General features: G+C 60.9%; 95 protein-coding genes and 12 pseudogenes. 40 read left to right on the plus strand and 67 right to left on the minus strand.

The window, feature by feature from the left end; genetic code table 11:
- The first annotated feature begins 106 nt into the window (after positions 1 to 106).
- Positions 107 to 523, plus strand: coding sequence for a copper resistance protein CopE (locus tag ACO550_RS20155; RefSeq protein WP_225934547.1), 417 nt, complete (start codon positions 107 to 109; stop codon positions 521 to 523).
- A 201-nt stretch (positions 524 to 724) separates the two neighbouring features.
- Complete coding sequence (locus tag ACO550_RS20160) at positions 725 to 934, plus strand: hypothetical protein (RefSeq protein ID WP_137928168.1); 210 nt, start codon at positions 725 to 727, stop codon at positions 932 to 934.
- A gap of 359 nt (positions 935 to 1,293) precedes the next feature.
- Here the strand turns inward: ACO550_RS20160 and ACO550_RS20165 are convergent, their stop codons facing one another.
- From ACO550_RS20165 to ACO550_RS20175, 3 genes are all read right to left on the minus strand, one after another.
- Positions 1,294 to 2,028, minus strand: a complete 735-nt coding sequence (locus ACO550_RS20165) for a glycosyltransferase (RefSeq protein ID WP_315593743.1) — start codon at positions 2,026 to 2,028, stop codon at positions 1,294 to 1,296.
- A gap of 508 nt (positions 2,029 to 2,536) precedes the next feature.
- A complete protein-coding gene (locus ACO550_RS20170; protein WP_029307129.1) occupies positions 2,537 to 2,911 on the minus strand; it encodes an NUDIX hydrolase in 375 nt (124 codons plus the stop codon).
- Between the two features lie 136 nt (positions 2,912 to 3,047).
- Positions 3,048 to 4,079: a GDP-L-fucose synthase gene (locus tag ACO550_RS20175; RefSeq protein ID WP_315593744.1), complete on the minus strand. Its 1,032-nt coding sequence runs from the start codon at positions 4,077 to 4,079 to the stop codon at positions 3,048 to 3,050.
- Positions 4,080 to 4,474: 395 nt separating this feature from the next.
- On the opposite strand from ACO550_RS20175, the gene ACO550_RS20180 reads away from it, so the two are divergent.
- Entirely contained in the window at positions 4,475 to 4,684 is a 210-nt protein-coding gene (locus ACO550_RS20180; protein WP_029307127.1) for a hypothetical protein, read from the plus strand.
- Positions 4,685 to 4,810: 126 nt separating this feature from the next.
- Here the strand turns inward: ACO550_RS20180 and fur are convergent, their stop codons facing one another.
- Both fur and ACO550_RS20190 read right to left on the minus strand, forming a co-directional pair.
- Positions 4,811 to 5,236 carry a ferric iron uptake transcriptional regulator gene (fur, locus tag ACO550_RS20185; protein ID WP_080711374.1) on the minus strand — a complete coding sequence of 142 codons (426 nt, stop codon included), beginning with the start codon at positions 5,234 to 5,236 and terminating at the stop codon, positions 4,811 to 4,813.
- A gap of 134 nt (positions 5,237 to 5,370) precedes the next feature.
- A complete protein-coding gene (locus ACO550_RS20190; protein WP_141192896.1) occupies positions 5,371 to 5,805 on the minus strand; it encodes a hypothetical protein in 435 nt (144 codons plus the stop codon).
- Positions 5,806 to 6,462: 657 nt separating this feature from the next.
- On the opposite strand from ACO550_RS20190, the gene ACO550_RS20195 reads away from it, so the two are divergent.
- Entirely contained in the window at positions 6,463 to 7,698 is a 1,236-nt protein-coding gene (locus tag ACO550_RS20195; protein ID WP_315593745.1) for a TolC family protein, read from the plus strand.
- 234 nt (positions 7,699 to 7,932) lie between these two features.
- Positions 7,933 to 8,832: a tyrosine-type recombinase/integrase gene (locus tag ACO550_RS20200; protein ID WP_234710836.1), complete on the plus strand. Its 900-nt coding sequence runs from the start codon at positions 7,933 to 7,935 to the stop codon at positions 8,830 to 8,832.
- 733 nt (positions 8,833 to 9,565) lie between these two features.
- Here ACO550_RS20200 and ACO550_RS20205 read toward each other — a convergent pair.
- The 7 genes and pseudogenes from ACO550_RS20205 to ACO550_RS20235 form a co-directional block, all read right to left on the minus strand.
- Positions 9,566 to 10,814: pseudogene (locus ACO550_RS20205) on the minus strand (TonB-dependent receptor domain-containing protein); the annotation flags it as partial.
- A gap of 1,037 nt (positions 10,815 to 11,851) precedes the next feature.
- Positions 11,852 to 12,919 carry a porin gene (locus ACO550_RS20210; protein ID WP_060784778.1) on the minus strand — a complete coding sequence of 356 codons (1,068 nt, stop codon included), beginning with the start codon at positions 12,917 to 12,919 and terminating at the stop codon, positions 11,852 to 11,854.
- Between the two features lie 133 nt (positions 12,920 to 13,052).
- Positions 13,053 to 14,162, minus strand: a complete 1,110-nt coding sequence (locus tag ACO550_RS20215) for a glycosyltransferase (protein ID WP_315593746.1) — start codon at positions 14,160 to 14,162, stop codon at positions 13,053 to 13,055.
- Positions 14,159 to 14,542: a GtrA family protein gene (locus ACO550_RS20220; RefSeq protein WP_008642726.1), complete on the minus strand. Its 384-nt coding sequence runs from the start codon at positions 14,540 to 14,542 to the stop codon at positions 14,159 to 14,161. The genes ACO550_RS20215 and ACO550_RS20220 overlap by 4 nt, the downstream gene beginning before the upstream one ends.
- Entirely contained in the window at positions 14,539 to 16,164 is a 1,626-nt protein-coding gene (locus ACO550_RS20225) for a glycosyltransferase family 39 protein (protein WP_315593747.1), read from the minus strand. Before ACO550_RS20225 ends, ACO550_RS20220 begins: the two co-directional genes overlap by 4 nt.
- On the minus strand, positions 16,161 to 16,919 hold the full coding sequence (locus ACO550_RS20230; RefSeq protein WP_223506125.1) for a class I SAM-dependent methyltransferase: 759 nt from the start codon (positions 16,917 to 16,919) through the stop codon (positions 16,161 to 16,163). Before ACO550_RS20230 ends, ACO550_RS20225 begins: the two co-directional genes overlap by 4 nt.
- Positions 16,920 to 17,209: 290 nt before the next feature.
- Positions 17,210 to 17,605: a hypothetical protein gene (locus ACO550_RS20235; protein ID WP_029307114.1), complete on the minus strand. Its 396-nt coding sequence runs from the start codon at positions 17,603 to 17,605 to the stop codon at positions 17,210 to 17,212.
- Between the two features lie 283 nt (positions 17,606 to 17,888).
- On the opposite strand from ACO550_RS20235, the gene ACO550_RS20240 reads away from it, so the two are divergent.
- From ACO550_RS20240 to ACO550_RS20260, 5 genes are all read left to right on the plus strand, one after another.
- Positions 17,889 to 18,284 carry a copper resistance protein gene (locus tag ACO550_RS20240; protein ID WP_315593748.1) on the plus strand — a complete coding sequence of 132 codons (396 nt, stop codon included), beginning with the start codon at positions 17,889 to 17,891 and terminating at the stop codon, positions 18,282 to 18,284.
- Between the two features lie 72 nt (positions 18,285 to 18,356).
- Complete coding sequence (locus tag ACO550_RS20245) at positions 18,357 to 19,664, plus strand: TolC family protein (protein ID WP_315593749.1); 1,308 nt, start codon at positions 18,357 to 18,359, stop codon at positions 19,662 to 19,664.
- Complete coding sequence (locus ACO550_RS20250) at positions 19,661 to 21,223, plus strand: efflux RND transporter periplasmic adaptor subunit (RefSeq protein ID WP_315593750.1); 1,563 nt, start codon at positions 19,661 to 19,663, stop codon at positions 21,221 to 21,223. Before ACO550_RS20245 ends, ACO550_RS20250 begins: the two co-directional genes overlap by 4 nt.
- On the plus strand, positions 21,220 to 24,390 hold the full coding sequence (locus ACO550_RS20255; RefSeq protein WP_315593751.1) for a CusA/CzcA family heavy metal efflux RND transporter: 3,171 nt from the start codon (positions 21,220 to 21,222) through the stop codon (positions 24,388 to 24,390). Before ACO550_RS20250 ends, ACO550_RS20255 begins: the two co-directional genes overlap by 4 nt.
- 317 nt (positions 24,391 to 24,707) lie before the next feature.
- Positions 24,708 to 24,881 (plus strand): hypothetical protein, encoded by a 174-nt coding sequence (locus ACO550_RS20260; RefSeq protein WP_253931999.1) that lies wholly within the window; start codon positions 24,708 to 24,710, stop codon positions 24,879 to 24,881.
- Between the two features lie 313 nt (positions 24,882 to 25,194).
- On the opposite strand, the gene ACO550_RS20265 is transcribed toward ACO550_RS20260, so the two are convergent.
- Positions 25,195 to 25,974: a methyltransferase domain-containing protein gene (locus ACO550_RS20265; protein WP_315593752.1), complete on the minus strand. Its 780-nt coding sequence runs from the start codon at positions 25,972 to 25,974 to the stop codon at positions 25,195 to 25,197.
- Between the two features lie 605 nt (positions 25,975 to 26,579).
- Between ACO550_RS20265 and ACO550_RS20270 the strand changes: the two genes are divergently transcribed.
- Entirely contained in the window at positions 26,580 to 28,040 is a 1,461-nt protein-coding gene (locus ACO550_RS20270) for an MFS transporter (protein WP_315593753.1), read from the plus strand.
- On the opposite strand, the gene ACO550_RS20275 is transcribed toward ACO550_RS20270, so the two are convergent.
- From ACO550_RS20275 to flgB, 3 genes are all read right to left on the minus strand, one after another.
- Positions 27,955 to 30,072: a putative bifunctional diguanylate cyclase/phosphodiesterase gene (locus ACO550_RS20275; RefSeq protein ID WP_315593754.1), complete on the minus strand. Its 2,118-nt coding sequence runs from the start codon at positions 30,070 to 30,072 to the stop codon at positions 27,955 to 27,957. The two genes, ACO550_RS20270 and ACO550_RS20275, sit on opposite strands and share 86 nt — an antisense overlap.
- Before the next feature lie 9 nt (positions 30,073 to 30,081).
- Entirely contained in the window at positions 30,082 to 30,417 is a 336-nt protein-coding gene (locus tag ACO550_RS20280; RefSeq protein ID WP_315593755.1) for a hypothetical protein, read from the minus strand.
- A 194-nt stretch (positions 30,418 to 30,611) separates the two neighbouring features.
- Complete coding sequence (gene flgB, locus ACO550_RS20285) at positions 30,612 to 31,034, minus strand: flagellar basal body rod protein FlgB (protein ID WP_253932003.1); 423 nt, start codon at positions 31,032 to 31,034, stop codon at positions 30,612 to 30,614.
- 271 nt (positions 31,035 to 31,305) lie between these two features.
- Between flgB and ACO550_RS20290 the strand changes: the two genes are divergently transcribed.
- Positions 31,306 to 31,551: a hypothetical protein gene (locus ACO550_RS20290; protein ID WP_315593756.1), complete on the plus strand. Its 246-nt coding sequence runs from the start codon at positions 31,306 to 31,308 to the stop codon at positions 31,549 to 31,551.
- A gap of 286 nt (positions 31,552 to 31,837) precedes the next feature.
- Positions 31,838 to 32,041, plus strand: a pseudogene (locus ACO550_RS20295) (transposase); the annotation flags it as partial.
- Between the two features lie 658 nt (positions 32,042 to 32,699).
- Here the strand turns inward: ACO550_RS20295 and ACO550_RS20300 are convergent.
- A pseudogene (locus ACO550_RS20300) lies at positions 32,700 to 32,861 on the minus strand (transposase); the annotation flags it as partial.
- Between ACO550_RS20300 and phaZ the strand changes: the two are divergent.
- From phaZ to ACO550_RS20320, 4 genes are all read left to right on the plus strand, one after another.
- Positions 32,856 to 34,337 carry a polyhydroxyalkanoate depolymerase gene (phaZ, locus tag ACO550_RS20305; protein WP_315593757.1) on the plus strand — a complete coding sequence of 494 codons (1,482 nt, stop codon included), beginning with the start codon at positions 32,856 to 32,858 and terminating at the stop codon, positions 34,335 to 34,337. The pseudogene ACO550_RS20300 and the gene phaZ sit on opposite strands and share 6 nt — an antisense overlap.
- A gap of 137 nt (positions 34,338 to 34,474) precedes the next feature.
- Positions 34,475 to 34,870 carry a hypothetical protein gene (locus tag ACO550_RS20310; RefSeq protein WP_315593758.1) on the plus strand — a complete coding sequence of 132 codons (396 nt, stop codon included), beginning with the start codon at positions 34,475 to 34,477 and terminating at the stop codon, positions 34,868 to 34,870.
- Between the two features lie 1,410 nt (positions 34,871 to 36,280).
- Positions 36,281 to 36,520 (plus strand): hypothetical protein, encoded by a 240-nt coding sequence (locus tag ACO550_RS20315; RefSeq protein ID WP_315593759.1) that lies wholly within the window; start codon positions 36,281 to 36,283, stop codon positions 36,518 to 36,520.
- Between the two features lie 585 nt (positions 36,521 to 37,105).
- A complete protein-coding gene (locus ACO550_RS20320; RefSeq protein WP_227874113.1) occupies positions 37,106 to 37,312 on the plus strand; it encodes a hypothetical protein in 207 nt (68 codons plus the stop codon).
- A 234-nt stretch (positions 37,313 to 37,546) separates the two neighbouring features.
- On the opposite strand, the pseudogene ACO550_RS20325 reads toward ACO550_RS20320, so the two are convergent.
- A pseudogene (locus ACO550_RS20325) lies at positions 37,547 to 37,993 on the minus strand (winged helix-turn-helix domain-containing protein); the annotation flags it as partial.
- Positions 37,994 to 38,438: 445 nt separating this feature from the next.
- On the opposite strand from ACO550_RS20325, the gene ACO550_RS20330 reads away from it, so the two are divergent.
- From ACO550_RS20330 to ACO550_RS20350, 5 genes and pseudogenes are all read left to right on the plus strand, one after another.
- On the plus strand, positions 38,439 to 38,843 hold the full coding sequence (locus ACO550_RS20330) for a hypothetical protein (protein ID WP_315593760.1): 405 nt from the start codon (positions 38,439 to 38,441) through the stop codon (positions 38,841 to 38,843).
- Between the two features lie 69 nt (positions 38,844 to 38,912).
- Positions 38,913 to 40,215, plus strand: a pseudogene (locus ACO550_RS20335) (TolC family protein).
- Entirely contained in the window at positions 40,212 to 41,747 is a 1,536-nt protein-coding gene (locus ACO550_RS20340) for an efflux RND transporter periplasmic adaptor subunit (protein WP_315593761.1), read from the plus strand. Before ACO550_RS20335 ends, ACO550_RS20340 begins: the two are co-directional and overlap by 4 nt.
- Positions 41,744 to 44,914, plus strand: coding sequence for a CusA/CzcA family heavy metal efflux RND transporter (locus ACO550_RS20345; protein ID WP_315593762.1), 3,171 nt, complete (start codon positions 41,744 to 41,746; stop codon positions 44,912 to 44,914). The genes ACO550_RS20340 and ACO550_RS20345 overlap by 4 nt, the downstream gene beginning before the upstream one ends.
- Positions 44,911 to 45,279, plus strand: coding sequence for a copper-binding protein (locus ACO550_RS20350; protein ID WP_315593763.1), 369 nt, complete (start codon positions 44,911 to 44,913; stop codon positions 45,277 to 45,279). The genes ACO550_RS20345 and ACO550_RS20350 overlap by 4 nt, the downstream gene beginning before the upstream one ends.
- A 346-nt stretch (positions 45,280 to 45,625) precedes the next feature.
- On the opposite strand, the pseudogene ACO550_RS20355 reads toward ACO550_RS20350, so the two are convergent.
- Positions 45,626 to 45,997 (minus strand): annotated as a pseudogene (locus ACO550_RS20355) (Tn3 family transposase); the annotation flags it as partial.
- A 173-nt stretch (positions 45,998 to 46,170) separates the two neighbouring features.
- Positions 46,171 to 46,494, minus strand: a pseudogene (locus ACO550_RS20360) (hypothetical protein); the annotation flags it as partial.
- Positions 46,495 to 46,795: 301 nt separating this feature from the next.
- Here ACO550_RS20360 and ACO550_RS20365 point away from each other — a divergent pair.
- Complete coding sequence (locus tag ACO550_RS20365) at positions 46,796 to 48,913, plus strand: TonB-dependent siderophore receptor (protein ID WP_315593764.1); 2,118 nt, start codon at positions 46,796 to 46,798, stop codon at positions 48,911 to 48,913.
- Between the two features lie 136 nt (positions 48,914 to 49,049).
- Positions 49,050 to 49,343, plus strand: a complete 294-nt coding sequence (locus tag ACO550_RS20370; RefSeq protein WP_315593849.1) for a hypothetical protein — start codon at positions 49,050 to 49,052, stop codon at positions 49,341 to 49,343.
- A 130-nt stretch (positions 49,344 to 49,473) separates the two neighbouring features.
- On the opposite strand, the pseudogene ACO550_RS20375 reads toward ACO550_RS20370, so the two are convergent.
- The 4 genes and pseudogenes from ACO550_RS20375 to ACO550_RS20390 form a co-directional block, all read right to left on the minus strand.
- A pseudogene (locus ACO550_RS20375) lies at positions 49,474 to 50,183 on the minus strand (Tn3 family transposase); the annotation flags it as partial.
- 58 nt (positions 50,184 to 50,241) lie between these two features.
- On the minus strand, positions 50,242 to 50,619 hold the full coding sequence (locus ACO550_RS20380; RefSeq protein WP_315593765.1) for a hypothetical protein: 378 nt from the start codon (positions 50,617 to 50,619) through the stop codon (positions 50,242 to 50,244).
- Between the two features lie 141 nt (positions 50,620 to 50,760).
- Positions 50,761 to 50,886: a hypothetical protein gene (locus ACO550_RS20385; protein ID WP_315593766.1), complete on the minus strand. Its 126-nt coding sequence runs from the start codon at positions 50,884 to 50,886 to the stop codon at positions 50,761 to 50,763.
- On the minus strand, positions 50,883 to 51,020 hold the full coding sequence (locus ACO550_RS20390) for a DUF2933 domain-containing protein (protein ID WP_315593844.1): 138 nt from the start codon (positions 51,018 to 51,020) through the stop codon (positions 50,883 to 50,885). Before ACO550_RS20390 ends, ACO550_RS20385 begins: the two co-directional genes overlap by 4 nt.
- A gap of 296 nt (positions 51,021 to 51,316) precedes the next feature.
- On the opposite strand from ACO550_RS20390, the gene ACO550_RS20395 reads away from it, so the two are divergent.
- A complete protein-coding gene (locus ACO550_RS20395) occupies positions 51,317 to 52,582 on the plus strand; it encodes a type II restriction endonuclease (RefSeq protein WP_485994945.1) in 1,266 nt (421 codons plus the stop codon).
- A gap of 112 nt (positions 52,583 to 52,694) precedes the next feature.
- Here ACO550_RS20395 and ACO550_RS20400 read toward each other — a convergent pair whose 3' ends face one another.
- The 13 genes and pseudogenes from ACO550_RS20400 to ACO550_RS20460 form a co-directional block, all read right to left on the minus strand.
- Positions 52,695 to 52,931 carry a hypothetical protein gene (locus ACO550_RS20400; protein ID WP_315593768.1) on the minus strand — a complete coding sequence of 79 codons (237 nt, stop codon included), beginning with the start codon at positions 52,929 to 52,931 and terminating at the stop codon, positions 52,695 to 52,697.
- Positions 52,932 to 53,134: 203 nt separating this feature from the next.
- Positions 53,135 to 54,469, minus strand: coding sequence for an MFS transporter (locus ACO550_RS20405; protein ID WP_485994946.1), 1,335 nt, complete (start codon positions 54,467 to 54,469; stop codon positions 53,135 to 53,137).
- Positions 54,470 to 54,493: 24 nt separating this feature from the next.
- Complete coding sequence (locus tag ACO550_RS20410; RefSeq protein WP_315593770.1) at positions 54,494 to 57,727, minus strand: CusA/CzcA family heavy metal efflux RND transporter; 3,234 nt, start codon at positions 57,725 to 57,727, stop codon at positions 54,494 to 54,496.
- Complete coding sequence (gene czcB / locus ACO550_RS20415; RefSeq protein ID WP_315593771.1) at positions 57,724 to 58,917, minus strand: CzcB/NccB family metal efflux transporter periplasmic adaptor subunit; 1,194 nt, start codon at positions 58,915 to 58,917, stop codon at positions 57,724 to 57,726. Before czcB ends, ACO550_RS20410 begins: the two co-directional genes overlap by 4 nt.
- Positions 58,914 to 60,146 carry a TolC family protein gene (locus ACO550_RS20420; RefSeq protein ID WP_315593772.1) on the minus strand — a complete coding sequence of 411 codons (1,233 nt, stop codon included), beginning with the start codon at positions 60,144 to 60,146 and terminating at the stop codon, positions 58,914 to 58,916. Before ACO550_RS20420 ends, czcB begins: the two co-directional genes overlap by 4 nt.
- Positions 60,147 to 60,253: 107 nt before the next feature.
- Positions 60,254 to 60,832, minus strand: coding sequence for a sigma-70 family RNA polymerase sigma factor (locus ACO550_RS20425; protein WP_315593773.1), 579 nt, complete (start codon positions 60,830 to 60,832; stop codon positions 60,254 to 60,256).
- Positions 60,829 to 61,275 (minus strand): periplasmic heavy metal sensor, encoded by a 447-nt coding sequence (locus ACO550_RS20430; RefSeq protein WP_315593774.1) that lies wholly within the window; start codon positions 61,273 to 61,275, stop codon positions 60,829 to 60,831. The genes ACO550_RS20425 and ACO550_RS20430 overlap by 4 nt, the downstream gene beginning before the upstream one ends.
- The gene (locus ACO550_RS20435) at positions 61,272 to 61,559 is read right to left on the minus strand and encodes a CnrY/NccY family anti-sigma factor (protein WP_315593775.1); all 288 of its coding nucleotides are present in this window, start codon (positions 61,557 to 61,559) and stop codon (positions 61,272 to 61,274) included. The genes ACO550_RS20430 and ACO550_RS20435 overlap by 4 nt, the downstream gene beginning before the upstream one ends.
- A 651-nt stretch (positions 61,560 to 62,210) precedes the next feature.
- Positions 62,211 to 62,573, minus strand: a complete 363-nt coding sequence (locus tag ACO550_RS20440) for a copper-binding protein (RefSeq protein WP_315593776.1) — start codon at positions 62,571 to 62,573, stop codon at positions 62,211 to 62,213.
- Positions 62,570 to 65,734 carry an efflux RND transporter permease subunit gene (locus ACO550_RS20445; protein ID WP_315593777.1) on the minus strand — a complete coding sequence of 1,055 codons (3,165 nt, stop codon included), beginning with the start codon at positions 65,732 to 65,734 and terminating at the stop codon, positions 62,570 to 62,572. The genes ACO550_RS20440 and ACO550_RS20445 overlap by 4 nt, the downstream gene beginning before the upstream one ends.
- Positions 65,731 to 67,277 (minus strand): annotated as a pseudogene (locus ACO550_RS20450) (efflux RND transporter periplasmic adaptor subunit). Before ACO550_RS20450 ends, ACO550_RS20445 begins: the two are co-directional and overlap by 4 nt.
- The gene (locus ACO550_RS20455) at positions 67,274 to 68,575 is read right to left on the minus strand and encodes a TolC family protein (RefSeq protein ID WP_315593778.1); all 1,302 of its coding nucleotides are present in this window, start codon (positions 68,573 to 68,575) and stop codon (positions 67,274 to 67,276) included. The pseudogene ACO550_RS20450 and the gene ACO550_RS20455 overlap by 4 nt, the downstream one beginning before the upstream one ends.
- Positions 68,576 to 68,644: 69 nt before the next feature.
- On the minus strand, positions 68,645 to 68,911 hold the full coding sequence (locus ACO550_RS20460) for a hypothetical protein (RefSeq protein WP_315593779.1): 267 nt from the start codon (positions 68,909 to 68,911) through the stop codon (positions 68,645 to 68,647).
- A 389-nt stretch (positions 68,912 to 69,300) separates the two neighbouring features.
- Here ACO550_RS20460 and cueR point away from each other — a divergent pair, with 389 nt between their 5' ends.
- The 3 genes from cueR (at position 69,301) to ACO550_RS20475 (ending at position 71,507) form a co-directional block, all read left to right on the plus strand.
- Entirely contained in the window at positions 69,301 to 69,732 is a 432-nt protein-coding gene (cueR, locus tag ACO550_RS20465) for a Cu(I)-responsive transcriptional regulator (protein ID WP_315593845.1), read from the plus strand.
- 1,122 nt (positions 69,733 to 70,854) lie between these two features.
- A complete protein-coding gene (locus tag ACO550_RS20470) occupies positions 70,855 to 71,157 on the plus strand; it encodes a hypothetical protein (protein WP_315593781.1) in 303 nt (100 codons plus the stop codon).
- 41 nt (positions 71,158 to 71,198) lie between these two features.
- Complete coding sequence (locus ACO550_RS20475; protein ID WP_315593782.1) at positions 71,199 to 71,507, plus strand: DUF2933 domain-containing protein; 309 nt, start codon at positions 71,199 to 71,201, stop codon at positions 71,505 to 71,507.
- A 671-nt stretch (positions 71,508 to 72,178) separates the two neighbouring features.
- On the opposite strand, the gene merR is transcribed toward ACO550_RS20475, so the two are convergent.
- Positions 72,179 to 72,577 carry a mercury resistance transcriptional regulator MerR gene (merR, locus tag ACO550_RS20480; RefSeq protein ID WP_315593783.1) on the minus strand — a complete coding sequence of 133 codons (399 nt, stop codon included), beginning with the start codon at positions 72,575 to 72,577 and terminating at the stop codon, positions 72,179 to 72,181.
- A 71-nt stretch (positions 72,578 to 72,648) separates the two neighbouring features.
- Here merR and ACO550_RS20485 point away from each other — a divergent pair, with 71 nt between their 5' ends.
- Genes ACO550_RS20485 through ACO550_RS20495 form a run of 3 tightly spaced genes read left to right on the plus strand, consistent with a single transcriptional unit; the run spans position 72,649 to position 73,579 of the window.
- Complete coding sequence (locus tag ACO550_RS20485) at positions 72,649 to 72,996, plus strand: mercuric transporter MerT family protein (protein WP_315593784.1); 348 nt, start codon at positions 72,649 to 72,651, stop codon at positions 72,994 to 72,996.
- Between the two features lie 9 nt (positions 72,997 to 73,005).
- The gene (merP, locus tag ACO550_RS20490; RefSeq protein WP_315593785.1) at positions 73,006 to 73,284 is read left to right on the plus strand and encodes a mercury resistance system periplasmic binding protein MerP; all 279 of its coding nucleotides are present in this window, start codon (positions 73,006 to 73,008) and stop codon (positions 73,282 to 73,284) included.
- 7 nt (positions 73,285 to 73,291) lie between these two features.
- Positions 73,292 to 73,579 carry a GDCCVxC domain-containing (seleno)protein gene (locus ACO550_RS20495; RefSeq protein WP_315593846.1) on the plus strand — a complete coding sequence of 96 codons (288 nt, stop codon included), beginning with the start codon at positions 73,292 to 73,294 and terminating at the stop codon, positions 73,577 to 73,579.
- A gap of 15 nt (positions 73,580 to 73,594) precedes the next feature.
- Here ACO550_RS20495 and ACO550_RS20500 read toward each other — a convergent pair whose 3' ends face one another.
- Both ACO550_RS20500 and ACO550_RS20505 read right to left on the minus strand, forming a co-directional pair.
- Positions 73,595 to 74,818: an MFS transporter gene (locus tag ACO550_RS20500; protein WP_315593786.1), complete on the minus strand. Its 1,224-nt coding sequence runs from the start codon at positions 74,816 to 74,818 to the stop codon at positions 73,595 to 73,597.
- Positions 74,819 to 74,821: 3 nt separating this feature from the next.
- Positions 74,822 to 75,559, minus strand: a complete 738-nt coding sequence (locus tag ACO550_RS20505; protein ID WP_315593787.1) for an MBL fold metallo-hydrolase — start codon at positions 75,557 to 75,559, stop codon at positions 74,822 to 74,824.
- Positions 75,560 to 75,726: 167 nt separating this feature from the next.
- Between ACO550_RS20505 and ACO550_RS20510 the strand changes: the two genes are divergently transcribed.
- Positions 75,727 to 76,383 (plus strand): metalloregulator ArsR/SmtB family transcription factor, encoded by a 657-nt coding sequence (locus tag ACO550_RS20510; protein WP_315593788.1) that lies wholly within the window; start codon positions 75,727 to 75,729, stop codon positions 76,381 to 76,383.
- A gap of 744 nt (positions 76,384 to 77,127) precedes the next feature.
- Here the strand turns inward: ACO550_RS20510 and ACO550_RS20515 are convergent.
- Together ACO550_RS20515 and ACO550_RS20520 are read right to left on the minus strand one after the other, a co-directional pair.
- Positions 77,128 to 77,370 carry a hypothetical protein gene (locus ACO550_RS20515; protein ID WP_315593789.1) on the minus strand — a complete coding sequence of 81 codons (243 nt, stop codon included), beginning with the start codon at positions 77,368 to 77,370 and terminating at the stop codon, positions 77,128 to 77,130.
- A 565-nt stretch (positions 77,371 to 77,935) separates the two neighbouring features.
- Positions 77,936 to 78,241 (minus strand): hypothetical protein, encoded by a 306-nt coding sequence (locus ACO550_RS20520; protein ID WP_315593790.1) that lies wholly within the window; start codon positions 78,239 to 78,241, stop codon positions 77,936 to 77,938.
- A gap of 635 nt (positions 78,242 to 78,876) precedes the next feature.
- Between ACO550_RS20520 and ACO550_RS20525 the strand changes: the two genes are divergently transcribed.
- Positions 78,877 to 79,215: a hypothetical protein gene (locus ACO550_RS20525; RefSeq protein ID WP_315593791.1), complete on the plus strand. Its 339-nt coding sequence runs from the start codon at positions 78,877 to 78,879 to the stop codon at positions 79,213 to 79,215.
- Positions 79,216 to 79,655: 440 nt separating this feature from the next.
- The gene (locus tag ACO550_RS20530; RefSeq protein ID WP_315593792.1) at positions 79,656 to 79,880 is read left to right on the plus strand and encodes a PaaD-like zinc ribbon domain-containing protein; all 225 of its coding nucleotides are present in this window, start codon (positions 79,656 to 79,658) and stop codon (positions 79,878 to 79,880) included.
- On the opposite strand, the gene ACO550_RS20535 is transcribed toward ACO550_RS20530, so the two are convergent.
- The 9 genes from ACO550_RS20535 to ACO550_RS20575 all read right to left on the minus strand — a co-directional run bounded on the left by ACO550_RS20535 (position 79,846) and on the right by ACO550_RS20575 (position 89,791).
- Positions 79,846 to 80,343, minus strand: a complete 498-nt coding sequence (locus ACO550_RS20535) for a PQQ-dependent sugar dehydrogenase (protein ID WP_315593793.1) — start codon at positions 80,341 to 80,343, stop codon at positions 79,846 to 79,848. The genes ACO550_RS20530 and ACO550_RS20535 overlap by 35 nt on opposite strands.
- Positions 80,344 to 80,732: 389 nt before the next feature.
- Positions 80,733 to 80,936, minus strand: a complete 204-nt coding sequence (locus ACO550_RS20540) for a hypothetical protein (protein ID WP_315593794.1) — start codon at positions 80,934 to 80,936, stop codon at positions 80,733 to 80,735.
- Positions 80,937 to 81,096: 160 nt separating this feature from the next.
- Positions 81,097 to 82,494: a group II intron reverse transcriptase/maturase gene (ltrA, locus tag ACO550_RS20545; protein ID WP_315593795.1), complete on the minus strand. Its 1,398-nt coding sequence runs from the start codon at positions 82,492 to 82,494 to the stop codon at positions 81,097 to 81,099.
- Positions 82,495 to 82,987: 493 nt separating this feature from the next.
- Positions 82,988 to 83,317 carry a hypothetical protein gene (locus ACO550_RS20550; RefSeq protein WP_315593796.1) on the minus strand — a complete coding sequence of 110 codons (330 nt, stop codon included), beginning with the start codon at positions 83,315 to 83,317 and terminating at the stop codon, positions 82,988 to 82,990.
- Positions 83,318 to 83,736: 419 nt separating this feature from the next.
- Positions 83,737 to 86,058: an AAA family ATPase gene (locus tag ACO550_RS20555; protein WP_315593797.1), complete on the minus strand. Its 2,322-nt coding sequence runs from the start codon at positions 86,056 to 86,058 to the stop codon at positions 83,737 to 83,739.
- Positions 86,046 to 86,561: a hypothetical protein gene (locus tag ACO550_RS20560; protein WP_315593798.1), complete on the minus strand. Its 516-nt coding sequence runs from the start codon at positions 86,559 to 86,561 to the stop codon at positions 86,046 to 86,048. Before ACO550_RS20560 ends, ACO550_RS20555 begins: the two co-directional genes overlap by 13 nt.
- Positions 86,562 to 86,736: 175 nt before the next feature.
- Positions 86,737 to 88,152: a metallophosphatase family protein gene (locus ACO550_RS20565; protein ID WP_315593799.1), complete on the minus strand. Its 1,416-nt coding sequence runs from the start codon at positions 88,150 to 88,152 to the stop codon at positions 86,737 to 86,739.
- A 98-nt stretch (positions 88,153 to 88,250) separates the two neighbouring features.
- Positions 88,251 to 89,531 (minus strand): recombination directionality factor, encoded by a 1,281-nt coding sequence (locus ACO550_RS20570; protein WP_315593800.1) that lies wholly within the window; start codon positions 89,529 to 89,531, stop codon positions 88,251 to 88,253.
- The gene (locus tag ACO550_RS20575) at positions 89,480 to 89,791 is read right to left on the minus strand and encodes a DUF7696 family protein (protein ID WP_485994947.1); all 312 of its coding nucleotides are present in this window, start codon (positions 89,789 to 89,791) and stop codon (positions 89,480 to 89,482) included. The genes ACO550_RS20570 and ACO550_RS20575 overlap by 52 nt, the downstream gene beginning before the upstream one ends.
- A 650-nt stretch (positions 89,792 to 90,441) precedes the next feature.
- Between ACO550_RS20575 and ACO550_RS20580 the strand changes: the two genes are divergently transcribed.
- Positions 90,442 to 91,050: a hypothetical protein gene (locus tag ACO550_RS20580; protein WP_315593801.1), complete on the plus strand. Its 609-nt coding sequence runs from the start codon at positions 90,442 to 90,444 to the stop codon at positions 91,048 to 91,050.
- A 637-nt stretch (positions 91,051 to 91,687) separates the two neighbouring features.
- Entirely contained in the window at positions 91,688 to 92,080 is a 393-nt protein-coding gene (locus ACO550_RS20585) for a polymer-forming cytoskeletal protein (protein ID WP_315593802.1), read from the plus strand.
- A gap of 709 nt (positions 92,081 to 92,789) precedes the next feature.
- On the opposite strand, the gene ACO550_RS20590 is transcribed toward ACO550_RS20585, so the two are convergent.
- The 8 genes from ACO550_RS20590 to ACO550_RS20625 all read right to left on the minus strand — a co-directional run bounded on the left by ACO550_RS20590 (position 92,790) and on the right by ACO550_RS20625 (position 100,324).
- Positions 92,790 to 93,593: a PRTRC system ThiF family protein gene (locus ACO550_RS20590; RefSeq protein ID WP_315593803.1), complete on the minus strand. Its 804-nt coding sequence runs from the start codon at positions 93,591 to 93,593 to the stop codon at positions 92,790 to 92,792.
- Positions 93,590 to 94,231 carry a PRTRC system protein A gene (locus ACO550_RS20595; RefSeq protein WP_315593804.1) on the minus strand — a complete coding sequence of 214 codons (642 nt, stop codon included), beginning with the start codon at positions 94,229 to 94,231 and terminating at the stop codon, positions 93,590 to 93,592. Before ACO550_RS20595 ends, ACO550_RS20590 begins: the two co-directional genes overlap by 4 nt.
- A 2-nt stretch (positions 94,232 to 94,233) precedes the next feature.
- Positions 94,234 to 94,953 (minus strand): PRTRC system protein B, encoded by a 720-nt coding sequence (locus ACO550_RS20600; RefSeq protein ID WP_315593805.1) that lies wholly within the window; start codon positions 94,951 to 94,953, stop codon positions 94,234 to 94,236.
- Between the two features lie 11 nt (positions 94,954 to 94,964).
- Positions 94,965 to 96,098, minus strand: coding sequence for a PRTRC system protein F (locus tag ACO550_RS20605; protein WP_315593806.1), 1,134 nt, complete (start codon positions 96,096 to 96,098; stop codon positions 94,965 to 94,967).
- A gap of 90 nt (positions 96,099 to 96,188) precedes the next feature.
- A complete protein-coding gene (locus ACO550_RS20610) occupies positions 96,189 to 96,413 on the minus strand; it encodes a PRTRC system protein C (protein WP_315593807.1) in 225 nt (74 codons plus the stop codon).
- Between the two features lie 12 nt (positions 96,414 to 96,425).
- A complete protein-coding gene (locus ACO550_RS20615) occupies positions 96,426 to 96,872 on the minus strand; it encodes a PRTRC system protein E (protein ID WP_315593808.1) in 447 nt (148 codons plus the stop codon).
- A 74-nt stretch (positions 96,873 to 96,946) separates the two neighbouring features.
- Positions 96,947 to 98,620 carry a PRTRC system ParB family protein gene (locus tag ACO550_RS20620; protein WP_315593809.1) on the minus strand — a complete coding sequence of 558 codons (1,674 nt, stop codon included), beginning with the start codon at positions 98,618 to 98,620 and terminating at the stop codon, positions 96,947 to 96,949.
- 807 nt (positions 98,621 to 99,427) lie between these two features.
- A complete protein-coding gene (locus tag ACO550_RS20625) occupies positions 99,428 to 100,324 on the minus strand; it encodes a LysR family transcriptional regulator (RefSeq protein ID WP_315593810.1) in 897 nt (298 codons plus the stop codon).
- 503 nt (positions 100,325 to 100,827) lie between these two features.
- Here ACO550_RS20625 and ACO550_RS20630 point away from each other — a divergent pair.
- On the plus strand, positions 100,828 to 101,835 hold the full coding sequence (locus ACO550_RS20630; protein ID WP_315593847.1) for a Rieske 2Fe-2S domain-containing protein: 1,008 nt from the start codon (positions 100,828 to 100,830) through the stop codon (positions 101,833 to 101,835).
- 26 nt (positions 101,836 to 101,861) lie between these two features.
- Positions 101,862 to 102,827 carry a 2Fe-2S iron-sulfur cluster-binding protein gene (locus tag ACO550_RS20635; RefSeq protein WP_315593811.1) on the plus strand — a complete coding sequence of 322 codons (966 nt, stop codon included), beginning with the start codon at positions 101,862 to 101,864 and terminating at the stop codon, positions 102,825 to 102,827.
- A 747-nt stretch (positions 102,828 to 103,574) separates the two neighbouring features.
- On the opposite strand, the pseudogene ACO550_RS20640 reads toward ACO550_RS20635, so the two are convergent.
- Positions 103,575 to 103,739, minus strand: a pseudogene (locus ACO550_RS20640) (phage integrase family protein); the annotation flags it as partial.
- Positions 103,740 to 103,852: 113 nt separating this feature from the next.
- Positions 103,853 to 104,761 (minus strand): LysR substrate-binding domain-containing protein, encoded by a 909-nt coding sequence (locus ACO550_RS20645; RefSeq protein WP_315593812.1) that lies wholly within the window; start codon positions 104,759 to 104,761, stop codon positions 103,853 to 103,855.
- A 144-nt stretch (positions 104,762 to 104,905) separates the two neighbouring features.
- Here ACO550_RS20645 and ACO550_RS20650 point away from each other — a divergent pair, with 144 nt between their 5' ends.
- The gene (locus ACO550_RS20650; RefSeq protein ID WP_315593813.1) at positions 104,906 to 105,877 is read left to right on the plus strand and encodes a tripartite tricarboxylate transporter substrate binding protein; all 972 of its coding nucleotides are present in this window, start codon (positions 104,906 to 104,908) and stop codon (positions 105,875 to 105,877) included.
- Between the two features lie 803 nt (positions 105,878 to 106,680).
- On the opposite strand, the pseudogene ACO550_RS20655 reads toward ACO550_RS20650, so the two are convergent.
- The 4 genes and pseudogenes from ACO550_RS20655 to ACO550_RS20670 all read right to left on the minus strand — a co-directional run.
- Positions 106,681 to 106,875: pseudogene (locus ACO550_RS20655) on the minus strand (integrase core domain-containing protein); the annotation flags it as partial.
- Positions 106,876 to 106,890: 15 nt separating this feature from the next.
- Positions 106,891 to 107,046 (minus strand): annotated as a pseudogene (locus ACO550_RS20660) (hypothetical protein); the annotation flags it as partial.
- A 497-nt stretch (positions 107,047 to 107,543) separates the two neighbouring features.
- Entirely contained in the window at positions 107,544 to 108,857 is a 1,314-nt protein-coding gene (locus ACO550_RS20665; protein ID WP_315593814.1) for an MFS transporter, read from the minus strand.
- 103 nt (positions 108,858 to 108,960) lie between these two features.
- The gene (locus ACO550_RS20670; RefSeq protein WP_315593815.1) at positions 108,961 to 110,316 is read right to left on the minus strand and encodes an FAD-dependent oxidoreductase; all 1,356 of its coding nucleotides are present in this window, start codon (positions 110,314 to 110,316) and stop codon (positions 108,961 to 108,963) included.
- A gap of 104 nt (positions 110,317 to 110,420) precedes the next feature.
- Between ACO550_RS20670 and ACO550_RS20675 the strand changes: the two genes are divergently transcribed.
- Complete coding sequence (locus ACO550_RS20675; protein WP_315593816.1) at positions 110,421 to 111,320, plus strand: LysR substrate-binding domain-containing protein; 900 nt, start codon at positions 110,421 to 110,423, stop codon at positions 111,318 to 111,320.
- Positions 111,321 to 111,752: 432 nt separating this feature from the next.
- Here ACO550_RS20675 and ACO550_RS20680 read toward each other — a convergent pair whose 3' ends face one another.
- Together ACO550_RS20680 and ACO550_RS20685 are read right to left on the minus strand one after the other, a co-directional pair.
- Positions 111,753 to 113,579, minus strand: coding sequence for a tannase/feruloyl esterase family alpha/beta hydrolase (locus ACO550_RS20680; RefSeq protein WP_315593817.1), 1,827 nt, complete (start codon positions 113,577 to 113,579; stop codon positions 111,753 to 111,755).
- Between the two features lie 243 nt (positions 113,580 to 113,822).
- Positions 113,823 to 114,881 carry a porin gene (locus ACO550_RS20685; protein ID WP_315593818.1) on the minus strand — a complete coding sequence of 353 codons (1,059 nt, stop codon included), beginning with the start codon at positions 114,879 to 114,881 and terminating at the stop codon, positions 113,823 to 113,825.
- Positions 114,882 to 115,343 lie beyond the last annotated feature (462 nt).

The following is a 115,343-nucleotide window of genomic DNA, read 5'->3' on the forward strand; positions in this document are numbered from 1 at the left end:
ACCCCATATTCCCCGTCACCCCCCTACGCCCTCATCCAGTGGCTGCGGTCCCTACCCTCTGCCGTTATCACGGCTCCAGGACGCCGTCTCGCCGATGGCTTCATACATGCCAGGCCTCCTCGGAAGCGCGGGAGACCCTGAAGTCGATGTGCTGTCAAACTGGCTGCGTAGCAGCAACGAAGAACTGCCTGTCGTCGCATGGTCCAAGGTCGTCGCGCTGCGAGCCCATCTGCAGTGTTTGCTGGCGGAGCGGGGCAAAGACGAGTGGTGGGCGCACAGACGCGAAGGCCTGCAGCGAGCTCTGGATGAATTCTCGATCGGCAGCAAAGACGGGCATCCTGCCCGATTGCCGGCGGAGCTCCGGTTCCACCTCGCGTCGCTAGCCGCCGAGAGAAGAATCTGGGCGGATGCCATTCGCCAGTGGTACAACCTATGTGCGACACAGTTGTCCGACTCCGCTCTCGCGCAATGGGTAAGCGCTGAAGATCGCCGCCGATTTGCGGTTCCTCGCAACGAGGCCTAATTCACCCCAAAAACGTTCTGCAGTTGTAATGGGAGGGTCATCTGTAGGTTCGGTTGGCCGGACTAGACTGGCATTGTCGAATTGGTAGGGCGTATCGCGCCCCCCGACCGTTGTGCTCATAGCGTTCCGGCACACGCGCAGACGATCCTTGTCCAAAGGGGGACCGGATCGTATTGAATAGAACTCAACAGGAGGCAACTCATGAAACGTACCACTGCGGCCCTGTTCGCTCTCACGATCTCGATCGTCGGTATCGGCAGCGCCATTGCAGAAACCGCGCGCAATACTGAGCGTGGACAGATTCATCGACCGAGGGATCCGTACACGGACGGCGCTAAAGCCGCGGACTTCGATGTGTACGGCGGTGGCGCAAAGATCGAGCATCGCGTGGGTGAAGACATCGCGAAATAGCCCATCCAAGAATGCAGCGGAAACGCCAGCCTCGCGGATTTGACTTGTACGAACACAGGACGCGATATCGGCCCACTCCTCCAATGGCCCTCATCTTCGCATCGCCGGGTTCGATATCCATGAGATCTGCCGTTCCCCCGGTGGAACACTTAGCGGTTGCTCCGATCTAGGCAACTACTTTTTTTGGCGAGACGATCCTCCAGACGATTGGGGACTGGCACGGTATCGACCTATCGACAGTTATCGCTACGAACGCCGGGCTACAAGCTGTGATCGGCACCAAAGCCCGCATCTCTGGCGGAACGCTGGAAGCTCAGCCCCAAATGACTCACCATCCTTTGGTGACCCATGCCCACGCGTCACTTATTTCTTGCCAATTTTGCGCGAGCGGCCATGGCAATCGAGACGGCCACGGCGTATATCACACCATTCAATCCAAGGCGATTGTAGATAATTCTAAACTTCTCCAATCGCTTCTCCCTGGGAAACGATGCACTGATTCCACTTGGCTCTATGCATGAAAACGCCATCGGAACATAGCGGAACGCTCCGGCCGCATATCGCTTGTAATATTGAATAACGAAATCCAGGTCCGAATAGATCCTGTATCTTTCCTCGTAGCGCAGATCGCAAACACGAAATGCCATCGCTTGATGGCATGCGTGAATAATCCCGGCGCGAAGCCTCAGTAACGGTGCGGCAGGCTCCAGACCATTCCGGCCAAGATTGTCACCATAGATCAACCAGGGCTCCGCCGAGGATTCGTTCTTGCTCCGCATCATCTCAGAGAGTACGCCTGGCGAAGCGAAGCAATCCCCCGAATTCATGAATACCGCCCACTCTCCTCTCGCAACGTTTAACCCTTTGTTCATTGCGGCGTACACTCCGCCATCCGGCTCACTAAAAAAATGGTCGACTTCTGATCGCCGTAGCTTTGCCAGCTCAACGGATCCATCCGTAGAGGCGCCGTCGACAATAATGAACTCAACACGGAAATTGTCACGAACCTGCGCGGATACGCTATCGATTGTCCTTGACAGCCCGACGCAATTGTTGAGATTGACGGTTATAACAGATACTAAGGTCATCGCCATCCCACTATCCTAAGGTGCGAAAGCACAGTGCCATGTACCACCCCGCGTGCTCGTCGTCCGGCATTCGTTTTGTCCCGCAAAAATTGACCGGCCGTACAAATCCATCATCGCCAAACTCTTGCCACGACTCTATTCACCGATTAACAAAAGCCACTGCACCGATCAGGATAGAGGATCGAAGGTGACGAATACCTGTCCAACTGATTACCGGCTGGCGCCATCGCAGCAACCTGTCGGATGACCGCCCTTGCTCATGGCGGCATTCATGCGCCATGCGTGGCTCCGCATCATCCTGGAGAAAAGCTCCCGTCATGCAGGTTGCAATCAACGCGTCCCGTCGCCCTCGATTATTGTCCCGGCTCCTACCCCGCCGTTTGGGCGGGATGGCGGGTTTCAACGCATGCACACGGCGTGGTGAATCGCGTCGCAGCAGGAGGATTGATTTGTGAAAGCGCCGCGATCCTGCGCTTCGTGCAGGGACTCTCGCGTCGACGAGCACACCTTGCCTCTACCGATTGCGTACGATCCAGAATCCTTCAATGATGTGGCGCGTCGTCGGGCTAACGACAATCTCGTCCAGCTCGGATGGGGCGAACCACTGGCAGCGCTGGATCTCCTTGCCCGGCATGGCGGCGTCGGTCTTGCTGATATTCGCAACGAAAACGTGGTGCACCGTTGTCGCACCAATCACTTGAAATAGGAACTCACGCCCTTTTGCGATCAGCGTCGTCTCTTCATAAAGCTCCCGTGCTGCGGCACTGGCAAGAATTTCAGCTTTGCCCGGACGCCCACCAGGCAAAGCCCATCTGCTGTCATCCTTGGTAACGAGTAGTATGCGGCCCCCGCGTGTACAAACGACTGTGGCCCTTACTTTCGTCTTCATTGATCCCTTGGGCTGAAGTCAGCGATGGCCCTGAGGTTGCACCCAAGGCAAATGCTTTCGTAACGCCAGGTTCGCTAGCATCGGCGCGCAGACCAGAACACCCCGCTCGAGAACGGACGGACTTCCGCGTCTTGCGTCAGCCGACTGCGGCGGTTCGTCTTACTGGGCATGGTTGTTCGTGCCGACTGTCTGCCCATTCCCGTGAAAGCTCAGACGCTTCCCTTGCAATGGCATCCTGGTACGCAAGCGGTAATCCGGATTCCAGCGTTACCAGCGGTTGCCAGCCCGAAGCGCTGATGACACTGCAGTCCAGGCGCTTGCGCGGCGTGCCGTCAGGACGCGCGCTGTCGAACACGATGCTGCCCTGATAGCCCACCACTTGCGCCACTAGCAGCGCCAACTGGCGGATCGAGACTTCCTCTCCAGTACCGACGTTCAGGAAACCGGCCTTGCCTGCGTGTGTCCAGTAGGCCTGGCGGGACAGGCCCATCACGTGCAAGCAAGCGTGCGCCAGGTCGTCGGTATACAGGAACTCGCGCATCGGCGTACCTGATCCCCATACCGTCACGTCGGGTGCATCCGCAATCTTCGCTTCGTGAAAGCGTCGGATCAGCGCGGGGATCACGTGGCTGTTCTCGGGATGGTAGTTATCGCCGAGCCCATAGAGATTGGTCGGCATCACGCAGCGAAAGTCCGCATCGTACTGACGGTTGTAGGTCTTGCACAGCGTCATGCCCGCGATCTTGGCAATGGCGTAAGGCGCATTGGTGGGCTCCAGTTCGCCGCACAGCAGTGCGGACTCCTTGATCGGTTGCGGCGCGAACTTCGGATAGATGCAACTTGACCCGAGAAACAGTAGCCGTTCGACGCCGTTGCGCCAGGCCTCGTGTATCACGTTAGCGGCAATCATCAGATTCTGCTGGATGAACTCGGCTGGGTAGGTGTCATTGGCGTGGATACCGCCCACACGCGCTGCCGCCAGATAGACCTGCGAGATCCCTTCGGTGGCGAAGAAGTAGCTGACTTCCTGCAGGTCGGTGAGATCGACCTCGGCATGCGTGCGGACGACCAGTTCCACGTCATCGCGCTTGGCCAGCGCACGCGCAATCGCTGAGCCGGCCATGCCGCGATGGCCGGCCACGAACACTCGTTGGATAGGTTTGTTCATGATTGTCATTGGGAGAGGTCTGCCATCTTGACCAGCGTCTCGTGGTGCGCAGACAGGAAGTGTGCTTCGATCATTTCATTCACGAATTCGCCGACGTGAAGCGTCATGTTCACTGCTTGCCCGTGGCATGACTTTATGGTCGACTCCTTTGGATCACTGTCTGTCAACCCACATAGACGGCATGCAGGCAAGTGGGGCGGCGGCGCCGCCGTACCAGGAACAGCCGTGCGCAAGTCAGAAACAAAGTCTCGCTCACACCGAGCCCATGCAGTAGCCTTCATTTCATCCAGGGAAATTCCGGCACACTGCCAGGTCAGAGCGCCCCTTGCGCGCAGACTCTTATCGGACAATGAATGCACGGCGTAACATGACGACGGGTAGGAGCTTCGGCAACCATGATGAATGAAGACGAATGGAAAGCGCGAGTGATGGCCACTCGTATTGTTCTGTGCCCGCGCTGCGAATCGACGAACATCACCCACGGTGCCTGCGCCGTGGGCGCTGCGACGATTCACCAGGAATACGTATGCGAGGCGTGCCAGCACGCCTTTTCTGGATTGTTCGCATTAGTCACGTACTACGATGATTTCCCGCGCAACCGATAGGGCGGCTCCGGAGCGCTCCGTCGGCCTTTGCGTGAATGGACCTGTCACTTCCGCCATCGGCGCAGTCCCGCCGCGCCACATCAAAGAACCCGTTAAGTATGAAGAAAAATCTGGTCCGAGAACGCGTCATTCTGACGCTCGACGCTGGCATTGGGCACACTTTCCATAGAGCACCATGGAGTGCTCACGCAAACTGAAGCCCTTTGCCCGGGCGACGTCCCGCTGGCGACGTTTGATCGACACGTCGCTAAATTCATCCACGACGCCGCATTCCACGCATACGAGATGATCGTGATGATCACCCTCATTCAGTTCGTACAGGGTGCGCGCGCCATCGAACCGATGGCTCACAATGAGATGCGCTTGCTCGAGCTGGCTCAATACCCGATAGACGGTGGAAAATCCGATGTCAGCACGCTCCTGCAGAAGAATCTGGTAGACCTCCTCGGCACTGACGTGACGTTGCGCGCTCTCCTTAAACAGTTGCAAGACACGCAGTCGTGGAGATGTTCGTTTCAATCCGGCGCGCTTCAGTTCTGCCGCAGTCTCCATTGAGCGCCTCCCTTCGGCGTTTTTCACGCAACGCACAGAATGTATGCCGCACGCTTAGTCAAATGTCATCCAGCCAAGTCTCCCTGGTACAACCCGTTGCGGTTTGGCCGGCAACGCAAGCGGCATGCCGAAACCTAAGGTTTGAGGCGAGAGACAATCGCCAGCCTTTGGTCGTGACTTCCCGTCGCGACCAACCGGTCGATGACCTGTCTCACGTAGGCGATTCCCGCTTGTCTTGCAAACGAACTCGTCGCAAATTCCCCCTCTATGGGAAACACCTCAGATTGCCAATCCAGGATGGCCAGCGTATCGCTTGAGCCATGAAGCCTGGCCTTGGCGACCCACTGCGAGGCGCCACCTTCAGTAAAAATCTCGTATGCAAAGTCGCCATGTCGATCCAGCGGACTGAGTCGGCGGTCAATCCACTCGCATGCAGCCTTCGCACCGGCCTCAAGCGCTTCCTCAACCGTGGCATATCGCCTGGTACCCAGGTAGAGCACATGCTCTTTTATCGCGGACATCGATTCGTCACGCAAATACTGAAAGACGGCCACGTAGCGGGTATTCAACGCAAACTCTTCGGCAGACCCGGTGACCGCTACCTCAGGAGCATACCGATTGTCCTCGCCCCTCCTCGCGCAACACCGGATCGGGTGCTGTCGATATGACATACACAATGGCTCATCCATTGCAGCCAATCGATAAAATCCTGGCATACAGCTCTCCTGCCCTATGCGTGATCCTATAGGGGGCCAAGTTGCGTCGATTGGCAGCGGCCGCAGACGCCTGGGCGATGCCCGACCTTGCGCCAGCGTGCGGAGCGCGAAGCGTAGCCCGACATCGGATGCATTTCTCTCACGTGGCATAGCCGCTCCAGTATCGGCAAGCGAAGCTACTATTCTCCGAACACTACCGCTTCCGCCCAGAATAGTCAGCTAACGATCTTGTAATTTTCCCGTCATGAGCCAGTGAGTTCCATTCGTGTACGTTAGCGTGAACGTCTCGCTTCAGGCATGTATGCAAAAAGGCAACGTGGAAAGAATGGCCCGCACACCATGACTTACATATTCGCAAGACCGAACGAAGGCAGACGCGTTCGCCTGCGATCCGCGGGGTCATGGAACGGGTTGGCGCCGCTGACCGTTGCTGCGCTGTGCCAAATGCTGGCAATACCCACTTTTGGACAACCCCTCTCGACCACCCTCAGGCCTACACGAAGCGCAGCCGTGTCGTCATCGACGGTGGTGTCGGATCGCACTGACCGCTTTGCATCCAACGAACTGGGCGCGCTGACATTGCGTCAGGCGCTGCGCATCGGGAACTCAACCAATCGCGACATAGCGGCCGCGCGTGCCACACTGGACGCAGCCCGGGGCGTGCTCATCGCCGCGGGAAAGCGGCCCAACCCAACGCTGACCCTTGGCACCGGGCCGGGGCTACTCGGACAATATCGTCCGCGTGACGCGGACATGCTCGTCAGCGTTTCGCAGCTCATCGAGCGCGGCAACAAGCGGGCATTGCGAACACAGGCCGCCAGCCACCTGGAGGACGCTGCGCGCCTCGATGCCGACAATGTTCGGCGCCAGTTCCGCCTGGCGCTGGCCACCGCCTACTTTGCGTTGAAGCAGGAGCAGGAGCGTGTCGCGCTCGCTCAGGCGACCCAGACCGCCTTCACGCGCTCACGAGAAGCCGCGGCACTGCGGCTGAAGGTTGGGGACCTCGCCCGCGTGGATGTGGTACGGCTCAGTATCGAGGAGCGCCGCAGCGAGAACGACGTGGCTCAGGCGAAAAGTGATCTTGGCATTGCGCGGAACGTCCTGGCGGCATTGCTCGGGTATGAACGTGAATCCGCCTCGATCCGGGTGATAGATGCCTGGCCACTCGCAAGCGAGCGCAAGCCGACACTGGAGCGTATCGAAGGCATGCTGGAAACGCGCCCGGATGTTCAGGCTGCCATCGCTCGCCTGTCTGCCGATGAGGCACAGCTGCAGCTAGCGCAAGCGCAACGGATCCGTGACGTAACGTTGGCGCTCGTCAGTGAACGCAACCTTCCCGCGAACGGCGGCACCACGCTTGGCGTGCAACTGTCAATGCCGCTCCTCATCCACAACGAGTATGACGGCGAGATTGTACGCGCGGAAGCTGAGTTGAGAGGCACTCGGATTGACCTCGACAAGACACGGGCAAATGCACGCCTGGAAGTCGCCCGTGCACTCGAACAGTTCGACTCGGCACGGGTGCAACTGGCTCGCTACGAGGAGAAGATCTTGCCGGACGCGACGTGGGTGGTGGAAGCTGCGGAGTTCGCTTACAAAAAAGGCGCCATTCCGTTGACCGATCTGCTGGATGCCCGTCGTCAATACTACGCCGCACAACGGCAGTTGCTGGAGTTACGAATGAATTTTGCGACTGCGGACGCCGCGCTCGCGAGTAGTTTGGAGGACGCGAGCCTGGAGCATTAGCTTTGTCATGCCGCGACGCGAGGTGGGGTCGGTGCGGACGAACTGGCACCCTCGCTACGCACCAAGCCGCTCATGTCCCGGATGCACAGAAGTGCCGTCACCCGGTGACGACCCCTGGCGAACCCGCGAGCGGCAAGCGCGCTGGACGCATACTTCCCCCCATGGCGGCCAGCCATCGCCGTATGGGAGAGGCCGAGGTTGTCCGGCTGGCGGTCTACAACCCATACCTCTCATATGCATAGACTTTGGCTAACCGATCCTACTCGCGCCTACGACCGCTGGCAGGCCGACGAAGCCGCCAGCGCCGATCACCACCCATTTGCACAGCGCTCGATCAGGCAGCACCGCGCCATGTTTGTGCGTTTCCATCGCCACCTGACCGCTCACGGCGCCACGCTGGGGAACTTTGGGTCGGATGACATCGAAGCGTTCTGGCACGACGCCAATGTGGCCGCCGACACGGCAGCCCGGGTACGCTTTCTCAAACTGATGGACAGGATGTGCCGCCACCTGGTCCTCGTTGACCTGCGTGCATCCAACCCTGCCGCGGAGCTGATGTTGGCCGACCAATGGCTTCAGGACGAGCCCGAGTGCCTCTACCTCCCCGAGGAAGTGGATGCACGCCTGCAGGAATTCGTACAACCACTAAGCGGCGACAACCCCACGCAACTGCGATGCCGCGCGATCGTTGCATTTTTTCTCGGCACGGGTGTCACTGCCGGCGAGGGTAGAATGACCCGCGTGCAAGACCTGCACCCCGACGCGTCGCCCCTCTATTTGCACGTGCCGGCGAAACCCCAGAAATTGCCTCGCACCATCGACCTTGAGTCCTTTGCCGTCGCGCCGTTGTCAGCATGGCTGGCCATCCGCCGCAAGGCACCCGTCTATGGCGACCTGCTGTTCACTCTGAAGCGCACCGGCACCCCCATCACGTACATGAGTCTTGGGAAGATCGTACGCGAGGCCTTCGATGCCATCGGCTTCGACGCGGTGGATATGAGCCCGCGGATTCTACGCAACACGTACTGCCGGCGTGCCCTCCTCCAGGGGCTGCAGCGTGACGAAATCACGCGACGCCTCGGACTATCGAGCAATCGGACAGCGGACCGCCTCGCCCAGACTCTCCGCCGATAGCATGCTGAGCTTGCGCTTTTCGCGGATGGTGTGATCTTGCCAAATTGAATGCGCCTGCTCCGCGAGACAAGGTCAAAGGAAATCCGCGATCAGCCGCATCATAGCACTCGCCACCAAGCCGCTACCGGCATCGACCAGGAAGCCACTATGCCCCGCAGGGGCACAGTGCCGCGCCTGAGCTTAACAGGATCGTAACGCACGCATCATGCTTGCGTGAGGCACGGCCAGCTACAGTGTTCGCAGGCTGGAGAAGCCGTGCATAAGCGCGGCAAAGAAAACCATGATGATCCTACGATGCATACTAGTGGCCGCTGCCGTGACCTTGTTGGCCTCGCATGCCCTGGCGCAGGCCGCCCCGGCCGCACCGTACAGCTTGAGCGTGGCTGTTATGCCCAGCAGGTCCGAGGCGTACAGCCACGTGGCGCCCCACAAGGTTAAGACGTGCGGCGATGGCGCGAACGCAGGAAGATACCTGTCGTCTTCTGAGGGTGCCCCGCTGTAGCCGCCCCGTGGTAACCGAGTCACGGGGTTGTGCTTCGTTATATCTTCCTTTACCTGAGATGGCAAGAGGTGACCGGCCAAGCCTGACATTCGGGCTGTCTGTCATTGGATGCTTCGCGACTCCAGCCCCACTGCCCCGTGCTCCTGCGGCGGAACGGACACACCATCGGCTATCCGGTCCTCAATAGCGAATCCGACGGATGACAAGGCAAGGAGGCCTTGCCGTGCATTTTCACCAGCGGTGCTGATACATCGCCCTCAGCGTGATGCCAGCCGCAGGAAAGGTGACTCGTGTTGTTGCTGTTGCGCAGCAGTTGACTGTAGAACGGGTAGTAGTAGCGGTTCAGCAGGTTCTGAATGCCGACCGTCACGGTGTCCACACAGTTCAGGCGATAGTCGTGGCCGGCGACGAACGTGGCCTGCAATCGGTTGTTCCACTGCGGCACCGGGCGAAACTGCAGATGCCCGGTCAGCTTGAGCGGGGGGATGCGGTAGCCGGTCATTTGCTGACTACTGGCGCCCTGCGGCGTTTCACGTCCACGCATCCATGTGAAGGTGCCACCCGCACCCCAGCGCTCATCGTTCGAGGCGTACTCGGCCGATGCTTCCACGCCAAGGATCTTCTCCGCGGTGCGGGTCAGGATCAGCCCGTTGTTGAACCCCTCTGCACATCACCGAGATCGGAGGTCGTGTAGAACATCGCCAGCGAGCCAAGCGTATTGCCGAATGCACCGCGCCACCCGAGCTCGTAGTTGTTGGTCTTGACCGGTTGCAGATCAGACGAACCGACATGGAATCCTGCGCGCGCGTTCCGAACCTGCAGACCAATGTCGGGCAGATTGAAACCCTGGCTGGAGGCAGCGTAAAACTCGCGTTCCTCTACCGGTTTGAGGGCGACGCCAAGATTGCCAAGCACTGCGCTGTAGTCGACCGCCCCCCCCCGCTGACGGTGGCAGGACTGGCCAGACGTGATTGCGACAGACCGGCGCGTGCGCTTGACGGCCTGCAACTGGCCGACCAGAACCAGATCCGCAACACGCTCGTGAATCTCGAGTATGAGCATCGCTATCTGCTCGGCAGTCTGGTGTCGGCGCAGTCTACTACCGCGACTACTACAGTCCCTTTACGCCATTCGACGCGCGGGCCGTTCCCACGCGCGGCGGTAACGTTCTGCCCGCGGGTAGCCTGGCCACGCGTGGGTCGGAGGCATAGCGAGTGTGGCCCTGGCTTGGCTCCGGCGCGAGCCGCTGGCCATTCGCATCGTAAGAATTCCCCATATGGCGGGCGCCGACGTCGAAGGCATAGCCGAGCATCCCGCTGCTGCCGGCCAAATGCTGCTGCACGTTGGCGCTCAGACCGTCGGCACGCAAGCGCGACAGCGGCGTGGCCATCGAGACGGTCGTGTCCGCGCGTGGCTCCCCTCCCGCAGGACGCGTGGTGATCGAGACGATCCCGCCTGTGGCGCCACCACAATAGATCGCGTTACTGCCGCGCAGCACTTCAACGCGCTCGACCAGGGCAGGGTAAAAATTTGCGTGGCGATCACGGTCACACCGGGATAGGAATGGGGACCTGCAGGGCGTCCCCCACACGGACGGTGATCAGTGAAGCGCGAAATTTCGGTGCTGCCATCCGGCAGGGTGCGTGTGCCGACGGGCAATAGTTGCGGCAATGCGGCTAGCAGGCCAGCGGTGTCATCGGCACTAAAGACACTGCTGACATGCAACTGACCCGTCGCTGCATCCGCCACGCGCACCGGTTGCCGTCGATAGCGCGATACTTCCGCGGCCACGGCGTACAACGGCGCGTCATTGAAGACCAGCTTGCCCTGATGCCCAAGCCAGCGCCACCGTCAGGTACACCGGAGCGGCGGGCGCTACGGTTCCACGCTTGCCAAGCCTGGCGCCCAGTCCAGCCGACAGGCGAGCGACCCGCTCGGTGACACCCAATAGCCGGTAGCGATAACCAGGGCCGCGCACAGGCCGATCACCCCGGCTTGCCGGGCTTTGGCTCGCCCAAGGTGACGCCTATCCGGTACATCGGTGGGCGAGCTGTCGGCCAAACCACGCAGACGCGCGGGATCGGATCTGGTGAGGTTCTAGTGGGAGGACAGTTGCTCCAAATGGTCACGCAAGTGCCGCACCGCCCGAATCATGTACTTCTCGACCATAAGATGCCCAGTCGTTCGGAAAGAGGGTCGACGAGTGTCCGCTCGTCACGACTGCGTTCGGTTCGAAAGGATCCGTTGCAAGCGCGCGGCCGCTGCAAAACAATCGCCCCGTGATCCTGTCGCTCTTCAGGATTCTTGAGTGTGTATCACGCTTGCTCGCCGGTCTTTGCGCTCGTATTGCAAATACTCATTCCAGATTATTTGCAAATCCCTTTCATCACCGAATGTCGGAATATGGCAGTTCCTCTCCAAGTTTCATCACTACTTTCTAAAAAAAAGAGCCCCCGATTTGGAGGCTCAAAGCTCTCTTGTTGTTAGCAAGGGAGTGTCGATCTGGAAAGGATTCGATTAGAACTTGTGGCGTACGCCGATAACCGCACCAACCTGGTTCTTGCCCGGCGCGACACTGGTAGGCGCACCCGAAAGCGAGTTGTAACCATTCAGACCGAGCTGCGACCCGTTCTTGTTCCTCGCATAGGCAACGTTTAGGTAAACGTCCGTGCGTTTCGAGAAGGCGTGGTCGGCAGATACCACGAACATGAGAGGATCGGCACCGGAGTTGCGCGTGTCGGTGTAATATGCAGCGCCCGTCAGAGTCATCGCCGGCGTCATGCTATAGCGCAGCCCGGCCCAGTACAGATTCGCCCGGTTGGCCGCCAATGTGCCGGCATTGCCGTTGAACCAACGATAGCCAAGGAAGGCCTTTGCCGGTCCGAAAGCATAGCTGGCCCCCACCAATGCACGACGATCCTTTCGTTCGTCAGTTGCAACCGTGGATCCTCGAAACTCGTCATAGACTGCCCCAACAGCAAGACCGCCGGTTTCGTACATCAACGAGACGCCGATGTTTCGATCAACCTTGAAGTTTCCTGGGACCTCGCCGCCGCCCGTTCGGCTGAAGCTGTAAAGCGCGCTGGCGGTCACGCCACCGAACGTCCCACGATACTTGACCGAATTGTCGGCGCGGCCAGCGAGAATGTCATCGCTTCGATACAGCGAATATCGCGGCGCAAAACCCATCGGATCAAGTTGCAGTCCAGTGTCGTAGATTGGGGTTGTTTGGCGACCAAGAGTCACCGTGCCAAACTTGCTGCCTAGACCAACCAACGCAGACCGATCAAAGAGTTTAGGACTGTTGTTCAGAGCACCGGTATCAAGCGAAAATCCGCTCTCGAGCTCGAAAACAGCTTTTAAACCACCGCCGAGATCCTCGCTGCCACGCAACCCCCAACGCGACGTCGACATATTCCCAGAACTCATACGAACCAGGTTCGATCCATTGCGAGCAGACGGCGCATTGCTGAGATACTCGATACCCGCATCCGCCACGCCGTAAAGCGTCACGGTTGATTGCGCGTATGCAGTACCCGCGATCAAAGTGGCTGCCGCAGCAACTACTCCACGTCGAACTTTCATTTCAAATTTCTCCTTCAAAGTTAGGCCCTGCAGTGATCCGGAGAATATGAGATCGAAGATTACGCATACCTTGCGGCGAGATTACTGATGTTGAATGACAACATCATTGGGCTAATTTGGCGTTTACCACTATTTACCATCGCCAATCAGAATGGTTTTTTGGAGGAGGGTATGCTGTGTTTATGGGAAGCGGGTTGTCACCCCGTTTGATTGGTACGGTGCGCTGAGGTCCCCCTCTTTGCCAAGCTGCATCTTGGACCGTTCTACGCGGGACGCCCTCCTCCATCGACACATCTCTTGCGGGTGCGTAGCCCGCGATCAAATACAGCGGTCGACGTTTGGATTCGTTGAACAGGCGGCCCAAGTACTCCCCAAGGATGCCGAGAAAGAACAGCTGGAGTCCGCCAAGCATTAACACGACGGTCATCAGGGACGGATAGCCCCGCACCGGATCGCCGAACAGCAACGTCTTGCCAACGGTGTAGAGCGCCATGCCAAATGCCGGGACGGCGACGAGCAAGCCGACCGACGTGGCGATCCGCAGCGGAATGGTCGAGAATCCCGTGATGCCATCGATAGCGAACTTCAACAAGCGGCGGTAGTTGAACTTCGTTTTTCCCGAGGCGCGCGCATCCCGGTCGTAGAGGATAGAGGTCTGGCGGTACCCAATCCACGCGTACAGGCCTTTCATGAAGCGGTTCTGCTCGCGGAGCTGGCCGATGGCCGCGACCGCGCGCTGGCTCATCAGACGGAAATCGCCGGTGTCGGCGGGGATGTCGATGTCACTCACTTTCCCCATCAGGCGATAGAAGCAGTGGGCCGTGGCTTTCTTCAGGAAAGATTCGCCCTCCCGGGTCCGCCGGGTCGCATAGACGACATCGAAACCTTGCTCCCACTTGTCAAGCAGGACGGGGATCAGTTCCGGCGGATCCTGCAGATCGGCGTCGATGACGACGACGGCGTCACCGCACGCGACATCCAGGCCCGCGGTCAATGCGGCCTCCTTGCCGAAATTCCGGCTCAATTCGATGATGCCGACTGTCTCATCGGCGCCCCGTATTATCCTGAGCACCTCGAGGGTCCGATCCCGGCTTCCATCGTCGACGTAGATGACCTCCGATGCATAGGGAAGGCTTTCCAGGACGGCACCGAGGCGCGCGTGGAACAGGGGCAAGACCTGCTCCTCATTGAAAATGGGAACGACCACCGATACTGTTCCCTGCAACCGCTTATCCGAACTCATCGTGACTCCCTGTTCAGGAACGTCCAGTTGGCATGCAATGTGTAGTTGATGAGCATGAGGAGAAACGTGGACAGAACCTGTGCGAGCAGGTAGTGAAGCCCCGCCCGCAGTCCGATCCACATGAACGCAGCGTTGAGCCCGAAGGCGAGCACCGAAACTGCCAGGAATCTCGCAAAGCGCGATGAAGCATCCGACGTGCGCGCGAACACCCACCGACTGCTCAGGAAATAATTCGTCAGGAGCCCCACCACGCTGCCGACAATCGAACCCAACAATGGGATGCCCCCCTGCGCAACAATCAGGATCAGCATGAGGTAATGCGCGGCGGTCGCGGTCGCGCCGGTGACCAGATAGCGGAGGAATCTGGGCGACATTGTCATCGCTTCTCCACGAGCACCGTCGTGCCCCGGCGCGCCACCACCAGGCTCTCTGGCCCCAGGTCGGGGGACAGTTGCGCAAAAGTTGCCTCGCGCATGACGGCGAGCTTGTGTCCGCGCTCGCGCCAGCGCAGCAGGAAGGTCGCGTAGCTATCGATCCACCGCTGGGGATCGACAGAAAAGCCAAGATCCAGTTCGTCCCTGGCAACCACCACCTGGGGAAGCATTTCGGAGTAGAACGCCAAGCCCCGGTCGATCTGCCCGACGTTGAACAGGGCGGTATCGGCGCGGCGCGATGCCTTGACGGTTAGGCCGATCGGCTTGATCGACAGGGATTCGAAGGCCATGGATGCCACGAGCCCAAGCTGAAGGCTGCCAATCGATGCCAGTGCTGCCACTGCGACGGCAATGCCACGTCGGCCTGACAGGGCAAGGGCACAGGCACCCAGCCCGCCAACCACCAGGGCGCCGATGGTGAGCGTGCTCCAGAACGAGAAATGACCAAGATCCGAGATCCCGCGCTTGAGCACCTTGTCCGATAGCTCGGGGATCCATTGCAACCCCGCGATCAGGATGCCGAGTATGACCATCTGCGAGCATCCGACCACTACCCATCTCGTGCGGACGCGCAGGATGGCGTCACCAACGAGCACGGCGAGCGGCGGAAAGGCCGGCAGGATATACAGGGGCAGCTTCGATCGCGAGACGGAAAAGAAGACGAGCACAATCAACGTCCACACCAGCAGGAACAACCGCGGGTCAAATGTCCCCGAGCGCCTCGCAGGCCGGCAGCGCTGCCAGACTGTGGCGGGGATGACGCCAGCCCACGGCAGCATTCCCGCGACCAGCACCGCGGCGAAGAACCAGGCAGGCTTGTTGCGGGCATGAACGGAGGAAGTGAAGCGCGCCAGGTGTTCGTGGACGAAGAAGTAGTTAAGAAATTCCGGATTGCGAACCGACACTGCGACGATCCACGGCAGCGCGAGGACGCACGCGAACAACCCCCATATCCAGAAGGCGCGACTTCTGAACAGTCCGAACTGTCTGGTGAGCACGGCGTAGACCACCATGGTCGCGGCGGGCAGCACGATCGCAATCAATCCCTTGGCAAGGAAGGCCAGCCCCACCAGACCCCAGACGATCGGATAGAGGCGCCTATCGGCATTCCTGACCGCTACCGCATAGACCAGGACGGCGTTGCCCAGCAGTGCGCCGACGCCGATATCTGTCGTGGTCAGGTTCGAGCCCAGTATCCATAGCGGCGAGCCGGCCAGCACCAGGGCAGAGGCGAGCCCCACTCGCCGCCCGAAGAGTGCCGTCGCAGACCAACCGGCGACCAGGATGGCACTGGCTCCGATCAACGAACTCCAGAGTCTGGCGCTCCATTCACTGACGCCAAACACCGCAAACGCCGCCGCGGTCGCCCAATACTGAAGTGGCGGCTTGTCAAAGAACTTGACGCCGTTCAGCCGAGGGGTCGTCCAGTCGCCCGAGACGAACATCTCCCGGGCAACTTCGGCGTAGCGCCCCTCATCCGGTTCGTAGAGCGGCCGGATCGAGAGGGTCGCGGTCCACAGCAAGATGGCAACGACAATGAGCGAAAACCAGAGAACGCGAGACTTCACGAAGGCTTCCTCGCGGCGACAAGTAGGGAACCGCCTAACGGAAACCTCAGACCGGCAAGAATCAACTGCCGCTCGGCGGCACAGATGCCGCCAAAGATGCGGTTGAGCGTCGCGCCAATTCGGAAACCGTCGTCCACCGCGTCTTTGGGCGGCTTGAGCCGTTGCTGCAATCTCGAGAGCGCCATCGCCGGCAGAAGCAGCGACATGAACGAGGTGGCGTAGACGGGCTGGAATCCGGCGGCCCGCACCTTGCCAAGCAACTCACTGCGCGTGTAGCGGCGCTTGTGCTTGGCCGCATCGTCAAGATGGCTCCACAGGCTGGGATGCTGCGGTACGGTGAGGATGAGGCCACCGCCGGCGCGACAAGCCCGGTACATCTCTGCCAGGACACGCTCATCGTCGTCGACGTGCTCGATCACATCGAACGCCCCGATCACATCAAAGGCGGCGGTAAAGGGCAGCGCGCGGGCGTCCATCTGGATGAACTGGGCGTTGGACTTGTTGCGTGCCGAGGCCAGCGCCTGCAGCGACGCTTCCCCACCGCAGATGCGCGCATGCGGAAAGCGCTGCTCGATGGCCTTGAGGTTCTCGGCGGTCCCGCAACCGATGTCCATGAAGGACCTGAGTGTCGGGAAATGGCTCTGCAGGACGTCGAGAATGAGCCGCCGCCGATGAACGAACCAGAAGTGCGTGGCCTCGAGCTTTTCGTATTCCTCGAAGAGAGGTTCGTGATAGCCATCATGGTCGGCCAGCATGGCCGGCGCCATGCAGACCAACCCGTCCTGACTCATCGGTTGCCAGCCGCACGCAGCGCAACTCCAGATTTCGTGCTTGATAGGGGCTCTGCACTGAATGCATGCGCGCATGGTCGTCTCCCGTTCTAGGTACCTGCTCGACGCGTTGGCTTGCCGACGCGCGGGCGAGGTTGTCCCACGGCAACGCGTCAACGCGATGACGTGGCAAGTGAATTGAGATGCCTAGGTAACCAGGCAGCAAGGCGTCGCAATCCGATGGGGCGGGACTGCGATCGGGGTGAAACCCCAATTCACACAGGAGTGGAGGGAGGACGAAGAAGTCCGTCTGGAATGAAACTGGCGAGCAGCGCGGCCGTCCTGCCCGCCACCTCGAACGATTCCGGCTGCCACAGCCAGAAGCCCAAGAACCATCCGGCGGCCTGGCCCATGGCGACGCACGCGTCGCACGCGTGACCGTCCGCATCAGGAGCCAGTTTTCCCCGCGAAGGGCTGTGCTGCGTGTTGTGGTGACACGGCTTGTCCGGGTTGCTGACCGTTTCCTCCACATCGACCTCGAGGACCATCGCCGCATCATTGCGCAGCCGGTCATGCGCTGGGCAGCCGGCGTGCGCGGGCGCTCCCATCGCCTGCAGCGGCAATGCGAAGATCATGAACCACAGCAGGAGGCGGGGCAGCAAGCGTCTCATTCGACGGCACGGAAGAGCGGAATTTCGTCTCAACGTATTATAGAGAGTTGGCCTGTCAGCAAAATGACTCACACATGACGGCGTCGCCAAGCACCGGAATCAGGCGAGCACACTGCGCGCCCAGACGGACCGGATCCCTTGCGCCCGACCGTCGTCCGCTTTTCCGACAGATGGCCGAGCGCCGCACTTCGTGTGCGTCTTTGATCTAGGACAACCAACTGCAGGCTTGTTGCCAGAAGTCAAATCAAAGGCTGCTAGGATTCGCCCACTCGATTCCCGGCTCATGCACGCCTCCCATCACCGGCACTGGATTGCCGCATTCCTGTTGATTTCGTTCCTGACAGTTCAGCTGGCAGCGGCTGCCTACGCCTGTGAGGGCAGCAGGTACGTGCTGAGCATGACGGCGAGCATGGCCGGGATGGCGGAATCCTGTCCGGACATGGCAACCAAGCGCGGCCATTCGCATGCCGGCCTGTGCCAGGCGCATTGCCACCAGGACAGCAAATCCGCCGATCACGCGACCCCGCAGCTCCCCGTATTCCAGGCGGCCTCGGTTAGCCCGGTAGCCACACCTGACCTGACACCGATCCTTGGCGGGTATCGGCTGGCCACGGGCAACCCTGTCCCACGACCGCCTCCCCGCCCGCTCGCGATCCTCCATTGCTGTTTCCGCATTTAGCCCGCCTAGCAACGTCCGCTATCGTGCCCTGAGTCGTCAAGACCAGGGGAGCCGTTGCTTTGTGGAGGCTTTATGCTTTTGCGTTTTCCCCTAGCGCGCGGGCGGCGGTGGTCGCTCGCCCTCGCGCTCATCGCGGCCGCCCATCCCGGATGGGCGCAATCGGCCGCGCCCCTATCGTTACAGGAAGCCGTGGCGCTCGCCTCGTCGCACGCCTCGGACGCCGAGACGTCGCACGCGGCAATCCAATCCGCCCTGGAAATGGCGGTTGCGGGCAGGCAACTGCCTGACCCAGTTCTCAAGGTTGGCGTCAACAACGTGCCCGCGGATGGGCGGGATCGCTTCTCCATTGGCACGGAATCGATGACGATGCGCTCGATCAGCGTGATGCAGGAACTGACGCGATCGGCCAAGCGCGAAGCGCGCGCACGACGCTTCGAGGCCGAAGCCTCGTCGGCGCAGGCGCAACGCATGGCCGCCCTCGCCGCCGTACAGCGCGGCGCGGCTCAGGCGTGGCTCGATCGGCTCTACGCCGAACGGGCAACCGCCGTGCTGGCGGAACAGGCGCAGTCCATCGGGCTGATGATTGACGCCGCCCGCGCTGCCTATCGCGGCAACCGCGGTCCCCGGACCGATATCCTGACGGCTGAACTTGAACTGCAGCAGTTGCGCGACCGGGAGGACGAGGCGCGCGCCGCTGTGTCGACAGCCAGAGCGATGCTGCAGCGCTGGGTCGGTGACGCCGCCGGGCGCCCCCTGGGTGACAGTCCAACGCTTGCGATACCTGCGTGGCTCGCCAATCTGGATGGCAGCGTCATCTCCCAGTTGCCCGATGTGGCCACCGCCGAGGCCCAGGTCGGCGTCGCGGAGGCCGAGGGCAGCGTGGCGCGGGAGAACAGGATTCCGGACGTCAGCGTGGAGCTGATGTACAGCCAGCGCGGCCCCGCGTACTCGAACATGGTTTCGGTCAACCTATTCCTGCCTTTGCCCTGGGATCGGAAGAACCGGCAAGATCGTGAGCTCGCCGCGAAGCTCTCACAGGCCGATGCCGCGCGTGCCCAAGCCGAAGCGGTTCGACGTGGGCTGCAGGGCCAACTGCGCGGCAAGCAAGCCGAACTCGGCCTGAACCAGTCGCGGCTGGAACGTTATCGCGACGTCACGGTGCCGCTGGCCAGAACGCAGACGGAAGCAGCACTGACGGCGTATCGCGCCGGTGCCGGCACGCTCTCCGCAGTCGCCGACGCGAGCCGCAAAGCGCTCAATCTCTCGTTGGATCGCCTGAAGCTGGAGGCCGCGACGGTCCGGCTGTGGGCCGAGCTTAATTTCCTGATGCCGCTTGCGACTGAAGCAATGCCGGCATCCACGCAAGGGGATCAACCATGAAAACGACCGCAATCGCGCGCGTCGCGATGAGTCTCGCCGTTGCGGCGGGCCTGGGAGGCGCATATTACCTTGGACAACAGCAGGGTCATCAGCAAGCGTCCGGATCCGCAACCATCAACGGGCCTCACGACGGCCACGATCCGGCCGCGGGCGCCGAGCCCAAGACCGGCAAACGGATCCTCTACTGGCGCGACCCGATGGTACCGGGGCAGCGTTTCGACAAGCCGGGCAAATCCCCTTACATGGATATGCCGCTGATACCGGTGTATGAAGAGGACAACGCCGACGGCGCCGCGGTGCGCATCGACGGCCGCGTGACGCAGAACCTCGGCATCCGGACCGCAGAAGTAAAGCTTGGCAGGCTGGAGATGGCCTTGCAGGTCCCCGGCAATGTCGCCATCAACGAACGCGGCATCGAAGTCATTCAGGCGCGGACAACCGGGTTCGTCGAGCGCACCTTCGCCCGCACTACCATGGAAACGGTCCGCAAGGGCCAGGCGCTCGCGCAGATCTATTCGCCAGACTGGGTGGCGGCGCAGGAAGAGTACCTGGCCGTCGCGCGCATGCCGGGCAACCCCCAGCCCGAACTGCGCGCCGCCGCGCTGGCGCGCATGCGGCAGGTGGGCATGACAGACGGCCAGATCCGTGGGGTGCAGGCAAGCGGCAAGCTCCAGCCACGGCTCACGGTCAATAGCGCCGTCGACGGCATTGTCACTGAGGTCGGCGCTCGGGACGGCATGACCGTTCCCCCTGGCATGACGCTCTTTCGCATCGCCAGCCTGGCAACGGTGTGGGTGCTCGCCGAAGTGCCCGAAAGCCAGGCGGCTGCCCTGCGGCCCGGCCAGGAGGTCATGGCAAGCACCACGGCACTGCCGAATCTGGCGCTGCCCGGCAAGGTGGACACGATCTTGCCGGACGTAAGCGCCGGTACGCGCACGATCAAGGTCCGGATCGAACTGCAGAACAAGGACAGAAAACTGCTGCCGGGCATGTTCGTGTCGGTACGCATGATGCCGGCGGGCGCAACAGAGCGCCTGCTCGTACCCAGCGAGGCACTGATCCGGACCGGTACGCGCACAATTGCCATGGTGGCCAAAGGCGAAGGTGGATTTGATCCGGTCGACATCAAGGCGGGCGCGACCGCCGGTGGTCAGACCGAGATCCTCGAGGGTCTGAAGGCTGGCCAGCAAGTCGTGGTTTCCGGACAGTTCCTGATTGATTCGGAAGCGAGCCTGCGCGGAACCGTCGCGCGCATGCAAGAAACTTCCGCAACCCCGGCTGAGAGCGCCGCCTCCGAGGGGTCGGCCGCCGGCCCCGAGCATCGCGCAGTGGGGCGCATCCAGTCCATCGGCGAGCGCAGCCTGACCATCGCTCACGACGCCATCCCGTCCGCCCAGTGGGGCGCCATGACGATGGAGTTTGCCGCGCCGCCTGCCGGCCTTCCGCAAGGACTGAAAGCGGGCGATCGCGTCGCGTTCAGCTTCCGGCTGGATCCCCACGGCATGGCGACGCTCGTCACGGTCGCGCCGCAAGTCCAGACCGCGGGAGCCAAGCCATGATCGCCCGATTGATCCTTGCCTCCATCCGCAACCGCTTCCTGGTCCTTCTTGCCACGGTGATGCTGACCGCTTGGGGGCTGTGGGCCGTGCGAAGTACACCACTGGATGCCCTACCCGACCTCTCCGATGTGCAGGTCATCATTCGCACCCCATTCCCTGGGCAGGCCCCCCAGATTGTGGAGAACCAGGTCACCTATCCGCTGACCACCACGATGTTGTCGGTGCCCGGCGCGAAGACCGTGCGCGGATACTCGTTCTTGGGCGACTCCTATGTCTACGTACTGTTCGAGGACGGCACCGACCTGTACTGGGCCCGCTCACGCGTCCTGGAGTACTTGAACCAGGTCCAGTCCCGGCTGCCGGCCGCCGCCAAGCCCGCGCTTGGCCCCGACGCGACCGGCGTGGGTTGGGTCTATGAATATGCGCTCGTGGACAAGAGCGGACAGCATGACCTGTCGCAGTTGCGCGCGCTCCAGGACTGGTTCTTGCGATTTGAACTCAAGTCCTTGCCCAATGTCGCCGAGGTTGCCTCGTTGGGCGGGATGGTCAAGCAGTTCCAGATTGTGCTGTTGCCCGACCGGCTTCGCGCCTACAACCTGTCACAAGGCAAGGTGCTGGCCGCGCTCAAGGGGGCCAATCAGGAAACCGGGGGCTCGGTATTGGAACTGGGCGAAGCCGAGTACATGGTGCGCGCCACCGGTTACCTGAAGACGCTGGATGATTTTCGGCAGGTGCCGATCGTGACGAGCGATGCCGGCATTCCGGTGCGACTGGGCGATGTCGCCGTGGTCCAATTGGGCCCGGAGATGCGCCGCGGCATCGCGGAGCTCAACGGGCAAGGCGAAGTCGCGGGCGGGGTGATTATCCTGCGCTCGGGCAAGAACGCGCTGGAGACGATCAACGCTGTCAAGGCCAAACTTCAGACGCTGCAGAAAAGCCTGCCGGCCGGCGTCGAGGTCGTCACGGCCTACGACCGGTCGGCGCTGATCAATCGCGCAATCGACAACCTCACCACCAAGCTGCTGGAGGAGTTCGCGGTCGTCGCAGTGGTCTGCCTGCTCTTTCTCTTTCACTTGCGCTCGGCACTGGTCGCCATCATCTCGTTGCCGCTTGGCGTGCTGGCGGCATTCCTTGTTATGCGCTATCAGGGCGTGAACGCCAACATCATGTCACTGGGGGGCATTGCGATCGCGGTCGGCGCGATGGTCGACGCCGCGGTCGTCATGATCGAGAACGCCCACAAGCATCTGGAGCACTGGCACGTCAAGCATCCCGACCAGGAACTTGAGGCGCAAGAGCGATGGCGCCTTATCGGTGAGTCGGCCGCGGAGGTCGGGCCTGCCCTGTTCGTCTCGCTGCTGATCATCACCCTGTCGTTCATTCCAGTCTTCACCCTGGAGGCACAGGAAGGCAGGTTGTTCTCTCCATTGGCGTTCACCAAGACCTATTCCATGGCCGCGGCGGCGGGCCTCTCTGTCACGTTGATCCCCGTGTTAATGGGCTACATGATTCGTGGCAAGATCCCTTCCGAACAGGCCAATCCACTCAACCGCCTGTTGATCCGCGCCTATCACCCGCTGCTCAACAAGGTGCTCAAGTACCCGAAGACTACCGTGGTGCTGGCAGGCGCCCTCCTGGTGGCGACCGCCTGGCCGATCATGCGGACCGGAGGGGAATTCATGCCACCGCTGGATGAAGGCGATCTGCTCTACATGCCCTCCGCTCTGCCCGGGCTTGCGGCGGGCAAGGCGTCGCAGTTGCTGCAACAGACCGACCGCCTGATCAAGACGGTCCCTGAAGTGGCATCTGTGTTTGGCAAAGCCGGCCGCGCCGACAGTGCGACGGACCCCGCGCCGATTGAGATGTTCGAGACGACCATTCGCTTCAAGCCGAAGGATCAGTGGCGTCCTGGCATGACCACCGACAAGCTGGTCGAGGAACTGGACCGCATCGTCAAGGTACCGGGCCTGTCCAATATCTGGGTGCCACCGATCCGCAATCGCATTGACATGCTCGCGACCGGCATCAAGAGTCCCGTCGGCATCAAGGTGGCCGGCACGGACCTCAAGGAGATCGACAGGCTCGCCACGCGCATCGAAGAGGCCGTCAAGACGGTCCCCGGCGTGACGTCTGCGCTGGCCGAACGGCTCACGGGCGGGCGCTACATCGATGTCGACATCGACCGCACGGCGGCGGGCCGCTTCGGCCTGAACATCGAGGACATCCAATCGATCGTTTCCTCGGCCATCGGGGGTGAAACCGTAGGCGAGGTGGTCGATGGACTCGCACGATTCCCCATCAATGTTCGGTATCCGCGCGACTATCGCGACTCCATCGACGAGTTGCGGCGTCTGCCAATCGTGACCGAGAATGGTTTGCAGATCGCGCTGGCCGATGTGGCCCGCATTACGGTCATGCAGGGCCCGCCGATGTTGCGCAGCGAAAACGCACGCCTTTCCGGATGGATCTATGTTGATATTCGCGGCAGAGATCTGCGGTCCACCGTGCGAGACATGCAGGCCGCCGTGGCGAAGGCCGTACCGATGCCCGCCGGGTATGCCCTCAGTTGGTCGGGCCAGTTCGAGTACCTGGAGCGTGCCACGGCCAAACTCAAGGTCGTCGTCCCCTTCACCTTGCTGATCATCTTCGTGCTGCTCTATCTGGTTTTCGGCCGCCTGGATGAGGCAATGCTGATCATGGGCACCCTGCCTCTGGCCCTGATTGGCGGATTCTGGCTGCTGTTCTTGCTGCGCTACAACCTATCTGTGGCTGGGGTCGTTGGGTTCATCGCGCTTGCGGGTGTGGCAGCAGAATTCGGCGTCATCATGCTGCTGTATCTCAAGCACGCATGGACCGACCGGTTGGCGCGCGGTGAAGAGACGCTCGATGCGTTGCTCGATGCCATTCAGGAAGGGGCGGTATTGCGCGTCAGGCCGAAGGCGATGACGGTGGCGGTCATCCTGGCAGGCCTGATTCCGATCATGTGGTCACATGGCACAGGGTCGGAGGTCATGCAACGGATTGCCGCGCCAATGGTGGGTGGCATGGTGACCGCGCCGCTGCTGTCGATGTTCGTCGTACCCGCCATGTATCTGCTACTGCGCCGGCGCTTGCTACCATCGCCCTCCTCCATCGCCAAGCAGGCAGAGCTGGAGCGGGCCGTGTAGCACCTGTGCCTGGCGAGCCCCCGGTTCGCCAGGCAAGTCTTCCGTGGCTGAGAGTGAACGCGGTTGCGGCGTGCATCCGTGACAGGATGCCCGTTCCGGCACCGCCGGGGCGTTCGCTCGAAGCGCTAGCCCGATGCCCATGACAGACCTTCACGCCGCGCCGGCGAGCAATCCCGTAACACGTGCAGCGGCGTGCGGCATCGGCCAGCCTCTGTCGCACGTGTCCGTGTGCGCGCACCGCGCACCGCACCCTCCCCCGGCGATTCGCCGCGATCCACCTTCTGGAAAGCGCTAGCACTAGACACGAAAATCCCCGTATGCGTCCGCCTCCCATCCTGCATCTGCCGCCCGCGGTCGTCGCGGTCATCCTGGTCGCGCTGGTGACCATCCTCGGCTTGATTGTCCTGCTGGCCTGGCAGCTGCATCGCAGACAACAACCGCCTCGCAAACACCGCAGCAAGAGTCCCAAACCACGGCGCTTGCGCAAATGACCTGGCGGACAGTGAGGCGGACCAGCAGCGGCTACGCCAAGCTGTACGAACGCGGGTAGGCCACCGTCATTTCCGACGGCCAGAGCGATGGCTCTTTCGGGGCTGACCCCGGTGCGGCAGCCGCGGGCGTCCGCGACCGTAGGTGCGATTCAGATAGATGACAAATGCCAGGAACGCAATGATGTAGAGCACGGCAACCAGCAAAGGCGAGGACAGCACGCCATGCGGCAAATCGAAGACGTAGTATCGGTTCAAGTTTGCAGTCGTCCTGCGTGGCAGGCCGCCTCTTGCCCGTACTCAGTGAACGGCATCCTCAAGCAAATCGGCGCACGGCGACGATCAGCGCACCATCGCCATTGGCGAACCGCACGCCGCCCTTCTCCAATTGCCGCTCGATCATGCAGAGTCCGTCAAGCATGTCATTCAGGATGGGACCACGACGCCGATGGTCGCCGACCGCCAGCGGGAACGGACGCGTCCTTTGCTTGCTCAGGCTCAGCGTCATGAGCGGCAATGCCAACGTGCAGAATGTCCGGCTGTGTACGACCGTGAAACCTGCGGCATTGACCTTGCGAATCAGTGCCGGAAGCGTGTAGCGCGCTTCTGGCGCCCCCGGGGCATTGCTGCGCAGTCGTCGCGTTCGCCGATGCGGTACGGTCACGACAATACCACCACCCGGGCGACATGCCTTACGCAACTGGTCAAGCACTATCCCGTCCGACGCTGCGTACTGCAGGACGTCGAACGCCCCGATGACATCAAAGGCGTCCGAGAACGGCAGGTGCATGGGATCCATCTGCAGACAGGAAAAGCCATATTCCCGGCGTACCTCGCGCAGTGCATCCACGCTACGGTCAGCCGCGACCAGCGTCGTGGCGGGATAGCATTTCCGGAAATCATCCAGGAATTTTCCCGCACCGCAACTCAGATCCAAGAACGAGTCAATCTGCGGGAACCACCGGGACAATGCCTCGATGATCAATCGGCGGCGATACGCGAACCAGAAGTTTCTGTCTTCAACGTGCGCGAATTCTCGCAACAGCGACGCTTGATTCCCATCGTGATCACTGATCAGTTCCGGCGCGAGGCACACAATGCCGGATGTCGACGGCGGCTGCCAGTCGCAGGACCAACAATGCCACCCCTGAGGGGACAATGCATTGCCACATCTCACGCACGATCGCATCGCCGGCCTCAGATTGAAATCGGAGACCCTCCCGCGAGGGGACCTCCATCACTTTGCAGAATCCTCGTATCTCACCCAGGCTGGCGTTGAGCCCACACGCAATACGGCGGCGTGCTGGCAAAGTCGTCTGGACGCGCAACCGACTCACACATCCAGGCGCGTGGTCAGAAGGCTGACATTCGATTCTATGGAGATGACCTGTCGCAAACATGACGGGGAAATTACCAAGCGCCACCCCCGTTGCTATCTTTGGCAACATCGGACACCATGCACGGCGGGCCGACCATTTCCCAACCGATGCGAACGATGTCGTGGCTCCGACGCCGACAATCCACGCCGCGCCTGTGGCGAATTTTGATAGCAGGCTTTAGGGCTTTCCTGGACAGCATCGGGATGGCAAGCGTCTGGACCGCGCCGCGCCAGACCAGTGGCCCCGCGTTTTCGTCAGCCCGGGCTTTCGCCAACTTTGGTTTCAATCGTCGTGGACAATGCGCCCGATCGCGAGACATTGCATGACGGATTCAAAGGACACCGCACCGCTGTCGAATGACAAGCCCCCGGCAGCCCTCGTGCCGCTGCAGCGAGAATGGCTGAATCGCACCGTTGTCGGTGCTGGGCTCACGAGTGCGCTAGGCGATTTCTGCTACGAGACCACCACCGTCATCCTGCCCGGCTTCCTGGCGATACTCGGGATTCCGGCGGCGGTTCTGGGACTGATCGAAGGCCTGGCCGATGCGGTGGCGAGCTTTACCAATATGATTTCGGGCTACGTCGCCGACAAGCTCGGACATCGAAAACTTCTGGTGCTGGTCGGCTACGCCCTGACGCCTGCAGGCCAGGTCGCAATCGCCTTGGCCACGGCGTGGCCACTGCTACTTGTGGGGCGAATCACTTCCTGGTTCGGAAAAGGGCTATGCGGCCCGCTTCGCGACGCGATTGTCATCCAGGCAATCCCGCCGCGCGCGCGAGGCCGCGCTTTCGGGTTTCGTCGGGCCATGGATACGATTGGCGCAGTAGTCGGACCGCTGCTTGGTGTCGCATTGCTTGGCTGGGCCCAAAGCCATCATGGGTGGAACGACCCCACCGGCCCGTTCCGTCTGGTCCTATGGCTAAGTGTCATCCCGGGGGTTCTGGCCGTCCTGGCTTTCCTCGGCTTCGTCAAGGACCCGGCATTTTCCCCAAATCCTGGGCTGCGATTATTCCGGGCCTTGCGCGGCCTTCCGCCAAGATTCAAGCGCTATCTCGGCGCCGTCGGGTTGTTTGGTATGGGTGATTTCTCGCACAGCCTCTTGATCCTCGGCGCCACGCAATTGCTGACCCCAAAACTCGGCATCGTGCAGGCCGCACAAGTCGCCGGGGGCCTCTACGTCTGGCGAAACGTTGTGCAATCGGCGGCGTCATTTCCGGTCGGCATGCTGGCGGATCGCGTCGGTGCGCTGCGCATTCTCGTGCTTGGCTATGCGCTAGGCGCGATGACCGGCCTGCTCATGGCCATCACGTTCTGGCTCCACGTCAACACCCTCGCACTGCTCGCGGCCGTCTTCCTGCTTGCGGGCCTGTGCACGGCCGTCCAGGAAGCCCTGGAGCCGACGGTGACCGCCGAGACGGTGTCGGCTGACACCTTGGCCATGAGCATCGGCGCGTTAGGCACCACGAACGGCACGGCGAAGTTCATCTCGAGCGCCGGCGTCGGTCTCATCTGGTCGGCGCTATCACCTCCTCGGCTTCGCATTAGCCACCATCACCATGGCGGCCGGCACAGTCATGCTGGCGAGACTACGACGCATCTGAATCTTGCCATATCGCCCGGAGATCGAGCGCGATGCGGGAGCTCCCGCCACGAGCGATCCGCGCGGTCATGCCGACCGTCCAGACGCCAAAGATCACCTAGCCGTCGGCAAGCATCGCCTGTACGTCGACGGCGGGCGCATCGAGTAGCTCGACCAGCGCGTCAAAGTCGACCGGCCGGCTGAACAGGTAGCCTTGCCCCACCTCGCAGCCAAACTCCCGCAACACCGACACTTGCCAAGCGTACTCGACCCCTTCGGCCACGACGCGCAGCCCAAGCATATGCGCCATGCCAATCATGGCCTGCACGATTTGCCTGTCGCTGTGCGAGGCTTGCATGTCATGGACAAAGGCGCGATCAATCTTGAGCTCCGTGACCGGCAAGTGCTTCAGACTGGACAGATTGCTGTATCCGGTCCCGAAGTCGTCGATGGCAATACCGACGCCCGCGGCGCCCAGCTCCCGCACAAATTCGAGCAGCCCTTCCTCGTGCACGAACAACGCGTTCTCCGTCAGCTCAATCTTGAAGCGCCGACAATCGACACCAAACTGCGCGATAGTCTGCAGCACGGGCTCCTGCCTGTGCCAACTCAGTTGCAGGGGCGAGAAATTCACCGCCACCCGGAAGTCCGGATCGATCGCTAGTGCCTCGAGCTTCGCGACATATCGACAGGTCTCGCGCAATACCCAATCCCCGATCGCGCCGATCACCCCGGTCTCCTCGGCTACCGGAATGAACTCGGCCGGCGAGACGGGAACGCTGCCATCTCGCATCCAGCGCAGCAAGACTTCCGCACCGATGACCTTGCCCGTGGTCAACGACACCTGGGGTTGCCAAGCCAGCGAAAATTCGTTGGCTTCGAGCGCGCGGTGCAGCGCGTTGGAGATGTCCAGGCGCTTGAGCACCTTCGTGTGCAGGCCGCGAGAGAAGAAATGGCAAGCACCGATGCCATCCTCCTTGGCGCGGTACATCGCCGCATCGGCATTCATGATCAGCGCCTCTGCGGTCGTGCCATCGGCGGGAAATCGGCTGACCCCAATGCTCGCGGAAACGTAGCTTTGCGTACCGTTCAGAACAATCGGCTTGGCCAGTTCATCGAAGATCCGCCGCGCGATCGACTCGACCTGCTCGGGATCCGCGGTGTCGTGCAGAATGAATGTGAATTCATCGCCCCCGATACGGCCGACAAAATCCGCTTCTTTCACCAGTCGCTTGAAGCGCTCCCCGACCACCTCGAGCAGCCGATCGCCAAACGAGTGGCCCAGTGTATCGTTGACATCCTTGAACCGGTTGAGGTCAAGGAAAAGCAGCGAAAATTCCGTGCCTTTGCTCGCCGACCGTTCGATCGCATGGCCAAGCCGGTCCTGGAACAGACGTCGATTTGGCAGACCGGTCAGGCTGTCATAGTAGGCAAGGTGCATGTACTGGGCGCGCAGGCTTTCGCGCTGCATGATGTCCGCGAACATCGCCACGAAACTGAACACGTCGCCATGCTCGTCGTGAACCGTCTTGATCGTCACCCAGTCCGGCGCGATCGAGCCGTCCGCCCGCAATAGCCAGACCTCCCCTTCCCAGCGCCCGCCGTCGCGCAGGGTTGCGAATATCTCGGCGTAGAAGTCCCGTCCATGCCGGCCCGACCGCAAGAATCCGGCCGGCCGCCCAACAATGTCCGTGCCGGGATAGCCCATCGCGGCCGTGAAGGCACGATTGACGTACTGGATGCGCAAGCGAGCGTCCATTACCAGCACCGCGTCACTGGTTGACTCGAGCACATTGGCCGATATCTTGCGGTTCTCCAGTTCTGCACGCAATTGGCTAACCAGCGCCTCGCGTTCACGACGATTGATATCACTGCGACGAACGAACTCGGCCAGCAAGGACGCCATGGAGACGATGCCGATGTACCGCCCTTGCGCATCGAAGACGGGCAGGTGCTCGCAAGCGTCCTTACGCATGCGCTTGAGCAACTGGATCGCGCTGGCATTCTCCCGCACGGGCTCGGGTGGCCGACGTACGATCAGATCCGCGAAAATACGTCCCGGGAAAAGCGTCGCTTGCCGGTCCGTCACGACACCGAGAAACGTGCCGCTGTCATCGAAGACCGAGAAGACGTTCGTCGAGGTCTGATTGACCCCGACCAGATCCCGATAACGCTGGTCAAGCGCCACGCGGCGTGCCGTCAGGTCGAGGCACTCCGAAACAAGCAATGTGTCCATCTACAAGCCTTATCCCAGCTTTTGATCCACGAACAGCTCGACTTCCAGCGCCAGGTGAAGGATTTCCTCGGCGCCCATGGCCGGTTTGATCTCATCCAGGATGAACGTCTTGAGCTCTGCGGCGGGAATCTTTCTGAGAATCGCCTTTCGAATGAGGATGTCCGATATCACGTCGTCGTCGATTTCAATATGCTCGAAGACCGTGGTTGACAGCAAACTGAGTGCCCGCCCGACCGCAACGTGTCCAATGGGCGAGGCGCGCCCCAGCACGAGCCCATCGGTGATTGGCGGAAGGACAAACTCCTTGATGTGGGCGCGCAATCGCTTCTGACGACGTTTCTCCATTCCGACACTAACCTTTCCGACCCAAGATCGAACGCGCCAAGGAAGCACCGCACGCAAATCCGGCGCAGCACGACATCCTTCGCGAGCCGTTTGTACCAGACATTCCCGCCACCGACTACCCATCAAACGTGGGCCCGCAAGAGTTGCCATGCTATGGGTTTCCACTCCTACTAGTGAGAATCCGTGGATACCGACTAGGGACGCATATCCTGGTAGAGCTTGAGCATGTCCTTGTATTCACCCGCCGTCTTCTGAATGGAAAATTGCATGCGCACCGCATTCTCCGCAAATGCCACCCGCTCGACGTCCATCTCGACGGTATTGCCGTCGATGCTGGACTGCATCGGGACCCGGTAGAGCAATGCCTCCTCTGGCGCCGACGGACGGGCCTCCAGATGCCGCGGCGAAGTTGTGGTCATGCCCGCGAACGCGTTGCCGCTTGCCATCGCCCGTTCCAATTCGGCGCCGAAGTCGATGTCCCGCGCCTTGTAGTTCGGGGTATCCGCGTTGGCGATATTGGCTGCGAGCAACTCCAGCCGGCGCGTGCGCAGCCTAAGCGCCAGTTCATGAACGTTTTCCGCGCTACGCGCAGCATTCTGGATAAATGCGGTTTCCATCTCGCGTCTCCAGCGCATTCGGAAGAGCGCAGACTAGCCTACCCCACCCCGCGTCATTGCGAGGATCAGCGATCGATTTGTCGACCTTTCACATGACCAGTTTGCAATGATTTCGACATCCTAGCGCCGTAGGGAATTCGCCTGCTGTGGACGGATTTCCCCCAGATGACGGGATCGTAATATTCGGGTCATTCGACTGATCGTGTCGGATCGATAGACTGTGCACACGGTGAGCGAGACAGACTCGCCAACATGACTCCGGAGAATTTCCATGAAGAAGATCCACACTGCCATTCTTACCGCCGCACTCTCGATCCTCGCAGGCACTGCCGTGGCCGCTCCCGCCGAGGGCCAGGTCCATCGCCCACGCGACCCCTTCACGGACGGCGCACGCGCCGGTGCTTCCGCCACAGACGTGTACGCAGGAGGCGCGCGCATCGAAAAGCGTGATGTCTTCACGGACGGCGCACGCATTGGAGCGCGAGACATATTCACCGACGGTGGTCGCGCGCTCTGACAGGTTGACGCCTCATGCCAGCTTGACACTTGCACAAGTGTGGGGGAGCCAGTCATCCGGCCAGGTTGACTGACTTCCGGTACTGCTCCTTCGCCTGTACCGAGGACGAAGAGCTTGTAGCTTGCCTTCGACAGAGGCAAGCTTTTTTCTTAGAAACCTTTTCAAAAGGACCCGGAGAGGCAAATTAACTTTCTCGGCAAGCAGTTGATTAAGGAAGGTCTGCATAAGTCCAAGTTTTGAGGTCCTCGGACGTTAATGCGAGGACCCACTGCAAAGTGCGAACAAGATGAAACAGGCCACCCTTGGACTGAACCTGTCGACCAAACGCACTCGCAAGCGCGAGTTCTTGGACGAAATGGATCGAGTGGTTCCCTGGACGGAGCTGATTGAGCCTCACTACCCGAAGGGCAAGACTGGCCGCCCGCCATTTGGGATGCTTGTGATGTTGCGCATTCACTTCCTTCAACACTGGCTTCCGCTCAGCGCCCCCGTTACTTGCTCTCAATCGCCTCGAGCATGAATTCCGTAGCAGACGCCCTGCTGCTGCGACGCGCCTCGCATGTCATCCCTGGCACTGCAAACGTTCTCTCTTCGCGCTGCCTGGGAGATGCTTTGTGCATCGATGCACTAAACCCAATCCCGCGAACCATTAGCCGATCCTCAGGCGGTGCGAAAGCGCACTCGTACGTCTGCGCCATACATTTCGACTTACACAGTGGGCCAGCGAACAGGTTGGGGACATCCCCTGTCTGATTGAGAAGTCACAAACCTCTGGAACGCCTGGACTGGCTGGCACCCTATGCGCGGGTGACAGGGAAACTGTCCGGCAGCTTGGTTCAGCTTTTCAAGGTGTTGTTGCTGCGCCATGTTGGCAGATTTTTACCGGCTGTCCCGGACCGCGGTCAAGCGGATTGACCAGCGCCATCTGGAGCAGGAACCGGGACCGGTGAACCTGAGAGGCGTCACAATCCATCGCCATGGAGGAGTTTGCCATCCAGGAGAGACATCGCTACGCCGGGTTATTGTCGAGCCGTCGAGCAGGCGAATGCTATGGGTGGTCCGCGGGCGCTCGCGCGAGGCAGGCGTCACCACCGCTACAGGGCAGCGAGGAAGATGGCGAGCCACCACGGTCTGTCCTCTCGCCCTTACTTGGCTACAACCTGGAGCAGGTCGTAGACCACCTCCGCTTGCGGCCAGTGAATGCGCACCTCGAGGTCATAGGCAGTACTCATGTCCATCACTGCTGCGCGCAGCCAGGCACATCCCTCGGAGCCGAGCAGTTCGAAGAACGGGCGGATGTCCGCATGGGCGAAGATTTCCGCAAGCACGCGAGGCTTCTGGCAGCTTGCCCCAAGTCCGACAAGTTTTCGCGTTGCAGCGATACTTGGCCGACCTATAGTGAAAATCTGGTCAACCCGGACGCTCCACCATCGGTGATCCCTTTGCCCTGGCCCAATGGGGCGGCAATTGAACGTCGGCAGCATGCCCGTCGTCGGGAGCAAGAAGGCCTGATGTTGGCATTCACGTCTGGCATTCCTCCTGGAGGCCGCATGCTGTATCAGCTTTTCGAGTACCAGCGCGCATTCCTTGCGCCGTTCACCGCGTGGGCAGCGAATGCGGCAAAGGCGTTGGTGGATCCTGACAGCTCCCTGAACCAGGTCCCAGGCGCTTCGTGCTTTGCCGCTGGCTATGAAATGCTGTACCGGCTCGGTACAACTTGGGAGAAGCCCACGTTTGGTATCACCGCCGTCCAGCACGACAGCCATGTCATTCCCGTGGTTGAACAGGTCGTGTTGGAAAAGCCGTTTTGCCGCTTGCTGCGCTTCGCACCCGATACAGTCGCGCCCGACAACGCCGCGCAGCCGACACCAGCGGTACTGGTCTGTGCGCCACTGGCGGGGCATCACGCAGTCATGCTTCGTGACGTCGTGCAGGCATTGCTGCCCGATCATGTCGTGTATGTAACGGACTGGCAAAATGCACGCGGCGTTCCGGTAGCGGAGGGGCCGTTCCACCTAGATGACTATGTGGCCCAACTGCAAGCCTTTATCCGCTGGATTGGGGCGGAGTCGCTGCACGTCCTGGCCATTTGCCAGGCAACCGTGCCGGCCCTAGCGGCGATTTCGTTACTGGCGAGTGCGGGCGAGCCGACCCCAACAAGTCTGATCCTTGTGGGCGGCCCGATCGATGCCCACCGCAACCCTTCGGCAATCGACCGGCTGGTCGCGCACCAACCTCTTGCGTGGTTTCAACGGAACCTGATCCAGACGGTACCCCGCCCCTACCCCGGGGCTGGCCGCAAGGTGTACCCGAGCTTTCTGCAACTCGCCGGCATGTGCGGGATGCAGCCGTGCCGCCTGATTGAGCTTCACCGGGACTATTATTTGGACCTCATGCGGGGCGAGGTCGAGCAAGCCGAGACGCACCGGCGCATTTGCGATGCGTACCTCGCCGTGCTCGACATGGCGGCCGAGTTCTATCTGGACACCGTCCAGATCGTATTCCACGAGTTTCGTCTGGCGCGCGGCGACTGGCGAATACAGGGCCAGAGCGTACGACCGCAGGATATCCGCACCACCGCACTACTGACGATCGAGGGCGAACTGGACGTCATTTCCGGCCGTGGCCAGACCCAGGCTGCGCATGATCTGTGCCGAGGCATCCCCGCTCGCGACAAACGGCACGTGACAGCGCGCCAGTGCGGTCACTACGATCTCTTCTGCGGATTCCGGTGGCGCACTGAGGTTTTCCCTGACATCCAGGCTCTGACCCGGCAAGGCACTTGAGCGTCCTTTGGGCATGGGCTACCGGTCACCGAACCCATAAACGCGGCTGCAGATTGCCAATTCATCTTAGGGGTAGCGGGAAGCTTCGTTTTTCAACCGATGCTTGCACAAGTCTGTGCCAGAGGCCTCAAACGCAGTTGCCGGAGGTCACCGTCGAGGCCGACGTCAGCCGTGAGCTTGGCGAGGGCTACAACCCGCCCAACGTGGTCAGCGCGACCAAGACCGACGCGCCACTGCGCGATATCCCGCAAACCTTCAACGTGGTCACCGCCGAGGCCGAGGTCGGTCGCGTGTTCGCCGACGGCGCCGCCGCGTTCCGCATCACCGGCGCGGTGCAGAAGGCCAACAACTGCCGCTCGCAGCAATTTCTTGACCGCTCGGGGATCGCGCCGTCGCTGGAGCTGCGCATCGCGCCCGAGACGAAAGCGAACACCGCAAGCGACAAAGCGCCCAAGCAGGAGGAACAACTCTGGCAACTGCGATGCTTGCCACTTACTTTCCCGGCCAGACAGCGCTGCAGCATTGAATCGTAGGACGTGTCAAGACCGTCGGCCCGAAGCTCATCGGTGGCGTAGACACCCACCACTACCCCTTCCCGTTCCGCGCAGGAAAGCCATGCCGCCGCGCCCACGTTCTGCGTGGGCAGCGCGAAAATAACCAGCCAAAGCGATAGATGGCGCAACAGCCTGTTCAACCAGCGGCATCAAGCATCAATCTATGGCCAAGTTTAGGGATGGGCCTGACAGGGAAATGAGAGCGGCATAGCAACTGGGCCAAGGACGTGGGGCTGCCAACGAAATCTCACACTATGACTCTTTTCATCGCGCCGCGCGCGGGTGTTGACGCCCCACTTCGCCAGAGGACTGCAGGGACACAATCGCCCGGGCTTCCCGGCCGACCGCGACCACACGACGCGAAAGACCAACCACGATCGTCAATGACCACGAGGGCGGCGAGGGTATGCCTCAGGGCGACGGCTCTCATGCTCTTGTCCATGCGCCAGTCCATTGGGAAAGGTCTGATGGGGCTCGCGCACGATGGCATCGTGTCCATAGGACTGGTGTGCGCCGGGTGCGATGGCAACCGCGGGGACCGCGTACACCTCAGCATGCATAGGTCTCGCCGGAACGTACTCCCTGCGACCATGGTCATCTTGGACATAGGCATGCGGCTGTGCACCGGCGTAGCTGAACGCGATAAAAAGGACGCCGCCGACCAGAACTGAAATTTTTTTCACTATTGACTCCTTGCTTGTTGGTGAAGCCAGCATAAGGGTGCCGCGCACAGTTCGGTGTTGGCGAGTGAATACAAATGTGAGAGCTTGTAACGCAGGCTATCGGCCGCGCTTGGTCAAGCAGAATGACATTACCCAGGCGTAATGATTGCGTAACCGAGCGCGGTTCGTCGTTATCGCAAATGAGTTATTGCAAGAACCACTTGGTGGTACCGCAACGACTGCCTCGTTTTCGTTCATGTCGTCGCGTCAAGTCTCGGAGTGGCTCAAATGCGTGTATTTTTGCTGATCACCGTTATGCTGGCAGGATGCGCGACGGTATCCCAGCGTACGGTTCAAGCCGAGCGCGACATGGACGCTTCGCCTCGAATATACGGTCCCGCTTGCGAAAGACATTATCAAAAAGATTCGGATCTCCGGCGCGACTGCGTATTGCGTCTGGGCGCCAAGCGCGGCCCCAGTATGCACCGTCGGCTCTGAATGTGCTGACGAGCCCAATTTCTTGACGAAGCCATGTCGTTGTGCGCCTGACGTGCGGTGGCAGCAGCTAAAATTCGCGCGAAAGGTAACATGGCAGGAATTGCTCGCGTGCGAGATCACGGCTTGACCTTCCCCCCATGGGAAGGTGCATGGTGATAACGACGGTGGCTGATTTCTGCCAGAACATGCCGCTGTGCCACACAAGGATGCAAGCAAGGGAGCGGATGCGATGACTACCTCGGCCCGAACTCTATTTGATGACGTATTCGCCGTATTTCGGCGGGCATGCAAAGAGCAGCAGTTCCATGTAGCCGATCAGCTTCTGGCGACGCTGGAACTAATGGCCGACAAGGACGATCTGTCGCTTGACGAGGTCTATCTTTCATTCGCTTGTCCCGGTGGTGCCGGCGGGGTTCTGCCGGCAGCGCCGGCGCGCCCCAAGAAGGATGAGAACCTATACTCGAAGTAGACGCGTGGCGGGCGACCCGCTTCGCATCGCTCGTTGCGCCCAATACGTAAGCGTATGAAGCAGTTCTGGCGAGTCATCTTGTTGTTAGCTTTCGCGCTGGCCTTGCCCCTGCGGGTCCAGGCCGGACCGTGGGACACTTGCTGTGCGGCTGGCATAGCCGAATTGTCAGCGCAGGCTGCGCAAGGCGGCGTCGACAGCAGCAACGCCCACGACTGCAATGGCCAAACCGGTTGTCCCGGGAATCGGCATTCTAGTGGCCCGTTTCGCCTTCCCTGCAGTTCCTCAGCTTGTGCCGTGTTCGCCGGAACGTCGTTGAGAGCGATGTCTGGCGTGGGCGCCTGGGCCAGCGTGCTGGTATCTCATCCTGAGACTACCTACGTCTCCGTCATCACCGCCCCTCTCGAGCGCCCACCCAAAGGTGCTTCGTTCTAGGAACTCTCGCACCAGCAGACAGTGGCCGCGCACGGGAGTGTGCGAGCGCCATGCGCCGGTTGCGACCTGCCCTGACACCCATCTGTAGCGTGTTGCCGCCTGGATGCATACAGCATGGAGGCGTCCCGCTGCAGGCAGCCAATGAGGAACATCATGAAAACCATCCTTCTCGCCGTAGGCGCAGCCCTGGCCCTTGGCACCTCGCTATCGGCCGTCGCCGGCCCCGACTGGTATGTGATCGAAAAGGCGCGCGCCGCTAAGCAAACTGAAGCCAAGCAAGCTAAGGCGCAAGCTGCGATGGAGCGCGACCATGCGGCCATGATGAAGGCGTGCCGCGAAATGATGAGTCAACCCAAGTAACCGGATGGTGCCCCAGCGAGTAGGAACTGGCTAGCTCGCTGGGACGCTGTGCCCGAGGACCTGTGTTTGCTCTGCGGCAACCTGACACGTCGGCGATGTGCGGAGAAAGCCGAAGCTCGGGCCACCTCGATCCGTTCCCATCCTCAACTGCTGTTCCCGAACGCAGCAACGCTTGCCATCCGCAACCTGGCCCCAACGCAGACTGGCCAGAGCAATCGCAGAAATGGCCATGGCTGCCCACAGTACATTGAGAAACTCGACCACCTGCTCCTTCTTGACGCTGCCCTCGTACAACTGAAACAGGTAGTTCGTGCGACTCAGGCCGGCGATCACCGACAATGGTTCCAGTTGAAACGAAACTGAATGACCGGCGTTTGTTCCTTCAGCGGCTAGGTCCGCACGCGCGTTGGGCGCTCGCTGGTTCCGGATTCGTCGATGAAGACAATCAATCGGCCTTCCCGCTGGGCATACATTTAAACGCCGCCCAAGTGTGCTGCTTCCACTGTACCGCCTCTTCGTCGCGCTCGATCGCGCGGCGCTCAGGCTTTCGCACGCGGAAACCCAGAGCACGCAAATGCGCCAAACCTGCATTTTTCCGAACTCGACACCGCACATTCGCTTGATGAGCGTCCCCACGCGCTTTAGCGTCCAAAGCTCGGTGCCAAAGCCCTGTTCGGTCGGCCAGGTAGATCATGAGGGGGAACCCGTCATTGCTGCATATAGCGCGATAAGGCGTTCACAAAACCGGCACCGCCCCATTCCTGCCAGCGTTGCGGTGCCGCGTAGCGATACAAGATCCACGACACTACCAAGACCACCAGCGCAACCAGGCCCAGTGGCCAGCATCAAATCCGTCTATGTCGTTCACGGGACGTCAGGACCCGTTGCTGCACCTCGGCTTGCGCGGAATGCTACTGGTCCGCTTCGCTTGTAGCAGCGCGCGTAAATTCCCATGGATCCGACATAGACCCTACCCTCATTGGAAGGTCAAGCGAAATTGCAGTGCTGTTTCATGTGCACCGTGCCGCTGCCTTCGGTAGACGTCCGCACAACATAGCCTGCACACCCAATTGCAATCCGCGTCAAAGGCGCTATGCTTGCGCCTGTCAACCCAAAGAAATCACCTTTGCGCCACACGGTTCGCCGGCAGCCCTGGTTCGCCGGTTTCCTTCTGCTTGTTTTCCTGACAGTCCAACTGGCAGCGTCGGCGTACGCCTGTACAGGCAGCCGCTACCAAATGGACGGAGGCAACGAACCGGCGGCCTTGACCGAGTCCTGCCCCGACATGGCGGACAACGGGAGCGATCAGGCTAGCGACCAGAAGGCGCTCTGCCTGGGGCACTGCCAGGCGGACGGCAAGAGCGCCGACCATGTTTCGCCTCAGATTCCGGCATTCTTGCCGGTGCTGGTGAACGTGATCGCGCCGAGGCGCACGACGGTGGCCGAACGACAGACCGCACTGTGCGCCGATGCGCAGCCGCGCGCGCCGCCACCACAGTTGTCGATCCTTCACTGCTGTTTTCGCACGTAGTCTCCGGAATAACGCCGATTCTCGTCCATCCCTGAAGCAGGGGTGGCTATCGTTGTTCCTGGAGGCTTTATGCTTTTTCTACGTCGCCTGACGCTGGCGCTCTTCTGCGCGCCCGTATTCGGCATGACGGTGTCGCATGCCGCGATGCCGCAATCCACCGATACCCTTTCTTTGGAGGAGGCCGTCGCGCGTGCGGCCACGCATGCCGACGACGCCGAATCCTCGCGCGGGGCGGTCGAGGCCGCCGTCCAGATGGCGGTCGCGGCCGGCCAGTTGCCAGACCCTACGCTCAAGCTCGGGCTCAACAACGTTCCCGTCAACGGCCCCGACCAGTTCTCGCTGACCCGGGACTTCATGACCATGCGGTCCATCAGCGTAATGCAGGAATTTACGCGTTCGGACAAGCGTCGGGCCAGGGCGGCCCGCTTCGAGGCGGAAGCGGCCGCGGCTGACGCGCAACGCGCGGTCGGCCTGGCCAACGTGCAGCGTAGTGCCGTCGCCGCATGGCTTGAGCGCTGGTATGCCGAGCAGGCCGGCGTGGTGCTCGGCCGCCATGGCCATTCGCTGGACCTCACGCTGCGGGCAGCCACCGCCGCGTACCGCAGTGGACGCGGCGCCCGCGCCGATGTGCTCACGGCCGAACTGGAAGCCCAAAGGCTGCGAGACCGCCAGGACGAAAATCGGGCCGCCGTCGCGACCGCCACCGTGAACCTCGAACGCTGGGTCGGGCCGGAGGCCAGCCGCCCGCTTGCCGACCGACCTCGTCTTGACGTACCCCCCAAGCGTCCGGCAGCTTGCTCAGACCGACCTCGAGGCCGTGCCTGAAATGGCCGCTGCGCAGTGCGACGTCGCGCTAGCGGAAACGGAAATCCGCGCCGCGGCCGAAACCAAGAAGCCGGACGTCACCGTGGAACTAATGTACAGCCAGCGTGGTTCCGCTTACTCCAACATGGCCTCGCTCAACGTCAGCTTTCCCGTCCCTTGGGACCAGCCCAATCGTCAGGACCGCGAAGTCGCCGCCAAGCTGGCGCAAGCCCAGGAGGCACGCGCCAAGTCCGAAATCGTCAAGCGCAATACCACGGCTATGGTGGGAGCAAAGCTGACCGAACTGCAGCGCAATCTCGATCGGCTCAAGCGCTACGACGCATCGACCTTGCCGCTCGCGCAGGCCCAGGCAGACGCTGCGCTGACAGCCTATCGGGCCAATACGGGCACGCTGCTGGCCGTGGCCGAGGCGAACCGTCGCGCCATCGACACCGCGCTGGAGCGGCTCACGCTGGAAGCGAAGACGGCGAGGCTATGGGCCGACCTGACCTTCCTAGTCCCACGGCCGACAGCCCAAACCGAACCTGCCGCGAAGGACCTCAAATGAAAAAACCTCTGATTTTCACGGCGGCATGCCTCTTCCTCCTTGGCGCAGCGGCCTATGGCGGCTACCGCTTCGGCGTCACGCGGGGCACGCAGTCGCCGCAGGCGCCGGCGACCGCCAGCGCGCCGTCCGGACTGAAGGCCGGTGACATCGACCCGCAGACCGGCAAGAAGATCCTCTATTGGCACGATCCGATGGTGCCCGGCCAGCGCTTCGACAAGCCGGGCAAGTCGCCATTTATGGACATGCCACTGGCCGCGGTCTATGCGGACGGGGATGGCGGCGGCAGCGGGGTCACGGTAGACAGCCGCGTCGCCCAGAACCTGGGCATTCGCACCGCCGAGGTCAAGGCGAGCCGCATGAGCCCGGTGCTCGAGGCGCCCGGCAATGTCGCCATCGACGAGCGCAGCGTTCAGGTCATCCAGGCACGCACCAATGCCTTCGTCCAGCACGTTGCCGTCAGGGCGACGCTCGACCCCGTGCGGCGCGGCCAGGCGCTGGTGACGTTGTACTCGCCCGACTGGGTCGCCGCTCAGGAGGAATATCTTGCCGTGTCACGTCTGCCCGCGGGCACGCAATCCGACCTGTCGGGTGCGGCAAAAGCGCGCATGCTCCAGGCGGGCATGACGCCTGGGCAGGTGAGCGCCGTATCGAGCTCCGGCAAGGTGCAGCCCAGCGTGGCCATCCCAAGCCCGGTCGATGGCGTGGTGACTGAAGTCGCGGTCCGCGACGGCATGACAGTGTCCCCCGGCATGACGCTGTTCCGCCTGGCCGACCTGAGCCAGGTTTGGGTAATCGCCGAGGTGCCCGAAGGACAGGCCCGTGCCCTCGCGCCGGGCTTGCCTGTCAAGGTGTCACCGACCGGCGCGTCCGATGCGATCGTGGGCAAGGTCGATACCGTCTTGCCAGACGTCAATCCGGCCACGCGGACCATCAAGGTGCGCATCGTCCTGCCCAACAAGGATCGACGCCTGTTGCCAGGCATGTTCGCGACCGTGCGCTTAGACAGCGGCTCGGAAAAGGAAGTGCTGCAAATTCCCGTCGAGTCCGTCATCCGCACCGGCCAGCGCAGCGTCGTTATTGTCGATGCCGGCACGGCGGGCTTTGTTGCCACCGATATCAAGACCGGTCGCGAGGCCGACGGCATTGTCGAGGTCCTAGGCGGCCTCAAGGCTGGCCAGAAAGTCGTCTCCTCAGGCCAGTTCCTGATCGATTCGGAGGCGAGCCTGCGCGGTACAAGCGAGCGCATGAGCGCTGCGCCGGCGGCTTCTGCACCAGTTGCGATGGCTCCCGAGCACGAGGGCGTCGGGCGCATCGAAACGGTAACGGGCCAAGGCCTGACGATCTCACACGGCCCGATCCCCACGGCAAAGTGGGGGGCCATGACGATGGACTTTGCCGCGCCACCTGCCGGGCTGCCCAAAGGACTCAAGCCGGGTGATCGCGTGCGCTTCCGCTTCCATCTCAATAGCGACGGCATGGCCATCCTGTCCTCGGTCGAACCCGCCGCCACCGTCCAGGGAGGCAAGCCATGATCGCCCGCCTCATCCTGGCGTCGATCCGTAACCGCTTCCTGGTCCTGCTGGCAACCGTCATGCTGAGCGCCTGGGCTCTGTGGGCGGTACGCAGTACACCGCTCGACGCCTTACCCGACCTATCCGATGTGCAGGTCATCATCCGCACGCCCTTCCCCGGCCAGGCGCCGCAAATTGTCGAGAACCAGGTCACCTATCCGTTGACCACCACCATGCTGTCGGTGCCTGGCGCGAAGACCGTGCGCGGCTATTCGTTCTTTGGAGACTCGTTCGTCTATGTGCTGTTCGAGGATGGCACCGATCTGTACTGGGCGCGCTCGCGCGTGCTGGAATACCTGAACCAGGTGCAATCGCGTCTGCCGGCCGCAGCCAAACCTGCCCTGGGACCGGACGCCACCGGCGTCGGCTGGATCTACGAATACGCGCTGGTCGACAAGACCGGCCGGCATGACTTGAGCCAGCTGCGCGCGCTGCAAGACTGGTTCCTGCGTTTTGAGCTAAAGTCGCTGCCAAATGTGGCCGAAGTCGCCTCCCTCGGCGGGATGGTCAAGCAGTACCAGGTCGTCCTGATGCCGGACCGTCTGCGCGCGTACAACCTCTCGCAGGGCAAGGTGCTGGCGGCCCTCAGGGGGGCGAACCAGGAGACCGGCGGCTCAGTGCTGGAGCTGGGAGAGGCCGAGTACATGGTGCGCGCCTCCGGCTACCTGAAGACGCTCGATGATTTCCGGCGCATCCCGCTCGTGACGAGCGAGGCTGGCATTCCGGTGCGCCTGGGCGATGTCGCCATGGTCCAGCTCGGACCCGAGATGCGGCGCGGCATCGCCGAGTTGGATGGCCAAGGCGAGGTGGCAGGCGGCGTGATCGTAATGCGCTCTGGCAAGAACGCACTGGAGACCATCGAGGCGGTGAAAGCCAAGCTGGCGGTGCTAAAGAAGAGCCTGCCGGAAGGCGTCGAGATCGTGACGACCTATGACCGTTCCGCGCTGATTAACCGAGCGGTGGAAAACCTGACGCACAAGCTGATTGAGGAATTCATTGTCGTTGCGCTGGTCTGCCTGGTCTTCCTGTTTCACCTGCGCTCCGCGCTGGTGGCCATTATCTCGCTGCCGCTCGGCGTGCTGGCCGCCTTCCTGGTAATGCGGTACCAGGGCGTCAATGCCAACATCATGTCGCTCGGCGGCATCGCCATTGCCATCGGCGCCATGGTCGACGCGGCGGTCGTCATGATCGAGAACGTGCACAAGCATTTGGAGCACTGGCATGTGGACAACCCTGGTCGGGAACTGACAGGCCATGAGCGCTGGACTGTGATCGGCGAGTCCGCGGCCGAGGTCGGGCCGGCGCTCTTCTTCTCGCTGCTGATCATCACGCTCTCGTTTATCCCGGTATTCACGCTCGAAGCGCAGGAAGGCCGACTCTTTTCTCCACTCGCCTTTACCAAGACCTATTCGATGGCGGCGGCCGCAGGGCTGTCCATCACGTTGGTGCCAGTGTTGATGGGCTACATGATCCGAGGCAAGATTCCTACGGAGCAAGCCAATCCGCTGAGTCGCTGGCTGATCCGACTCTATCAACCAGTGCTGGCCAAGGTGCTGACCTACCCGAAGACCACAGTGGTCATTGCCGCGATCCTGCTGGTTGCCACCGCCTGGCCAATCATGCGGATTGGCGGCGAGTTCATGCCGCCGCTCGATGAAGGCGATCTGCTCTACATGCCATCAGCCTTGCCTGGGCTCTCCGCAGGCAAGGCGGCGCAGCTCTTGCAGCAGACCGACCGCTTGATCAAGACAGTACCTGAGGTGGCCACCGTGTTTGGCAAAGCGGGCCGTGCCGACACGGCGACCGACCCGGCGCCCATCGAAATGTTCGAGACCACCATCCAGTTCAAACCGCGCGACCAGTGGCGCGCGGGCATGACCACAGACAAGCTGGTGGAGGAACTGGATCGCGTGGTGAAGGTGCCCGGACTGTCCAATATCTGGGTACCGCCGATTCGCAACCGCATCGACATGCTCGCCACCGGCATCAAGAGCCCGGTCGGCATCAAGGTGGCCGGCACGGACCTGAAGGAAATCGACCGGCTGGCCGCGCGAATTGAAGAGGCCGTCAAGACGGTACCCGGGGTCACTTCGGCCCTGGCCGAACGTCTGTCCGGCGGGCGCTACGTCGACGTCGACATCGACCGCATGGTAGCCGGACGGTACGGGCTCAACATCGAGGATGTCCAGAGCATCGTGTCGTCGGCAGTCGGCGGCGACAACGTCGGGGAAGTGGTCGACGGGCTGGCGCGCTTCCCGATCAATGTGCGCTACCCGCGGGACTACCGCGACTCCGTGGAGCAGCTGCGACGCCTGCCCATCGTCACTGACCGCGGCCAGCAGATCACGCTGTCTGACGTAGCGCGCATCCAGGTGGTGCAAGGCCCGCCCATGCTGCGCAGCGAAAACGCCCGGCTGTCCGGCTGGATTTACGTGGACATCCGCGGGCGCGATCTGCGCTCGGCCGTCCACGACATGCAAGCCGTGGTGGCCAAGGCGGTACCGATGCCGGCCGGCTACTCCCTCAGTTGGTCAGGTCAGTTCGAGTACCTGGAGCGAGCCACCGCCAAGCTGAAAGTGGTGGTGCCGTTCACGCTGCTGATCATCTTCGTTTTGCTTTACCTGGTGTTTGGTCGGCTGGACGAAGCGCTCCTCATCATGGGCACCTTGCCGCTGGCGCTCATTGGTGGATTCTGGCTGCTTTACCTGCTGGGCTACAACCTCTCGGTTGCCGGGGTCGTCGGCTTCATTGCGCTGGCCGGTGTTGCGGCGGAGTTCGGCGTCATCATGCTGCTCTACCTAAAGCAGGCCTGGAATGGACGCGAGGTAAAGGGCGAGGCGAGCGTGTCTGCACTACTGGACGCCATCCAGGAAGGCGCGGTCCTGCGTGTCCGTCCCAAGGCCATGACGGTTGCGGTGATTCTCGCCGGCCTGATTCCCATCATGTGGTCGCATGGCACCGGATCGGAGGTCATGCAGCGCATTGCCGCGCCGATGGTCGGCGGCATGGTGACCGCACCATTGCTCTCCCTCTTTGTCGTGCCGGCAGTGTACCTGCTGATCCGCAGGCGCCAGACAAAGCCCTCTTCCCTTTCCACCCCCACCTCTCTTCAAGAGGAAACACCATGAAGCACATCAAGACGCTCACCCTCACCTTCGCCCTGTCACTCGCTGCCGCCCCAACAGCGTTCGCTGCCACGTCCAGGGAAGGCATGGACATGAAATCCATGGGCAATATGGAGATGAAATCGTCGGCTGCCTCGCAGCACGCACCACGCCCGGTGGCCGCGGAGATCAAGAAGATTGATGCGCAAACGGGCAAGGTCACGCTCAAGCACGGCCCCATCGAAAATCTCGGCATGTCCGCCATGACCATGGCGTTCCCCGTCAAGGATCGCGCATCGCTGAAGGACGTCAAGGAAGGGGATTCGGTGCTCGCCACCTTCGACAAGGTTGACGGCAAGCCCACTGTTGTCGACTTGCGCCGCCCCTAAGGTTGTGGGCACCCGCCATCGATGGCGGGCGCCTGCCCTGAATCGAAGACGGAGCGACCAAGTTGTACTTTGACTTGCGTTTCTTGCCGCCTGAGCTGCGGCAGTTACTCGTCGCCGAGATCGTGCTGGTTCTGATTCTCGTCGTGGCGGTGTGCCTGTGGGGGCACACTCACGACGGATGAAGCGCGGTCAGACGGCGCCAGCCCGCTCGCCGCGCACGCGCAGCAAGAAGCGCGGGCGTCGCTAGCTGGCGTCTCGTCTCAACGGTTTCATGTACGCTGGACGCCCACGGCACATCGAAATATGTATTTCGAAGCACTATTATTATGACTCGATCTAGTTGGTCGTGGCGGCGGCTTTCAGAGCTGAACCGGCGCAGAAGGAGCGGCAAGGAAATTGTGCCGGCCTGGATTGACAGCGCGACCTGCATCAGGTCCTCCAGTGGAACGTGATCAGTCAGGTCCCAGTCCACGGTGTCAGAGAACAGCCGGTCGATGTGCTTGTACTTCGTGTCGGGTCGATCTTGTACAGCTTCAGGTCTTGTCTGTTGCGAATCCACGGCATCAGGTTGATGCCAAGCAGATACGTGAAGGCGAACACTGCCGCCGACTGGCCCTAGGTGTCGGCATGCACGGTATCTGCCTCGACGCTCCAGTCGGCCTTGAGCAGGCCCTCAATCACGTAGACACACGCCGGGCGGAATGAAATGCCGGAACACCCGGCATTTCGCCTGGTCATCCTGTGGGTACAACAGGCGCCATCCTCGTCGTCAAGGCAATTGCAGAACTGCACCGTACGGGCGGCCAGTAAGCTCTCGTGACCATGTGCATCGATGGTGGACAAGGAATTGCAGCGATCTTTGGAGCGTTGCTGACAACGCAGTGCTGGGGTGCCATCGGCGTAGGTGTGCTGGCCTCGATCCAGCAATGCTAATCGGGACAGTTGAGTGAGACACCTGGCTTTACGGCGCCGCTCGCGAGGCAAACACAATGCGTACAGAAGGCAGTCACCAAAATCCACCACCTCCCCACCAGCGAAAGGCAGATACGGTACCTCTGTGAGCAGTGAAAGCACGCGTGCGCCGACGATCGCATAGTCCGCACAACGCATGTAACCATCTATCGCTTCGGAGACGGCGCGATGGACCCCCTCGTCAATCAGGGGCCTGAGCACGGGTGCCACGGACGCAGTCAGAATCGGCCTGTTGCCTACCATTTCCAATGAGTGTCCGGCTCATCGGCGCACTGGTTCGGTATGCAAGCTCGACCACCCGGTAGCCAAGCATCGACTGCCTGCCTCAATTGTATCGATTGTAATGGCGAAACATTACAAGACATTACGGATTCTTCCGTCTATAAGTGTCCCTTGCGACACAATCAGCGTTATTGCCACTTGCTCGTACAGCAACGTTGCACACCTCGGCTTTCATCGGCAACCCGGTACTTGTTGACTATGCATACATATGCAAATGATAATCGATCACATTAGAATTATTACTATGTATTACTAGATGGAAATGAGCCGATATCTTCACCCCACGCATATTGCCGCCGTGCTTTACGCGTTTCCCACGCTTGTAATTGGCGTTGCCCACGCACAGGCTGCCCCGGCGGAAGCCCAGAGCCTGCCTGAAGTCACCGTCAAGGCCGATATCAGCAAGGACCTTGGCGCGGGATACAACCCGACAAACACCGTTAGCGCCACCAAGACCGACGCCCCGCTGCGCGACGTCCCGCAAACCGTCAACGTGGTGACCGCTGATGTTATGCGCGACCAGCACGCCAATTCGATGCAGGACGCGCTCAAGAATGTGCCTGGCGTCAGCTTCTCCACGGGCGACGGGCAGCGTGACCAGGTTTCGATCCGCGGCTTCACCGCGATTGCCGACCAGTTTGTCGACGGCATCCGCGACGATGCGCTGTACTTCCGCGACCTGTCGAACGTGGACCGCGTCGAAGTCATCAAGGGACCGGCTGCCGTGCTCTATGGCCGCGGCTCGTCAGGTGGGCTGATCAACCGCGTGACCAAGAAGCCCGGCATCGATGTCACCGACTTCGCACTGAGCTACGGCATGTGGGCCGACCGCCGGGTAGAAGCCGACGTGGGCCGGGTGTTTGCCGATGGCGCCGCCGCGTTCCGCATCACGGGGGCCCACGAGGAAGCCAACAGCTACCGCTCCCAACAGTTCCTGAACCGCACGGCGGTGGCACCGTCGCTGGAACTGCGCCTGGCGCCGCAGACCACGGTGCTCCTGCAGGCCGATTACCTCGAAGACCGCCGCGTGACCGACTTCGGCATTCCGGCGTACAAGGGCCGTCCGGTTGCCGTCGATCCGTCCACGTACTATGGCGCGGCCAACGCGCGCGACGCGGACTACAGCCAGAGCCGCGTGTACTCGGGCACGGCCACGATCAACCACCGCTTCAACGACAACTGGTCGATCCGCAACGCCACGCGCTACTACCACTACTCGCTCGACCGCAACAACACGTTGGTCGGTTCGGTCAACGAAGCCAGACTGACCGCGTCGCTGACCCATGGCAATGTCTCCCGCGAGGAACACGGCTGGTTCAACCAGACGGACCTGACGCAGAAAGCCGAGTTCTTCGGCATGAAGCATGAGCTGCTGTACGGCGTGGAAGTGGGCCAGCAGAACAAGGACGTGATCAACTTCTCGCGGGCGAACGTGGCAACGGTAGGCCTGTTCAATCCGGTGCTGCCCGTGCTGCCGCGACTGGTGGGCGGCACGCCGGCGGCAAGCAACCTCGGGATCTTCAAGACGCTGGGCCTCTACACCCAGGACATGATCCAATTCAGCGACCAATGGAAGGCGCTGGTTGGCATCCGCTACGACCGCTTCGAACAGGAGACGACCCAGCGCCTGACGGGCCAGTCCAATGTGTCGCGCACCGACAATACCTGGAGCCCGCGCGCGGGCTTGGTGTGGCAGCCGTCGAAGCAGCAATCGTATTACGTATCGTGGAGCCGTTCGTTCCAGCCGTCCGGCGAGGCTTTCTCGCTGGCCGCGAACAATGCCGACCTGGCGCCGGAAACCACGCGCAATACCGAAGTGGGCGCGAAGTATGACTTCCTGGACGGCAAGGCGAGCACCACGATTTCGCTGTTCCGCATCGAGCGCACCAACATCAAGGTGACCAACCCTGCTGCCCCGACCACGCTAATTCCGGTCGGCGAACAGCGCACCGACGGTCTGGAACTGAGCGGCGCGGCCGAACTGGGCCATGGCTGGCGCGTGCTGGCCGGCTATGCTTACCTAGATGCTGTGGTGACGAAGTCGACCATCGCCAACCTGCAGGGCAAGCAAGCCACGCTGACCCCGCGCCATTCGGGCAACCTGTGGCTGACCAAGGATATCGGCCATGGCTTCGGCCTGGGTGGTGGGCTGAACCTCGTGGGCGCGCGCCAGGCCGATCCGGCCAACACGGTGACGCTGCCCGGCTACGTCACCGCCGACATGATGGCCTGGTATCGTCGCGGCCCGTTCGAGGCGCAGCTCAACGTGTACAACCTCTTCAACCAGGGCTATATCGTCTCGGCGCACGGTTCGAGCCCAAACCTGAACATGCCCGGTGCCCCGCGTAGCGTGATGGCTACAGTGCGGTATCGCATGTAAGCGTCGATGTAGAACCACACCCAGGGCACTACCGTGCCTTGGGTCAGCTTGTTGACAAAGCCCACCGTCATTTTGGTGGGCTTTGTTCATAATGGCATGATGCTCAAGACGCACTGCTTACAAACACGAGCTGGAGATGGTGACGCTGGAATCGCTGGTACCAGCCGATCACCTGCTGCGCAAGATCGACACCGCGGTCGATTTCGAGTTCATCCGGGCCCAGGTGGGGGTAATCATCCTTTTGCTGCAGATTGATACGGTCAGGCTCAAAAAATCCTTCCGCTCCAATGAGTTGGAGATTTTTCGTTTCGTGCCGCACGATCCTTTCTTTGCAGATTGGTACGCTTGGCCCCGTTGCCGCCCTTTCGAAGCTGGCACACGGGGGCAGGAGCCAGCGGCCTCGCCTCCGTCGATCCAGTTCTTCTCATAGGTCTCTTGTTGTTCGTGACGTGGGGTTGGCGCCCCGGATCCGGACCACCCTGTTTAAGGATGCGTTACCAGCCATTGCGGGCCCACTCATGCGACTCGCAGAGTTTGCTCTGCGGCGTTTGATGCTGCGGTCATGCCATAGCCTGTCGGATTGTTGCGCCGCGGCCCTGGAGCAGCGCGTCAATGTAGCGATCGACACCGAAGCTGAGGATCCCGCGGAAGTTGATGTGCCCGAAATGCCCCGACCCCATGCGGCGCAGCCAGCGTCCTCGATGTTCGTGCCACCCTTGCGAAGTCGCTCGACGACATCGTTCATGCGGTGCGTGTTCCACGCCAGTACGATGCTGGTCAGAAGCGCGTGCGCCCCCGAGATCGCCTTCATCTCATCGCCTCGCCGGCCGCGTTCGTGTGGTACCCGGCCATCATGGATCGCGCGCTGCAGTTGGTGCACCGACTCCCCACGGCTGAGCAATGTATGGATTTCACGGCGGAAGTCTTCAATGGTCACGTAGTCGCACAGGAAGATGCTACGCAACAACCGGCCGAGATGCTCGGCAGCTTTCTGCGCCTTGTTGGTCCTGGCGGCGCTGCCCAACCGTTGCATGGCGAGCTCAGCGCTAATGCGGCCGATACGGATCGATGCCAGCACCCGTAGGAAATCGTCCCAACCCAGGCGTATGGCTCTCAAGGACAATCGCTTCGTGGTGACACGCTCGATACCTTCCGGCACTTTGAACTCTGCAGGCAGGTACAGCTTGCGCTCTGCCAGATTGCGAAGCCGCGGGCATAGATCGAAATTCAGGCCCTTGGCCAGGGCCATCGCGGCGTTCGTGTTTATATGGACAAGTCGCATTCTTTATCAATCGGCGAGCGCTCCGCCGAATCAACGACATGGAGGATCAATCTTCAGGTTCTCCCAGATCGATCAGAAGCCGTGTGAGGCGATCCGCAATTGACCGATGCCGCTGCCGTTCCTTAGGCCAGCCGTGTGCCTGCGCATCCTCTGCCAGCGCCATTTCGACCTTCCTACGCTCCCGCAATCGTGGCACGTATGCGGGCGTCGTCACGAACTTCGCACAAGTCAGATACATGTCGCACTCGCACGGTCCCTCGGCTGCCAGGCGTAAACAGTGACCGAGTTCCAGTTCGGTCTTGAAGAAGTTGCACTTCAGCCAATCTACAGAAGCCTTCGGCAAGGCGCCGCTACGAAGCTGCGCCACCGCAGGACCCGCAATGATCGAACCCGGTTCCAGAACGGACTTGTAGTCACGTAGCACTTCACGATCGCTGATCTGTGGGGCCCTCGCAAGCTCAATGAGCCGTACCGCTTTCTTGCCGGTATGTCGCCGACGCGGATGGCCAAGGGCTCTGCAAACCAGTCCTCGAGCTCGGGCCAGCGCCGCACGAAGCGGCGCATGTCACGCGCTTGCCATCGCATTGCGAGCCATGCCCGGCATGCGAATGACCATGATGCGCGTCATGATCGCCTGGCGACGCTGCGCCGTGCGCTGCGTGATCGTGTGGCTGGAGCGGACTACGTTCATGCATTGTGCGACTCCTGTTTTCCGACGCGCTGTTCGTTTGCCTCGTTACCACTCGCCGAGGACGCATTCCGGTGACGCCCGGTGTGCTGGAAATGCATCAACGGGCACAGCAACACTAGCCCAAAAGGCAACATCGACGCAAGCCGCTGCCAGTCCGAGACAGCGAAAGCGAGCACGACGATCACTACGGCCCCAAGCGCAAGCGACCAAACCGCGCTCCGGTTAAGCCCGGTCTTCGAACCGGCAATCCTGTACTGTGTGGGAATCCATGACGTCACCTTCCAGATAGTTAGCAAAGCTACAACCAGACAACGCTTACCCGGTACACCATAATCCTTCCCGCCATGGGAAGGTCAAATTCGATCGACGCCTTTTTTTGCGCACAGTTTTCAGGGCCCGCGGTGATACACTGCCCGGCAAAAATGATGCCATGACAGACACCATCCGAACTCTCATCGAACGCTGGAAATCCGATCCAAGCGGCACCTATCAAACTTGGTTCCTCTGGCCTGAACGCCTCAAGAATTTCAGATCCATCCGGCGGGGGATTGGCGCCGTCGTCGAGGAAATTCACGCAGGCTCATTCGGAAATGCTTACCGCGGATCGTCTCTGGAGACCGTTGTCGCTTCGATTGCCGAACAGCGGCAGATCTTCAAGGGTGCCGATCACGCGTTTCTCTGGAAGCCGAAACTTCGCATCCCCGATATCTACGAAAACGCCGACAACCAGCGGGCTTTCGCAAGGTTGCTTCATACGTGCAATTGTTGTGATACCGAAGCAGAGTTGCTCACCGCCATCCAACGACTGAGCGGCGTAGGGATCAAAGGCCTCGGTCCCGCAGTCGCAAACCTGCTCTATTTCATCCACCCCACCCTGCTTCCTCCGTTCAATACTGCGATCGTGAACGGCTACAACGCCCTGACCGGTGCCGCAGTCAAGCTGGGCAAGTGGGATCACTACCTCGCAATGCGCGACGGCATCCTGACGCTCAATCATCGCTATCGTGACGTCCTTTCCAATGATCTCGGTGCGCTGGCTGGCCTGCTATTTGATGTCGGCACGGGGCGGTATCCCGCTCCGCCACGCAACGATCTGCCCGGCGAGGTCAGCGCGTGGGAAGACGATCTGGCCAAGGTCAGGGAACAGGCGTCTGCACTCGCCAAGCAGATCCAGGCAGGCAAACTTGAAGATGCCACACATACCGAAGTACAAGGCTGGCTAAGAGATCTCGGGAAGTCGCTCGGCTATGCGGTTTGGATCGCGACCAACGACCGGGGCCGCGAATACAATGGCGAGCCGCTCAGTCATGGGTGTTTGTCCGCTTTACCGGCGACGCTGCTCGTCTCGGGCGGTGAGACGGTCCCGCTGATCGACGCGGTCTTGCTGGATCCCGCAACCCTTGAGGTGGCCGCCGCGTTCGAGGTCGAGCATTCGACATCGATCTACTCCGGCATCGTGCGGCTGCTGGATCTTGCCCTGGGCACCAGTCAATCCGCCACCAAACATCTATTCCTCGTGGCGCCAGATAACCGAGAAGCGGAAGTCCGTGCGCAACTCAGCCGGCCGGCATTCAGCCGTGTCGCGGAACTCAACATGCGCTACGTTCCATACTCCAGCCTTCGCGAGCATCGGGAGAACATCGCGCGCTTTGGCACGGGCATCAAGCCGATTGAGGCTATCGCCAAATCCTTGTAGTTCGTGCGCTTCACGGCCGGCGGGAACCCGCAAATGCACGACGCCTACGGACGACACCGAGCATCACTCGATGCGCCGTGGGCGCGTGCCGCCTCAGCGAGGACCTTGACGATCAAGCCCCGTCAGTGAACGTATCGCGGGTCCCGACGGAATGTCCGCCGTCGGTGAACGGGTCACGCGTGCCCATCGAATGCGCCCCATCCGTGAACGGATCGCGCACACCCATCGAGTGGCCGCCATCCGTATAGGGATCGCGCGGGGAAGTTACTCCGGCGTTCGCGACCCCTGCCGCTCCACCAAGCGTGGCGACTGCCAGCACCAGCAGGACTCTCTTCTTCAACGTTTTCATCGTAATCTCCAAGAAGTTGGGTTCAGCGAACCGTTGATATACACCTTATGTGACGGTTGCCGACCCGAGCCTGACCGGAACATGACAAAACAGACAGGTGCGCCGCTAGCGCAATCACTGGGTCAACCATCGGTGTAGAGTTGGCTCTGCTCAATGTAGACCCAGACACTTTTTCCGTTCTAGACTGCGCTCGCGTTGAAGAGTCAGCGCGAATCCGGCCACCGCGGATGATCGTCATCGATGGTGAAAGCATGGCGATGACTGAGTTCGGCGGTGCGGTCGCCCTCGGCAAGGTGCGTGGCATCGTGTTCTGCGTGTTGATGTTCGATGATGTCAGGGTCGTCAGCGGGCCAGAAGCGCCACGCCGCCAAGACACCAAGGGTCGAGATCGCGGTCAACGTGGCAAACGCTGCCGTCATGCCAAACCGCGCGCCGATCTGGCCGGCCAGCGGATAGGTGATCAGCCAGCAGGCGTGCGACAGCGAAAACTGCGCGGCGAACACGGCCGGACGGTCTGCGGACGAAGCAGAGCGCTTCAGCAACCGTCCACTTGGTGTCTGCGTCATGGAGTAACCAATACCGATGACGAACCACGTCAGCAGGACTGCCGGCCATTCCACCGAGATCGTGAATCCCGTCAGTGCAATACCGAACGCCAGCCCTGCCGTCATGATGGTCGCGCCGGTCAGCATCGCAGGCCGGTCCGGCCGGTCGTTGAGCAGGCGGGGGAGCAACAAGGCCACCAGCATCGAACCAAAGCCGAACGCGGCAAGACCGAACGGCACATCGGAAGCCGGCCGTTGCAGCTTGCTCTGCACGTAGACCACCGTGTTCACGATCACCATCGAACTCGCGGCCGCCGCAGCAAGATTCAGCGACAGCAGGCCGCGCAAACGGGGCGTGCGCAGATAGATCGACATGCCCCGGAACGTCTTCGCGTAGATGCTGTCCGAGCGCTCGACGGCCCGCGACTGCGGCAGTCGCACGGAAACCACCATCGCGGCCGAAACCAGAAAGCCAACTACCGTGCCGCCGAACAGCCAATGGAAGCTGATCACCGACAGCAGTGCGGCGGCCAGCGCGGGGCTCGCCAGGCTCTCCATGTCATAGGCGAGCCGTGACAGCGACAGCGCACGCGTATAGTCCTTCTCGTCCGGCAACACATCGGGAATCGTGGCCTGGAAGGTCGGCGTGAATGCCGCCGAGGCAGACTGCAGCAGGAAGATCAGAATATAGATCTGCCACACCTGAGTTACGAACGGCAGCGAGATGGCCACGCCCGCCCGGATCAGGTCCATCGACACAAGGAAAGCGCGCCGGGGCAGCCGGTTAGCGAAGGCGCCAACCACGGGCGCAATGCCGACATAGGCCACCATCTTGATGGCCAGCGCCGTGCCCAGTACGCTGCCGGCGTTGGCGCCGGCCAGGTCGTACGCCAGCAACCCCAGCGCGACAGTCGCCAGCCCGGTGCCCACGAGCGCGATGACCTGCGCGAGAAAGAGGTGCCGGTAGGTTCGATTGGCAAGGACTTCAAGCATCAGCGCGCTCCCATTGACGCATCATTACGATTCCAGCGCCGGGGTGGCATCGGGCGACAGCGACGCACGGCGCCGCAGCACCATTCCGCAGATCGCCGGAAGCACGAAAAGCGTCAGCACGGTCGCTGTGAACAACCCGCCAATCACCACCGTAGCCAGCGGCTTCTGAGCCTCCGCACCCGTTCCCGTGGCAATCGCCATGGGAACGAATCCGAGCGATGCCACCAGTGCGGTCATCAGCACCGGCCGCACACGCTCCATCGCCCCTTCAATCACGGCGACATTCGGCGCCATGCCATCCTCCAGCCGCTTGCGAATGGCAGAGATCAGTACCAGGCCGTTCAGCACGGCCACGCCCGACACGGCAATGAAGCCGACTGCCGCCGAGATCGAGAACGGAATGCCGCGCAGCATCAGGGCGAACACGCCACCGGCCAGCGCCAACGGCACGGCCGTCAGCACCGTCGCAGTGAGCACCGCACTGCCAATGGCGAGATACAGCGCTGCGGCGATCAGCACGAAGCACGCCGGCACAATGATCGCCAGACGCTTGGTCGCTGCCTGCAGGTTCTGGAACTGGCCGCCCCATTCGATCCACATGCCAGGCGGCAGTTTTACTTCCCTGGCGATCCGGTCGGCCGCATCGTCGACGAAACTGCCAAGGTCACGGCCATCGCCGACGTTGGCCTCGATATAGACGCGACGCTTACCGTTGTCCCGGCTTACCTCGTTCAGGCCTTGCGTAAAGCGGAACTGCACCAGTTGGCGCAGGGGAACCGAGGCACGCGGCTGGTTAGCGACGACAGGCAGCATAACGGGCAATGCGCCAAGCACATCAAGGTTCTCTCGTTGCGTACTGGGCAAGCGCACCACGATGTCGAAGCGGCGGTCGCCGTCGAACACCTGGCCCGCCGCCCTGCCAGCCATCGCAGCAGAGATTGTGTCTGCCACTTCCTTGACGGTCAGGCCGTAGCGCGCAATGGCGGCACGGTCGAACACCAGGTCGAAGGTCGGGAATCCACCCGTCAACGGCACACGTACGTCAGTGGCGCCCGGCGTCTTGCGCAGTACCGCCGCAATCTTCTGGGCGGTCGTTGCCAGTTCATCGAGATTTTCACCATAGAGCTTGACCGCCACGTCACTCCGCACACCGCCGATCAGCTCATTGAAGCGCATCTCGATCGGCTGCGTCACGTCGTAGTTGTTCCCGACCATTGGCGCTGTCTTCTCGCGAATCCGCTCGATCACCTGCTCCTTGGTGGTGATGCCTTCCGGCCATTCGCTCTTGGGCTTCAGGATGATGTAGTTGTCCGACGCGTTCGGCGGCATCGGGTCTGCAGCGAGGCTCGCGGTACCCGCCTTCGAGTACACGGTCTGCACCTCGGGCAACGAGAGCACGGCGCGTTCCAGCGGCAGGTCGATGGCCACCGACTGGTCGATCGACGTGGACGGAATGCGCACCGACGACAGGTTCAGGTTCTGTTCGTCGAGCGTGGGCATGAACTCGCGGCCGACGAAGGTGAACGACAGCGAGGCCGCCACCAGAACCGCGACGCCAGCACCGATGAACGGCGCGGGGCGAACCACGGCGCGCTCCAGCCATGGCCGGTAGCGCTGCTTGGTCACGGCGATGACCTTCACCTCGGTCTCCGACACCTCCTTGCGCAGCAGCACAGCAATCATCGCCGGCACGAAGGTCAGCGACAGCACGAAGGCGGAGGCCAGGGCCAGCATCAGCGTGATGACCATTGGCGAGAACATCTTGCCCTCCACGCCCTGGAAGGTCAGGCACGGCAGGAAGACCAGGAAGATGACGAGCTGGCCGTAGATCGTCGGGCGCATCATCTCGCGCGACGACGCGATCACCTCCTCAAGGCGTTCCTGCAGGGTCAGCAGGCGGCCCTCGTGCTTCTGCCGCTCGGCCAGCCGGCGCAACGCGTTCTCGACGATGATGACCGCGCCGTCGATGATCAGGCCAAAGTCCAGCGCGCCAAGGCTCATCAGGTTGCCCGAGATGTTCAGGCTGTTCATCCCGATGGCACTGATCAGCAGCGACAAAGGGATGACCATGGCGGCAATCAAGGCCGCGCGCCAGTTGCCGAGCAGCGCGAACAGGATGACCACCACCAGCAGCGCACCCTCGGCCAGGTTCTTGGCCACGGTTTCGATCGTCGCGACCACCAGTTGCGAGCGATTCAGCGTGGGCACAATCACCACGCCCGGCGGCAGGGTCCTGGTGATTTGATCGAGCTTGTCGCCGACGGCCTGCGCCACGGTACGGCTGTTTCCGCCCACCAGCATCAGTGCGCTGCCGACCACCGTTTCCACGCCATTGCGGCTGGCAGCGCCAGAGCGAAGCTCACCCCCGATATTCACGTTGGCCACCTGGCTCACCGTGATCGGAACGCCTTGCCGCTGCGCCACCACGGCGCGTGCAATCTCGTCCGCCGTCTTGATGCGGGCGTCGGCCCGCACCAGGTACGACTCTCCCGAGCGGCGGATGAAATTAGCGCCGACCGAAAGGTTGGCATCCTCGAGCGCCTGGCCCAGCTCCGAGTACGAGATACCGAACGCGGCCATCTTTGCCGTGTCGGGCTCCACCACGAACTGCTTGACGTAGCCGCCCAGGGAGTCGACGTCCGCCACGCCCTGCGTGGTGCGCAGTTGCGGGCGGATGATCCAGTCCTGCACAGTGCGCAGATAGGCCAGCTTCGACACGCGTTCCGACAGGCGTTCACCACGGTCGGTCAGGAAGCTGCCATCGCTCTGCCAGCCGGGTTCACCATCCTTGACGGTGGCACCCTTGCCGTCCGGAAACTGAAACTCGACGCTGTAGTGGACGACTTCGCCCAGCCCGGTGGAGACCGGCCCCATCTGCGGTTGCACACCATCCGGCAGGTTCGGACGCGCTTGCGCGAGCCGCTCCGACACCTGCTGGCGCATGAAGTACAGGTTGGCGCTCTCCTTGAAAATCACCGTCACCTGGCTGAAGCCATTGCGGGAGAGCGACCGCGTGTTCTCGACGCCATTCAGGCCCGCGATGGCGGTCTCGATTGGGTACGTCACACGCTTTTCCACTTCCACCGGACTCAGTGTGGGCACCACGGTATTGATCTGCACCTGCTTGTTCGTGATGTCCGGCGTCACATCGATGGGGAGCAGGTTGAGCTGCCACGCCCCGATAGCGCCGATGACAACGGTCAGGAACAGCACGAGCCACCGGAACCGGACTGCGCCGGTCAGGATGCTTTCGATCATTCGTCGTCCCCGCCCGCCTTGTTCATTTCCGCCTTGATCAGGAACGCATTGCGCGTGGCCACCTGCTCACCAGCCCGTACGCCGGAAAGGATCTGCGCCACACCGCCGCTGCGCGTACCAACCAGCACGGACTTCGGACGGAAGCCTTGCTGGGTGCGCACGAAGACTACATCGCGGCCATCGAGGTTCTGCACGGCATCCTCAGGCACGGACATCGCATTCGCAGCGGCGACCTTGGTGTGCAAGCGGACCTGCACACCCTCCCCCACGATCAGGCCACTGTTGGCATCCACCGGCGTCACCACCACCGTGGCGGCGCGTGCCGTGCCGGAAACGGTCGGCGTCACGGCCTGTACGCGGCCAGCCAGCGGGGCGCCATTCGCCAGCACAATGGTGGCGTCGCTGCCCGCGGCAATGCGACTGGTATCGGCAGCGGTCACGTAGGCTTCGACCTGTACCGCACCACCGCCGGCTACACGGAACAGTTCGGCCTGCGGCGCGACATACGCGCCAAGCGTGACCGCCTGCGCGGTGATCTTGCCGGCGATGGGGCTGACAACAGCCACGGAGCGTCCATCGCTGGACACCTTGGCAGCCTGCGCCACCGTTGCCGCGCGCTGGACCTCGGCTTGCGCCACTTCCAGCGCCATGCGCGCCGCTTCCATCTCCTGGCGGGGCGTCACACCTTGCTGGAACAGGCTCGATTCGCGTTCGTACGTCTTGCGCGCCAGATCCGCGCGGGCCTGCGCCACTTTGCGCTCGGCGGCCATCGCCGCTGCCTCGGGGCTGTCCACCAGCGCGAGCACATCGCCAGGACGCACGGCATCGCCAAGCTTGCGCTGGATGCGCAGCACGGCACCTGCCGCACGCGAGACGATGACGGCCTCGCTGCCCGGGACAGCCGAAACGCTCGCCGGTGCCAGCAGTTCCGAACCGACACCGCCGGCCGATACCGGCTCCACCGCGATATTGGCCGCGGCAAGGTACTCGCCCGGGATCTTGACTTCGGCAGGCCCGGTCGCCGGTGCCGAGGCTGCTGCCTTCTCCGGTGCGGCGGCAGTCTTTGTTGCCTCGGCGCCCGATGGCGAACCAAGCCCGCGTGCCATGCCAAAGCCAACCAGTGCCGCCGCTGCGGCAACCCCTGCGATCATGGACCAACTCGGTTGCTGGCGCTCGTTCTTTGTCATCATCGTGATTCCTCAAATGCCAGACGGCCGTCCGCCTGGGCCATCGCCGCCAGCGCGCGCACGCGCGCCAGTCGGGCATCAATCGTCAACTGCCGGGCCTCCACCAGTGCACGCCGAACGGCGAGTAGCTCCACTAACGGGGTCTTGCCAGCGTCGTATCCGATTCGTCCCAGCCGATAGGCTTCTCCGGCAGCCTGTTCCCCCACGCCTGCTGCGACAAGCTGCTGCTCGGTGGCAACGGCCTGCGACATGGCCGACCGGCGTGCCGCCACGGCCTCCAGCCGAGCGTTATCGAGTCGAGCTTGTGCCGCCGAGGCACGCTCTACAGCGGCATTCACGCCGTAGCGATTCTGGTCAAGTAAAGGGATGGACGCCGTCACACCGACGACGTAACCGCTGGCATTGGTCCAGCCATAGCGACGCACGCCTGCGCTGACGGCAATATCCGGAATCCAGCGCTTGCGCTCGACGTCTACCTGGGCGTCAAACGCATTGCGCTCCGCCTCGGCGGCCAGCACGCTCGGTGATTCAGCCGCCGGCGAGGTCTGATTGGGCTGCGACGGCTTTACGGACAGCAGCGAGCTGGCGACGCTCGTGTACGGATCGGTGGCACCAGTCATGGCGGACAGCCGAGCCAGTGCCTGGGTGGCGTCGTTCTGGGCAGCGGCTTCGGCGGCCTGCGCCGCGGACACACTCGCCTGCGCTTGCGCAGTGCGCAGCGCCGCTTCCTTGCCCGACTGCACCAGCGCGCGGGCCGCCGCGAGTTCATCGTTGGCGCGGCCCAGATTCTCCGAAGCAAGCGTCTTGCGCGCGAGCGTGGCCTCGGCCGATGCATAGGCGACGGCCAGTTCCGCGGAGTAGGCCACCTGGATTTGTCGCTCACGCGCCTGCGCGGCAGCAAAATTGCGCTCGCCAACCGCGATACGTGCGTCGCGTTTTCCGCCGATTTCCAGTGGCTGGCTGAGTGTGTAGGTGTTTTGCCGCTGGCTGGTGCCATCCGCGGCCGGTGCGCCCAGATTCTCGATCACCGTGTCGATACGCGGATTGAGCCAGGCTCGGGCCTGCGCGGCATCGGCACCCGCCGCCCGTACCGTAGCCGCCTGAGCGGCCATGGTCGGAGCAAGCGCCAACGACTGGCGCAGGAGCTCTGTATAGGGCGGGGCTTCCGTAGCCCGTGCCGCCGCCGCGGCCATCAGCAGCAGCGCCGCAGCCGCACTCGCCCGACGCGCCATCGTAGGTAATGAAAATGTCACCGGATTCATTGCGAGAAAAGATGAAGCCGAAATTGGCTGCTCTCCTTTTCTATACGGCGCCCGTCGAGCGCCCCCTCGCGATGCGCTTACTTATTTTTCTCGCCTGCTTCCAGCAACGCCGTCAACCTTGTCCGAGCCCGAGCCACGCGGCTTTCCACGGCCTTGGGCGAGATGTTGAGCGCGGCAGCCGCCTCGGCATGGGACATCTCGACGAAAGAGGTCAGGATGATGACTTCGCGAGAGGCGCGGTCCAGCTGGCCCAGGATCTTGTTGATTTGCGCAAGTTCGCGCCTGGCGCCAATCTCCCGCTCGGGGCCGGGTGCATCGGTGGGCGCAGACTCGGCGAACGCCGCGTCGTTCACATCTGACGCACCAAAGAAAAAATGCCTCACACGCCGAAAGCGATAGAGGTCGCGCATCTTGTTCAGGCCGATGCGGAACAGCCAGGGGCGAAAGGGCTTCTCGTCGTCGAAGTCGTCCAGCGCGTGCCAGGCGGCGATGAACGTGTCCTGCACGACATCGTCGATGTCGGTTTCCGGAATGCCGAACGAGCGTGCGGCTTGCGCGAGCGCGTGCCCGTGCCGTTGCACCAGTTGGCCAAAAGCATGCTGGTCGCCGCCTGCGGCGAGCCCGGCAAGGAAATTGTCTGTCGATACCCCGGTCACTGTGACCCGCGTCGCAAGGCTTCCACCAGGAGACGATCATAGGACGCTCGGTGTTCCGGCTTCAGTCCAGCGCGCATTTCAAACACGTGGACGAGCGTGGCGCGCTGCAGATCCCCGGCAGCCCGTTCCACTTCCTGCGTAGCCGCTTCCACTTCAGGCGTCCACTGGGGGTTCTTCGCGATGGCATCGGCCAGCTTGCCGTTGGCCGCCCGCAACCGTGTCTCGATTTCTCGCCGGCGCTCGGCAAATGCCTGCTCTTTCAGCTCCAGGATGCCGCGCTCGTTAGCGTCCAACGGCACCGCATCATGCAGCACCTCATGGAGGCTCGTGTGCGAGTCCTCGTTCGTATGGGTGAAATAGATGCCCGCGATGGCCACCAGCACGCCCACCAGCGCGCCGGCAAGCGTGGAGAGCGACAAACGAAGCGTGCGCGACTTCATCATTTTCCGATCAGGAGACTGAACGGCGAAGCTGCGGACGGAGTCGCCACCCATGTCGGCTGCGGCTTGTCCAACAGGCTGCCGGCAATACGGTCGATGGCAATGAAAGCGAGCAGCGACGCCAGGGCCGCGCAAGCGATTGCGCGCCAGATGTCGTGACGCGCGACCAGAACTATCTGCGTTGGCTCGCGGCGGATCTGCCGCTGGACGTCGGAAAGATCGACATCACTCGATGCATCATGCATCACTTTTTTGGCATTTTCAAGCCAACTGTCGATATCAGCCATGGCCAGATCTCCGATCTCTAGGTGCGGTGGATATTCTGTATACGGCGCTGCGCCGCAACTCCCCTCGCGGTCGCAAACGGAATTTCACACAGCGCCGAAAATCCAGTGCAATTCGCTCTCCATTTCGCTTGCGTAGACCCCATACGGGCACGGTCAGCCGAACTTGACGCGCTCGGTGCGTGCATTTTCGCTTTGGTTCCCCTACAAGCGGGCATTCAACTCGCAGACTGGAGAAGAATGGTTTGTGAAGAGAAACCCAGTTTGCGCATTCTCTTCAAGGGAAGGCGGACGGGCCAGAAGCCTCCGCTGAAGCTGAACGAATTATGGGCAATACGAACCCGGCTTCAACTCACGTCGAACGGACAAGATCCGAACTCGATTGCGATACGATGACTTATGGATCAACGACGCTTGCGCTTCGTGCCTCTGGCGCGTTGAGCGCGGGGTGGTTTCATCTGGCTGCGCTTGAGCCGTCGCCAGGAGCGTGCGCTCCAAAAACATATGGCCACGACCCAAATCACCACCAGGATGATCTCGCCAATGAGCAACTGTCTCTGCTCAGGCGACAGCCAACGCCAATCAAAGTACACAAGCACTCCGTGTATGACTCGGCAAGCGCCCAACACCGGTGGTGGCGGGCGCCCCCCAAATCTAGGGCCTGCGCATTTCAACGACCGTGGGCTTGCCATCCACCTTGTCGAAGATGGCGAGCACCGAATCGCCCTCCTTGAAATCCTTCAGGGAGGCGTGATTTTTGACTGGGAATGCCATGGTCATGGCGGGCATGCCGAGATTTTCAATGGCGCCGTGCTTGAGAGTGACCTTGCCTGATTGCAGGTCAATCTTCTTGATTTCGGCCACGACCGGACGCGGCGCTTGTTGAGAGGATTCGGACGACTTCATCCCCATGTCGCCCATGGACTTCATGTCCATGCCATCCATGGACGTGGCAGCGAACGCTGCGGGGACGGCGAAAAGTGCCAAGGTGACGGCGAAAGACCTGATGTACTTCATGGTGTTTCCTCTTGAAGGGAGGGGTGGGTGGAGAGCGAAGGTCTTGTCTGCCGTCGACGAATCAGCAGGTACACGGCAGGCACGACAAAAAGGGACAGCAGCGGCGCGGTCACCATGCCGCCGACCATGGGCGCGGCAATGCGTTGCATGACCTCCGATCCGGTCCCGTGTGACCACATGATCGGAATCAGGCCGGCGAGAATCACGGCGACGGTCATGGCTTTGGGCCGTACGCGCAGGACCGCGCCTTCCTGAATCGCTTCGAGTAGCGCGGCTGAGCTGGCATCACCCCGGTCCACGCGTTCGTTCCAGGCCTGCTTCAGGTAGAGCAGCATGATGACGCCAAACTCGGCCGCCACGCCGGCGAGCGCTATGAAGCCGACGACCCCGGCAACCGAGAGGTTGTACCCCAGCAGGTAAAGCAGCCAGAAGCCACCGATCAGCGCTAGCGGCAGCGTACCCATGATCAGCATCGCTTCATCCAGGCGACCAAATACCAGGTAGAGGAGCACAAAGATGATCAGCAGCGTGAACGGCACCACCACCTTCAGCTTGGCGGTGGCTCGCTCCAGGTACTCGAACTGGCCGGACCAGCTCAGGGAATAGCCTGCCGGTATCGGCACCGCCTTGGCCACCGCGGACTGCATGTCATGGACGGCCGAGCGCAAATCGCGCCCACGGATGTCGACGTACACCCAGCCCGACAGCCGGGCATTCTCGCTGCGCAGCATGGGAGGGCCCTGCACGACCTGAATGCGCGCCACGTCGGACAGCGTAATCTGTTGCCCGCGGTCGGTGACGATGGGAAGGCTGCGCAATTGCTCTACGGAGTCGCGGTAGTCCCGGGGGTAGCGCACATTGATTGGAAAGCGCGCCAGCCCGTCGACCACTTCCCCGACATTGTCGCCGCCGACTGCCGACGACACGATGCTCTGCACATCCTCGATGTTGAGCCCATACCGCCCGGCTGCCATGCGGTCGATGTCGATATCGACGTAGCGTCCCCCAGTCAGACGTTCAGCCAGCGCGGAAGTTACCCCAGGCACTGTCTTGACGGCCTCTTCAATTCGCGTGGCCAGTCGGTCAATCTCCTTCAGGTCCGTGCCCGCCACCTTGATGCCGACTGGGCTCTTGATCCCCGTAGCAAGCATGTCGATGCGATTACGGATAGGTGGTACCCAGATGTTGGACAGCCCCGGCACCTTCACCACGCGGTCCAGTTCTTCCACCAGCTTGTCGGTCGTCATGCCCGCGCGCCACTGGTCGCGCGGCTTGAACTGGATGGTGGTCTCGAACATCTCGATGGGCGCCGGGTCGGTCGCTGTATCGGCGCGGCCCGCCTTGCCGAACACGGTGGCCACCTCCGGTACAGTCTTGATGAGGCGGTCGGTCTGTTGCAGGAGTTGAGCCGCCTTGCCGGCCGAAAGTCCGGGCAAGGCCGAGGGCATGTAGAGCAGGTCGCCTTCATCGAGCGGCGGCATGAATTCACCACCGATCTGTGTCAACGGCCAGGCGGTGGCGACAAGCAGGACGGCCGCGATCGCCACCGTGGTCTTCGGCCAGGTGAGCACCTTGGCCAGTACCGGCTGATAAGCGCGAATCAGCCAGCGGCTCAGGGGATTGGCCTGCTCCGTAGGAATCTTGCCCCGGATCATGTAGCCCATCAGCACTGGCACCAGTGTGACGGATAGCCCAGCCGCCGCCATGGAGTAGGTCTTGGTAAAGGCGAGCGGCGAAAATAGCCGGCCTTCCTGCGCCTCCAGGGTGAATACGGGGATGAATGAGAGCGTGATGATCAGCAACGAGAAGAACAATGCCGGTCCGACCTCGGCCGCCGACTCGCCGATGACGCTCCAGCGCTCGTGGCCGGTCAGCTCGAGATCGGGGTTGTCCACATGCCAGTGCTCCAGATGCTTGTGTGCGTTCTCGATCATGACGACCGCAGCATCCACCATGGCACCGATGGCGATAGCGATGCCACCGAGCGACATGATGTTGGCATTCACGCCCTGGTATCGCATGACGAGAAAGGCGGCCAGCACGCCGAGCGGCAGCGAGACAATGGCCACCAATGCGGAGCGCAGGTGAAACAGAAAGATCAAACATACCAGCGCGACGACGATGAATTCCTCGATCAGCTTGTGCGTCAGGTTCTCAACCGCACGGTTGATCAACGCGGAGCGGTCATAGGTCGGCACAATCTCGACACCGGCCGGCAGGCTCTTCTTGAGGACCTCGAGCTTGGCCTTTACAGCCTCGATGGTCTCCAGCGCATTCTTGCCCGAACGCATCACGATCACGCCGCCCGCTACTTCTCCCTGCCCGTCCAGTTCGGCGATACCTCGGCGCATCTCGGGGCCAAGCTGGACGGTAGCGACATCGCCCAGGCGCACGGGTATGCCCGCATCACTCGTGACTATCGGGATGTGCCGAAAATCGTCCAGTGTCTTCAGATAGCCCGAGGCACGTACCATGTACTCGGCCTCGCCCAGTTCCAGCACGGAGCCGCCCGTCTCCTGGTTGGCACCCTTGAGGGCCGCAAGCACCTTGCCTTGCGACAGGCTGTAGGCGCGCAGGCGATCCGGCATGAGGACGACCTGGTACTGCTTGACCATCCCGCCAAGAGATGCAACCTCGGCGACATTCGGCAGCGACTTCAGCTCGAAACGCAGGAACCAATCCTGCAGGGCGCGCAACTGGCTCAGGTCATGCTGGCCGGTCTTGTCCACGAGCGCGTATTCGTAGATCCATCCAACGCCTGTGGCATCAGGGCCCAGGGCCGGTTTAGCCGCAGCCGGCAGGCGGGACTGCACCTGGTTCAAGTATTCGAGCACGCGCGAGCGCGCCCAGTACAGGTCGGTGCCATCTTCGAACAGCACATAGACAAAGGAGTCGCCAAAGAACGAATAGCCGCGCACCGTCTTCGCGCCAGGCACCGATAGCATCGTGGTGGTCAGCGGATAGGTAACCTGATTCTCGACAATCTGCGGCGCTTGCCCGGGGAAGGGTGTGCGGATGATGACCTGTACGTCGGACAGATCCGGCAAGGCGTCAAGCGGCGTGCTGCGCACCGCCCACAGACCCCAGGCGGTCAGCATGACCGTTGCCAGCAGGACCAGGAAGCGGTTGCGAATCGACGCCAGGATGAGTCGGGCGATCATGGCTTGCCTCCCTGGACAGAGGCCGCGGGCTCGACCGAGGACAGGACGGGCATGCCATCGCTATTCAGATGGAAGCGGAAGCGCACGCGGTCGCCTGGCTTAAGGCCTTTGGGCAGACCGGCTGGCGGCGCAGCAAAGTCCATGGTCATGGCGCCCCACTGTGCCGACGGAATAGGCCCATGGGAGATGGTCAGACCGTTGCCCATGACCGCTTCGATGCGCCCGACGCCCTCGTGCTCTGGCGCGGGCACAGCCGATGCCGCGGGTGCGGCGGGTGCGGAAGCCGCTGGCGCTACGCTCATGCGCTCGGCAGTGCCGCGCAGGCTCGCCTCCGAATCGATCAGGAACTGGCCCGAAGTGACAACTTTCTGGCCAGCCTTGAGACCATCCACAACCTCCACCATGCCGTCGGCCTCGCGGCCGGTCTTGACGTTGGTGGCCACAAAACCCGCCTTGCCGGCATCGACGAAGACGACACTGCGCTGGCCGGTGCGGATGACGGATTCCACGGGAATCTGCAGCACTTCCTTTTCCGAACCGCTATCGAAGCGAACGGTCGCAAACATGCCCGGCAGCAGATGTTGGCCCTTGTTGGGCAAAACAATGCGCACCTTAATGGTTCGAGTGGCCGGATTGACGTCAGGCAGGACGGTATCAACCTTGCCCACGATCGGGGCCGGCGCACCAGTCGGGAGGACCTTGACAGGCAGTCCCGGTGCCAGGCCTCGGGCCTGTCCTTCGGGTACCTCTGCTATCACCCAGACCTGGCTTAGGTCGGCCAGGCGAAATAGTGTCATGCCGGGGGAGACCGTCATGCCGTCGCGAACGGCGACTTCCGTTACCACGCCATCAACAGGGCTTGGAATGCCCAGGCTGGGCTGCAGCTTTCCGGAGTTTTCCACGGCGCTCACCTGCGCAGGGGTCATGCCCGCCTGGAGCATGCGCGCTTTGGCCGCATCCGGCAGGTCAGATTGCGCGCCCGCGGGCAGTCGCGAGACAGCGAGATATTCTTCCTGGGCTGCAACCCAGTCGGGCGAATACAACGTCACCAGCGCTTGGCCCCGCCGAACGGGGTCGAGCGTCGCCCGTACGGCCACGTGCTGGACGAAGGCATTGGTCCGTGCCTGGATGACCTGTACGCTGCGCTCATCGATGGCGACGTTGCCGGGCGCCTCGAGCACTGGGCTCATCTGGCTCGCCTTGACCTCGGCGGTACGAATGCCCAGGTTCTGGGCGACGCGGCTGTCGACAGTAACTCCGCTGCCGGCGCCATCGCCATCCGCGTAGACCGGCACGAGCTGCATGTCCATGAATGGGGACTTGCCCGGCTTGTCGAAGCGCTGGCCGGGCACTCGTGCCAGTAGAGGATCCTCTTGCCGGTCTGCGGGTCGACGTCGCCCGCTTTGAAGCCGGACGGCGCGCCGGCAGGCGTTGGTGCCTGCGACGTCTGCGCCCCCCGCGTGACGCCGAAGCGGTAGCTGCCATAGCCCATCGCACCAAGGAGGACAAGGCATGCCGCCGTGATCATCAGTGGTTTCTTCATTTGAGGTCCTTCGCGGCAGGCTCGGTTTGGGCGGTGGGCAGTGGAATCAGGAAGGTCAAGTCGGCCCACAGCCTCGCGGTCTTCGCTTCCAGCGATAGCCGCTCCAACGCGGTGTCAATCGCGCGATGATTCGCTTCGGCCAAAGCCAGCAGCGAGCCCGTATTGGCCCGGTATGACGTCAGCGCGGCGTCTGCCTGAGCGTTTGCCAGCGGCAGTGTTGACGCGTCATAGCGCTTGAGCCGGTCGAGATTGCGCTGCAGTTCGGCCAGCTTGGCGTCAATCATGCTCTTGGTATTGCGCCTGATGATTTCGGATTTGGCACGAGCCTCCTGCGCCTTCGCCAACCTGGCAGCGACTTCACGGTCCTGGCGGTTGCCCTGGTCCCACGGCACGGGGAAGCTGACGTTCAGCGAAGCCATGTTGGAGTATGCGGAGCCGCGCTGGCTGTACATCAGTTCCACGGTGACGTCCGGCTTCTTGTTCTCTGTCGCGGAGCGGATCTCCGTCTCCGCCAGCGCGACGTCACGCTGCGCGGCGGCCATCTCGGGCACGGTATCGAAATCCGTCCGGGCCAGTTGCCGGACGCGTTCGGGCACATCAAGAGGCGGCCGCTCGCCAAGTGGACGGGTTGCGTCCGATCCAATCCAGCGCGCGAGATTCACCCCGGCGGTCGCGATGTAGGCCCGATTCTCATCCTCTCGGTCTCGCAGCTTCTGGATTTCCAATTCGGTCGATAGCACATCCGCGCGTGTGCCGCGTCCGCCGCGGTATGCGGCAGTCGCGGCCCGGAGCGCGAGATCCAGCGGATGGCCATGGTGGCCGAGCAGCACGCCGGCCTGTTCCGCATACCAACGGTCAAGCCATGCCGAAACTGCATTGCGTTGCACGTTGGCCAGACCAACCGCGCGCTGCGCATCGGCCGCGGAGGCCTCGGCTTCGAAGCGAGCGGCCCGGGCGCGACGCTTGTCCGACCGCGTGAGTTCCTGCATCACGCTAATCGAGCGCTGGGTCATGAAATCCCGGCTGAGCGAGAACGCGTCTGGGCCGGTGACCGGAACATTGTCGAGCCCAAGCTTTAGTACGGGGTCGGGCAACTGGCCGGCGGCGACCGCCATCTGAATGGCAGCCTCGACGGAACCCCGAGAAGATTCAGCATCGCCAGCATGCGCCGAGGCAAGCGCGATGGCTTCCGCAAGGGAAAGGGAGTCAGTGGATTGCGGCGTCGCGGCTTGCGACACCGTCATGCCAAGAACAGGCGCGCATAGCAGCGCCAGCGTCAGGCGACGTAGTAAAAGCATACAGCCTCCGGGAGCAACGACAGCCACCCCGGTATGGGGGATGGCAACAGTTCGGCGTTGTTCCGGAGGCTACGTGCGAAAACAGCAGTGAAGGATAGTCAGAGGCGGGGGCGGCGCGCGGGGCATGGCGTCGACGCCGAGCGCCGCATTCAAGTCAGCCACCACCACATCCGCCGGCTCGATGATGTTCACCAGAACCGGCAAGAATGCCGGAATCTGCGGCGAAACATGGTCGGTACTCTTGGAGTCCGCCTGGCAGTGCCCCAAGCAAAGTGCCTTCTGCTCGCCTGCCTGGTTGCTCGCGCCGTCCGCCATGTCGGGGCAGGACTCAGTCATGGCCGTCATCGTGTTACCACTGTCCATCTGGTAGCGGCTACCGGTACAGGCGTACGCGGCCGCTGCCAGTTGGACTGTCAGGAAGACGACGAGAAGGAAGCCAGCGAACCAGGGATGCCGGCGAGCCGAGTGACACAACGGTGCTTTTGCTTGGTGTTGACAGGCGCAAGCATAGCCTCTTTGGCTCGAATTGCAACCCGGCGCCCACGGTGGGCGGCGCCGACCCAAGCACGGCCACCAAGTGTCGGCTTCTCCTGATCCCAAGCAGAGGGGGGACCTTGACCTTCCCATGGGGGAAAGGTCTAGCTTGGAGTCATGGTTTCTCCATCGCGCACCGTGTGGACCGGCAAGGTTCCGCGAAAGGCGTCAGTTCAGTCAAAAGAGGCATTGTGAACATTGGACAAGCGGCCGGCTCATCGGGCGTGCCAGCCAAGATGATTCGCTACTACGAACGGATTGGCCTGATTGCTGCGGCGCACCGCAGCGGCGGGAACTATCGCACCTACGATACAACCGACATTCATACTCTGCATTTCATTGGGCGAGCCAGGCGATTGGGGTTCTCCACGGAGCAGATCCGCCAATTGCTTGACCTGTGGCGCAACAAGCGGCGCACCAGTGCTGCGGTGAAGGCGATTGCGCTCCGGCACATGCGAGAGCTAGACGTACGGCTCGCCGATCTGGCTGGCATGCGTGACACGCTCCAGGAACTCGCTGAGCATTGCGAAGGCGATAGGCGTCCCGTTTGCCCGATTCTTGACGCGATTGGCGGCGCGGAATCGCGACATTGGTCAGAGCCCTCTCATAGTCAGAAACCGTGAAGGGTGGCCTCGCAGGCTTTCACGCGCCTTCCCACGAATAGTCAAGCCGGAGAACGCAGGAGTCATTCACATGGACAACACACAGCTGCATCTGAATATAGCCACAGCGTCAGCTCACGAAGGTTTCGCGGATGAGCAGCGTACAGGCGCCGCGGTCCTTAGTAATGGTGGGCGCGTGGGCACACCAAGCATTCTTCGTCTGCCTTGCTACCCGAAATTGGGAGTCTAGACTGAATTGAATCAATGGCGTGATTTATGAGATACAGGCGCCGTACCTTCGCCCGATTGCTTGCGCTGCTGCTGCTGACGACGCTATTGTTTTCCCGTCTCGCGGCGGCTGGTTACTTATGTCCGCAGGAGACAAGCACGGCAATGGGGTCGGCAGCGATGGCCACCATGACTGATTGCCTGGACATGGACGACGCCCAGCCGGCGCTATGCGCAGACCGCCAGCACGGTAGCCAGCACTGGGCAGACAGCAATGCTCACCCCGCCGATTTCGCCGCCTTGCCGGCAGCGGAGTTCTCGCATGTGTTGCGACTGGCAGCATCTATCGGTCGCCTTTTTCCCACAGCGCCCACCACGAACTTTTCGTCTGGGCCGATCTATCTCGCAACAGCCCGCTTGCGAAATTGATGTTCCCCTTGCGTGGCATACCTCGCCACGCGCGGTTGCGTACTGTGGCTCAACCCAAGCGGAGGGCGTTGCCCCTGTTGGTTGAGCCAGATTCGACCAACTTATGGGGTGAACATCATGCATTCCACTCTCAAGGTAATCGCGCTAGTTGCGCTAGGCGTTGCAGCCGGGCAGGCGCTCGCTGGTCCCGACTGGGACGTCATTAATCGGGCACGCGCTGCCGCGCGACAGGCCGCCGTAACCCCCAGCGTCACGCCGTCCAAGGAAGCCATGCTCGTGCAGTGCAACGAGATGTTCAAACAGATGGACGCTCGCCCTACGGGGAGTCTCCCGCGCGGTCAGGCAAGCCCAAAGGGCGCGACTGAATCCAAGTGAGGTTGTAGCTTGACCCGCGATCGGAGCGACTGATGGAGGCCAGGCGGGGCGACTATGCCCGCCTGCGTCTGCAGCCCCGAACCGCGGTGGAATCTGACATGGAGACCTGACATGAAAACCAGAGCATTGCTGGTCACCACCTTGGCCATCGTTACGTTTGGCGTAAGCGGATGGTCCGCGGCGGCGGATGTCACCCGCAGCGCTGACAGCGCCAAGTCTGGTGCACAGGAAAAGCACCACGGCATGATGATGGGCCACATGATGGGAGGCAACATGATGACTGCTTGTCCCATGATAGGGCTGCCCGCGGGAAACGAGAAGCTCGCGATGCAGATGCACGCTGACATGATGCAGGCGATGAGTGACATCATGCGCAAGTACGCTGACAAGATCCAGACGTCCCCGACGAAGTAGGAACGTAAATGTACGCGACCGACTCCTGCAGGAGTACCAACATGAAATGCAATATGAAGACGATGATCGTCGCCGGAACTGCCCTGGTGACGACGCTGGTTGGCGCCTACGCCGTATGGCCGCCAATGCATGATTTGATACTGAGCATTGGCCCCTACTTCCTTTTCTTGCTTTGCCCGCTGTTCATGTGGCTGATGATGAGGAGCATGGCTGCGCACGATGACCAAGTAAGTGCAATGACTGATGAATCGTCTGAGCGAAAATCGATCAGAGGCACATTTGGCGGGGATCGTACCGCTGGAGGGCCGGATGCTCGTCAAAGCGAAAGCGGGATGAGGGGCGGCAAGTGAACAGGTTGACGGGGCAATGCGCTGTGTGCCGGTGCTTTTGCCTGGCGGCGCAGGTAGGAGGTAGCCATGTAGCCGCCTGATGGTCGCCAAGTCTAGATTGCCAAGGAGATTCCCATGAACACCATGTGTCATAGCCATCGTACCCACCCAAATTCTGGGAGCAGCTGGAAAAGACGCTTGCGGCCGTCCACGCTCCCGGGCTGACTGCAACGAAGGTCAAGGGATACGACGAGCACCGCAATTTCTATTCGAGCGACCTGACCACAGCGCACACCAAGATTGAGATCTTTGCGGAAGAGGCCTGACGTCGAGGCCATCGCCAACGCGATCGTCAATGAGGGGAAATCGACAGTGCCAGGAGCGGGGATCGTGGCAGTCATGTCGGTCGACCGCCTGCTACATCTTCATGTCCCCGTGACCGAGTTGAAGCCGTGAGCTGGCGATCCTGCCTAGCCAGTACCGAATTCACTGAAGCGTCAGGGTGGGTACTTTTGTCTTGCCGGTCTCCCTTACAACATCGACCGTTTCCCGGCCACCGTGATTTGCGCGCGAGGTGACCGTGCGCTGCTGATGTCCAAAGATGGCAGCAAATGGGCGCTGCCGGGCGGACTTCCGAGCAAGGACGAAACATCTTCTAACGCCACAGGCCGGGAACTCCTGCATGCGCAAGCCTAATCACTGGCCAGCACCTGGATGATTGGGCAAGGAGTCGCCCCGTCGCCTTCGCCACATTTTTGGATCAGATCAGTAAGCGCTTGGTGCATGCTCGCAAGGTCGGCCAATTTTTGCTCGATAAGGGTTCGTTTTTGGTCAGCCAGTGCGCGAGTGTCCGCGCAGTCATGCGCCCCGTCCAAACTCAATAGCGCAGCAATCTCGTCTAGCTTGAATCCCAAAGCTTGTGCGCGTTTGATGAAGCGCACGCGGTTGACCTGGTCCGGCGAATAACGGCGATGGCTGCCAAGCCCCTTTGGCGGCTCAGACAACAGCCCGCGCCGTTGATAGTAGCGGATCGTCTCGATGTGTACATTGGCCGCCTCCGCCAGCTTGCCAATGGTCAGCTCCGAAGCCATTTTTCCCCTTGATTCCGTATCTAGGTACGGAGTCTAGAGTAGCAAATGAAAAAACAGTTACAGGAAAGACAATGGCCCCGCTCACCGGCAAAGGCTCACTCATCGCAGGTGCTCTTGCGGCCATCGGTGCATCCGTGTGCTGCGTGGGTCCACTTCTGCTGTTGGCGCTTGGGATCGGCGGGACGTGGGTAGGCAGCCTCACGGCGATGGAACCCTACCGGCCGGTGTTCATCAGCTTGACACTGCTGTTTCTTGGATTGGCTTTCCGCAAGCTCTACCTGGTACCGCAGGCCTGCGCGCCCGGTACCTCTTGCACCGATCCGCGTACCGGCCGGCGGCAGCGCCATACGTTCTGGATCGTCACGGCGCTGCTGCTCGGCCTGCTGGCCGTGCCGTGGCTTGCCCCGATGTTTTATTGAGAGGAGTCGATGCGCAAACCATTCATTTCCGTGCTGCTGGCCCTTCCGCTGGCGGTCGTGTTCGCAGCCCCTCCAAAGAGCGTCACGCTGGACGTGCAGAACATGACGTGCGACCTATGCCCAATTACCATCAGGAAGTCGCTGAAAAAGGTTGCCGGGGTCAGCGCCGTCAGAGTTGATTTTGGGACCAAGACGGCCATCGTCACATACGATCCGGACAGGACTCAGCCGGAGGCTTTGACCCGCGCTACAACGAACGCGGGATATCCATCCGCTGTGCAGAAGTGAGAGCATGATGACTGCTGCAAACCTTTATTCCGTGCTGACATGCCCGCACTGTGGCCACGTCCAGCGCGAAACCATGCCTACGGATGCTTGCCGGTTCTATTACGAATGCCTGCACTGCAAGGTGGTGCTGCGTCCCAAGCCGGGGGACTGCTGCGTGTTCTGTTCGTTCGGCTCGGTTCCATGCCCGCCAATCCAGCAGCAACGCGCATGCGAATCGTCAAAGCCGGCCAATGCATCGAACGCAGCGGCAAGCAGTGTTGCGTGCCATTGTGGGCAGAAATTACGGCAGCAGTAATCTTGCCGGGCAGTATTACGCCCGCATGCGGACAGCGCTCACCAGCCCGGACAGGAACGTTAGCGCCGCAACCAGCCACACCGCCGTGATCAGGCCGAACAGATCGGCGGTGATGCCGGCCAGCAGCGCGCCCACGGCATACCCCAGATCGCGCCACCACCGGTAAACACCGACGGCGGAGGCGCGCCAGCTCGGGTGCGCCACATCGCCGATGGCCGCCAGCAAAGTCGGATAGACCATGGCTGTGCCGATACCCAGCAGCACGCCGCCCAAAGCAAAGCCGTCGAAAGTAGCCGTCGAAGCGGTGACAATGATTCCGGCCGCCTGCACCCACATCCCGCCGGCTATCAACCATTTACGACCGATGCGATCCGACAGCGCGCCCGTGAATACCTGCGTGCAGCCCCAGACTGCTGGATAGACGGCTGCCAGCACGCCGATCTGCGCGAGGCTCATGCCTGCCGTCGCAAACACTAGGGGAAACAAGCCCCACGCCATGCCATCGTTGAGGTTGTTGACGAGCCCCGCCTGGCTGATGCTGGACAGATTGCGGTCGGTCAGCGACATGCGGCGAAAGATCTCCCCCTGACTCAGTGCGCTGGCGCCTGCCAGGGCCGCGTGGTTGCGCGCCTCGTGCTGGGCGTGCTGCCGGGTTTCGCGCACGGCCAGCCAGGACAGCAGCAGGCCGGCCACGACGTAGACCACCCCAACATAGAACGGCTCCGGGCGAAGCCCGTACCGCGCGGCGATCCAGCCAGTCAACAACGCGCTGACGGCGACGGCGGCATAGCCAGCAAACTCATTCAGCCCCATGGCCAGGCCGCGCTGCCTGGGTCCCACCAGATCGATCTTCATAATGACCGTGGTGGACCAGGTCAGCCCCTGGCTGATTCCGAGCAGCACATTGGCCGCGACCACCCAATGCCATTGCGGCGCCCACATTAGCACGAACGGCACCGGGATCGCCACGAGCCATCCGGCTACGAGTGCCTGCTTGCGGCCGAAGCGGTCGGACATCCGGCCCGCCAGGTAATTGGTCATTGCCTTGGAGATGCCGAAGACCACGATGAAGGACAGGATCGCCGCCTTGGCCGCAAGGTGAAATTCGTGCTCGGCGATGGCCGGCAGAATGCTGCGTTCCAGGCCTACCATGGCGCCCACGAAGGCATTGACGACCACCAGCAGCAAGAACTGGCCCCAGTTCTCGCGCAGCCCGAGACGGATTGCGGTTGCTTCCATTCGTCAGCTCGTCAGCCCGAGATTGGCGTTGACGACCGCCGCCATGTCGGCCGGTCGTGGCGGGATCGCCTGGGTCTGGGCGTCAATGAAGGTCTCGCGGTCCTGTGTCAGGCTGGGGTTCCAGCGTCGCTCGAAGCCGAGCGTCGAGGAGGGCTTGCCAGACAATCCCACCCCGCAGGCGCTTCCCGCCTGGTGGCCAGGAAAAATCTCGATCTCGTCCGGTAACGGCAGGACTTTACTGTGCAAGCTGTCATACAGCACACCCGCCATCTCGCGCTCTTGCCCGGCCAAGTCTGGGCGCCCAACCGCCCCGACGAACAGCGTGTCGCCGGTCAGCAAAAACCAGGGGGATTCACTGCGGCGCTGATCGGTGACTAACAGGCAGATACTGTCGGGAGTATGCCCAGGTGTGTGTAGGACCCGGATCTTGACATTGCCCGCGTCCAGCATCTGTCCGTCGCGAAGCGGCTGCATGGCGTAGCGCAAGGTTGATTGGACGGACTCGTGCAGGCAGTAGGGAGCGCCCACGACCTGCGCCAGCGCCCGGCCGCCCGAGTAGTGATCGGCATGGACGTGGGTGTCGATGACATACGTGATCGTCACGCCAGCGCGCTTCGCCGCCTCGATGAACCATGCCTCGTCGCCCGCAACCACATCCACGGCCACAGCCTTGCCGTGGCCGCCGCAACCCAGGAGATATGAGATGGACGCATCGTCATTCGTGCGTTGTTTGAAAAACATGGCCTATCCTCCTGGCGTCACCCGCACCCCGCGACCGCTCGTGCAACACGTCGTCAGGATGGCGAGGTAGATCCCATCAACATTCTAATAAACATTAGAATGTATAGTGTACATACTTTCCGCCGGAAGGTGGAGCCTTCTGCGCCAACTGGACTTTCGGACACCTTATGCCCACGAATCGCGCTATCAAGGACGACCTGTACAAGCAGGTCGCCCGCATTGCCAAGGCGGTTGCCAGCGAGAAGCGGCTGGAGTTGATCGAGCTGCTGTGCCAGGCGCCGAAATCTGTCGAGATGCTGGCCGCTGAGGCGAGCATCAGCGTCAAGCTCGCCAGTGCTCACCTGAAGGCGCTACGCGTTGCGCGACTGCTGGAGACCGAGCGGCGGGGTAAGCACGTCATCTACCGCATCGCCAGCGCGCAAGTGCCACGCCTGTGGGTGATGTTGCACACCTTGGCCGAAGACCGGCTGGTCGAGCTACAGGGCGTGCTGAAACAGCTTGCGGCCGCGCATGGCGAATGGCGTGGGGAGGATCGGGCCGAACTGCTGCGCAAAGCCAAGGCCGGGGACATCGTCATGATCGACGTGCGGCCGCCGAACGAATTCGCGCAAGCGCATCTGCCATACGCCCGCTCGATGCCGCTGGCCGATCTACGTACACGCCTGGCCGAGCTGCCGATGGACAAGCCGATTGTGGCGTACTGCCGGGGACCGTTCTGCCTGATGTCCGACGACGCCGTACGCCTGCTCAGGGAACAAGGCTTCAGTGCGCTGAAACTACGCGAGGGCGTGGCGGAATGGGCAATGGTGCCCGCCGGTGCGTAGGCGGTCGCGGGACTGAATCGGACCAACTGACAAGATGAAAATGCGGACCTCCGCAATTGCTTTATCGAGGTGACTCTGTACGATCCGCTGACCGACAGCAATTTCGTTGGCCAATGCCGGGTTGGCTGTCATGCGCCCCTCGCACGCCGCCGGGATGCCGCCTCGAGTAGCGAGTCTTGGGCAACTGATGTCGCACGTGTACCGATGCACGTGGCCGCGCAGAGGACCGACGCCGATGGCCTCTCTCGTATCCAGCAAGCCGCACTTGCTCATGGCGGACAATGCCTGAGCACCGCCTATCTGGGCACGAACGCCTTGTACCTCCGGCTTTGTCGCAACGAGAGCCAAAAACTGGGGCATCGAGGCCATGCAGGCCCGGGAGCGATGCTGGCAACCTTCAAATTGTCTGGTTCGAAATGGCCACTACCACTAGCCTGAGTCCGCGCAGCGATTCGACCAATATCACGCATGGCGCCTGTGCCATCGGCCATCGCCGCACTGCCGATTCACCAGGAGTACTTGTGCGAGGCCTGCCAGCATGCGTTTTCCGGTTTTTTTGATCTCACCTGCTCTGACGGCTCCCTCGGCGCGACTCGCTTCAGTGGCACCGTAGAAAGTGCCTTAAAGCGGTTCTGCAGTTCGAGGGACACGAAGCCGTTGTGGGCGTGAGTTCATCGAGGTTTTTCATAGGAACCTCAACCCGAGCGCTGCGAAACAGTAGCCGAACCGAAGTGCCGTTCTACTTCAAGCAAGCGACAGAGTCTGACGAGAGTGTAGATCGAGTATGACCCGCAACTCGACATTGTCGCGATCCTTCGCATGCCAAAGACGGCTGGTGACGATGAACAGAAGTGGTTGGCCCGGGAACCGCACAAGATCTCCAGTTACCGGAGTGATTGTCCCAAAGACAGGCGAGAGGCTCACATCGATGTCTTTGGCTGCTGCGCGAGCCGTATCGGTGAACTCGATGGCTATGACGAGTTTCATGTTGGCCCTCTTCGTGGGTGATTGAGAAGGTGATCTTCTCAATTGTTCCATGAATACGGGTCCCCCATTGCGTGCCAGCAGTCAAGAAGGCGTTGTCCGCACTACCGGTGTTGTTGGTGTGTATTCCCCTTTCACCTAGTCGAAGACGCGCCCCTCTTACCCCACCGCGCAGCGAAGTCCCGGCTCCTGGCAGTGCCGGAACGGTTGGGGATCGTTCGGAAGTGGCTTGGTTGGGACAAGACGCATGAAGAAGTGACCTTCGTCAACGGGGGCGGCTTCTTGCAACTAGAGCTGTGTCGGCATGTGATGATCCATGGGGATTGCTTGCTGACACCCGATCCGATTCTGGAGTCGGCATCATACGGCGGATCCTGACGACGATCGACTTACCAGGGATTGGCAAACAACGATTCGGCAACCACTGACCCTGCGATTGCGGCGCGCTTTTGTGAAGCATTCTGGATCCCGAGGGAACTGTTGCCGTTTGCCTCTGGCTGTTGTGCACAGCATGCTGGGGGTTGCCCTGCCAGCAGCGCTCCCCGGCCTATTCGCGCGGATCTCCGACCTATGTCTCCTCGCGTTGTTGTACCGATCGTCTAGCACTGAATGCCGTTGGCCACTGCTCGGTCTGCGCCTGGAACCCCTGCACGACACCGTACACGTCGAGGGCACAGAACCCCTTTTGCAGTAGCTGAGCCAGTACCGTCGGCGGATGGATTCCCGGCATGGGTGTGTCCATTGTCAGCTCGGTCATCGCTTCGTCACAGGGCACACCAAGCCAGTGCCGGACCTGAGGCGGGCAATCAAGGAGGGTCTTGTCGGCCGGAAGCATGAGCGCACGAGTACCGTTGCGAAACAGGACGATGTGCATGGCGTGTGCGAGGGCAAGCCTGCCGACGGGGAGGATGGAAAAAAATGCCCGCGCCGGGAGTGGGGAGCGAGCGGGAACGGGCCGCAGTGAGCCTGACGGCATTTTCAGACTAGCACTAGCTCTTCGAATTGCAAGAATTACCGGCCTCCTTCAACACACCCTGGGAGAATCCAGTGAAAGTCTCATGTCGCAATTAATGTGATGCTTACAGCGCGAATGTGGCCTCCTCGGCTCCGAAGTCGACGGTTCCCAAATCACACCGTCCCGCGATCGCGCTCGCTGTTGCGGCGCCAGACCGCGTTGCCTCTCATGGCACGGAAATGCGTCCGGTAGGGCCACGATGACTTGCAGTTGCCATCTTGCCGCGAACATGGCCTGGCCAGCTAGCAAGTAGGTTGCTGAACGATGCCGCCGACACGCCGAACCAAAGCCGCGAGATGCGGTGTTGCCCGACGACGCCCACCGAGACCGCTCCAATACAGGAACCTGCTCAGTACCTGCCGCGCCGAGTTATATTGACGATCGCTATGTCGCGGTCCTGCGCGTCCAAGCTCTATTTTGAGACTTGGGCGAGTCGAGGTGGCCGCGCGGTGGCGCTATTTCGTCAGAGGCGCAGCCGCCGTACGCCTATGCGCTTGGAGGAGGACGAGCACAGTTTTCTGCTGGTGCTACGTGTAGACGGCAGGGAGCAAGAAAAACACCGCGAGCTATTTCACGGCGAGGGCGCGAATATGAGCGCAAAACTTCTTGGGTTGCCGGGACTGACCGTCGATGAGCTGATTCAGGCCCTGCAGAAACTGTCGGACGAAGGGTACGGGGAGATGCGTACTCACGCGTTGATGGGGGCGCATACTGGCCCAATCCGCGGCGTTGGCACCGTGCCTTCGTGGGACACTGCGAATCGTACTGTGGCCCTGGTGATGGCGGACGACGACAACGACACCGCCGGTAACGTACTGCAGGGGAGAGTATGACGGAAGGCAAGCAATGACCGTCGATGTGCAACTGCGCTCACACCGAGCGTAGACCACTTTCGCTGTGGCAACGGAGGTTCTAGCGGCAGGGACGGCTTCATCGCCTCTATTCAACAGCGCTTTTGCGCGACAGAAGGACGAGCATAGTTTCTGTCCCTGCTTCGGCTGGACGGCCGGGAGCACAAAACACTCGACTTGATTCGTGACACCGTTGGTCCTGACCGTAGATGAAATGGTCGGGCTCCTGAAAAACCTCGGAGGATGGCTGCGACGAGTCGTCCACGCGTTGATAAGCGACTGCACCGGTGGGGTGCGAGGCGTCGATATCGTGCCGAACAGGGACGTCGCGGGACGAACTGCTCGTCGTAGTGCTGGCTGATGATGACTTCGACGAACCAACACTGTGTCGCACGTTGAAGGAAATAACATGCAGAGCGGAGATGATGGAGGCAATCATGCTGGATGAGGACGAATGGAAGGCCCGCGTGATGGCGACCCATACGATCCTGTGCCCCCGCTGCGAATCGACTGACATCACGCATGGCGCCTGCGCTGTGGGTGCCACGACGATCCACCAGGAATACGTCTGCGAGGCCTGTGAGCATGCATTTTCTGGACTGTTCGCGCTGGTCACCTACTACGACGACTTCCCAAGCCGTGGCTAGACCAGGCCAGTTCGTCAGTGGGTACCTGGTCGACGTAGACCCGCCTGTGCGTCCCTGCCCTGATGCTGTCGACCCGGCTGACGGCTCCGCAGTCTGCTACCGCCATTTTTTTCACGGAAAGTATGATGACCCCGTCAGGGGCCACAGTCCCACATCGCTCGTTCAAGTGAGCCAGCATTTGCTGGCCAACGATCCGTCGCCCGTCACGCAGCACGCGGCCCACTGCGCGTTCCTTGAGCGCCGGGACCAACAGATCGCCGCGCCAGTCGGGATACAACGGCCCGTCATAGACCGCTAGGCCAGCCGGCGCGATCGAAGGCGTCCATTCCAGAACCGCGTCCTGATACCCATCCAGCCGGCGGAACCCATCGAGCGCGATATCCGAGGACAAGCCATCGGCGGCGATGATAAGCAAATGCTCGCCGATCTCCGTGACCAGCGTGCCGCCGTCCGGCAGGAACACTAGACCACGGCCGGTTCAGGTCTGTTGAGACGATCTGAACCTCATAGCTCTTAGGATCGACTGAGGCGAGTTTGTCGCCGGCACCCGGAGCCATGGCGAAGAAGAAGATGGCGGCGACAATCACAAGCGCCGCCGCCGTCATGGAGTGACGCCATTGCTGCCCCCGCCCTGCAGCTTGCTTTGACTGCCGTGCCTGCGAGGTCAGGCCAGCATACAGAAGGCCGCCGAAAGTAGAAATGGAATCGCCCACCGAACCCCACGGGGTTGGGCGGGCGATGGACAGTGGTGGAGTGGCGAGCGAAAGCCCACCGAAGAATCAGGCGGCTACGGCTGGCTTGCGGGTTGGCGGCAAGAAGCCGACCTTGGCGAGCGCCTTCAGGTTGGTGTTTTCATGCCATAACCACAAGGTAATGATCGAAGCACGCAGCATCGCGCGAGACCTCAACGGTCTGTGCCGCCTTGAACGCCGCGAGTAACGCTTCACGGTCGATTTTTCCACCCAGCCATCCAAAGATGCGGATGTACGTGTGAATCTGCCGGCGGCGCGGGAGCAGCTTTTCCGCGTCTTCCGCGGAGATAAGAATCTTCGTCATGGTGTGTGGACACGCCGGGCGAAAGCCAGTGCGCTAGTGGAAAGTGGGGCAGAGAACGTCATTCCCGGAAAGTAGGAATGGCCAGTCACATCGAGTCGGGTGAGGGGTCGCCCCCTCAGCCCGCTCACACCACCGTACGTGCGGTTCCGCATACGGCGGTTCACAAACGAGACTGCAAGCGCCGCTGAGTGTCCAGCAGCGAGATCAGCCCCAAGGCAGCGAAGTAGCGCTTTGGGAAGGCGGCGCCCATATGGCTCGCCCCGGCGTTCCACCATGGGCCTCGCCCATTGCGGGCCGAGTGCCACGCGCGTTCGTCTTCCAAGCCCTGCCGACGCAGCATTGTCGTTCGGGTGGCCCGGTGCTGCGCCTGCCGCCATAGCAGACTGCGCAGGCGTCGCCTGATCCACCCGTCCAAGTCCTCCAGTGGCCGCTTGCTCTGCGTGTACTGGAAGTACCCGACCCACCCGCGCAGCACCGGATTCAGCACCGCTATGGTGTGGGCCAGGCCCCTTCCTCGCCCCTTGCGCATCAGTTCCTTGATTCGCCCAGTCAGCCTTTGCAGACTTTCCGGTGCAATACGCAGCTTCGCCTGACGATGTGCTGTCACGCTGTAGCCCAGGAACTTGCGCGCCCATGGGCGTGCGCACGTGCTCTTGCCTTCGTTGACCTGCAGTTTCAGCCGTTCCGCAAGGAACGCCGTCATCCCGGCCAACAGCTTCTGCCCCGCCGCCTTGCTTCGGACGTAGATATTGCAGTCGTCCGCGTAGCGACAGAACGCCAGCCCCCGTTTCTCCAGTTCACGGTCCCAATCCGTCAGCAGAATGTTCGACAGCAAGGGCGACAGCGGCCCGCCTTGCGGCGTGCCCTGCCTCCTTGCCTCGGCCACCCCGCCACGCATCAGCCCCGCTTCCAGATACCGCCGGATCAGCTTGAGCACCCGGGCGTCCTTCACCTGCCGAGCCACTCGCGACATCAGGATGTCGTGGTTGACCCGGTCGAAGAACTTCTCAAGGTCGATGTCCACCACCCAGCGCCGGCCTTCCTGCACATACCGCTGTGCCTGCAGGACTGCCTGCTGAGCGCTGCGCCCCGGCCTGAAGCCGTAGCTCGACCCGGAGAATCCCGGTTCGTAGATCGGTTGGAGAACTTGCAGCAACGCCTGCTGGATCAGCCGGTCCACCACCGTCGGGATGCCCAGTGTCCTCACCCCGCCCGCAGGCTTGGGGATGTCCACCGCGCGCACCGCCTGCGGGATGTACTGACCGGTCAACAGCACCGCCTTGACGCTCGGCCAGTGCACCTTCAGCCAGTCCCGCAACGCCGTCACCGCCAAGGCATCCACCCCGGCTGCGCCACCATTGCTGACCACCTTCCGGTACGCCAGCCACATGTTGCCCTTCTCGACCACCGCTTCCATCAGCGATGGCGCCTGCGCTTTCGTTTGCCCAACAGCCGCCGTGCCAGCCTCCGCACCCCCATCGGCCACAGGCAGGTTCCGCCCGCCTTCCTCCGCTGTGGGCTGCACTCGTTCGTGCATTTGGGCTTCGTCGGTTCGCATCGAGGTCTGTCGTCCTAATCGCGCTCGTTCGTGTTCGGCCCTTCAGTGGCAAACCGCCCACCTACTATGGCCTCTGCTGACTTCTGCATCGCCATCCCGCCGCCTCTCGACGCCGGTAGCACCATGGCAGCGATGCAGATCTCCCCGGGTATGACGCACCCACCTTCACGCTTATGCCTGTCGGATATACGCCGCATCGTTCCGTGCAAGTACTGGGCTTTGGCCTTTTTGGCTGCCTTACCCCGGTGCTTCGCCTCGTATCCGCTTCCTGTTCGTCAGGCCAGCGCTTTGCCTCGGGCTTCCTTCAGACCCCCAGTCACCCAGGGAACCCTTGCCTCTGGCTAACACTTCCCCTTGCCGGGTGTGTAAGGGACTTTCACCCTCAAGTGAGTGCGCCCTGCCGGGCGCACCAAGAAAAACGCCCCCTTCTCTTTCAAGAAGGGGGCGACGCTGGTCAAGTGTTGTACAGAGCCCAGAGCACCAGGCCCATCAATCAGTGTGGGGTTGCAATCGTAAAACTCATCCGACCGGTATCGATCCGATCCCCTTCGCGAGTCGAACCGGGAATGCCGATCGGCTGCGTGAAGGTGAGTCCATGGGCACGAAACTGCCGATAGAGCCCATCAATAACGTGGTTCAAGCGCTGCGGGGTGTTAATGCGGCGCTCAAACTGCGCCCCGCGAATGCTGACGACGTCCAAGGTGAAGACGGCGCTGCCCGATTGCGGGTTGGCGAGACGGAACTCGACTTCCGTACGAAAATCGGAGTCCGCATCATTGCAGATGACAGTCTGGACCAGATTGGCCAGTTGGTGAATGTTCATGCCAGCCAGGTCTGCCTAGGTGGAAAGTTGGTTCATGGCGTAACTCCAATGGAATTGGAGACACCAATCCCGTCGGGAGAGGTGCCCCGATGGGAAGAAAAACAGAGGTGCAGGCTGAAGCCCGAGAGATGCTGGGATCCGACTCACATCACAAGCCATAGCCAGTGATGAGTCAGAACGCCAAGATGCACGCCAGGTATGGCGTGATGCAAAGCAGGAAAAGATGTGCCAGCAAATGCTGACGATGTCGATGCGTCGTGGACGCGGTAAGTACGCTCATTCTATGCGATCGGCATCCTACGATGCAACGCAGGCGACCCCAAAGATCCCGCGTTCCTGATGCTGTTGTCTGGGAATCCAACGATGAAGAAAAAACCGCCCTCAATACGAGGGCGGTGGGTGTAAAACAGTGACGCAATCTACTGCTGCGCCAAGGCAACGACGTTGATGATGTCGTCAGCTTCATCGACCAGATCCGGGGTCTGCGAGATAAAGAACTCCCTCTCGTAGCCACCCAGCCGAAGCACTTCGCGCTTCATCTGCATGAAGGCACGTTTGCGCTCCGGATCCAATGGTCCGTCGGCCTCATCGGTAAAGAGGGTCTGGAACGGCTGCTGCGTGCTTTGCGCCCGGTACAGGGCAATTCCGCGCGTCAGGCATTCGTTGATCCATACCTTTTGTCCACCTGACAACACTGAAAAATCCTTCGTGCTGTCATTGTCGGCATCGAGCACCGTGATGGCAAAGCCCTCCCGGGCGTCGCCGTTGGCAAGTCTCGTCTGCGTCTCGATGGCCACCGTGAACCGGCGACCGTAGCAGGCCAGAAGCAGGTCATTGACCATGCCGGTGATCGCGGGGCCCGCATCGTCGATCGACAATGCGATGACACCGTCGTTTCCCAGCCCCTTGGCCAGCAGCTTCCACTGTGCGATCTCATCTGACAGGCGTTGCACCTGAGACTCGCGCTCACCAAAACCAGCCACATCCCGCTTTAATAGATCAAGCTCCGTAGCCAACGCGCTTTGCCGCCGGATCAAGGATTCGATCTTCCCGTCGAACGCACCGACTGCCTCACGGCAGCTGAGAATTCGGCGATCAAGATCGGCAAGCAGGCCCGTGACGTCCTCAACGGCCAAGGTGTCACGCTCACGCTGGACGCTGGCCAACTGGGAATCGACATCCTGGTTGTCACGATCAAGTCGAGACTTCCGCTCCGTTTCCTCAATGGCAAGCGTAGCAAGGTCCCTGCGTGCCACGTCCACCGCTTCGGCCGCGGCATCGAGCATCGGCTTCTTAGCAGCCAGAGCCGTCAGGCGCTGAATCTCCTGATGGTCACGTGCAATGTCGCGCTGACCGTTGTTCACAGCTTCCCGAACTGCAGGTAGCCGTTCCAGCGTTGTCGCCAGGCGTTTGGATTCCTCCTGCTTTTGGGCATAGCCAGTCCGAAGATTCCGGACCTCAATCAGCTGCCCGTCGAGCTTGCCCTTTGCCGCGTGTGCCTGAGCGAGCAACGGACATTGGGCATGAACATCGAGATCCTTGCACGGCACCTCATCCATGACAGCGGTCTGCGCCTCCAGGTTCTTGGCCAACTTCGCCGCGATTGCGCCGCGGTCTGCCATTCCCTTGAGTTCGGCAGTAAGCGCCGCATGCTGCGTCGCTACCGGCTGAAGATTTGCAAGTTCCTTTTGCAGTGCATCCAGTTCGGCCTGACGACGGCCAAGTGCCATCTGCAGGGTGTCGCGCTGCTCTGCTGCCCCCGAGATAACCGAGGACTGTGCAAGCACTGCCTGGTGGCCGGCAACCGCCCGGTCCAGATCCTGCCGACGGGACGCTTCCCTTGCGGTCGCCGCCCGCTCGTCGTCCACCAACTGCTGCTGGCGCTTGGTCAATTCACGGTGGCGCTCATGCAACTCGCGCAAACGTGCTTCGGTACCGGCAGAGGCAGCCTGCTTCGCAGCGAGGGTCGCCCGCTCCTGCCCAAGTTTGCCTTCCTGCGCCAACTGCTCGCTGCGCCTGGCACGCTCGGTGGCAAGTGTCCCGTCGACCTGTTCGATCTCCGTGGCCATTGCCGCCACTTTGTCACGCTTGCCAGACAGCATCAGTACCTCGCGCTGGCGGCTTTCCAGCTCACGGTTCAATGCCTTGGCGACATCTCCCGCCTTCACGGACATGTCCCGCAAGTAGTCGATCCCAAGCAACTCGGCCAGCAGCCTCTTGATTTCGGCAGGCAGGTAGGTCGCCAGTGGTCGTCGATTCTGGGCGGAAAAGACGCTCGTGAAGAACGCCTCGGCCGAACCCAGCACCGATTCAAGGCATCGACCGTAGGTCTCCGCCTTGCCGTCCGATACCGTGCCATCAGCCAGTTGCACAGGAATCCAGTCCTCACCCATCCTTTCGAACAGGTAGTACTCGGCCTTGCGGCTCTTCCCTGGATTACGGAACGCGAATGCCGACCGGTAGACCTTGCCGCCATGCTCCCATTCCAGATCCTTCTCCGCGCGCGGGGCGCAGAGGTGGTCCCAGTAGGAGAATGCATCGACCGACATTTTGGTCGCGTGGCTCGGCATGATCGGATACGGGTGCAGGTTGTCCATGATCGTCGTCTTTCCGGCCCCATTGGGGCCGACAATCGCAATCAGGCCGTTGCGCAGCGAGGCGAGATTCACAGTGACGCTGTCGCGTTGCATGCCGTCCCGGATCCCATGGAATCCGGTAAGCGTCAGTTTCAGTGGGCGCATTCGGACAACTCCGTGCCGTTGTAGGAATGGAGATACTCCGGCGGGACTTCCATGGCACCGTCGTCCCAGTGCGGCATATCTGCCGGGACCGGCGTGTCATGAGCTGGCTTGCCAGCGATGGCACGCTCGACAGAGCGACGGGCTGCCGAAAATTGCTCCGCAGCCATCGTCATCACGGCACCCCACTCTTCACGGCTAGTGAGGGCCCGCAGTTCGAGTTGGCTCCATTGAGAGGCCAGGCCATTGGAGAATGACCAGATCAAGTCCTGCAGTTCCTTGGACGGCGCTACGGCAAAGAAGGTATTGGCACCCGCTTCACCCAGGGCCATCACCAGCATGTGGTCGCGCTTCGCGATCACTGCGCCGCGGCCAGGGCCGAACGGCTCATACATCATGCACTGCGTAAAGCCGTGTTGCTCGCAAAGGCGCTTGGCCATGTCCGAGCGGTTGATAAAGGTTTCCTCGACAAAGAGCCAGTCCGGCCCCGCGTGGTAGAGAATCATCTTGCACTCCAAAGGAATGACGGAGTGCGCCCCGGACGGGATGCACCCGTCTGGGTAGTAGGAAAGAAATGGATACTACGGGGTCGATGCGTCCAGGACGCGGGTGAAACCAGATTTCGACTGCCTCAGGGGCAGTCGGAACATGGCTCTCATGTTCTAGGGGTTGGGCGTACTGCTACGCAAAAAGGTCGTCGGTCAGCCAATCCATCTGCGGCGTTTCCTCCATCTCGGCCTCTGCTTTCGGCGCCGATGTCGCGGGATTGGCAGTTGCGGAGACATCAACCATCCCGGCGACTAACGCTGGCACGGCATTCGTCTCGTCGATCCCAGAATCCGATGCGTCGTGCAACTGCTCCAGCACCGCATCGGCAATGGATTGCGCATCGAACGATTCGAGCATGGCAAGGCGATCGATCAGCAGGGTCGTCTCCACACCGGTTAGCTCACCCCAGCGGGATAGCTTGTCCGGAAGACTAGCCGCGCGACTGATGCCTTCTGCGCGACTGCGTACGGCAGGCAGAACCCGCGCTTCGATCTTCACCTCAGCGCTCTTGCCAAACAGCGCAACGATCGTGTCACGGTCGACCAGCTGACGATGTTCCTCATTGACCGTCCAGCGAATGCGTACGAATTTGTCCGTCGCGTCCGCGGCGATCGCAGAAAGCCTCTCCATGTCGGGCGGCCCATCGAAGTCGACGCACACGGTTTCCCGCGCAGGTGTCTCGACCAGGTTCGCCACGGCATGGCCCGGTGAAATATCCCACTGCAAGTATCCTTTCGCGCCAATCTCACCGTAGTGAAACCGCCCGATGGAGCCGGGATAGCCCACCACCCTGCCCTCACGCTCCCATTGCTGGGCGCGGTGGATATGGCCAAGCAGGAATGCATCACACTCGGCCTCGAACAGGGCCCCGATCGAGAATTCGTGATCGAAGCCTGCCATCGGTACACCGTGCTCGGTCTCGCAACCGTTCACCGTCCCATGCGAGATGCCAACAGTTCTCACGCCCCAGTTTCGGAGTTTGGCGTTCATGAAACCCGCCGCCGACAGATACGCGGCGAGGTGATCGCCAACCGCCGTTGCCGCGTTGGCAACACCGACGGCCGATGCGAGCACCGCCTTGTTCACGGTTGGCACACAGGTGAATACGACCTGTGGCAAGCCATGCAGCGCCCGCAAAGCATCGAACTCGGCATCTGTGAAAATCGCGCCATCGGACGGATGGAACTCGCCATTGCACAGCGCCACCTGGTGAATCCGGTCAGCGACGTACACGGGATACCGTGCACCGATGAGTCGGAACACGTTAAGCGTGCCCGGTGGCTCGTGGCTAAACGTTCCCTGAAGCATGACGACAGGACAGTGGCCAGACAAGCGGTGGATGCGTCGCGCAAGCGCGGCGAGAGCCGGCGTGTGAGCATCAAGACCATGATCCGTCGAGTCGCCCGAGACCACTGCCACGTGGCAACCGGATACGATCGCATTGTCCACGGCAAAGCCGAAGCAACGATCTGCCTCGACCAGGTTACCGGGCGAGTAATGCAGGTCCGAGAAATGAGCAAGCCACAAGGCTTCGCTTTCACTCAGCATAGTGGTACCTCCAAGAGATGTGCCGGCGAATGCGGCAGGAAAGAAAATGGGAAGCCCAAGGGCTTCCCATCGAGAGTCGCCAGCACGAGGCCGACAGATTAAGGAACGACGTCCGCGGCGATCGCCGCGACCTGTTCACGGAACGCGAGGGGGTTCGCCAACGCAGTGCGAAGCTCGCTTAAGAACTGGCGCACATCCTGCGGGCGCTTCGACCAACCGCGACCAAAGGTCGCCGTGGCAAAGGCCTTCAGCTGCGCCGCCCCTTCATCATTGTCCAACTCGAGGCGGGAGACGAGGTCACGGTATTGACCTTCAAGGTCTTCGCCGTCTGGCTGTCCAGCAGGTTGAAGCCCGGATTCAGCTTGCGGATCAAGCGTCGCAGATTCTGGTGTCTGAGCGCGCTCAGGGGCAGATTCGCCTTCCAGTACTGCAGCCGCTTGCGTAGCCATCTCCAGCGCCGGTGCCGGGCGGTCGGAACCGTCGAGCAGCGCGGCGATATCAATCTCCGCGTCCAGCGTGATGAGCCATTGCATCTGGCGCACCGCCTGGCCTGTTTCGTCGATCCGACTGATCTCCACCTCCTGCTTGGAGATCCAGAACTTGACGCCAACGAGCTTGCCGCGGGCCATTGCCACGGTCTGCATGGCGGCGTGCGCTTTCTGCAGGACGTAGATTGAGGTCGTGGGCAACCCGATCAGGCCAAGGCCAGTAGTGCTCGGCACCGCAAAGAAGAACTGCGCGGAGACCTTGCACAAGCCCTGCTGATACTGCGGGCATTCCTGAGGATCGCAGATGCCGTCGGGGATATCGTTGTCCTGGCGAAGGATGATGGTGCGGCCGCCCCAGACACGCTTGGCACGACTGGCTCGTTCATCTCGCTGCGGGGGAGCGTACATCTTGCAGTAGCGTCTGCCGTCCTGGCCGTACTCGGAAAAGTACTGCCGGCCGCTCTGCGTCCAGGCGACGAGCTGATTGGGCATGTTGCTCAGCCAGTCGTCGAACGCGAAGAGGACCGGGAAGCGCCACAAGCGATGCCCGTTGCCATCGCCACGGTCCTCGCCGTAGCGCTGCACGATCTCGTCGGCCACCGCTGGATTGGTGAAATCCGAACCGCGGCAGGTGAACCAAGGCACGTTCTTGGGAAACAACGGATTCTTAAGCCCCGTCGCGCGCTGGATTTCGTTGCCGATCGTCTCGAACGATTTCCCTTGCGCGAGCAGGCGATCATGAATCTTGACCGCCTCTGCGTTACCGCGTGCGGCTTTGGTCAGGATCTTGATGCCAGGGCGAATCGTGCCGATGATGGGCGGCCGCATGGGCCGCTCTTCTAGCAGGCTCCGGCATCCGCCGGGCTGTGAGTAGGTGATGGGTGCATGCATCCGTTCTCTCTCCTGTCGAGAAATTGAACGACGCTCGCCCGGATGGACGCAGCATGCTCCCGAAGGCGCAAGGCTGTGTCTGCCCCGCGCTGGGTCGTTACTGAATTAAGGAAGTTCGCTCTCGCGCCTTCCGCTAGACCGGCGACATAAGCCGCCTCACAAAGGTTGCGCCAAGCCTGTGGCATGTCCGCGTATTCGGCTCGGCGCAGGTTCAACGTTGCCGCGATGGCGGCGGAAATCTCGGCGTTCTGGTGGTGCATGAGTTGCTCCTGGAATCGAGGTCTCTCACCAGAAACAAAAAAAGCCCGCCCCGGTTTGCGCCGGCAGCGAGCTTTGTTAGGCAGGAACCTGCAACGCCACGCCCCTTCCGGGGGCGTGGCATCGAGGGAGCGGCGCACGATTGCGCGCTACTCTATGTTGAGGACGTAAAGTCGCCCTCGTGCAGCATGGTCACGCTGCACAACAACCCTTTTCGCGAACCCACAGGTTCGGCCGCAGGTTCACGGATCGGCTCGACGTCTGCCGTTCTGCCTAGGAGGGGCCTTTGAGAGAGCTCCACATGGTCCCAGGCTCGAACGGTGTCCCGCGTGCGCTCATGAAGAGGCACAGCGAGAACGCGTATTACGAGCAAATGAGGGGAAGTGTTCGGCGAAAACACTTAGCACAAGGAATATCCACACTGGTAGCCAACCAGTCGGCGCGTGCACTAAAGCACGACTTGAACAAATAGATGGACTCGCTAGGAGTCAAGGTCGATGCGTCTGTGACGCGAGGTATGGATAGGATTGTGGCACAGTTCGAGGCCACAGAAAGTCAGAAAGCTCGGCAATATCGTATAGGTTTCTCGGCTCGCTGACGTGGCATTGTGTCGGACAATTTCCTACGAGAGAGATCCACATAAGTATGGAAAATGGCCGAATCATCCGATCCCCAGTTCCGGGGCAGGGGTATTGACGAACAACCGCAGTCTTCTGACCCCGGTCGTACACCCCAATCGCCCCACCGCAGCGGACCAAAGCCGATCCAGCGCCTTCTAAGCCAGGATCGCGTGTCACGGATCGTTCCGGACACAGACAGCGGAACCGTTCTCACGTACTGCTCGGACTTCGTGCGGGACTTCTTGCGCAGTGACTACAATTTCTGCACTGCCAAGATGAGTGTCGCAACTAAGGGAAAGATTCTCGCCCTGGACACACGATTCCGAGAAGCGAACGAATGGATGGACGCGAAGCTCGCGTGGTCCCGGTCATTCCGGCGCCGCAGCGTAAGCCTCCGTTACGACAGGCGCGATGTAGTCGTGACGCATTCCCTTGCTGGGCGCCTCATCCGCCTGCTAAGTCAGCACGATCAGCTCTTTGCGAATGTTCTGGGCGCATACATGGCGGGCAACATCGATGACGCTCAGAAGGATGACGCTCTAATCGGCGCTGCCCGACATATAAACGCCATTCACCGCCTCTGCATCCCCGACAACGATCGATACTCCCGCGACGGCAAGCAGGTTGACGCCGGCGTTTGATAGAACTTCCCTGAGACCGCCAATGGACATCCAAGAGATTGCACGATTGCACACACGCTACGCTGAACCACCGCTGACCATCGAGATGCCGAGCAGCAGTAGTTCGACCCCGGCGCTGGAAGCGCCTGGCGCAACACCACCAAAGGAAGCAAAAGCGATCTGGAGCCGCTTCAGCGAAGTGCAGCGCCAAGCCATCGGAGTACTTGTCGTGGCAGCAATCGCGTTCCCCATCGGCATGTGGACTGCGTCTGGAGGCAAGCGCGATAGCACTACCGCCGCTTCAAAGACTGTGGCTACCCCACCCGCTGCGGCCGCCGGCGCCTCGGATGTCCAAAGCCAAGAGTGGCCCCCGCGAGAGCCCATGATCGACACCGCGCCGCACGCATCTCCGCCGGCTCAGCAAGGAAGCTCTGCGCCAGCCACCTCGCCGACACCTGGAGCATCGGAAGCGGCAGCCGCTTTGGTTTCGACCGTACCTGCACCGATGCCGTCCAATAAAAATCCTATCAAAGCTCCGGCCCAGACGGCACCCAAGTCGGGCGCTACTCCATCCATCGAGAGCAGGGTAACGAGCTCCGCCCAAACGAGTCACCAGGCCGACCCCCGCCGCAGCAACGATATCAAACTCTTCTAAACCATGACGACAGCCAACTTCAGCCTAATCCAGGCGGGCCTCAGCATCCACGGCGATGTTGCTTCGGATCACGGTATCAGTTGTTATGGGCTGGTCGGCGGCGACCTACGCTCGTCGCAGGGACTGGTACACGTCGGGCCTGAAGGCTTGATTCGTGGGACCGTCGAGGGAGACCACGTTCTCATCGATGGGACCGTAGAAGGCGATGTTGCCGCACGCGTCTCGCTCCATATTAACGGTAAGGTGAAAGGCCGTATCGCCTACGCGGGCACTATCCGGCTTGGCCCGAATGCCGCGCTGGAGGGGACGATATCGCGAATCAATGGCATCGCATACGACGCCCACTCGGCCGCAGCTTCGGCGGTTGAGGCAGCTCCCGAAGCCTCGAAAGCGTGAGCATGCTCACCCTATTTCCGCACTAAGCTCACATAAAACACCATTGTTTTGAGCTCGCGGGAAAAAAAATAAAGCCCGACGATTGAATCGTCGGGCTTTTCTTATGAGGGGTTCAAAGGCTTCATGCTCACGATCTCCTCGATCGTAAATAGCTTTTGCAACGTCAACCACGGGCCTCTACGCCCCGTAGTGTCAATGAATGCGACGATTGGCAAACGGCCATCAATGCGGCATTCAAACACCCGTATGCCACGTTCCGAGTCGGTGACGACATATCTTCTGCCATGTCGGATGGAGAAGTGAAGGTTGTTCTGACGGATTATCATTCCTTCGGCGACGATGCCTCACAGCTCGCACAGTCGCTGCACATCTGCACGACTAAACATCGGAGACGTCAGTATGTGCCACGGCTTGCCGTTCCAATAGCCAGTAGCGACAACACCATCAGGCAGCCAGGGACCCGTCACGAAGATGCGACGAAAAGCCGATTGCGCTGAGAGTTGGACAGTGGACATTAAGTGCTCCGAAGAGGATGGAGCACTCCGCCAGGGCAAGTGCCCCAACGGGTTGAAAAGATGTGTGGCGGATGCCACGGGTCGATGCGCCAGAGGGCGCGAGGTGTGGCGGAATGGTAGCAGCCAGGCCGGTGCTGTAGCAACGGCACGCACAAAAGAAAAAAAGCCACTCCCGACGCATCGGGAATGGCTGTTCAAACGGATTTGCTCGGCGCGCGCTTCGCGCGGGGCTTGCGCGTGGCGAGCTTGTACCCAAAACGCTCCCATGCCGCGGGATCCAGTGGAAGAGAGTTTGTGCGCCCTCCGGCCAGATCGACAAAGACACCGCTGTTCTTCAGGGTGCCAGTGCGGAACAACGTCCACAGCAGGTTGTATGCCTGTACCGCAATGGCCTGGTTGATCACCAACGACTGCTTCTGCAGTGCGTCGGCCATCGAGCAGGAAGGCGCCGTGTCGGCCTTGTCCCCTTTCGGGTCCAGCAGCTCCGGAAACAGGTCTCCCACATGGGGAAGCCGTTCCGTAGCATTGCCATCGACCTGGCCAAGGATCACCTGCCCGCTGTCCGACTCGTTGCCGCAGTCGAGATAGTAGCCACCATCGCCACGTTGCATCGCGCCGAGGATCGCCTTGCGGGCAATCCGCGTGTCGACGCAGCCGATCACCAGATCGCAGTCGAATCGATCGTCATTCCCGATTCGACGCGTCTCGGCGTTCCAGCGCGTACCCATCAGGTTATTCAGACGATTCACGATGAGCGTCGCTTTGGGCTGACCCACATCAACCGGGTAGAACCCTTGGCGGCCGACGTTGGTCTCGCTGACGGTATCGTCATCGTAGACCGTACAATCAATGCCCCCTGGGTGCCCGAGCTCCAGCATGGCGTGATGCAGCCGCGCAAGGTTTGGCAGCAAAGCGCTTCCGGTACCGCCAGCGCCCACAACCGCTACTTCCCATGCACGCGTGGTCATATCCTGCGGGATGCAATGCGTGAAGGTCATACCAACACCTCCTCGCGTGCAGCGTCATACCATTCGGCAGGGACCTTCTCCACGTTCTCGAAGATGCCTTTGGCGCAGAGACGCAGTGCCAGCGATGGCACCGCGTCCTGGCAGTTTCCCATCACGAACGCGAACTTCACGTCGTGCTGGTCATCGGCATTGTCCGTTGGCGAAAACCCCGCCGCATGGCGACCATGCGAATGGCAGTCGACCACCAGGACCTCGCCAGTTGCAAGCGACGGACGGTCGTAATTCAGGTGACCGCCGCTGTGGTCCAGGATTCGCACGGGAACCAGCCGGAATGCAGCAGTTGCGGCATTCCAGACGATCCACCCACCCGTTTCCTTAGGATGCTCAGCACGCGCCATTGCGGCGAACTCGCCGATCAGTTCGGCAGGAACTCGCCCGCAGCGCAGTTCGGTAGCTTCCGCCGCCTCGCCATAGGGGATCGCCGTGCGGTACTGGAAGGCACCGAGACGACGAACGACGCGCAGCCAGGGCCGCACGATTTCCAGAAAGGCGCCGTTGGCTGCGATGAGCAGGCGCTCACCGGGCCGATCCATGGTGGCCAGCGCGCCGAAGCGCGGGACCATCACGGACGGAAAAGACTGCTGCAAAGCAGCGTCTGCAGGATGCATGGTTACTTCTCCAATTTGCCAGCGATCAGATCGGCCAGCGAAGATTTCATGGGAACGAGGACTTGCTTTGGAAAGTCAGGAAACTGACCGTCCAGCATGTCCTTCCAGAAGGCATAGGTGCCGCGCTCGTACTTGACGCGCTTGCCACCGTGATTGGGATGAGTGAATGCCGAGTTGAAGAACCCGTCTTCCCAGCCAGATATCGAGGCCACATCGATCTGCTTTGGCACATGTGCTGAGCCGATGCAGATCTTCCCGTGGTTCCACGTATTGAAATACGGCGGCTCGAACAACGCGCTCTCCGGTACCGGGCGATCCTTCCCCTTCAGGGCGAAGACCTTGAAGCCAGATTGCGACGCCTGGAAGACCAGCGCGGGGTGCGCAACAATGGCGCTGCGCTCCCCCAGTTCCTCGCACTTGAAGAACACGCGACGCCGGGTGGCTGGACACCACCACGTCACGGCGCTGGGGCTGATCGACAGCACGTTGGGTGTCAGGAACTCGCCCTTGGGAAGGGCGTGTGCTGCTACCTCTCGGACTGCGTGAATCAAAGCCATGCGATTTAGGGGCACACCAGCGCCAATGATTGGACGCCCGGACGCTTCCGGCTCGATGCGATGGGCCGTGGCATAGGAAAACTGTCCCGGTCCCGGCCCATAAAGCAAGATGGCCCCCTGGAGGGCCACTTCATGCGACCGCGATGCGGTCAGGATTGCGGCCATGAGGCCTCCTTTCAAATGAAATGCTCAAGAACCCGATCCAACAGCGCGATCAGCTTGAGAGTGTCGTGAAGCGCGCTGTACTGGGCCTTGATGGAAGCAGCCGTTTCAGCGAAGGGAATGAAGCATTGAAAATAGGTCGCATAGCCGCCGTTGTTGGCGCATTCGAAGTGGTCATCGAGCACTTCGCCAACATAGTCGCTGTGGTCGTAGGCAATCGTTGCAGCGGAGTACGCAGGTTCAGCCCACTGTGCGTTGCGCATGAGCGACGTGTCTCCCATGCGTGCCAACGCCAGATCCAGATCAGCCAGTGCGCTGCACAGGCTGCCTCGCCAGTCATCCTGGCCCAGGCGGGCAAGCTGTCTCAGCCGTCTGCGACTCAGTAGCTTGAGCGGCCGGTCAGACTGGGTCCACTGCCACTTGGGAAGTACTTCATCTGGCGCGAGCGCAGCCCGCACCACAGACGGCAGATATCGCTCGATGTCGGGATCGTCGTTCCCAAACCGCTCCTTGAGATGCTCTCGCGCCTCGTCGTCATCGGTGAGCGTTTCGTAGTCCCAGTGCCATCGCCCGAACATATCAAGTAGATCATCGGGGGTGCGAATGTGAAGCGACTTACTCGCGGCCGCGCGAATCAGATGGAACGTCATGAACACCAGTGAAGGATCCAGTAGACGTAGCGAATCAGCACGTTCTGCCGTGAGCGTATAGACGGTCTCCTCTTCGAGACGGATGCCGAGATACAGCGGCGAACGCTCTTGCATGTCGAACCCGAACTCGGATATTTCGACTTCAACAGCGGCGTGGTCGACCAGCACAAAGTCAAAACTGAGCACCTTTGTCGTGGGGACGCGGATAGCCAGCCATGCATGGAATGCCTGAGAGAAGGCATCGCCGGCGCTTGAAGCGTTCGTCACGTGGCTAGCCTTGAGCACGCCAGCCTTGAATTGCTCAATAGTGAGGTCTTTGACATCGACTTCGTCGCCAATGGTCAGAAGCGCGCGCGCCGGAGTTTCCTTCGGGACTGCAGGTAGCGTCAGAAAATCATGGGCAGGTCGACGTTTGGCAACGGGATGCTGTCGCGCAGGCGTCCATGCGGGTTGTCCTGCATCGACCGCTGGAACAAACGACCGAGGGTCGAACAACATTGTTGAGTCTCCTCAGAATGTAAAAAAACCGCCCTCTCGGGCGGCTTCGTAGTGGAAGAAAACTGGCCAGAGGCCAGTGATCTCATCAAGTCAGATTTGCGCATGCGCGCCCTTTGCGCCGGCGGCGCGGACGAACGTGTAGCGAGCAATACCACCCTTCACTTCCGGACCATCCACCGCTGCGGTGGTCAGCTCGGGGTATTGAGCGGAATACACATCGCGCACCTGGTCGGGCGAGAACTGCGGGCCCACATCAGGAAGCGTCATGCCGTTATAGGAAAACTCGCGGGTGAGCTGCTTGACTTCGAGTGCCATGGCGGTTCTCCTTTACAGCAGGGAAGCGAGGTCGGTACCGGTGGACGCCGGTGCGCTCGTATCGGCTTTCGCCTCCGATTGCGTTCCGTCACCGGTTTCCGATTCGTCATCGTCACCGCTATCGCTGGTGGCGTCGGACGTCGACGGCGATGCTGCCTTGGCCAGCGCCTTCGTCGCCTTGGACGATTGCGTGGACTTGGCGGCATCGAGAATCGACTTCGTGGCCTCAGCCTGCTCGGCGAGCGAACGATGGGCTTCGGTCACGCTGGTGACGGCCGCCGCGAATTCGGCATCCAGTTCCGCCGGCGTAGCCGACAGCATCAGGGGCCTGGTCAGTGCAGGGTCTGCAGCGTCCTTGATGACAGGCATCACGACGACGGACATCGTGTCGCCTTGCATCGTCAGCGTGAGAACGACCTTGTCGCTCGCGCGAACGAGCGGGACCAATTGAGTGAACATGGTGAATCCTTTTGGGGAAATGGAATGACAGAGGGCGCCGATTGGCGCCCTCTGCAGATAGATAGTGGAATGGATCAGTAGCCCAGAACCTTGGGCACCTTCCCGGTGTAGTCGAAACCTTCCACCGCCAGCAGGCCGGCGATAACTTCGGGCTTCGACTTATTGAACAGCTTGGCGAAACCATCGCCGAGCGCCTTGCGGATACCCAGCTCGTCAGCGAGAACCTTCATCTCGGACTTGGTGAGCATTTCCAGAAAATCCTGCGCTTGCTGGAGGTTCCAGTGGTTGCGCAGATCCAGCTTGTGATACCGGCACAGTTCGCGGAGATTGCCTACCTCCACGCCGTCGATTGCAGCCACGGTCAGGCCGATCGTCAGCTGCTGCCGCTTCTGGTCATCCAGCGCGTGGACGGCCGTCAGGCAACCCTGCAGCGACGACGACGACTTTTGCTCGGTCAGCTTCTCAAAGAACTTGCCCATCACGTCGCCGGCGATATTGCGCGCCAGCCCGTTCAGTGCAACGGCCAGGAGGTACGAGTTCGCCTGTTCGGCGTTCTGCGCAACTTCCTTCCGCAGTGCCTTGCGCCAGAGGGCGGTGCGGTAATTCTTCACCTTTTCACCCTCGCTGATCGACGTCACCGGCTTGTCGGCTGCGGCAGAGGACTGGTCGCCCTTCTTCGCAGGCGCCGCCTTGCCACCTGCAGCCGGTTTGGCTGCAGGCACCTTGGTGGCATCCTTATCGGCCTTGATACGCGCAGCAACCTTGCTCTGGTTGCAAACGGTATCGAAGCACTGGCCGCTGTAGACCTTGCCCATCGAGTCGGGCAGGCCACTGACTGCGGCGCCGAAGTTCTGGCACGCGTGGCAGGCCTTCGCCTGTTCATCGCCCACGCCAGTCGGGCCTTCGACCTTCAACTGGATCCGGGTGTGGTTGTCGCCCAGCCTGATGATGCGCACGATGGGATACTCGTCTTTCAGCCCATAGGCGATGCCTTCGAGCTTCTTGCCGAGTTTTTCATCGTAGCACGCACGGTTGGTGCAGTTGCCGGTGGCAATGGCTTCGCTGAACATCTCCGTTTGCAACGACGAGTTGTGCGGACACGCCGCGCACTCAGTCTTGTCGAAGATGGCTGTTTCGAGACTGCACGCGGCGGCCTCGATCGTCTTCTTCAGTTCCGCAACGGGCTTTTTCTCGTTGATGATGACCGACAGGAGTATGTCCTGCTTGTCCTTTGCGAGCGTGGCCAGCAGTTCGGCATGGCCGAGTTGGATCGTACGGGTGTTGAGCGCTTCCAGAACGGATGCGCTGCAGTTCATCAGCGCCAGGCGCTTGTCGAGCGTCGAGCGCGACCACCCAAGCTGGCGGGCCGCTTCATCGCGGTCGCCCTGCAGTTGGCCGACAATCTTGGATGCTTGCACGGCCTCCTCGGAAGGCGCCATGTCGGCACGCTGGATGTTCTCAATCAGCGCCTTACGATCGGCTTCAGCATCGGTCATCACCTGGATGTTGACAGGCATCTCGTACCTGTCGCCGTGGGCCGCCATTGCTGCACGATACCGGCGTTCGCCGGCTACCACCTCATACTCATGGCCGTGCTCATCGTCCTCGATGGGACGGATCAAAATGGGCTGGATGACACCGTCTACGCGGACGGATTCGGTCAGCTCAGCCATCTGGGCAGGATCGAAGTACTTGCGCGGGTTGCGGCCAGGACGGATGCTGCCAATAACAACGGTAGGGTTTTGCATTGTGGGTTCTCGCGAGAATAGGGAACCCGTAGCCGCACCGGGAACGTGGTTCCCGATGGGGTAGAAGAAGATGGACTACCAGGCTATGCTGGCCGGCCACCGTACTGCAGAAGCTGGCACCAGGAGGTGCGGGGTCGATGCGTCTGGGACGCGGTAGGTGACGCGAGAATACCCGAAAACTGCTGGCCAGATCAAGAAGTGACAATGGTGACCCTACCGTTGAGGCATTTCCGGCCTCATAACTTCCCAATTGCTTCCCGTTGTGCCTTTCGGACGCTAGCCAAGAATTGGCTTTATTGCGTCATAGGCCACCAGACAACCACCCAGTCCGCAAGCCCCCAAGCATAGGAAATCAACGATCGCTGCACCTCGCTTCCCCCGATTGATGAGCCAGCGGAACGTTCCACCTACGACGACTAGCACCCCACCTACGGCGAAAGCCGGGGCCCGATGGAGCATGCCGTTGCGCTGCTCTGCGGGTGGCACAAGCTGTTGCTTCGCTTCGCCACTCCAATGCCATAAGGAAAACCGACGGCGACGGGCGTGCCGACGGTGGGCTAGCCGTCGCTGCTTTGGGAGTCTTTCTCACTGAGAATTATGTGCGCGCGGAAATCAGGCCCAACGAAGCGACCCGCAAAGGGGCGCCAGCCTTGATGCGCAAGCAATTGCAGCAGATCTGTCTTTGGAACGGTTCACACTAAGACCGCATCGCAACCACAGGCTGCGAGCCGCCTAATTTTTCTGTGGCCGCTTCGTGCTGAAGCAGCCGTTTTGGCGAAAGCGCTGCGACTTAAACACTCTCATCGCTTACCGGGACCAAGGCGGCAGCGGCGCCAACTCGCTTCGCAATGTATCGAGAAGGGCCCTGACACGTGCGGTATGAGCCCGGTTCTCGGGTATCAGCGCCTTCAGCCACAACTCGGGCAACGGATAGTCGACCAGCACCTGCACGAGCGTGCCCGCGCGCACGGCTGGCAAGGCCAGGTAGTCACCCAGAACGGCGATTCCATTGCCCGCGACGGCAGCAGCGGCGACAAGCTGCGCCTCATTGGCGCTGAAGCGCGGATGCACTGAAACTCTCACATCACCGGTCGCACTTTCAAACGCCAGCACGTTGCCGGTCGGCACGAAGTTCAGGATGTCGTGCCGTGCGAGGTCGCGGGGCTTCCGTGGCGTACCCTTTTCCCGGAGGTAGGTTGGTGCGGCACAAAGCAGTCGCCGTATGGAGCACAGGGGCTCATCAATGACTCCGCCGAAAGCGTCCGGCATGAGCGTGAGCGCAATGTCGAAGCCTTCGTCGACCGGGTTGACGGGCCGGTCCAGCGCCACCAACTCGAGGCTGATCAGCGGGAAGCGACGCAGGAACGTGTTGAATAGCTCGGCCAAATGCACCACAGCAAGGGACGTCGGGACCTTGACGCGCAGGCGACCTTGCAACTCCGGGGCAGCCTGCTGAACGCCAGCAAAGATCCCATCCAGATCGCTGACTAGGCGCTGTATTTCCGGCAGGTACTGCTGGCCAGCTATTGTGAGGCTCACCCGTCGCGTTGTGCGTTCGAACAAAGACGCCTTTAGCCGCCACTCCAGTTGGGAGATGCGTTTGGTGACCACCGAAGCGGCGACATCCAGTTCGCGCGCCGCGGCAGCGAAGCTGCACGTACGTGCTACGGCGAGATAGGCCCTGAGATTCTCTATGACGTCCATGATTGCTCTCGATTTGGAAATACTGCGACCGCGAGATGCCTTATTGTTTGCGAGAATATTGGTTTTTACAATAGTCGCATCACAATGATGCCCGCAGCACAAAAGGCCGTGGAAGTTTCCACCGCTCTTCTGTGATGGGCTAAGCCGCAGCCATAGCCGCCGCCCCCGCGACCTTGACGTGAGCACCCGCATGCCTTTGGACGCGAACGGGGGCCTACATCGCGAGCGATACCGCCTGAGCTATCGACAACCCATAGGAGACATTCATGAAAAGACGCACCTTCGGCTTAGCCGCAGTAACGATAGTCCCCCGAGCGTCTACGCAATCGTGTGAGGGACGAGACTGCGGAAATGGCCGCACCATCGCCCAACGCGGCATCAGGCTCAGGTAGCTCGCGTGGATCCACAGATCCACATTACCCGGCATCCGCATCCATTCCACACTTGCGAAAGGTCTCACCATGCTTCTCTCAACTGAACCCCTTGTTCGAAACGTCTGGTACATGGGCGCCTGGAGTCACGAGTTGCAGGACAAACCCCTCGCCCGCCAGATTCTGGGGCGCCCGGTTGCCTTCTTCCGCGGTGCGGATGGAATCGTTGGCGCCCTTGAGGACCGCTGCTGCCACCGTGCTGCGCCGCTCTCCCTGGGGCGGGTGGACGGCAACACTCTGCAATGCGGTTACCACGGCTTGTGCTTCAACGCGGAAGGCGCATGCGTGAGGGTGCCGGGCCAGGAGGCAGTTCCGCCGGCTGCACGCGTGCCCAGCTTCCAAGTTGTGGAACAGGACTCCGTCGTGTGGATTTGGATGGGAGATGCAGGCAAGGCCGAACGGTCGGCCATCCCTCGCTTCCCGCGGCATACTGAGCCGGCCTGGCGCTGGCGCGGCGCGCACTTCTCATACAAGGCCGACCATCTGCTCCTGTACGACAACCTGTTGGACCTGACGCATGTTGGCTACGTGCACCCTCATACCATTGGCGGAAACGAGGAGGAACACTCCTCTGCACCGTTGACGGTCGAACGCAGCGAACGCGGTGCCAAGGGCACGCGCTGGATGCGCGATGTCGATCCACCGGCAGCGTACACGGCGGTGTGGCCTTTCCGCGGTCGCATCGACCGCTGCCAGGTCATGCGCTTCCAGCCGGGCCTAGTGACGATCAGCATTCTTGCCAAGGACGCCGGGACCTTGCGCCATGAAGAAGACGTGGAGGACGCTTATGAGTCGTACGGCTTCCATGCAGTGACACCAGGAGCCGAGGGCAGTGCCCACTATTTCTGGTCTGTTGGCATTCCCGCAGCCCTGGACGAGAAAGATGGCGGACTTCTCGCGCGCAAGCACGAGCTTGCACGCATCACATTCGAGGAGGACCGCGCGGTGCTGGAGGCGCAGTACCGCCGCATGCTCGATTTCCCGGACCGCCCGGTTGTTGCAATTCGCAGCGATGCGCTGAGTCTGGCCGCGCGACGCATCTGGGCAGAGCTGGCGAAGCAAGAGAAGGCGCTTACTTAGCGCTGGCGAACGACGGAGGCGATACGATGGATTCATCTTCCCTGACGGTCCGTGTGCACCGGAAGCACACCGAGGCCGTGGACATCTGCAGCTTCGAGCTAGTGAATTTCGACGGCAAGCCTTTACCGAACTTCTCGGCAGGCTCGCATATCGACGTCTACCTACCGAACGGCATATCGAGGCAATATTCCCTTTGCAACGACCCTGCGGAGACACACCGCTATCTCATCGGAGTACTGAGAGATCCGTGTACACGGGGCGGCTCCGGAGCAATGCACGAACTGGTTCACGAAGGCGACACGCTTAAGATAAGCGTGCCGAAAAACCATTTCCCCCTGGTTCGAGGCGCACAGCGCAGCCTGCTTCTGGCGGGGGGAATCGGCATTACGCCCATTCTCTGCATGGCCGAGCGCCTCGACCTCGCAGGCGAGGACTTCGAGCTGCATTACAGCGCCCGATCACGGGAGCGAATGGCCTTCCATGACCGCATCAGGCAGTCGTCCTTTTCTTCGAAGGCGGTTTTTTACTTCGACAACAACGACGGCGCAGAGAAACTTGATCTGGGTAAGCTGCTCGGCGGTCCGTCAGCAGGGACGCACCTTTACGTCTGCGGCCCTAAAGGATTCATGGATGCCGTCCTTGAAACTTCGCGTGCAAAGGGTTGGCCAGAGGATCACCTGCACTACGAGTTCTTTTCCGGTCAGCCGATCAAGTCTGACGGCGACGGTAGCTTCCACGTAAAGCTCGCGAGCTCAGGCAAGGTGGTACTAGTACCCAAAGACAAGACGGTCGTACAAGCGCTGAACGACGCCGAAGTCGAGGTGCAGACCTCGTGCGAGCAAGGTGTGTGTGGAACTTGCCTTACTCGCGTCCTTCAGGGAGTGCCCGACCACCGTGACATGTATCTCACACCCGACGAGCAGGCCATGAATGACCGGTTCTTACCGTGTTGCTCGCGTGCGAAGTCGCCGCTGTTGGTCCTTGATATATAAAAAAGATCGCGCACGGCGAAGACTTATGAGAGGAATCTACGCTTACCTTGCTCATGCCGTCAGAGCATGCAGCAGGGGTTATGCTCCGCGGTTCCGGCCATCTTGCACTGGCTACCGCTCTAGCCTCCGGCACTTCGCTACTCACAATCAGCGGATTTGTCAGCCCCGATCTCCGAGTGTTGTTGAGGGACGTACGAGAAATTTACTCAATTACACCGGCGTGGCCTGTCGGGGCCTTCCGCTAATAGTTATCCGGCAGGGCACCGCGGTTTCGACCGCCCATCCTTCGCTGGAGGGAACCACGTAAATATCGTTTGTCATGATTATCTCCTTCTATAGTGGATGATCAAAGTGTCAGGCAACGGCAGCCGGTATCGGTTCTCATCCTACTTTTTGGGGGGTGCCGTAATAGCGCGGGTCAGTCATCGCGGGTTGATCTCGCCTTCCTTCAGGCAGCGGTCCATACACTTGCCGAGACAGAATTGGGCCACGCCCGTATTCACGTCCACCCGCCAAAATAATCCTGCTCAACTAGTTTCCATTTGACCCGGCGGGATCTTCACTTGCTTCGTTGCGAGCCCGGCATCGACGGAGCCCGCGATGGCAAGCATCCGGTACTCTTGGCCCGCTCACCGCCCTTGAATCGCTGGCCGACTGAGGACGAAGTGGGGCCATCATCCCAATGCGCGGCAAATAGCCACTCGGCTTCCTTGCGATAGGCGCGCCTGCTTGGCCGCCGTTTCGTACCTGGGCCGCCTCGTAATCGTTCGTTGCATTCAGCGTGCAAGCGTCTTTCGGGGCACGGAAACTGCCCCGCGAACCATCGACTTCGCGCAGAACGCACAACTGCTCCCAAGCACTATGTCGTTCGGCTGCGCTAACGGCAATTAGGGCCCGCGCACGTTCTGTCAGGTCACTTTTATCGGACGGAGAAAAAGGGGTGGCAGTTGATCTCACCTAGCATATAAGCGAACTACACACAGCACTTGCGGCCGACAATCCAATTTCCCAGAAAGCTGACTTGTTTAGCAGCCTTTTTCCGTAGCCACTGAATCTGAAAATAATTCAGCCACAACCGACCTGAGCCAACGATTCGCTGGGTCCTGATGGTACCTCTCGTGCCAATGCTGCTTGATTGAGAAACTAGGAAGGACGACAGGTGGCGAAAGCGCTCTCACATTTGCGATCCGTACAAGAGTCTGCGCAACCCGCTCTGGGACAGTTGCGATTAGGTCCGTGTTGGCGAGTAAATTGCCGAGTCCCGGAAGCGTTGGCAGCGTCAGCGCCAATTGGCGCTCAATGTGCTTCGCCGAAAGCTCGCGCTCAACCAGGTCATGACCTGTTCCTGCAGCAGTTATGGCGACATGCCTTTCTTGTTTGAAGATTGCCGTCGTCATTCGAGCGCTGACTCGAGGGTGGCCGTTGCGAACTACACAGGCGAACCCTTCGGTGAACAAGCGCTGTTGATAGAAGCCCGCTTCCAGTTCGGGCATGAAACCGACGGCGAGATCGGTTTCACCGGCCTCAAGTTGCTTTCCGGTGCAAGCCGTTATCCGCATGACCTCGATTTGGACAGTAGGGGCAATGACGTTGATGCGATTCACCAATGCCGGCAAAAACTCAATGTGGCTGATGTCCGTCATGCTGATGAAGAACTTTCGTTGCGCCTGGGCCGGGTCAAAAGATAACTGCTGTTGGGTTGCCGTGCGCAACAATTCCAAGACTTGTCTAAAGGGCGTTATCAATGCTTCTCCCTGCGGCGTCGGGAGCATTCCTGAGCCAGTCCGAACGAACAGCGGGTCATTGAAATGACGTCTAAGGCGTCCCAGGGCAAGGCTTACCGTAGTTTGAGGTATGTCTAAATTTTCGCCTGCTCGCGAAACGCTTCGTGTCTTATAGATCTCATCAAAGATGACAAGCAATCGGGTGTCCATTATTTGATTTTCTGCTGGGCGCTATTGTAGCTACTCAATGGACGAAATAGTGTCACTCGCATAGCCTTAGCGCAAGGCTCAGCTAAGGCAACTATCTGCCCAGGCGCGAGAGACTGACCTCTATAAAAAATAGGAAGAGACATTATGCCGACTAGCAACATTGTGAGGAGCATCCTGTGCGCATTGCTGGCCCTCCCAGCAGCAGGCTTTGCACACGATTGGCCAACGGGCCCGGTTCGAGTGATCGTGCCTTTCGCTGCGGGATCAACACCAGATCTCGCAGCGCGCATTATCTCGGAGCGTCTCTCCATTCGGCTAGGGAAGCCGTTGGTCGTTGAGAACAAGACTGGGGCGTCCGGGAATATCGGTACCGATGCGGTAGCTAAAGCCGCTCCGGACGGACAGACGATTGGCGTGAGTATCGCCGGACCACTTGCGGTCAACACACTTCTCTACAAGAAACTGCCCTATAACCCAACCAAAGATATCGAGCCCATCACCATTGCCGCCACTCAACCATCGGTTTTGGTCGTTGCCAAGAAACTTGGCGTCAACGATACAAAGGAGTTCTTGGCGCTACTCCGAAAGAACCCGTCGAAATATAGCTTCTCCTCGATAGGTGCAGGCAGCCTCTCCCACCTTGGTATTGAAGCGATCGCTGGTCGTTGTAACGCGGATCCTGTTCATGTTCCGTACCCCGGCTCGGGGGCTGCAGTGATGGCGATAATCGCCGGAGACGTCGACTTCGCGCTGTTGCCTGCCGCTGCAGTCATGCCTCATATCAAGGCAGGTAAGTTGCAAGGGCTTGCGGTCGCCAGCAGGAAGCGATCTCCGGTCCTTCCTGATGTACCGACATTGTCGGAGGCCGGCATAGAAGACATTCAGGCTGACGCATGGGTTGGTTTCATTGCTCCCGCAAAGACGCCCCCGGCGATCGTCGCGCGCTTGCAAAGGGAAATTGTTGAGATTCTTGCTGAACCAGCAATCCGAGAAAAGCTGAAACAGCAGTACATGGACGCTGTCGGCGATAGCCCGCTCCATTTTCGTGAGGTTATGGCGGCCGACGTTGCACGCTGGCAGCCCATTGTGCAGAAGCACAACATTAAGCTTGATTAGTCCAACAAGCGGACACCCCGTACGAGCAGGGCAGTTATGCGATAAAGAAGCGAATCGGATAGGGAAGAGCTTTCCGAACAAGTAGAAACCTAATCCTGCGTTGCACATGGTTGACGACGAAGGATGATCCTTCAAGATGGCTTGTCGAACATGGCCGGCACGCGGCATTACAGCCTTGAAATAGCCCCGGCGTCGCGAGACAACCGGGGCTGTTTTCGACTCTACGTGGAATTTTCGGTGACAGGCAGACCGTGATCATCAAGAGGAAATACTCCTCGTCACGGTAACCGCAGGACCCGAACCTCAGGATTCGTTTCGTTGGCCCTCTACGACACTCATGGCAAGGGGCTGCCGGCGTCAAGCGATATTTCATGCCAATACGTCCGAGAGCATTAGCCGATCTACTCCAGGGCAGCGATCAGACTTCTCTCTGTCGAGAGGCGCCAACGCTCTCAAGCCGCTCTGTACCCGTGCCGAGCGCTGGTAGAACATAGCCTCTTGAGCTATTCGAATTCAGTCCGTTAGCAACTGCTGGGTACCAGTGGTACATGGTTAAGATGCACGCCCGACTTGAATTTCGCTCAAGGTCTACTTGCCGTGCTTTTGTAGCCAGCCCGTGGCGCACAAAACGGATACTGACGATCATGCCGCAGACGGTCGGCCCCACATTGCCATCAATGTTCGAGGGTTCGTCGGCGGACGAAATGTCGATGAAAACTGCTGCCTCGATGCGCTCGACCTTGCCTGCCGAAGGCTGTTCTAAACAGGGTAGCGCTGTCTCGCGCAGAGCGGCTAAGGCCATTCTAGATGCGAAGCGTCACGAAGTACTTTCTCGATGCAGGTAGTCGGGACATGGGAGCAAGTCCGCCGATGCCGTCATGTGGTCGGTGCCAGTTGTAGTGGTGTTGTCAATTGGTTAGCGCTCAGGCACGCTTCTGGGAATTTCTATAGGTCGAAGCGTAGGAACACTCGCGCAGCGCTGGCTGGATGAACCGCTGGATAGGCTGCCGCCAGTCGAATCCCTCCAACAGGAGGCCAAGTTGCGCGCTAGTCAGAGCCATCACGCCACCTTTTGCGCGCGGCCAGGCGAACCGACCTCGGTTCGGCGCCACCATCATTAGTTCAGGCACTGCACCACCACGCGAAGGAGGTCCGGCTCGACTTGGCATTCAATGCTGACCTGGCGCTTGGCCGGTTGCAATCGGAAGGGACGCCCCCCGCTGGCGACGCTTCCGACAATGACTCGACTCTGGAGCCACTGACTACAACGGGGAACTGGCGCGTCGCCGACATGGGAGACGGCGAGTTGGCCTGTTCTAAGCATGCCTCGCCGCCGAAAGAACATGTACATGTTCAGACCGTGTTCCAGGCCAGCTTTATAACCGAAGCGCCTGGCACGCAGTTTCCGCAAGCCTTTGCTTCAGTTCGATCGGTTGACTCTGGGTGCCGCGCAAGTGACCACCATGCTTTCCGACAGTCTCCAGAGTAGTCTCCGCCAGATTTTGATGGGAACTACTCTGGATCGGTTCAAGTCTCGCATCTACATGCCCATCGGCGGATCAGTTACTGTTTAACTTAAACTGCGCGAGATCGCGGGGCACTCAAACAACGACGGCATCACACCAAAGGAGCAATGCTTCGTTATCGAGTTGGTGGAGGTGTCTGCCTATCCATTTGTCTTTGAGGCACTACTGCTCTGATTTGGAAGGACCGTTTTACCGCACGCAGAGCTGGTGTAAAGCAAAGCGGCCGGAGAAGTTTGGACAAAACACATGCTGATCGCTGCGATGATCGGTCCCACGGCTAGTGCAAAGAACGCAGTGGAAAACGAGTTCGTTGATTGAAACACAATCCCCACGACAAGCGGCGCCGCGACATTGCCAAGTTGCCAAAAAGCATTTGTCACTCCCGTTGCGGATCCCGATAACGAAGGCCCTGCAACCTCAGCGATCATCAAAGCAATCAGCGGGGACCATGCGAAGGCTGCCACGCCAAGCAGTGGCGCTATCCAACGGAACTGCGAATCGTTCTCGAGCTGTCCAAAGAGCAGCAGCAAAACTGAAAATGCGAAAAAGCACGTGGTAATGATAGTCTTGTGGCTACCGCCTATCCAGTCTGCCAGTAGCCCCACGAGGGGTTTCGATATGACGGCCCCTAAGCCCACGAGCACCATTACGAAGCCTGCATCCGTGGCCGCGATGCTGTATCGCTTCATCATCAACGAGTTTGCCCAGAACGCAAAGCCCCATGTGCCCCACATTCCGGCGAAGCCCGACAATGCGAGCCACATCAGTTGCCGATTCCGAATTAGCGCGATAAGTTTCAATGACTGGCGCTGCGCTTGCGCCGCAATCGGGCCGTCCCGCAACAGCACGAAACACAATAGGGCGTAAAGGGAGGTGGCGATACCGAGGGTCGTATAGATATCCCTCCAATCGAACACTGTGAGCATCTTCGGAATGAGTGCGTTTGTAACCGTGACGGCAAGCGATGTCGCTGTCATGAGCAGTCCCATCGCACGACCGCGTTCTCTCGGTTCGAACCATGTGGCGATCAGCTTGACGCAGGCGGAATAGTCACAACCGGCAGAGACCCCCATTAACGCCTGGGCAACTAGCCCGTAAGACACCGATGTCACATGCCCAAATAAGTAGGTCGAAACTCCTAGGGGAAGGATCGAGAGGGAGATGATTAGACGCGGACCAAGAAGGTCAACAGCAATGCCCCCGGCCAAGTTCGAGCAGACATAGCCAACGTAAAAGGCAGTGACGAAAACCCCTAGCGCGCCAACGGACAAACCGAATGACGTTCCGGCCGTTGAGGCGACATTGCTCCACGCAAGACGATCTACAAAGGTAAGCAGAAGCGCCCCCCAGCAGACCAGTAGGACTAGCCATCGATATTTCGGAAACTTATCCAGCCCTATTGGGACGGATGAATGGGATGTTTCGCGCAGAGGCAACAGGTTGAGGCCTAGCATGGTTGTCTCCTTACTGTCGTGCCATCGACGCGCGATGACACGACCATGGCCACGTTGTGTGGCTCTTTAGAGGTTCGTGCAGCGATGCGGCATCGCTGTGAGGTTAGTCATCCATCCCCAAGAACGCACCGTTACGCGTCAGCGTGCCTTGCAACGTAGGTACATCAACGTCACGGACCATTTCGTCTGTGGCGAGCGCAAGTGCGGCGGCCGTACCCGCAGCTTCGCCCATCACAAAGCAGGCGCCGGTAACTCGGGCTGCGGACTGGCCCATGTGGGTCATTGATGCGCATCGACCGGCAACGAGAAGATTGTCGACTTTGCTCGGAACCACCATTCGATATGGAAGATGATTGAACCCGCGCACATGGGGGATGTTGTGTTGGAACTTGAATTCGATATCGCCGGCCACATGGGCTTCGATCATCCATCCGTTGACACCGATCGTATCCTCGAAGCTTGCGCAACTCAGGACGTCGTCTTCCGTCAACTGATAGTCACCCAGGAGGCGCCTTGTCTCGCGCACTCCAATTTGCGGCGCAATATCGAGTACGTAGGCCTGCTCGAAACCGGGTGCGTATCGGCGCAAGAACTGAATGAAGTCGGCGACTTGTCGACGCCCTTCGATCTCGCCCGCGCTGATCTGCATAGCCTCAGTGCCATCAATTGCGGAGCCGTCGGGGTTGCAGAGTTGTGTGACGTTGGCTCGCCATTCAACGGCGTTTTTCTGGGGACGGATGATGGGAGTCTTGCGCGCGAATTGATGCCCGTCGCGGACTGCTTGTTCCATCAGCGCGCCGAAATGTTCCCATGCGCGACCGGCGCGTTGAGGGTCGACGCCATTCACGCGGAACATCGTGGACGGATAAAGCATGCCACCGGCGGCATCTCCCTTCTCGTATGGAGCGCCCGCTGCCGCAGCCATGTCGGCGTCACCCGAGCAGTCGATGAAGATCTGCCCGACGATGGCGTGTCGTCCCGACTTGGTTTCTATCAGGAGTGCTTCGATTTCGCTCTCTGACCGCATCACCACGCCAGCCGCGTATGCGTGGAACAGGACAGCGCTGCCGCTCGAGAGCATAAGTTGGTCGGCGGCAATCTTGTACGCCGCATTGTCGTACGCTTGGGCGGCGATTTTCCCCCCAAAAAGGCTGTGAGGCTCGCAGAGACCATCCAGCCGTGCGATGCGATTAGTCAGTTCGGTAGAGACACCATGGACTACGCGTTTGATCTCGCCGTAGACGTTTGCATGCAAGCCACAGAAGTTGGTGACCCCTGCGGCAGTGCCCATGCCACCAAGAAAGCCATAGCGTTCGACAAGCAGCGTTTTTCTGCCCGCCGTCGCCGATGCCACTGCTGCCGCGATGCCTGCAGGTCCGCCGCCCAAAACCACCACTTCGTACTCACCGAGGACGGGCGTCGACCGTGCTGCCTCATTCACACTGCTTGTCTGTTTCATGCTACGTCGTCTCCAACTTCGTTCAATGGAGACAATCTTAGCTAATGCATTTCGTGGATAGTTGATCTATATTGAGCGTTCAGTTTTCGCGGATGGGAATCAATATGGATATCTTGCTCAACTTGCGGGCCTTCCTCGCCGCGGCCAAATACGGCTCATTTTCCGAGGCAGCACGGCAGTTGAACGTGGTGCCCTCGGTCGTCGCCAAACGTATTGGTGATCTTGAGCACACCGTCGGAACCCAGTTATTCAACCGGTCCACGCGCAAGGTTGCTCTGACCGAATCCGGCCAGAAGTTCCAAACATCGGCCGGTGCGCTTGTCACGGAGTTCGACCAAGTCATACGCGGTCTCAAGGACGACGAGGGACAGCTAGAAGGCCACATACGAGTCAAGGTACCGACAACCTTGGCGGTGTTGTACCTGGGCGAGGTCTTTAGTGCCTTCCAGAATGAACACAAGCGGATCACGATGGAGGTTTTGCTGATAGACCGATCAGTGAATCCAGTCGAAGAGGGCTTCGATATTGCCATCGGGGGGCGCTCAGAAAGCTACGAGCGTGTGGTGGACGTCCCGCTTTGCCCATTGAGCCAAGTACTCTGCGCGGCGCCAGTCTATTTGGAGCGACGCCGCATACCCGAGCATCCGCGTGAACTTGCAGATCACGACTGCCTTGTATTCAATCCTATCGGCTCGAATTGGCAGTTCGATAGTGATCGCGGCCCGATCATCGTTGACGTGCCGAGGCGCCTAGCTGCCAACGATAACTCGATACTTCTAGCCGCAGCATGTGCGGGCAATGGCGTTGCAATTCTACCGACCTATGTTGCACGGAGTGCGCTCGCGAGGGGCACGCTGCTGCCACTTTTGACCGAGTATCCACTTCAAACGACCTGGCTTAAGGCGCTTGTTCCACAGCGGCGACAAGGACTCGCGCGAATCGATGCACTGCTTGATTGGCTGACACGCAGCCTATCGGGTGTGCCGCCGTGGGATAGGGCCTAGTTGAACTAGATGGGCTAACCGGTTTGCTACGTCGAGTTTTGGTTCTCCGGTGCACAACGGAGGTGGCTCCTCACGCAATACAAGTGGTCTGATCCCGACTGAGGGGGAGGCTCCGCGATCCATGAAGCAATATTCCAGGCTTGAGCCCGCACAGGAGGGCGATGAAAAAAGGCCGGCGATGTCGCCGGCCCAACGTCCTTGAACCCACGAAGGCGAGTCAAGTGCGATATGAGCTGTATGCAGAGTGTCACCCGAGGCGAAGGTCCTTCTTGCCGATGTCGTTCAGAGGCGATCAACGGCCCGTGGGCATGGCGACGGTCGAAGACTCCTGCCAGGCCTTTGTGGTCAAGGTCGGTCCGGGGGTTCGCGAAAGCAAGATTTGCCTCCAACATCTTGCTCTGCTTGCCTTCGCTGGCTTTTGCAGGCTCAGCCTTATTGGCAGGTGTAACTCGTCGTAAGTATCGGGTCACCTGCGACGAAAGCTGCCTTCATGGGATAGACGCACAGCGGGTAGGATTTCTGCGTCGGGAAGGTCGCGGTCACAGCCGTCGCGATATCAATACGACCAGGTGCAATACCCTTCTCTACCCAGTTGGTCAGCGCGTCGTAAAGTTGAGCGTTGGTGGGCAGCGGTGGATTCGCGTTCGGATTGGCGGAACCGTTCGACAGGCCGTGGAACATCCCGGGGATGAGATAGAGGCGATAGAAGTTCTGCACTGATGCGGTGCCTCCCATCTTGGCGAGAACGCGGTTGTAGTAGTTCACCGATCCACCTGTCTTGATTAGTGAGTCGGCGAGGCCGTGGTACATAATCAGCTTGCCCCCGTGATCACGATATGCAGAGAGGTCCGGGTTGTCCGTATCGATGCTCGAAAAATTCTGCTGCAGCGCGAGTCCGCGGTCAGCGGCATTCGACAATTGCGCGTAAGTGAAGGTTTTCCACAGGTTTGTGCCGTTACCCGTCGCATTCACGAAAAGCGGGAGACCATAGGAAGGGTCCTGCAATTCGAGTGCGACCTGAGAAGAACTGTTCGCTAGTGGCCCTCCGAGGAAGTTGGCGAGACTAGATCCTCGCGTCGGTCCGAACCAGCGCTGTCCAGAGGCCAATGTCACGGCCGCGCCGTTATCTGCCGAAGGCATTGGAATGGTCCCGTCTGCCGTGAAACCGTACCAGATTTTGTTGAATGCATTGGCCTGTGCCGGCGTCACGCAGTTCGCCGTCGTATTGGTGCCACCGTTGGCCGTGCAAAGTACCGTCGGGTCCAGACTTGGGTCATATGTGCATGTCGCTGGATCTGGAACATAGCCCAGATGCTTCCCGCCGACCATATCGCATGCACTGATGGCCGCGTTTGAGACCAGGCTCTCTTGACCGGCCGTGGGACGAACGCCGGTGAGGTCCCGCTCCATCACAATCTGTGGGAACATGTGCCCGGTACTGAACAGCGTCCAGTTGATCGCCGGGGCGCCGGCGAGGATGCCATCGAAGTCCGTGGGCAGGGCTTGGGCGGCCTTCATCCCTTGCCGCCCACCGGTCGAGAATCCGTTCCAATAGGTGTGCGCTGCAGCTCTACCGTAATAAGCCAATGCCAGTGCCTTGGTTTTGACCGCAAGCTCGTGGATGCTGCGTTCCGAGAAGTCCTTCCAAAGAGCCTGGTTGATCGTGCCATCCGGATTCATTGCGAACGAACCGGCATTTGCGGTATTGGCATGGCCGGTGTCGGTCGAGCCAGAAACGGCGCCTTCTTGCATCGCCGTCGTGGACACCGTCCCCGCAGTGTCGCTGGCTATGCCGGCCAGCGCAGTCGTCGACCCTTGCACGCCACCAGCCCAGCCGCCATTTCCCTTGAGATGTACACGCCCGTTCCAGTTCGCTGCCGTGGGCAACCAGATCTCCATACCGATGCCCGTCGACGTCGACGGTGCGTCTGCGGGACCGGCATTACCCGGCCCGACGTTCAGCTTGACCACGCATACGTCCTTGGTCGCGACGGGAGTGTTGGCATTCGCCGTGCCGGTCAACAGCAGCGGCTCGCCTGCCTTGAACGCCTTGACGAGCAGCACACTGGTGTTCGCGTCAGGCATGAACTTCGTCTTCATCGTATCGTCGCAGGTGAGCGGTGCCACCTGTGTCGTAACGGAAGTGTTGTCGGAGCTATTGTTGTCGGAGGAATTGTTGTCGCCTCCGCAGGCGGTCATTGCCCCGGAGAGGGTCGCGAAGCCCAAGTAGAGGGCCAGTTTCTTCGGTGTGATAGTCATGTTTGTCTCCACCGCTCGAGTTGGCGGCAATCTTCACAATCGCAGTTCAGAATTAAGACCCAGGCGAAGACTAGCTCGTGCTCGTCCTGCCCGAGGTATGCACCATCCGCATGCAGCCGCTGTACGGCGAAAGGCCTTCCCCACGGGAGGCAAGCCAGCCGCGCCACCGGAAATCAAAGTTGCAGAGTTGGGGGCGACCAGAAGATCCGGGGCTACGCCGAACAACCGCTGATGCGAAGCACTTCAGAAGATGTGTTTGATGCCGGCCGCAACGCCTGTCTGGTTGGCGCCCGGAGCGACAGTCGTCGCAAGAACTGCACCTTGGGTAGATGTGCCCTTGTTGTTCATATACGAAGCGTTGACATACAGGTCAGTGCGCTTCGACAGGCTGTAGAGCGTCGAGAGGGCGTAACTCGTCGCGCCATTGGGTGAGTTGCGTACTGAGTTGTGATAAACGCCCGCTCGTAGCGTGAGTGCAGGGGTGATTGCATAAGAGCCGCCCAGCCAATATAGATTGGCATGCAGCGACGGCTGCGCGAGCGCGCCTTGCTGATAGCGATAGCCGGCCGTGACCGTATAGGGGCCTGAGCTCCAGATGAGGCCGGTTGCATAGCGGCGCTCGATGATATCCTGCGTTACAAGCGAGGTGCCGCGTCGTTGGTCATAGGCGACGACCATGCCGACCTGCCTAATCGTATAGGATGCGCCCGCGCTGATCTCCTGGCCAACGCGCGGTGCTCCTGGAACTTCCCCCCCGTTGGTGATCGTGCCGTCGTATCCGGCGCTGTAAAGCCCCGTCAGCATCAGATTGCCGAAGTTGCCGGTGTACTTGATGGCGTTGTCAGCCCGACCTACAAACTGGCTGTCTTGCGAGAGCAGGCCGTAGCTTGCGTAGCGCGTTGGATCGAGCGGCACGAACAGGTCGTAAAGTGTGTTGTTCTGGCGACCCAGCGAGATGAGGCCGAATTTGCCCTCGATGCCCACATAGGCCTGCCGCCCGAACAGACGACCACCCTGTCCAGATACCCCGGTGTCACTATTGAAGCCGCTTTCGAGTACGAACACCGCGTTCAGGCCGCCTCCCAGATCCTCCTTGCCACGAATGCCCCAGCGCGAACCAGCAACGTTACTAGGGGAAACTCGGTACGCGTTGCCCGTGCCGTTGGCGCCAGCATGGTTGACGTATTCAATCCCGGTGTCGACCAGACCATACAGCGTGACGCTCGACTGCTGTGCCAGCGCTGCGGGAGCCACCAGGCTTGCGGCGGCGGCCGCTAGCAGTGGGCGTGTGAATTGATGCATGTCTCCTCCATCTTGCTTGTTGTGATGCCGTCCTGTTGACGGACGTGTGAATCCCCGCGCAGCACCAATTGCGCAGCGTGGAAAATGAAACGGTGGGGGCTCTTCAGTCGAGCCGAACTAACTCTCGTCGAAAGCCAGCGAGGGCTCTCTACATAGCTCCGGGCGCTGAGGAGCGTAGACGGCAGTTTTCGTTGTCGCCCAATTCAGATGCTCGCGTGTTCGATGAACACTGCCAGCCCGTCGGGCGCAGTTATAGCTACGGCAAGCTCTTTGGGAACGGTTTTCAATGTGTCTTCGCCAGCGGTGTGCAGGGGCATGATCGAATCTTTTAGGCGACATATGCGACGTGCATACTGTAAAGATTCTTCGTTGACGCTATCACGCTAATTCGCAACAGCAGAATGCGCGATTGGGAAAGATTGGGAAAGGGGAGCAAGCGATGAACGGAGCCTGATCAAGACA

Source organism: Cupriavidus sp., assembly GCF_057315035.1.

Coding starts and splice junctions, on each gene's coding strand:
- ACO550_RS20210 (WP_060784778.1), bottom strand. CDS start 12,919: ATGAAAGTTCGACGTGGAGTAGTTGCTGCGGCAGCCACTTTGATCGCG.
- ACO550_RS20475 (WP_315593782.1), top strand. CDS start 71,199: ATGAAATGCAATATGAAGACGATGATCGTCGCCGGAACTGCCCTGGTG.
- merR (WP_315593783.1), bottom strand. CDS start 72,577: ATGGCTTCGGAGCTGACCATTGGCAAGCTGGCGGAGGCGGCCAATGTA.
- ACO550_RS20630 (WP_315593847.1), top strand. CDS start 100,828: ATGGGCGCCTGGAGTCACGAGTTGCAGGACAAACCCCTCGCCCGCCAG.
- ACO550_RS20220 (WP_008642726.1), bottom strand. CDS start 14,542: ATGACAATGTCGCCCAGATTCCTCCGCTATCTGGTCACCGGCGCGACC.
- czcB (WP_315593771.1), bottom strand. CDS start 58,917: ATGATGACAAAGAACGAGCGCCAGCAACCGAGTTGGTCCATGATCGCA.
- ltrA (WP_315593795.1), bottom strand. CDS start 82,494: ATGCGAACCGACGAAGCCCAAATGCACGAACGAGTGCAGCCCACAGCG.
- ACO550_RS20365 (WP_315593764.1), top strand. CDS start 46,796: ATGAGCCGATATCTTCACCCCACGCATATTGCCGCCGTGCTTTACGCG.
- ACO550_RS20230 (WP_223506125.1), bottom strand. CDS start 16,919: ATGCTGGCCGACCATGATGGCTATCACGAACCTCTCTTCGAGGAATAC.
- ACO550_RS20600 (WP_315593805.1), bottom strand. CDS start 94,953: ATGGCCGCAATCCTGACCGCATCGCGGTCGCATGAAGTGGCCCTCCAG.
- ACO550_RS20420 (WP_315593772.1), bottom strand. CDS start 60,146: ATGGCGCGTCGGGCGAGTGCGGCTGCGGCGCTGCTGCTGATGGCCGCG.
- ACO550_RS20410 (WP_315593770.1), bottom strand. CDS start 57,727: ATGATCGAAAGCATCCTGACCGGCGCAGTCCGGTTCCGGTGGCTCGTG.
- ACO550_RS20505 (WP_315593787.1), bottom strand. CDS start 75,559: ATGTTTTTCAAACAACGCACGAATGACGATGCGTCCATCTCATATCTC.
- ACO550_RS20635 (WP_315593811.1), top strand. CDS start 101,862: ATGGATTCATCTTCCCTGACGGTCCGTGTGCACCGGAAGCACACCGAG.
- ACO550_RS20555 (WP_315593797.1), bottom strand. CDS start 86,058: ATGCGCCCACTGAAACTGACGCTTACCGGATTCCATGGGATCCGGGAC.
- ACO550_RS20270 (WP_315593753.1), top strand. CDS start 26,580: ATGACGGATTCAAAGGACACCGCACCGCTGTCGAATGACAAGCCCCCG.
- fur (WP_080711374.1), bottom strand. CDS start 5,236: ATGGAGACTGCGGCAGAACTGAAGCGCGCCGGATTGAAACGAACATCT.
- ACO550_RS20345 (WP_315593762.1), top strand. CDS start 41,744: ATGATCGCCCGCCTCATCCTGGCGTCGATCCGTAACCGCTTCCTGGTC.
- ACO550_RS20575 (WP_485994947.1), bottom strand. CDS start 89,791: ATGCACCACCAGAACGCCGAGATTTCCGCCGCCATCGCGGCAACGTTG.
- ACO550_RS20260 (WP_253931999.1), top strand. CDS start 24,708: ATGCGTCCGCCTCCCATCCTGCATCTGCCGCCCGCGGTCGTCGCGGTC.
- ACO550_RS20590 (WP_315593803.1), bottom strand. CDS start 93,593: ATGACCTTCACGCATTGCATCCCGCAGGATATGACCACGCGTGCATGG.
- ACO550_RS20155 (WP_225934547.1), top strand. CDS start 107: ATGCCAGGCCTCCTCGGAAGCGCGGGAGACCCTGAAGTCGATGTGCTG.
- ACO550_RS20565 (WP_315593799.1), bottom strand. CDS start 88,152: ATGCTGAGTGAAAGCGAAGCCTTGTGGCTTGCTCATTTCTCGGACCTG.
- ACO550_RS20390 (WP_315593844.1), bottom strand. CDS start 51,020: ATGTTGCCTTTTGGGCTAGTGTTGCTGTGCCCGTTGATGCATTTCCAG.
- ACO550_RS20235 (WP_029307114.1), bottom strand. CDS start 17,605: ATGAGACGCTTGCTGCCCCGCCTCCTGCTGTGGTTCATGATCTTCGCA.
- ACO550_RS20435 (WP_315593775.1), bottom strand. CDS start 61,559: ATGGCTGATATCGACAGTTGGCTTGAAAATGCCAAAAAAGTGATGCAT.
- ACO550_RS20485 (WP_315593784.1), top strand. CDS start 72,649: ATGGCCCCGCTCACCGGCAAAGGCTCACTCATCGCAGGTGCTCTTGCG.
- ACO550_RS20340 (WP_315593761.1), top strand. CDS start 40,212: ATGAAAAAACCTCTGATTTTCACGGCGGCATGCCTCTTCCTCCTTGGC.
- ACO550_RS20170 (WP_029307129.1), bottom strand. CDS start 2,911: ATGAAGACGAAAGTAAGGGCCACAGTCGTTTGTACACGCGGGGGCCGC.
- ACO550_RS20405 (WP_485994946.1), bottom strand. CDS start 54,469: ATGCTTGAAGTCCTTGCCAATCGAACCTACCGGCACCTCTTTCTCGCG.
- flgB (WP_253932003.1), bottom strand. CDS start 31,034: ATGGAAACCGCATTTATCCAGAATGCTGCGCGTAGCGCGGAAAACGTT.
- ACO550_RS20370 (WP_315593849.1), top strand. CDS start 49,050: ATGGTGACGCTGGAATCGCTGGTACCAGCCGATCACCTGCTGCGCAAG.
- ACO550_RS20595 (WP_315593804.1), bottom strand. CDS start 94,231: ATGCATCCTGCAGACGCTGCTTTGCAGCAGTCTTTTCCGTCCGTGATG.
- ACO550_RS20440 (WP_315593776.1), bottom strand. CDS start 62,573: ATGAAGTACATCAGGTCTTTCGCCGTCACCTTGGCACTTTTCGCCGTC.
- ACO550_RS20315 (WP_315593759.1), top strand. CDS start 36,281: ATGACTACCTCGGCCCGAACTCTATTTGATGACGTATTCGCCGTATTT.
- ACO550_RS20680 (WP_315593817.1), bottom strand. CDS start 113,579: ATGACTATCACACCGAAGAAACTGGCCCTCTACTTGGGCTTCGCGACC.
- ACO550_RS20290 (WP_315593756.1), top strand. CDS start 31,306: ATGAAGAAGATCCACACTGCCATTCTTACCGCCGCACTCTCGATCCTC.
- ACO550_RS20455 (WP_315593778.1), bottom strand. CDS start 68,575: ATGCTTTTACTACGTCGCCTGACGCTGGCGCTGCTATGCGCGCCTGTT.
- ACO550_RS20550 (WP_315593796.1), bottom strand. CDS start 83,317: ATGAACATTCACCAACTGGCCAATCTGGTCCAGACTGTCATCTGCAAT.
- merP (WP_315593785.1), top strand. CDS start 73,006: ATGCGCAAACCATTCATTTCCGTGCTGCTGGCCCTTCCGCTGGCGGTC.
- ACO550_RS20605 (WP_315593806.1), bottom strand. CDS start 96,098: ATGTTGTTCGACCCTCGGTCGTTTGTTCCAGCGGTCGATGCAGGACAA.
- ACO550_RS20385 (WP_315593766.1), bottom strand. CDS start 50,886: ATGAACGTAGTCCGCTCCAGCCACACGATCACGCAGCGCACGGCGCAG.
- ACO550_RS20350 (WP_315593763.1), top strand. CDS start 44,911: ATGAAGCACATCAAGACGCTCACCCTCACCTTCGCCCTGTCACTCGCT.
- ACO550_RS20540 (WP_315593794.1), bottom strand. CDS start 80,936: ATGACGAAGATTCTTATCTCCGCGGAAGACGCGGAAAAGCTGCTCCCG.
- ACO550_RS20430 (WP_315593774.1), bottom strand. CDS start 61,275: ATGATGAAGTCGCGCACGCTTCGTTTGTCGCTCTCCACGCTTGCCGGC.
- ACO550_RS20180 (WP_029307127.1), top strand. CDS start 4,475: ATGATGAATGAAGACGAATGGAAAGCGCGAGTGATGGCCACTCGTATT.
- ACO550_RS20250 (WP_315593750.1), top strand. CDS start 19,661: ATGAAAACGACCGCAATCGCGCGCGTCGCGATGAGTCTCGCCGTTGCG.
- ACO550_RS20645 (WP_315593812.1), bottom strand. CDS start 104,761: ATGGACACCCGATTGCTTGTCATCTTTGATGAGATCTATAAGACACGA.
- ACO550_RS20665 (WP_315593814.1), bottom strand. CDS start 108,857: ATGCTAGGCCTCAACCTGTTGCCTCTGCGCGAAACATCCCATTCATCC.
- ACO550_RS20275 (WP_315593754.1), bottom strand. CDS start 30,072: ATGGACACATTGCTTGTTTCGGAGTGCCTCGACCTGACGGCACGCCGC.
- ACO550_RS20460 (WP_315593779.1), bottom strand. CDS start 68,911: ATGACTGAGTCCTGCCCCGACATGGCGGACGGCGCGAGCAACCAGGCA.
- ACO550_RS20320 (WP_227874113.1), top strand. CDS start 37,106: ATGAAAACCATCCTTCTCGCCGTAGGCGCAGCCCTGGCCCTTGGCACC.
- ACO550_RS20620 (WP_315593809.1), bottom strand. CDS start 98,620: ATGCAAAACCCTACCGTTGTTATTGGCAGCATCCGTCCTGGCCGCAAC.
- ACO550_RS20160 (WP_137928168.1), top strand. CDS start 725: ATGAAACGTACCACTGCGGCCCTGTTCGCTCTCACGATCTCGATCGTC.
- ACO550_RS20165 (WP_315593743.1), bottom strand. CDS start 2,028: ATGGCGATGACCTTAGTATCTGTTATAACCGTCAATCTCAACAATTGC.
- ACO550_RS20515 (WP_315593789.1), bottom strand. CDS start 77,370: ATGAAACTCGTCATAGCCATCGAGTTCACCGATACGGCTCGCGCAGCA.
- ACO550_RS20685 (WP_315593818.1), bottom strand. CDS start 114,881: ATGCATCAATTCACACGCCCACTGCTAGCGGCCGCCGCCGCAAGCCTG.
- ACO550_RS20610 (WP_315593807.1), bottom strand. CDS start 96,413: ATGGCACTCGAAGTCAAGCAGCTCACCCGCGAGTTTTCCTATAACGGC.
- ACO550_RS20470 (WP_315593781.1), top strand. CDS start 70,855: ATGAAAACCAGAGCATTGCTGGTCACCACCTTGGCCATCGTTACGTTT.
- ACO550_RS20530 (WP_315593792.1), top strand. CDS start 79,656: ATGATGGAGGCAATCATGCTGGATGAGGACGAATGGAAGGCCCGCGTG.
- ACO550_RS20240 (WP_315593748.1), top strand. CDS start 17,889: ATGCACGCCTCCCATCACCGGCACTGGATTGCCGCATTCCTGTTGATT.
- ACO550_RS20245 (WP_315593749.1), top strand. CDS start 18,357: ATGCTTTTGCGTTTTCCCCTAGCGCGCGGGCGGCGGTGGTCGCTCGCC.
- ACO550_RS20495 (WP_315593846.1), top strand. CDS start 73,292: ATGACTGCTGCAAACCTTTATTCCGTGCTGACATGCCCGCACTGTGGC.
- ACO550_RS20280 (WP_315593755.1), bottom strand. CDS start 30,417: ATGGAGAAACGTCGTCAGAAGCGATTGCGCGCCCACATCAAGGAGTTT.
- ACO550_RS20445 (WP_315593777.1), bottom strand. CDS start 65,734: ATGATCGCCCGACTCATCCTGGCGTCGATTCGCAACCGCTTCCTGGTC.
- ACO550_RS20615 (WP_315593808.1), bottom strand. CDS start 96,872: ATGTTCACTCAATTGGTCCCGCTCGTTCGCGCGAGCGACAAGGTCGTT.
- ACO550_RS20570 (WP_315593800.1), bottom strand. CDS start 89,531: ATGCATGCACCCATCACCTACTCACAGCCCGGCGGATGCCGGAGCCTG.
- ACO550_RS20215 (WP_315593746.1), bottom strand. CDS start 14,162: ATGAGTTCGGATAAGCGGTTGCAGGGAACAGTATCGGTGGTCGTTCCC.
- ACO550_RS20580 (WP_315593801.1), top strand. CDS start 90,442: ATGGCCGAATCATCCGATCCCCAGTTCCGGGGCAGGGGTATTGACGAA.
- ACO550_RS20255 (WP_315593751.1), top strand. CDS start 21,220: ATGATCGCCCGATTGATCCTTGCCTCCATCCGCAACCGCTTCCTGGTC.
- ACO550_RS20510 (WP_315593788.1), top strand. CDS start 75,727: ATGCCCACGAATCGCGCTATCAAGGACGACCTGTACAAGCAGGTCGCC.
- ACO550_RS20395 (WP_485994945.1), top strand. CDS start 51,317: ATGACAGACACCATCCGAACTCTCATCGAACGCTGGAAATCCGATCCA.
- ACO550_RS20585 (WP_315593802.1), top strand. CDS start 91,688: ATGACGACAGCCAACTTCAGCCTAATCCAGGCGGGCCTCAGCATCCAC.
- ACO550_RS20650 (WP_315593813.1), top strand. CDS start 104,906: ATGCCGACTAGCAACATTGTGAGGAGCATCCTGTGCGCATTGCTGGCC.
- ACO550_RS20175 (WP_315593744.1), bottom strand. CDS start 4,079: ATGAACAAACCTATCCAACGAGTGTTCGTGGCCGGCCATCGCGGCATG.
- ACO550_RS20560 (WP_315593798.1), bottom strand. CDS start 86,561: ATGATTCTCTACCACGCGGGGCCGGACTGGCTCTTTGTCGAGGAAACC.
- ACO550_RS20670 (WP_315593815.1), bottom strand. CDS start 110,316: ATGAAACAGACAAGCAGTGTGAATGAGGCAGCACGGTCGACGCCCGTC.
- ACO550_RS20520 (WP_315593790.1), bottom strand. CDS start 78,241: ATGCACATCGTCCTGTTTCGCAACGGTACTCGTGCGCTCATGCTTCCG.
- ACO550_RS20400 (WP_315593768.1), bottom strand. CDS start 52,931: ATGAAAACGTTGAAGAAGAGAGTCCTGCTGGTGCTGGCAGTCGCCACG.
- ACO550_RS20200 (WP_234710836.1), top strand. CDS start 7,933: ATGCATAGACTTTGGCTAACCGATCCTACTCGCGCCTACGACCGCTGG.
- phaZ (WP_315593757.1), top strand. CDS start 32,856: ATGGGCGAAGATTTCCGCAAGCACGCGAGGCTTCTGGCAGCTTGCCCC.
- ACO550_RS20675 (WP_315593816.1), top strand. CDS start 110,421: ATGGATATCTTGCTCAACTTGCGGGCCTTCCTCGCCGCGGCCAAATAC.
- ACO550_RS20625 (WP_315593810.1), bottom strand. CDS start 100,324: ATGGACGTCATAGAGAATCTCAGGGCCTATCTCGCCGTAGCACGTACG.
- ACO550_RS20500 (WP_315593786.1), bottom strand. CDS start 74,818: ATGGAAGCAACCGCAATCCGTCTCGGGCTGCGCGAGAACTGGGGCCAG.